At 61.1% G+C, this 110050-nt stretch carries 106 protein-coding genes, 2 pseudogenes and 1 riboswitch (1 of these 109 cut by a window edge); of the genes and pseudogenes, 54 read left to right on the top strand and 54 right to left on the bottom strand.

What is annotated here, in order from left to right; translation table 11 throughout:
- Positions 1-286, bottom strand: partial view of a transporter substrate-binding domain-containing protein gene (locus ABX75_RS08140; RefSeq protein ID WP_034101343.1) — the 5' portion only. Its footprint begins 194 nt before the window's first position; the window shows 286 of its 480 coding nt (coding positions 1-286); its start codon is at positions 284-286; its stop codon lies off the left edge, out of view.
- Positions 287-420: 134 nt separating this feature from the next.
- Here ABX75_RS08140 and ABX75_RS08135 point away from each other — a divergent pair, with 134 nt between their 5' ends.
- Positions 421-861, top strand: coding sequence for a DUF4399 domain-containing protein (locus ABX75_RS08135; RefSeq protein WP_034101341.1), 441 nt, complete (start codon positions 421-423; stop codon positions 859-861).
- 67 nt (positions 862-928) lie between these two features.
- Here ABX75_RS08135 and serA read toward each other — a convergent pair whose 3' ends face one another.
- Positions 929-2158 (bottom strand): phosphoglycerate dehydrogenase, encoded by a 1230-nt coding sequence (gene serA / locus ABX75_RS08130; protein WP_034101340.1) that lies wholly within the window; start codon positions 2156-2158, stop codon positions 929-931.
- Positions 2159-2362: 204 nt separating this feature from the next.
- Between serA and ABX75_RS08125 the strand changes: the two genes are divergently transcribed.
- The 4 genes from ABX75_RS08125 to ABX75_RS08110 all read left to right on the top strand — a co-directional run bounded on the left by ABX75_RS08125 (position 2363) and on the right by ABX75_RS08110 (position 6578).
- The gene (locus ABX75_RS08125; protein ID WP_034101339.1) at positions 2363-3757 is read left to right on the top strand and encodes an FAD-binding oxidoreductase; all 1395 of its coding nucleotides are present in this window, start codon (positions 2363-2365) and stop codon (positions 3755-3757) included.
- Between the two features lie 23 nt (positions 3758-3780).
- Positions 3781-4446: a fumarylacetoacetate hydrolase family protein gene (locus ABX75_RS08120; protein WP_047881736.1), complete on the top strand. Its 666-nt coding sequence runs from the start codon at positions 3781-3783 to the stop codon at positions 4444-4446.
- A 169-nt stretch (positions 4447-4615) separates the two neighbouring features.
- Positions 4616-5548 carry an SdiA-regulated domain-containing protein gene (locus tag ABX75_RS08115; RefSeq protein ID WP_047881735.1) on the top strand — a complete coding sequence of 311 codons (933 nt, stop codon included), beginning with the start codon at positions 4616-4618 and terminating at the stop codon, positions 5546-5548.
- 121 nt (positions 5549-5669) lie between these two features.
- Positions 5670-6578, top strand: coding sequence for an SdiA-regulated domain-containing protein (locus tag ABX75_RS08110; protein WP_034101335.1), 909 nt, complete (start codon positions 5670-5672; stop codon positions 6576-6578).
- Here the strand turns inward: ABX75_RS08110 and ABX75_RS08105 are convergent, their stop codons facing one another.
- Together ABX75_RS08105 and rpiA are read right to left on the bottom strand one after the other, a co-directional pair.
- Positions 6579-8525, bottom strand: a complete 1947-nt coding sequence (locus ABX75_RS08105; RefSeq protein ID WP_034101334.1) for an autotransporter domain-containing protein — start codon at positions 8523-8525, stop codon at positions 6579-6581.
- A 265-nt stretch (positions 8526-8790) separates the two neighbouring features.
- Positions 8791-9462 (bottom strand): ribose-5-phosphate isomerase RpiA, encoded by a 672-nt coding sequence (rpiA, locus tag ABX75_RS08100; RefSeq protein ID WP_034101332.1) that lies wholly within the window; start codon positions 9460-9462, stop codon positions 8791-8793.
- A 137-nt stretch (positions 9463-9599) separates the two neighbouring features.
- On the opposite strand from rpiA, the gene ilvA reads away from it, so the two are divergent.
- Positions 9600-11114, top strand: coding sequence for a threonine ammonia-lyase, biosynthetic (ilvA, locus tag ABX75_RS08095; protein WP_034101330.1), 1515 nt, complete (start codon positions 9600-9602; stop codon positions 11112-11114).
- Positions 11115-11155: 41 nt separating this feature from the next.
- On the top strand, positions 11156-11569 hold the full coding sequence (locus ABX75_RS08090; protein ID WP_034101329.1) for a DUF2269 family protein: 414 nt from the start codon (positions 11156-11158) through the stop codon (positions 11567-11569).
- Positions 11570-11659: 90 nt separating this feature from the next.
- On the opposite strand, the gene ABX75_RS08085 is transcribed toward ABX75_RS08090, so the two are convergent.
- The gene (locus ABX75_RS08085; protein WP_034101327.1) at positions 11660-12316 is read right to left on the bottom strand and encodes an HAD family phosphatase; all 657 of its coding nucleotides are present in this window, start codon (positions 12314-12316) and stop codon (positions 11660-11662) included.
- 143 nt (positions 12317-12459) lie between these two features.
- Here ABX75_RS08085 and ABX75_RS08080 point away from each other — a divergent pair, with 143 nt between their 5' ends.
- Together ABX75_RS08080 and ptsP are read left to right on the top strand one after the other, a co-directional pair.
- Complete coding sequence (locus ABX75_RS08080; RefSeq protein WP_003176750.1) at positions 12460-12939, top strand: RNA pyrophosphohydrolase; 480 nt, start codon at positions 12460-12462, stop codon at positions 12937-12939.
- Between the two features lie 22 nt (positions 12940-12961).
- Complete coding sequence (gene ptsP / locus ABX75_RS08075; RefSeq protein ID WP_034101326.1) at positions 12962-15241, top strand: phosphoenolpyruvate--protein phosphotransferase; 2280 nt, start codon at positions 12962-12964, stop codon at positions 15239-15241.
- A gap of 63 nt (positions 15242-15304) precedes the next feature.
- On the opposite strand, the gene ABX75_RS08070 is transcribed toward ptsP, so the two are convergent.
- Complete coding sequence (locus ABX75_RS08070) at positions 15305-16051, bottom strand: NRDE family protein (RefSeq protein ID WP_034101325.1); 747 nt, start codon at positions 16049-16051, stop codon at positions 15305-15307.
- A 120-nt stretch (positions 16052-16171) separates the two neighbouring features.
- Between ABX75_RS08070 and ABX75_RS08065 the strand changes: the two genes are divergently transcribed.
- The 3 genes from ABX75_RS08065 to ABX75_RS08055 all read left to right on the top strand — a co-directional run bounded on the left by ABX75_RS08065 (position 16172) and on the right by ABX75_RS08055 (position 18724).
- Positions 16172-16954 carry a sulfite exporter TauE/SafE family protein gene (locus ABX75_RS08065; protein ID WP_034101324.1) on the top strand — a complete coding sequence of 261 codons (783 nt, stop codon included), beginning with the start codon at positions 16172-16174 and terminating at the stop codon, positions 16952-16954.
- 65 nt (positions 16955-17019) lie between these two features.
- Positions 17020-17832, top strand: a complete 813-nt coding sequence (gene lgt, locus ABX75_RS08060; protein ID WP_034101323.1) for a prolipoprotein diacylglyceryl transferase — start codon at positions 17020-17022, stop codon at positions 17830-17832.
- 58 nt (positions 17833-17890) lie between these two features.
- Positions 17891-18724: a thymidylate synthase gene (locus tag ABX75_RS08055; protein ID WP_034101322.1), complete on the top strand. Its 834-nt coding sequence runs from the start codon at positions 17891-17893 to the stop codon at positions 18722-18724.
- 177 nt (positions 18725-18901) lie between these two features.
- On the opposite strand, the gene cadR is transcribed toward ABX75_RS08055, so the two are convergent.
- The gene (gene cadR, locus ABX75_RS08050) at positions 18902-19342 is read right to left on the bottom strand and encodes a Cd(II)/Pb(II)-responsive transcriptional regulator (protein WP_034101321.1); all 441 of its coding nucleotides are present in this window, start codon (positions 19340-19342) and stop codon (positions 18902-18904) included.
- An 85-nt stretch (positions 19343-19427) separates the two neighbouring features.
- On the opposite strand from cadR, the gene ABX75_RS08045 reads away from it, so the two are divergent.
- The 7 genes from ABX75_RS08045 to ABX75_RS08015 all read left to right on the top strand — a co-directional run bounded on the left by ABX75_RS08045 (position 19428) and on the right by ABX75_RS08015 (position 28432).
- A complete protein-coding gene (locus tag ABX75_RS08045) occupies positions 19428-21680 on the top strand; it encodes a heavy metal translocating P-type ATPase (protein ID WP_034115397.1) in 2253 nt (750 codons plus the stop codon).
- 15 nt (positions 21681-21695) lie between these two features.
- Entirely contained in the window at positions 21696-22559 is an 864-nt protein-coding gene (locus tag ABX75_RS08040; RefSeq protein ID WP_047881734.1) for a LysR family transcriptional regulator, read from the top strand.
- 236 nt (positions 22560-22795) lie between these two features.
- Positions 22796-23860, top strand: a complete 1065-nt coding sequence (locus ABX75_RS08035) for a putative 2-aminoethylphosphonate ABC transporter ATP-binding protein (RefSeq protein WP_034101318.1) — start codon at positions 22796-22798, stop codon at positions 23858-23860.
- 1 nt (position 23861) lies between these two features.
- Positions 23862-25574 (top strand): putative 2-aminoethylphosphonate ABC transporter permease subunit, encoded by a 1713-nt coding sequence (locus ABX75_RS08030; RefSeq protein ID WP_034115376.1) that lies wholly within the window; start codon positions 23862-23864, stop codon positions 25572-25574.
- A gap of 22 nt (positions 25575-25596) precedes the next feature.
- A complete protein-coding gene (locus tag ABX75_RS08025; protein WP_034101316.1) occupies positions 25597-26619 on the top strand; it encodes a putative 2-aminoethylphosphonate ABC transporter substrate-binding protein in 1023 nt (340 codons plus the stop codon).
- A gap of 119 nt (positions 26620-26738) precedes the next feature.
- Entirely contained in the window at positions 26739-27872 is a 1134-nt protein-coding gene (locus ABX75_RS08020; RefSeq protein WP_047881733.1) for a TIGR03364 family FAD-dependent oxidoreductase, read from the top strand.
- Complete coding sequence (locus tag ABX75_RS08015; RefSeq protein WP_047881732.1) at positions 27872-28432, top strand: phosphonate degradation HD-domain oxygenase; 561 nt, start codon at positions 27872-27874, stop codon at positions 28430-28432. The genes ABX75_RS08020 and ABX75_RS08015 overlap by 1 nt, the downstream gene beginning before the upstream one ends.
- On the opposite strand, the gene ABX75_RS08010 is transcribed toward ABX75_RS08015, so the two are convergent.
- Together ABX75_RS08010 and ABX75_RS08005 are read right to left on the bottom strand one after the other, a co-directional pair.
- Positions 28423-29790 (bottom strand): DUF3482 domain-containing protein, encoded by a 1368-nt coding sequence (locus ABX75_RS08010; protein WP_034101312.1) that lies wholly within the window; start codon positions 29788-29790, stop codon positions 28423-28425. The genes ABX75_RS08015 and ABX75_RS08010 overlap by 10 nt on opposite strands.
- Complete coding sequence (locus ABX75_RS08005; protein WP_047881731.1) at positions 29783-31162, bottom strand: DUF2868 domain-containing protein; 1380 nt, start codon at positions 31160-31162, stop codon at positions 29783-29785. The genes ABX75_RS08010 and ABX75_RS08005 overlap by 8 nt, the downstream gene beginning before the upstream one ends.
- A 69-nt stretch (positions 31163-31231) precedes the next feature.
- Between ABX75_RS08005 and ABX75_RS08000 the strand changes: the two genes are divergently transcribed.
- Complete coding sequence (locus tag ABX75_RS08000; RefSeq protein ID WP_047881730.1) at positions 31232-31744, top strand: dihydrofolate reductase; 513 nt, start codon at positions 31232-31234, stop codon at positions 31742-31744.
- Between the two features lie 78 nt (positions 31745-31822).
- Here the strand turns inward: ABX75_RS08000 and ABX75_RS07995 are convergent, their stop codons facing one another.
- Positions 31823-33214, bottom strand: a complete 1392-nt coding sequence (locus ABX75_RS07995) for an L-cystine transporter (protein ID WP_047881729.1) — start codon at positions 33212-33214, stop codon at positions 31823-31825.
- A gap of 241 nt (positions 33215-33455) precedes the next feature.
- Here ABX75_RS07995 and ABX75_RS07990 point away from each other — a divergent pair, with 241 nt between their 5' ends.
- Entirely contained in the window at positions 33456-34517 is a 1062-nt protein-coding gene (locus ABX75_RS07990) for a hypothetical protein (protein ID WP_047881728.1), read from the top strand.
- 141 nt (positions 34518-34658) lie between these two features.
- On the opposite strand, the gene ilvD is transcribed toward ABX75_RS07990, so the two are convergent.
- The 3 genes from ilvD to ABX75_RS07975 all read right to left on the bottom strand — a co-directional run bounded on the left by ilvD (position 34659) and on the right by ABX75_RS07975 (position 39275).
- Complete coding sequence (ilvD, locus tag ABX75_RS07985) at positions 34659-36500, bottom strand: dihydroxy-acid dehydratase (RefSeq protein ID WP_034101306.1); 1842 nt, start codon at positions 36498-36500, stop codon at positions 34659-34661.
- 228 nt (positions 36501-36728) lie between these two features.
- The gene (locus ABX75_RS07980; RefSeq protein ID WP_047881727.1) at positions 36729-37916 is read right to left on the bottom strand and encodes a Bcr/CflA family efflux MFS transporter; all 1188 of its coding nucleotides are present in this window, start codon (positions 37914-37916) and stop codon (positions 36729-36731) included.
- 162 nt (positions 37917-38078) lie between these two features.
- Positions 38079-39275 carry a class I SAM-dependent rRNA methyltransferase gene (locus ABX75_RS07975; RefSeq protein ID WP_034115369.1) on the bottom strand — a complete coding sequence of 399 codons (1197 nt, stop codon included), beginning with the start codon at positions 39273-39275 and terminating at the stop codon, positions 38079-38081.
- 266 nt (positions 39276-39541) lie between these two features.
- On the opposite strand from ABX75_RS07975, the gene ABX75_RS07970 reads away from it, so the two are divergent.
- Positions 39542-40354 (top strand): HDOD domain-containing protein, encoded by an 813-nt coding sequence (locus ABX75_RS07970; protein ID WP_169867689.1) that lies wholly within the window; start codon positions 39542-39544, stop codon positions 40352-40354.
- 21 nt (positions 40355-40375) lie between these two features.
- A complete protein-coding gene (gene mutM, locus ABX75_RS07965) occupies positions 40376-41188 on the top strand; it encodes a bifunctional DNA-formamidopyrimidine glycosylase/DNA-(apurinic or apyrimidinic site) lyase (protein WP_034101302.1) in 813 nt (270 codons plus the stop codon).
- Between the two features lie 121 nt (positions 41189-41309).
- On the opposite strand, the gene ABX75_RS07960 is transcribed toward mutM, so the two are convergent.
- The 5 genes from ABX75_RS07960 to ABX75_RS07940 all read right to left on the bottom strand — a co-directional run bounded on the left by ABX75_RS07960 (position 41310) and on the right by ABX75_RS07940 (position 45878).
- The gene (locus ABX75_RS07960) at positions 41310-41561 is read right to left on the bottom strand and encodes a YfhL family 4Fe-4S dicluster ferredoxin (protein ID WP_047881726.1); all 252 of its coding nucleotides are present in this window, start codon (positions 41559-41561) and stop codon (positions 41310-41312) included.
- Positions 41562-41663: 102 nt separating this feature from the next.
- Positions 41664-42143 carry a pantetheine-phosphate adenylyltransferase gene (gene coaD / locus ABX75_RS07955; protein ID WP_038444185.1) on the bottom strand — a complete coding sequence of 160 codons (480 nt, stop codon included), beginning with the start codon at positions 42141-42143 and terminating at the stop codon, positions 41664-41666.
- A gap of 103 nt (positions 42144-42246) precedes the next feature.
- A complete protein-coding gene (locus ABX75_RS07950) occupies positions 42247-43842 on the bottom strand; it encodes a GMC family oxidoreductase (protein ID WP_034101765.1) in 1596 nt (531 codons plus the stop codon).
- Between the two features lie 37 nt (positions 43843-43879).
- Positions 43880-44425 (bottom strand): hypothetical protein, encoded by a 546-nt coding sequence (locus ABX75_RS07945; RefSeq protein ID WP_034115368.1) that lies wholly within the window; start codon positions 44423-44425, stop codon positions 43880-43882.
- A 25-nt stretch (positions 44426-44450) separates the two neighbouring features.
- Positions 44451-45878, bottom strand: coding sequence for a coniferyl aldehyde dehydrogenase (locus tag ABX75_RS07940; RefSeq protein ID WP_034115367.1), 1428 nt, complete (start codon positions 45876-45878; stop codon positions 44451-44453).
- 146 nt (positions 45879-46024) lie between these two features.
- Between ABX75_RS07940 and ABX75_RS07935 the strand changes: the two genes are divergently transcribed.
- Together ABX75_RS07935 and ABX75_RS07930 are read left to right on the top strand one after the other, a co-directional pair.
- Positions 46025-46696, top strand: coding sequence for a TetR/AcrR family transcriptional regulator (locus tag ABX75_RS07935; RefSeq protein ID WP_034101297.1), 672 nt, complete (start codon positions 46025-46027; stop codon positions 46694-46696).
- A 33-nt stretch (positions 46697-46729) separates the two neighbouring features.
- Positions 46730-47584 (top strand): sulfurtransferase, encoded by an 855-nt coding sequence (locus ABX75_RS07930; RefSeq protein ID WP_047881725.1) that lies wholly within the window; start codon positions 46730-46732, stop codon positions 47582-47584.
- A gap of 12 nt (positions 47585-47596) precedes the next feature.
- Here the strand turns inward: ABX75_RS07930 and ABX75_RS07925 are convergent, their stop codons facing one another.
- From ABX75_RS07925 to ABX75_RS07910, 4 genes are read right to left on the bottom strand one after another with little or no spacing between them, the layout of a single operon-like run.
- Positions 47597-48592, bottom strand: coding sequence for a hydrolase (locus ABX75_RS07925; protein ID WP_047881724.1), 996 nt, complete (start codon positions 48590-48592; stop codon positions 47597-47599).
- Between the two features lie 57 nt (positions 48593-48649).
- Entirely contained in the window at positions 48650-49267 is a 618-nt protein-coding gene (gene rsmD / locus ABX75_RS07920; RefSeq protein ID WP_047881723.1) for a 16S rRNA (guanine(966)-N(2))-methyltransferase RsmD, read from the bottom strand.
- A complete protein-coding gene (locus ABX75_RS07915) occupies positions 49267-50757 on the bottom strand; it encodes a pitrilysin family protein (protein WP_047881722.1) in 1491 nt (496 codons plus the stop codon). Before ABX75_RS07915 ends, rsmD begins: the two co-directional genes overlap by 1 nt.
- A complete protein-coding gene (locus ABX75_RS07910) occupies positions 50750-52105 on the bottom strand; it encodes a pitrilysin family protein (RefSeq protein WP_034101292.1) in 1356 nt (451 codons plus the stop codon). The genes ABX75_RS07915 and ABX75_RS07910 overlap by 8 nt, the downstream gene beginning before the upstream one ends.
- Before the next feature lie 351 nt (positions 52106-52456).
- On the opposite strand from ABX75_RS07910, the gene ftsY reads away from it, so the two are divergent.
- The 4 genes from ftsY to rpoH all read left to right on the top strand — a co-directional run bounded on the left by ftsY (position 52457) and on the right by rpoH (position 56504).
- Positions 52457-53833 (top strand): signal recognition particle-docking protein FtsY, encoded by a 1377-nt coding sequence (gene ftsY, locus ABX75_RS07905; protein WP_034101291.1) that lies wholly within the window; start codon positions 52457-52459, stop codon positions 53831-53833.
- Complete coding sequence (ftsE, locus tag ABX75_RS07900; RefSeq protein ID WP_003176700.1) at positions 53830-54501, top strand: cell division ATP-binding protein FtsE; 672 nt, start codon at positions 53830-53832, stop codon at positions 54499-54501. Before ftsY ends, ftsE begins: the two co-directional genes overlap by 4 nt.
- The gene (gene ftsX / locus ABX75_RS07895) at positions 54498-55520 is read left to right on the top strand and encodes a permease-like cell division protein FtsX (RefSeq protein ID WP_034101290.1); all 1023 of its coding nucleotides are present in this window, start codon (positions 54498-54500) and stop codon (positions 55518-55520) included. Before ftsE ends, ftsX begins: the two co-directional genes overlap by 4 nt.
- Before the next feature lie 129 nt (positions 55521-55649).
- Positions 55650-56504, top strand: a complete 855-nt coding sequence (gene rpoH, locus ABX75_RS07890) for an RNA polymerase sigma factor RpoH (RefSeq protein ID WP_005792286.1) — start codon at positions 55650-55652, stop codon at positions 56502-56504.
- Positions 56505-56612: 108 nt separating this feature from the next.
- Here the strand turns inward: rpoH and mtgA are convergent, their stop codons facing one another.
- On the bottom strand, positions 56613-57335 hold the full coding sequence (gene mtgA / locus ABX75_RS07885; protein WP_047881721.1) for a monofunctional biosynthetic peptidoglycan transglycosylase: 723 nt from the start codon (positions 57333-57335) through the stop codon (positions 56613-56615).
- A gap of 73 nt (positions 57336-57408) precedes the next feature.
- Between mtgA and ABX75_RS07880 the strand changes: the two genes are divergently transcribed.
- The 4 genes from ABX75_RS07880 (at position 57409) to trmB (ending at position 59658) form a co-directional block, all read left to right on the top strand.
- Entirely contained in the window at positions 57409-57789 is a 381-nt protein-coding gene (locus tag ABX75_RS07880; protein WP_034139680.1) for a DUF423 domain-containing protein, read from the top strand.
- 71 nt (positions 57790-57860) lie between these two features.
- Complete coding sequence (gene thiS, locus ABX75_RS07875; RefSeq protein WP_034101286.1) at positions 57861-58061, top strand: sulfur carrier protein ThiS; 201 nt, start codon at positions 57861-57863, stop codon at positions 58059-58061.
- Between the two features lie 67 nt (positions 58062-58128).
- Positions 58129-58923, top strand: a complete 795-nt coding sequence (locus ABX75_RS07870; RefSeq protein WP_034101284.1) for a thiazole synthase — start codon at positions 58129-58131, stop codon at positions 58921-58923.
- 9 nt (positions 58924-58932) lie between these two features.
- Positions 58933-59658, top strand: coding sequence for a tRNA (guanosine(46)-N7)-methyltransferase TrmB (gene trmB / locus ABX75_RS07865; RefSeq protein ID WP_034101282.1), 726 nt, complete (start codon positions 58933-58935; stop codon positions 59656-59658).
- 78 nt (positions 59659-59736) lie between these two features.
- Here trmB and ABX75_RS07860 read toward each other — a convergent pair whose 3' ends face one another.
- From ABX75_RS07860 to ABX75_RS07820, 9 genes are all read right to left on the bottom strand, one after another.
- Positions 59737-60060, bottom strand: a complete 324-nt coding sequence (locus tag ABX75_RS07860; RefSeq protein ID WP_016972961.1) for a DUF3392 domain-containing protein — start codon at positions 60058-60060, stop codon at positions 59737-59739.
- 17 nt (positions 60061-60077) lie between these two features.
- Positions 60078-61280 carry a radical SAM family heme chaperone HemW gene (gene hemW / locus ABX75_RS07855; RefSeq protein WP_047881720.1) on the bottom strand — a complete coding sequence of 401 codons (1203 nt, stop codon included), beginning with the start codon at positions 61278-61280 and terminating at the stop codon, positions 60078-60080.
- Positions 61277-61873 (bottom strand): RdgB/HAM1 family non-canonical purine NTP pyrophosphatase, encoded by a 597-nt coding sequence (rdgB, locus tag ABX75_RS07850; protein ID WP_082136134.1) that lies wholly within the window; start codon positions 61871-61873, stop codon positions 61277-61279. The genes hemW and rdgB overlap by 4 nt, the downstream gene beginning before the upstream one ends.
- Positions 61870-62304, bottom strand: a complete 435-nt coding sequence (locus ABX75_RS07845; protein ID WP_034101278.1) for a DUF4426 domain-containing protein — start codon at positions 62302-62304, stop codon at positions 61870-61872. The genes rdgB and ABX75_RS07845 overlap by 4 nt, the downstream gene beginning before the upstream one ends.
- A 21-nt stretch (positions 62305-62325) precedes the next feature.
- Positions 62326-62946: a methionine biosynthesis protein MetW gene (gene metW / locus ABX75_RS07840; protein ID WP_034101277.1), complete on the bottom strand. Its 621-nt coding sequence runs from the start codon at positions 62944-62946 to the stop codon at positions 62326-62328.
- Between the two features lie 7 nt (positions 62947-62953).
- A complete protein-coding gene (locus ABX75_RS07835; RefSeq protein ID WP_034139676.1) occupies positions 62954-64093 on the bottom strand; it encodes a homoserine O-acetyltransferase in 1140 nt (379 codons plus the stop codon).
- Between the two features lie 140 nt (positions 64094-64233).
- A complete protein-coding gene (locus tag ABX75_RS07830) occupies positions 64234-64821 on the bottom strand; it encodes a YggT family protein (protein WP_047881718.1) in 588 nt (195 codons plus the stop codon).
- Between the two features lie 24 nt (positions 64822-64845).
- Positions 64846-65664, bottom strand: coding sequence for a pyrroline-5-carboxylate reductase (gene proC / locus ABX75_RS07825; RefSeq protein ID WP_034101272.1), 819 nt, complete (start codon positions 65662-65664; stop codon positions 64846-64848).
- Between the two features lie 33 nt (positions 65665-65697).
- Positions 65698-66384, bottom strand: coding sequence for a YggS family pyridoxal phosphate-dependent enzyme (locus ABX75_RS07820; RefSeq protein WP_034101271.1), 687 nt, complete (start codon positions 66382-66384; stop codon positions 65698-65700).
- Between the two features lie 57 nt (positions 66385-66441).
- On the opposite strand from ABX75_RS07820, the gene ABX75_RS07815 reads away from it, so the two are divergent.
- A complete protein-coding gene (locus ABX75_RS07815; RefSeq protein ID WP_034101270.1) occupies positions 66442-67476 on the top strand; it encodes a type IV pilus twitching motility protein PilT in 1035 nt (344 codons plus the stop codon).
- 81 nt (positions 67477-67557) lie between these two features.
- Here ABX75_RS07815 and ABX75_RS07810 read toward each other — a convergent pair whose 3' ends face one another.
- A complete protein-coding gene (locus ABX75_RS07810; RefSeq protein ID WP_034101269.1) occupies positions 67558-68196 on the bottom strand; it encodes a C40 family peptidase in 639 nt (212 codons plus the stop codon).
- A 250-nt stretch (positions 68197-68446) separates the two neighbouring features.
- On the opposite strand from ABX75_RS07810, the gene ABX75_RS07805 reads away from it, so the two are divergent.
- Entirely contained in the window at positions 68447-68875 is a 429-nt protein-coding gene (locus ABX75_RS07805) for a TM2 domain-containing protein (protein ID WP_047881717.1), read from the top strand.
- Between the two features lie 62 nt (positions 68876-68937).
- Here the strand turns inward: ABX75_RS07805 and ABX75_RS07800 are convergent, their stop codons facing one another.
- The 7 genes from ABX75_RS07800 to gshB form a co-directional block, all read right to left on the bottom strand.
- Positions 68938-70209 carry a dihydroorotase gene (locus ABX75_RS07800; protein WP_047881716.1) on the bottom strand — a complete coding sequence of 424 codons (1272 nt, stop codon included), beginning with the start codon at positions 70207-70209 and terminating at the stop codon, positions 68938-68940.
- Positions 70206-71210, bottom strand: a complete 1005-nt coding sequence (locus tag ABX75_RS07795) for an aspartate carbamoyltransferase catalytic subunit (RefSeq protein ID WP_034101265.1) — start codon at positions 71208-71210, stop codon at positions 70206-70208. Before ABX75_RS07795 ends, ABX75_RS07800 begins: the two co-directional genes overlap by 4 nt.
- Before the next feature lie 24 nt (positions 71211-71234).
- A complete protein-coding gene (gene pyrR, locus ABX75_RS07790) occupies positions 71235-71741 on the bottom strand; it encodes a bifunctional pyr operon transcriptional regulator/uracil phosphoribosyltransferase PyrR (RefSeq protein WP_034139672.1) in 507 nt (168 codons plus the stop codon).
- An 82-nt stretch (positions 71742-71823) separates the two neighbouring features.
- Entirely contained in the window at positions 71824-72261 is a 438-nt protein-coding gene (gene ruvX / locus ABX75_RS07785; RefSeq protein ID WP_003176676.1) for a Holliday junction resolvase RuvX, read from the bottom strand.
- A complete protein-coding gene (locus ABX75_RS07780; RefSeq protein ID WP_034115354.1) occupies positions 72261-72830 on the bottom strand; it encodes a YqgE/AlgH family protein in 570 nt (189 codons plus the stop codon). Before ABX75_RS07780 ends, ruvX begins: the two co-directional genes overlap by 1 nt.
- A 53-nt stretch (positions 72831-72883) precedes the next feature.
- Positions 72884-73789, bottom strand: coding sequence for an energy transducer TonB (locus ABX75_RS07775; RefSeq protein WP_034115353.1), 906 nt, complete (start codon positions 73787-73789; stop codon positions 72884-72886).
- Positions 73790-73866: 77 nt separating this feature from the next.
- Positions 73867-74820, bottom strand: coding sequence for a glutathione synthase (gene gshB, locus ABX75_RS07770; protein ID WP_040267003.1), 954 nt, complete (start codon positions 74818-74820; stop codon positions 73867-73869).
- Positions 74821-75058: 238 nt separating this feature from the next.
- Here gshB and pilG point away from each other — a divergent pair, with 238 nt between their 5' ends.
- Genes pilG through ABX75_RS07740 form a run of 6 tightly spaced genes read left to right on the top strand, consistent with a single transcriptional unit; the run spans position 75059 to position 84785 of the window.
- Positions 75059-75466, top strand: coding sequence for a twitching motility response regulator PilG (gene pilG, locus ABX75_RS07765; protein ID WP_034101259.1), 408 nt, complete (start codon positions 75059-75061; stop codon positions 75464-75466).
- Between the two features lie 47 nt (positions 75467-75513).
- Positions 75514-75879 (top strand): twitching motility response regulator PilH, encoded by a 366-nt coding sequence (pilH, locus tag ABX75_RS07760; protein WP_034101258.1) that lies wholly within the window; start codon positions 75514-75516, stop codon positions 75877-75879.
- Positions 75880-75891: 12 nt separating this feature from the next.
- Positions 75892-76416 (top strand): chemotaxis protein CheW, encoded by a 525-nt coding sequence (locus ABX75_RS07755; RefSeq protein WP_034101257.1) that lies wholly within the window; start codon positions 75892-75894, stop codon positions 76414-76416.
- Positions 76413-78464: a methyl-accepting chemotaxis protein gene (locus tag ABX75_RS07750; protein WP_034101256.1), complete on the top strand. Its 2052-nt coding sequence runs from the start codon at positions 76413-76415 to the stop codon at positions 78462-78464. Before ABX75_RS07755 ends, ABX75_RS07750 begins: the two co-directional genes overlap by 4 nt.
- Before the next feature lie 53 nt (positions 78465-78517).
- Positions 78518-84337, top strand: a complete 5820-nt coding sequence (locus tag ABX75_RS07745) for an Hpt domain-containing protein (protein ID WP_047881715.1) — start codon at positions 78518-78520, stop codon at positions 84335-84337.
- On the top strand, positions 84330-84785 hold the full coding sequence (locus ABX75_RS07740) for a chemotaxis protein CheW (RefSeq protein ID WP_034101253.1): 456 nt from the start codon (positions 84330-84332) through the stop codon (positions 84783-84785). Before ABX75_RS07745 ends, ABX75_RS07740 begins: the two co-directional genes overlap by 8 nt.
- A gap of 54 nt (positions 84786-84839) precedes the next feature.
- Here the strand turns inward: ABX75_RS07740 and ABX75_RS07735 are convergent, their stop codons facing one another.
- Positions 84840-85475 carry a LysE/ArgO family amino acid transporter gene (locus tag ABX75_RS07735; RefSeq protein WP_034101252.1) on the bottom strand — a complete coding sequence of 212 codons (636 nt, stop codon included), beginning with the start codon at positions 85473-85475 and terminating at the stop codon, positions 84840-84842.
- A gap of 22 nt (positions 85476-85497) precedes the next feature.
- On the bottom strand, positions 85498-86304 hold the full coding sequence (locus tag ABX75_RS07730) for a 2OG-Fe(II) oxygenase family protein (RefSeq protein ID WP_047881714.1): 807 nt from the start codon (positions 86302-86304) through the stop codon (positions 85498-85500).
- Between the two features lie 294 nt (positions 86305-86598).
- Here ABX75_RS07730 and ABX75_RS07725 point away from each other — a divergent pair, with 294 nt between their 5' ends.
- Entirely contained in the window at positions 86599-87234 is a 636-nt protein-coding gene (locus tag ABX75_RS07725; RefSeq protein WP_232925197.1) for an NBR1-Ig-like domain-containing protein, read from the top strand.
- A 20-nt stretch (positions 87235-87254) separates the two neighbouring features.
- On the opposite strand, the pseudogene ABX75_RS29630 reads toward ABX75_RS07725, so the two are convergent.
- Positions 87255-87365: pseudogene (locus tag ABX75_RS29630) on the bottom strand (addiction module antidote protein, HigA family); the annotation flags it as partial.
- A gap of 145 nt (positions 87366-87510) precedes the next feature.
- Between ABX75_RS29630 and ABX75_RS07720 the strand changes: the two are divergent.
- The 3 genes from ABX75_RS07720 to ABX75_RS07710 all read left to right on the top strand — a co-directional run bounded on the left by ABX75_RS07720 (position 87511) and on the right by ABX75_RS07710 (position 89388).
- The gene (locus ABX75_RS07720; protein ID WP_047881713.1) at positions 87511-87894 is read left to right on the top strand and encodes a polymorphic toxin type 44 domain-containing protein; all 384 of its coding nucleotides are present in this window, start codon (positions 87511-87513) and stop codon (positions 87892-87894) included.
- Positions 87872-88291 (top strand): hypothetical protein, encoded by a 420-nt coding sequence (locus ABX75_RS07715; RefSeq protein WP_047881712.1) that lies wholly within the window; start codon positions 87872-87874, stop codon positions 88289-88291. Before ABX75_RS07720 ends, ABX75_RS07715 begins: the two co-directional genes overlap by 23 nt.
- A gap of 479 nt (positions 88292-88770) precedes the next feature.
- Positions 88771-89388, top strand: a complete 618-nt coding sequence (locus ABX75_RS07710; protein ID WP_034101246.1) for a hemolysin III family protein — start codon at positions 88771-88773, stop codon at positions 89386-89388.
- On the opposite strand, the gene ABX75_RS07705 is transcribed toward ABX75_RS07710, so the two are convergent.
- The gene (locus ABX75_RS07705; protein ID WP_034115346.1) at positions 89383-90285 is read right to left on the bottom strand and encodes a LysR family transcriptional regulator; all 903 of its coding nucleotides are present in this window, start codon (positions 90283-90285) and stop codon (positions 89383-89385) included. The two genes, ABX75_RS07710 and ABX75_RS07705, sit on opposite strands and share 6 nt — an antisense overlap.
- Positions 90286-90391: 106 nt before the next feature.
- Between ABX75_RS07705 and ABX75_RS07700 the strand changes: the two genes are divergently transcribed.
- The 3 genes from ABX75_RS07700 to ABX75_RS07690 are packed head-to-tail and all read left to right on the top strand — an operon-like array spanning position 90392 to position 92921.
- Positions 90392-91633 (top strand): D-amino acid dehydrogenase, encoded by a 1242-nt coding sequence (locus ABX75_RS07700; RefSeq protein WP_047881711.1) that lies wholly within the window; start codon positions 90392-90394, stop codon positions 91631-91633.
- Between the two features lie 10 nt (positions 91634-91643).
- Positions 91644-91994, top strand: a complete 351-nt coding sequence (locus ABX75_RS07695) for a RidA family protein (RefSeq protein ID WP_047881710.1) — start codon at positions 91644-91646, stop codon at positions 91992-91994.
- Positions 91995-92018: 24 nt separating this feature from the next.
- The gene (locus ABX75_RS07690; RefSeq protein ID WP_047881709.1) at positions 92019-92921 is read left to right on the top strand and encodes a transporter substrate-binding domain-containing protein; all 903 of its coding nucleotides are present in this window, start codon (positions 92019-92021) and stop codon (positions 92919-92921) included.
- Between the two features lie 160 nt (positions 92922-93081).
- Here the strand turns inward: ABX75_RS07690 and ABX75_RS07685 are convergent, their stop codons facing one another.
- Positions 93082-93801 (bottom strand): 16S rRNA (uracil(1498)-N(3))-methyltransferase, encoded by a 720-nt coding sequence (locus tag ABX75_RS07685; RefSeq protein WP_034101241.1) that lies wholly within the window; start codon positions 93799-93801, stop codon positions 93082-93084.
- 69 nt (positions 93802-93870) lie between these two features.
- A complete protein-coding gene (locus tag ABX75_RS07680) occupies positions 93871-95277 on the bottom strand; it encodes an adenosylmethionine--8-amino-7-oxononanoate transaminase (RefSeq protein ID WP_034101240.1) in 1407 nt (468 codons plus the stop codon).
- Between the two features lie 273 nt (positions 95278-95550).
- Here ABX75_RS07680 and ABX75_RS07675 point away from each other — a divergent pair, with 273 nt between their 5' ends.
- Positions 95551-96102 carry a cytochrome b gene (locus ABX75_RS07675; protein ID WP_034101239.1) on the top strand — a complete coding sequence of 184 codons (552 nt, stop codon included), beginning with the start codon at positions 95551-95553 and terminating at the stop codon, positions 96100-96102.
- 32 nt (positions 96103-96134) lie between these two features.
- Entirely contained in the window at positions 96135-96713 is a 579-nt protein-coding gene (locus ABX75_RS07670) for a YceI family protein (protein ID WP_034139649.1), read from the top strand.
- A 216-nt stretch (positions 96714-96929) separates the two neighbouring features.
- Here ABX75_RS07670 and ABX75_RS07665 read toward each other — a convergent pair whose 3' ends face one another.
- The 5 genes from ABX75_RS07665 to ahcY all read right to left on the bottom strand — a co-directional run bounded on the left by ABX75_RS07665 (position 96930) and on the right by ahcY (position 103420).
- The gene (locus tag ABX75_RS07665; RefSeq protein ID WP_034101237.1) at positions 96930-98807 is read right to left on the bottom strand and encodes a DEAD/DEAH box helicase; all 1878 of its coding nucleotides are present in this window, start codon (positions 98805-98807) and stop codon (positions 96930-96932) included.
- A gap of 222 nt (positions 98808-99029) precedes the next feature.
- Positions 99030-99821 (bottom strand): ABC transporter substrate-binding protein, encoded by a 792-nt coding sequence (locus ABX75_RS07660; protein WP_047881708.1) that lies wholly within the window; start codon positions 99819-99821, stop codon positions 99030-99032.
- A gap of 64 nt (positions 99822-99885) precedes the next feature.
- Positions 99886-100965 (bottom strand): hypothetical protein, encoded by a 1080-nt coding sequence (locus ABX75_RS07655; RefSeq protein ID WP_034101235.1) that lies wholly within the window; start codon positions 100963-100965, stop codon positions 99886-99888.
- Between the two features lie 78 nt (positions 100966-101043).
- On the bottom strand, positions 101044-101889 hold the full coding sequence (metF, locus tag ABX75_RS07650) for a methylenetetrahydrofolate reductase [NAD(P)H] (protein WP_034101762.1): 846 nt from the start codon (positions 101887-101889) through the stop codon (positions 101044-101046).
- Between the two features lie 121 nt (positions 101890-102010).
- Positions 102011-103420, bottom strand: a complete 1410-nt coding sequence (gene ahcY, locus ABX75_RS07645) for an adenosylhomocysteinase (protein WP_034101234.1) — start codon at positions 103418-103420, stop codon at positions 102011-102013.
- Positions 103421-103441: 21 nt separating this feature from the next.
- Positions 103442-103548, bottom strand: a riboswitch (S-adenosyl-L-homocysteine riboswitch).
- 198 nt (positions 103549-103746) lie between these two features.
- Here ahcY and ABX75_RS07640 point away from each other — a divergent pair.
- From ABX75_RS07640 to ABX75_RS07630, 3 genes are all read left to right on the top strand, one after another.
- The gene (locus tag ABX75_RS07640) at positions 103747-104151 is read left to right on the top strand and encodes an acyl-CoA thioesterase (RefSeq protein WP_034101233.1); all 405 of its coding nucleotides are present in this window, start codon (positions 103747-103749) and stop codon (positions 104149-104151) included.
- A gap of 97 nt (positions 104152-104248) precedes the next feature.
- On the top strand, positions 104249-106165 hold the full coding sequence (locus tag ABX75_RS07635) for a patatin-like phospholipase family protein (RefSeq protein ID WP_047881707.1): 1917 nt from the start codon (positions 104249-104251) through the stop codon (positions 106163-106165).
- A 71-nt stretch (positions 106166-106236) separates the two neighbouring features.
- A complete protein-coding gene (locus ABX75_RS07630) occupies positions 106237-107115 on the top strand; it encodes a formate/nitrite transporter family protein (RefSeq protein WP_047881706.1) in 879 nt (292 codons plus the stop codon).
- A gap of 55 nt (positions 107116-107170) precedes the next feature.
- Here ABX75_RS07630 and ABX75_RS07625 read toward each other — a convergent pair whose 3' ends face one another.
- Entirely contained in the window at positions 107171-108460 is a 1290-nt protein-coding gene (locus ABX75_RS07625; RefSeq protein ID WP_232925757.1) for a cation:dicarboxylate symporter family transporter, read from the bottom strand.
- Between the two features lie 34 nt (positions 108461-108494).
- Positions 108495-108908: a VOC family protein gene (locus ABX75_RS07620; RefSeq protein ID WP_047881705.1), complete on the bottom strand. Its 414-nt coding sequence runs from the start codon at positions 108906-108908 to the stop codon at positions 108495-108497.
- 92 nt (positions 108909-109000) lie between these two features.
- On the opposite strand from ABX75_RS07620, the gene ABX75_RS07615 reads away from it, so the two are divergent.
- Entirely contained in the window at positions 109001-109888 is an 888-nt protein-coding gene (locus tag ABX75_RS07615; protein WP_047881704.1) for a LysR family transcriptional regulator, read from the top strand.
- 34 nt (positions 109889-109922) lie between these two features.
- Here the strand turns inward: ABX75_RS07615 and ABX75_RS29625 are convergent.
- Positions 109923-110018 (bottom strand): annotated as a pseudogene (locus ABX75_RS29625) (hypothetical protein); the annotation flags it as partial.
- Between the last annotated feature and the right edge of the window lie 32 nt (positions 110019-110050).

Below are 110050 nucleotides of genomic sequence, written 5' to 3'. Positions count from 1 at the left end.
TATGGTTGATGGCCACGTCGTATTTGCCGCTTTCCACCCCTTGCAGCAAGTCAGTGTCATCGGTGGTGATGAAGGACGGGCGCACATCCATTTCCTTGGCCAGTTGCTCGCCCAGCTCCACTTCAAAGCCGGTGAGCTTGTCGCCCTCCTTGAAGTTGAACGGCGGGTGAGTGGCTTCAAGGGCGATGCGCAGTTCGCCGCGATCGTTCACATCGTCGATCAGTTCGGCATGGGCCAAAGGGCTCAGAAGAGGAAGCAGCAGTAACAGGCCAGGCGAAAAGCGCATGGTCACTCCTAGAGAATTCGAATGTGCGAGGCGCCGTTCAGCATCGCTTTGCTATGGTGTTGAGTGCCTTGGACAGCAATTTGCCGCGAAGTTGTCATAAACCTACAGATTTCACAGAAAAACTGGAGAAGCGAATGAAAGCCCTTTTGTCCCGTGCAACGATTGCCAGCCTGTTGCTGGGTGCCTCGATGTTGGCCAGCGCCGCCGACCTTCCACGTACGCCGGCGCCTGAAGGTGCCGAAGTGTTTATCGTCTCGCCGAAGGATGGCGCGACCGTCGACAAAACCTTCAAGGTCAAATTCGGCGTCAAGCACCTGGACCTGGAACCTATCGATAAGCAAGTGCCTAACGCCGGCCACCATCACCTGCTGGTCGATCAGGACGTGACGGCGCTTAAAGCCGACGAGGCGATCCCGGCCACCGCCACCTCGATCCACTTCGGCAAGGCGCAAACCGAAACCGAACTCACCCTGACCCCAGGCAAGCACACCTTGCAACTGGTGGCGGGCGACAACGTGCATCGCCAGTTCGAGCCAACGGTCGCCTCGAAAGTCATCACCGTTAACGTTAAGTAAGCGTTCTACGGACAAAAAAATGGGAGACCCCTGCGGGTCTCCCATTTTTTGTGCAGCGGTTAAAGCCTTAGAACAACACGCGGCTACGGATAGTGCCGTTGATGTGCTGCAGCTTCTCTTGCGCCAGGTCCGAGTACTCGGCGTCGACATCGATTACCACGTAGCCGACTTTCTCGTTGGTCTGCAGGAACTGACCGGAGATGTTGATGCCGTTTTCCGCGAAAACCTTGTTGATCTCGCTCATCACACCCGGAATGTTCTGGTGGATGTGCAACAGGCGGTGCTTGCCAGGGTGAGCCGGCAGGGCCACTTCCGGGAAGTTGACGGACGAGACCGACGTACCGTTGTCGCTGTACTTGACCAGCTTCTCGGCCACTTCCAGGCCGATGTTGGCCTGGGCTTCAGCGGTGGAACCGCCGATGTGCGGGGTGAGGATCACGTTGTCCAGGCCACGCAGCGGGCTTTCGAAGATGTCGTCGTTGGAGCGAGGTTCTACCGGGAATACGTCGATGGCGGCGCCGATCAGGTGCTTGTCCTTGATCGCGTCGGCCAGGGCGTCCAGCTCGACCACGGTGCCGCGCGCGGCGTTGATCAGGATGCCGCCTTTCTTAATGGCGCGGATTTCCTTCTCGCCGATCATCCACTGGGTCTCAGCGGTTTCCGGAACGTGCAGGGTCACGATGTCGGACATGCCCAGCAACTCGGTCAGGCTCGACACCTGAGTGGCGTTGCCCAGCGGCAGCTTGGTCAGGGTGTCATAGAAGAACACCTGCATGCCCAGGCCTTCAGCCAGCACCGACAACTGCGTGCCGATCGAACCGTAACCGACGATGCCCAGCTTTTTGCCGCGGATTTCGAAGGAATTGGCCGCGCTTTTGATCCAGCCGCCACGGTGGCAGGAAGCGTTCTTCTCCGGGATGCCGCGCAGCAACAGGATCGCCTCGGCCAACACCAGCTCCGCCACGGAACGGGTGTTGGAGTACGGTGCGTTGAACACCGCAATACCGCGCTCGCGTGCGGCGTTGAGGTCGACCTGGTTGGTGCCGATGCAGAAACAGCCGACCGCCACGAGTTTCTTGGCGTGATCGAAGATCTCTTCGGTCAACTGAGTGCGTGAGCGAATGCCGATAAAGTGCGCGTCGGCGATCTTTTCCTTGAGCTGGGCTTCCGGCAGAGAGCTGGTGATGTACTCAATGCTGGTGTACCCGGCGGCTTTCAGAACGTCGACAGCCGATGGGTGGACGCCTTCCAGAAGAAGGAACTTGATCTTGCTCTTATCGAGAGAAGTCTTGCTCATCTGCGTAAACCTGTATCCCGGAGAAAAATGGCAGGGAGTCGGATCACTTAAGCTGACCCGGACGGCAGGAAAGCCGTCACCGCAGAAACGCCCTTGGGCTCTGTCCTGCGGGGGCGGTATGCTAGCATATGCGCCCCGCTAAACACCTATCCTGCGACGTGAAGCGTTCTCAGGATGACCATGAATTGTTCGAGAGTTCTGTCGATGACCCATCCTGCCCTGATTGATGAGCTAAAGACCCTGGTTGAGCCCGGCAAAGTGCTGACCGACGCCGACTCCCTGGAGGCTTACGGCAAGGATTGGACCAAGCACTTCGCCCCCGCGCCGACCGCCATCGTGTTTCCCAAGACCATCGAGCAGGTGCAGGCGGTTGTGCGTTGGGCCAATGAGCGCAAGGTGGCGCTGGTGCCGTCCGGCGGGCGTACGGGGCTGTCGGCCGCAGCCGTTGCGGCTAATGGCGAAGTGGTGGTGTCTTTCGACTATATGAACCAGATCCTCGACGTAAACCTCACCGACCGCACCGCCGTGTGCCAGCCGGGCGTGGTCACCAAGCAGTTGCAGAACGTCGCCGAAGAAAACGGCCTGTACTACCCCGTGGACTTTGCATCCTCCGGTTCCAGTCAGATTGGCGGCAATATCGGCACCAATGCCGGCGGGATCAAGGTCATTCGCTATGGTATGACCCGTAACTGGGTGGCCGGCATCAAAGTCGTCACCGGCAAGGGCGACGTGCTGGAGCTGAACCGCGACCTGATCAAGAACGCCACCGGCTATGACATGCGCCAGCTGTTTATCGGCGCTGAAGGCACCCTGGGCTTTGTGGTCGAAGCCACCATGCGCCTGGACCGTGCACCGAAGAACCTCACCGCCATGGTGCTGGGCACCACCGATTTCGACTCGATCATGCCGGTGCTGCATGCCTTCCAAGGCAAGTTGGATCTGACAGCTTTCGAATTCTTCTCCGACAAGGCCCTGGCCAAAGTCCTCGGCCGTGGCGACGTGCCGGCGCCGTTCGAAACCGAGTGCCCGTTCTACGCGCTGCTGGAATTCGAAGCCACCACCGAAGAAGTCGCCAACCATGCCCTGGAAACCTTCGAGCACTGCGTCGAGCAGGGCTGGGTGCTGGACGGCGTGATGAGCCAAAGCGAAACCCAATTGCACAACCTGTGGAAACTGCGCGAGTACATCTCCGAGACCATTTCCCACTGGACGCCTTACAAGAACGATATTTCGGTGACCGTCAGCAAAGTGCCGGCGTTCTTGAAGGAAATCGACGCGATCGTCGGTGAACACTACCCGGACTTCGAGATCGTCTGGTTCGGTCACATTGGTGACGGCAACCTGCACCTGAACATCCTCAAGCCGGAAAATCTGAGCAAGGATGAGTTCTTCGCCAAGTGCGCCACCGTCAACAAGTGGGTCTTTGAAACCGTCGAGAAATACAACGGTTCGATCTCCGCCGAGCACGGCGTGGGTATGACCAAACGCGACTACCTGACCTACAGCCGTTCGCCAGTTGAAATCGAATACATGAAAGCCGTCAAAGCGGTATTCGACCCGAACGGGATCATGAACCCCGGCAAGATCTTCGCTGTTTAAACCGCCCCTGAAGGAGTCGTTTCATGAGCTACCAGCACAAGTATGTCGACGGCACCAATATCCACTTTCCTGTGGGGAAAGTGGTGTGTATTGGGCGCAATTACGCCGAACATGCCAAGGAACTGGATAACCCGGTGCCGACCGAACCTTTGCTGTTCATCAAGCCGGGCAGTTGCGTGGTGCCGTTGGAAGGCGGTTTCGCTATTCCCGCAGAACGTGGTTCGGTGCACTACGAGGCGGAAATCGCGGTGTTGATCGGCAAACCATTGTCGGCCAAGCCTAGCCGTGAAGAAGTGCTGGATGCCATTTCCGGCTTCGCCCCGGCGTTGGATCTGACCCTGCGCGACAAGCAGGCCGAACTGAAAGCCAAGGGTTTGCCGTGGGAGATCGCCAAGTCGTTCGACGGCGCGGCGGTGATTGCGCCCTTCGTGGTCGGCAGCACCTTCCCGGACCTGACCAACATCGGCATTCGCCTGACCATCAATGGCGAACTGCGCCAGGACGGTAACAGCGCGCAGATGCTCAACCCTATCGTTCCGATGATCCAGTACATGGCCGGCTGCTTCTCGCTGCAGGCGGGGGATGTGATCCTCACCGGCACCCCGGCCGGCGTAGGCCCGTTGAATGCAGGCGATGAACTGGTGCTGGAATTGCCGGGCGTAAGTCGCTTCGAAAGCGTCGTCCGCTAAGAGCGCCGTAGGAGGGGGGGCTTGCCCCCTTCTATAAAAGGGGGCGAGCACGTCTCACATAGCGACTTTTGCATTTTTTTCACACGCGATCCGGATAATCTTCAGACCCCAGCACGCGAGCCCATTGATCCTGTGCTAATTCCCTACTCACTCCTCGGAAAAGCGCTCAATGGCCGTGCCTCTGCCCTCTGCAACATCCAAGCCCCGCTCCCGCTCCCGCTTCGCCCTGCGCTGGTATTCCTGGCTGTTTCTGGTTGGGGCGGTGGTGTATGGCGTGGCGTGGGCGATGCATTGGGACGATCGCGGTGTGCTGTGGGTGCTGGAGCGATTTGAAAGCCCTGCCGAGCGCAAGGAAAGTGTCTGGCTGCCGGACTATCAGGCGGTGATCGATGCCAAGGTGCTGCCGGGCATGGAAAAAGACGAAGCGTCGGACCTCACCTATAACCCACAGACCAAAACCCTGTTTTCTGTCATGGGCAAAAACGCCTTTCTTGTGGAGCTGAACCTGCAAGGCGACGTGCTGCGCAAGATGCCGCTCAACGGCTGGAGCAACCCGGAAGGCGTCACGATGCTGGAAAACGGCCTGATGGCGGTGGTCGATGAACGTCAACACACGCTGACCATCGTCAAGGTCGATGCCACGACCCAGCAGTTGAACAAAGCCGACTTTACCAGTTACGACCTGGGCCCCTCCATAGACCAGAACAAAGCGTTTGAGGCCGTAACCTGGGACAAACGCACTCAGCAACTGGTGCTCGGTGAAGAGCGTCCACCGGCATTGTTCACCTGGAAAAGCGACGGCAGCCAGACCCTGACTGGCGATAAACAAAAGCTGGCTAGCAAAGAGTTGGACATGCGCAATCTCTCGGCTCTGGCCATCGATTCGCGCACGGGCCACATGCTGGCGTTATCGGCCGATTCTCACTTATTGCTGGAGCTGGATGAAAAGGGCGAGCAGGTGAGCTTCATGACCTTGCTCGGTGGCTTCAACGGCCTCAAGGACACGATTCCGCGAGCCGAAGGGGTGACCATGGACGAGGACGGCAACCTGTACGTGGTGAGCGAGCCGAACCTGTTCTATCGTTTCGAAAAGCAGAAATAGCTGGCGAAATACGTCGGATATTTCTCTTTCAACGGCATTCGTCAGACAGTGGGGCGCGTTTAAGTTTAAATTCAGACCGGCGTGATATTTATTCGCCACTTTTTGACTTTGAGCTCGCCCAATGCGTCGACTTGCCCGCCCTAAACCTATTCTTTTGATGATTGCGCTGGTCATCGTGATCAGCGCCGTCGCTGTTGCGCAGTACTTCCGTCTCTTTGAGCGCGCCTGGTTCAACTGGCAGGCGTGGCGCCAGCCCACCAATGAGCAATCCATTGGCCTGGCGGATTACCGCGTGGTGCTGGAGGCGCAGGTGATTGAGGGGTTGGATGATGACGTGTCGGCCCTCACCTATGATCCGATCCGCAAAAGCCTGTTTACCGTGACCAATAAAAACGCCGAGCTGATCGAGCTGTCCCTGGAGGGCAAGATCCTGCGGCGTATTCCCCTGATCGGGTTTGGCGATGCCGAGGCCGTGGAGTTCATCAGCGAGAACATTTACGTCATCAGCGATGAGCGCCAGCAACGGCTGATCAAAGTACATGTGGACGATGACACCGAGTTCCTCGACGCTGCGGACGCCGAACAAATGACCTTGGGCGTGCATGTCGGCGGCAACAAGGGCTTTGAGGGCCTGGCCTATGACTCGGTAGGCAAACGTCTGTTCGTCGCCAAGGAGCGCGATCCGATGCTGATCTACGAGGTGCACGGCTTTCCTCATTTCAAACCGGAAAAAACCTACTCGGTGCATGTGATCAACAACCCCAAGCGTGACGCCGGGTTGTTTGTGCGCGACCTGTCGAGCCTGCAATACGACGAGCGCAGCGGCCATTTACTGGCGTTGTCGGATGAGTCGTTTCTGGTGCTGGAGTTGGACATCGACGGTCGCCCGTTGAGCAGTCTGTCTCTGCTCAACGGACGCCATGGTTTGAAAAAACGCGTGCCCCAGGCCGAAGGCATTGCCATGGATGACGATGGCGCGCTGTACCTGGTCAGCGAGCCGAACCTGTTCTACGTGTTCAAAAAGCCCTGATCAGAACATCCATTGCACACCCAGTGAATAGCCGGTCTGGCTGCCTTCGGTATGGCCCAGGCGGCTATTGACCTCGGCATACACCCCCAGCTGTGGGGTAATCGCCAACTGGCTGCCCAGTTGGGCGCGACCAAAATGCTTATCCACAGCGCCGAGCCGCGCGGTACGCGCCTGGCCATCGGCGCGGGCGGTCAATTGCAGATCGTCCAGGCGACCGTCGGCCAATTCCTCAACCCAGGCAATGTCGCCGTAGGGCATCAGGCTTAGGCCATGAGGCAGTGCGACGGTACCGCGTACTCGCCAACCAAGGCTGGCTTCCAGGGAGTCGAAGGATTGTTCCTCGTATTCAAGGGCGGTGCGCAGGTTTTGTTTCTCGTGGAATTTATCGATGCGTGAGTGGCTGTAGTCCAGGCCGGCGAACGGGCCGCTCTTGATTGCGCCGAGGTCAAAGTCGTAGCCGCCCAGCACCCGCGCCCCGAGCGTCAATGCGTCAGTGCTGCCGGTCAGCTGTTGATTGAGCAGGATCGGCCCACCATTGGCCTGGATCAGCAGGTTGCGCCGGCTATCGAAGCGGCTGTGGCCGATGCTCAGGTCGCCGGCCAGCCAGCTCGGCCCGCCATCGTTAAGCAGCGCATAGGCGGCAGCTTGCCAGGTGTCGCTGTCGAGTTTGCCGCGGTGCTCCAGTTTGTCGCGGCCGTTGAGGTAACTGAGGCTGGCGCCGATGTTCAGGCTCGCGCTGAGTTGGTAATCGCCCAGGGCGTGCAGGCCCACGCGCCGGGCCTCTGGGTTGGGCGCCGTGTCGAAGCCACTGTCGGGGTTGTATTCGCCGTCCACGCCAATCTCGCCGTCAAAGCTGCCGACCTCGCGGCTGGCCGATTGCAAGGTCAGCCAGCGGCGATCGTGCAGGCGCACCATCGCTTGGTGCTGGCGCTGCAGGTTGTCCTGCATATTGCGCGCGACGGCGCCGCCGGAAGCGGTCGAGGCCAGCAGGTCAGCGTTGGTCAGCTCCAGCACCAAGCGGCTGAGCAGGCGCGAATAGTCGCGCAGACGCTGGTCAATGCGCGCCTGGCCGAAGGCATCAGTGAGTACCGCTTTGTTGTCTTCAGCGGGGTCGTGCCAGGTCGAGCCGCCGGGGATTTTCGGGTTATTGGTCTGGGTATAGCCGTCCAGGTCGCCCAGTTCCCAGTTAGTGGCCTCTATATAGAGGATTGGTATGTTCAGCGCTTCGAATGCTTCGCCGTCGCTGCAGCAACCGGTGCCTGTGGGGTATTGCGGGTCGAGGCCGGGGTTGGTGAACAAAGGAATATTCAATTCCTTGGCGATCTGGAAGGTGTGCTCGCGCAATGCCGCCAGTGCGGGGTTGGCGGTGCTGTTCTGGCCGGCGTGGGCGTACATCATGTCGCCGGTGATCAGGCTGTCGAGGTTGATCATCGCCAGCATATTCGCGCGCTGGCTGGCGCTCAGCGAGTCGACGAACGCCCGGGAGCCGCGCAAGCCTTCTTCTTCCGCGCCGAAACCGACAACCTGCAGGCCGTTTTCCAGCTGCAGACCGCCCAGGTTCTTCGCCACTTCGGTCAGCACACTGGCGCCGGAACCGTTGTCATCCAGGCCTTGCAGGGTAGGGCGGCCAAAGTAAGTGTCGAAATGCGCGCCAATTACCACGTACTGCGGCCGAGTGCCGGCGGCGTAGGCCACTACGTTCTGCGAGGCGCGGCTGCCGTTGTTCCAGGTGAAGTCCTGACGGCTGATGGTGTAGGCCGTGCCCATCTGGCTTTGCATCCAGTCGGCCGCGCCGGCGAAATTGGCCGTGCCACGATACCGGCCGGGGTAATCGTTGATCAGCTTTTCCAGGGTGGTGTTGGCGTGCTCGCCGTATTCGTAGGCTGAGGCTTGCAGGGATACCAGGGCGCAGGTCGCGCCGATCGCGAAGGCGAGGGGCTTTATCACAGGGTCTTCCTTGAAGTGACGGAGTGGTTGAGCCGAGACCCTTTGCACAATGTGCGCCTCATTCCCTGGGCGATTGTGAATTGGCGCATTGTTAAACGGCGGGGTCGCGTGGTTGTAAGTTGTAACGGATTTGATACCAGCGACGGCATTGAATGTCGTGATTTGGCGCACGATTTTGGAGAGGGGTGCTGCGAAAGGTAGCGTTTTTGTTACATGAACAGGGGCTATGGGAGGAGGCTGGCTCCGTCCCACAGTCAACCTGTGCTTAAGCCTTGAGGGTTTTCACGCCTTCAGGCGTGCCCAGCAGCAGCACATCCGCCGGCCGCGCGGCGAACAGGCCATTGGTGACCACGCCGACGATGGCGTTGATCCGGGTTTCCAGCTCGACCGGGTTGGTGATCTGCATGTTGAACACATCGAGGATGATGTTGCCGTTGTCGGTCAACACGCCTTCGCGGTACACCGGGTCGCCGCCCAGCTTCACCAATTCCCGGGCTACGTGGCTGCGGGCCATGGGGATGACTTCCACCGGCAGTGGGAATGTACCGAGCACCGGCACCAGTTTGCTGGCATCGGCGATGCAGATGAAGGTCTTGGCCACGGCCGCGACGATCTTCTCGCGGGTCAGGGCTGCGCCGCCGCCTTTGATCAGGTGCAGGTGTTCGTCGCTTTCATCGGCGCCGTCGACATAGAACTCCAGGTCGCTCACGGTGTTGAGCTCATACACCGGAATGCCGTGGCCTTTGAGGCGCGCGGCGGTGGCTTCGGAGCTGGCCACGGCGCCGTCGAACGCGCCCTTGTGCTGGGCCAGCGCATCGATAAAGCAGTTGGCGGTGGAGCCGGTGCCGACGCCGACGATGCTCTTGTCGTCGAGTTTGGGAAGGATTAAATCGACGGCGGCCTGGGCCACTGCCTGTTTGAGTTGATCCTGGGTCATGCGGGCTCCGGAACGGGCGGGGAGTTATCGAGGGCGGCGAGTATACCCCAACAAAACCTCGGGATTCGTGTGGTCGTACGGCTAAAAGCCGGGTTAGACTCCTTGGCCCTGCCCAACCCGCCCAGTGATGCTTTCCGATGCTTGAACAGTACGTCAAAAAGATCCTCACCTCGCGCGTCTACGACGTTGCCGTAGAAACCCCGTTGCAGACCGCCCGCCAGCTCTCCGAGCGCTTGGGCAACAAGGTCTGGCTCAAGCGGGAAGACTTGCAGCCGGTGTTCTCGTTCAAGATTCGCGGCGCCTACAACAAGCTGACCCAACTGAGCGCCGAAGAACGTGCGCGCGGTGTGGTCACCGCCTCGGCGGGCAACCACGCCCAGGGCCTGGCCCTGGCGGCCAAGGTGCTGGGGGTCAAGGCTACTATCGTGATGCCCAAGACCACCCCCGAGATCAAGGTCGAAGGCGTGCGCTCCCGTGGCGGCAAAGTGGTGCTGCACGGCGATTCGTTCCCGGAAGCCCTGGCCTATTCGCTCAAGCTGGTCGATGAAAAAGGCTACGTCTACATTCACCCCTACGACGATCCGCACACCATTGCCGGGCAGGGCACCGTGGCGATGGAGATTCTGCGCCAGCACCCAGGGCCGCTGGACGCGATCTTCGTACCGGTGGGCGGCGGTGGCCTGATCGCGGGTATTGCGGCATACGTGAAATACCTGCGCCCGGAAATCAAGATCATCGGCGTCGAGCCGGATGACTCCAACTGCCTGCAAGCCGCGATGGCAGCGGGCGAGCGCGTGGTGTTGCCGACCGTGGGCCTGTTTGCCGATGGCGTCGCGGTGGCGCAGATCGGTCAGCATACGTTCGACATCTGCAAGGACTACGTGGATGAAGTGATCACCGTCAGCACCGACGAAATCTGCGCGGCGATCAAGGACATCTACGACGACACCCGTTCCATCACCGAGCCGGCGGGCGCGCTGGGCGTGGCGGGTATCAAGAAATACGTGGAAACCCGAGGCGTCAGCGGGCAAACCCTGGTGGCTATCGATTCCGGCGCCAACGTCAACTTCGACCGCCTGCGCCATGTGGCCGAGCGCGCCGAGCTGGGTGAAGGCCGCGAAGCGATCATCGCCGTGACCATTCCCGAGAAGCCTGGCAGCTTCAAGGCGTTCTGCGAGGCCGTGGGCAAACGCCAGATTACCGAGTTCAACTACCGCTATCACACCGGCAGCGAAGCGCACATTTTCGTCGGTGTGCAGACGCACCCAGAAAGCGACCCGCGCAGCGCCTTGATCGCCAGCCTCACCCAGCAGGGTTTTCCGGTGCTGGACCTGACCGAGAACGAATTGGCCAAGTTGCACATCCGCCATATGGTCGGTGGGCATGCGGCCAAGGTGAGCGATGAAGTGGTGTTGCGCTTCGAGTTTCCGGAGCGGCCGGGGGCCTTGTTCAACTTTCTTAACAAATTGGGCGGGCGCTGGAACATCTCAATGTTTCACTATCGCAACCACGGCGCGGCGGATGGCCGTGTGGTGGCCGGCCTGCAAGTGCCGGCGAACGAACGTCACCTGGTACCGGCGGCCCTGGCGGAAATCGGTTACCCGTACTGGGACGAAAGCGATAACCCGGCCTACAAACTGTTCCTCGGTTGAGCGACTACGCTGATTGGGGCGGCCTTTAAGGAATACGACACATGCAAACCCTGATCACCCTCAAAGTTATCCACATTGCGGCCACTGCGGTGTTGTTGCTCTGCGGCCTGGGCCTGGCGCTGTTGGCCTGGCGCAAACGCAGCGCCGGTCCGGCGGTGGTCGTGCAGCGCCCTTGGGCGTTCGTATGGTTGCTGATGGGGGTTTGCCTGCTCAGCATGCCATTTACCGGCTGGTGGCTGGTGCACCTGGTGGGCTGGCCGTTGGGGCAGACCTGGATTCTGGGCTCCAGCCTGCTCTACACCGTGGCGGCGCTGGCCTGGTTCTGGCTGGTGGCGCGGCTCAACCGGTTGCGCAAGGGCGAGGGCGGTAGCCTGAATTTCACTTTGGTGCTAGCGGTGGTCAGCCTGGTGGGGTTTGTGGCGATTGCCGGGTTGATGGGGGCCAAGCCGGTTTAACCCGTTGGATCGTGTCGCCTGTATCGGGGGCAAGCCCCCTCCCACATTTAACCGAGTCCTTGTGGGAGGGGGCTTGCCCCGATAGCGCTATCAGCTACGCAGGGTAATCACCGGCCAACCCCGCTTCTCGGCTTCGGCGCGCAAATTCGGGTCCGGGTCGACCGCCACCGGGTTCGCCACCTGCTCCAACAGCGGCAAGTCGTTCATCGAGTCGCTATAGAAGTAACTGTCTTCCAGGCTATGCCCGGTCTCTTCCAGCCAACGATTCAAGCGCGTCACCTTGCCTTCACGGAAACACGGCACATCCGTGCTGCGTCCGGTATAGCGGCCGTTTTCCATCTCGCATTCAGTGGCGATCAGGGTGTCCACGCCCAGGCGTGCGGCAATCGGCGCCGTGACGAAACGGTTGGTGGCGGTGATGATCACTAACTTGTCGCCGGCGTCGCGGTGCTTGGCCAGCAGTTCGGAGGCGCGTGGCAGCATGATCGGTTCTATGCAGTCGCGCATGTAGTCGTTATGCCAGGCGTCCAGCTGGGCCATCTCGGTGCGGCCGAGGATTTCCAGGCAGAAGTTCAGGTAAGCGGCATTGTCCAGTTGGCCGGCCAGGTAATCCTGGTAGAACTCGTCGTTGCGAGCCTTGTAGGCCACCGGGTCGAGAATCCCGCGTTCACACAGGTAATCGCCCCAGGCGTGGTCGCTGTCACCGCCGAGAAGGGTGTTGTCCAAGTCGAATAAAGCCAGGCGCATTGCAGTTACTCGCTGAAATGTCTGTAAAAAGGCGTCCAGAATACGGTCTTTTCACAAGAGTGCACATAAGCTAAGAAGCCTCGTTGCCGCTTGCGCAAGCTTTGTGGAACAATGCGGCGACATGCGTTTGCGAGGTTGTTGCCGTGATCGACCCCGATGGTTTCCGTCCAAATGTCGGGATTATTCTTACGAATGATGCCGGACAGGTGCTATGGGCTCGCCGAATCAACCAAGATGCCTGGCAGTTTCCTCAGGGCGGAATCAACCCCGACGAAACCCCTGAAGACGCCTTGTACCGTGAGTTGAACGAAGAAGTCGGCCTTGAGCGCGAAGATGTGCAAATTCTGGCCTGTACCCGTGGCTGGTTGCGCTATCGTTTGCCGCAACGCCTGGTGCGTACCCACAGCCAACCGCTGTGCATCGGCCAGAAGCAGAAATGGTTTCTCCTGCGCCTGATCTCCAATGAGCAGCGGGTGCGGATGGATTTGACCGGTAAACCGGAGTTCGATGGCTGGCGTTGGGTCAGTTATTGGTACCCGCTGGGCCAGGTGGTGACATTCAAGCGCGAAGTTTATCGTCGCGCTCTCAAAGAGCTTGCCCCGCGCCTTTTAGCGCGCGACTGACGACGGAGTTCGACCCCGAGCCATGCTCAATACGCTGCGCAAGATCGTCCAGGAAGTTAACTCCGCCAAGGATCTCAAGGCGGCGTTGGGGATTATTGTGTTGCGCGTCAAGGAAGCCATGGGCAGCCAGGTCTGCTCGGTTTACCTGCTGGACCCCGAGACCAACCGTTTTGTGCTGATGGCCACCGAGGGCTTGAACAAGCGCTCCATCGGCAAGGTCAGCATGGCGCCCAATGAAGGTCTGGTTGGCTTGGTGGGGACGCGTGAAGAACCCCTGAACCTTGAACATGCGGCCGATCACCCGCGTTATCGCTACTTTGCCGAAACCGGCGAAGAGCGCTACGCCTCATTTCTCGGCGCACCCATCATTCACCACCGCCGCGTTGTCGGCGTGCTGGTCATTCAACAGAAAGAACGCCGCCAGTTCGACGAAGGTGAAGAAGCCTTCCTCGTGACCATGAGCGCGCAATTGGCCGGGGTTATCGCCCACGCCGAGGCCACCGGTTCCATCCGTGGCCTGGGCCGTCAGGGCAAGGGTATTCAGGAAGCCAAGTTCGTCGGCGTGCCGGGTTCGCCAGGTGCTGCTGTGGGTACGGCGGTGGTCATGCTGCCGCCGGCCGACCTCGATGTGGTGCCGGACAAAACCATCACCGACATCGACGCCGAAATCAAACTGTTCAAGACCGCCCTCGAAGGCGTGCGCGCCGACATGCGCAACCTCTCGAACAAACTGGCCACCCAATTGCGCCCCGAAGAGCGGGCGCTGTTCGAGGTGTACCAGATGATGCTTGACGACGCGTCCCTCGGGAACGAAGTCAAGACCGTGATCAAGACCGGCCAGTGGGCCCAGGGCGCGTTGCGTCAGGTGGTCAGCGATCACGTCAACCGTTTTGAAATGATGGACGATGCCTACCTGCGCGAGCGCGCCTCGGATGTGCGTGACCTCGGTCGCCGTCTGCTGGCCTACTTGCAGGAAGATCGCAGCACCAACCTGGTCTACCCCGACAACACCATCCTGATCAGTGAAGAACTGACCGCCACCATGCTCGGCGAAGTACCGGAAGGCAAACTGGTGGGCCTGGTGTCGGTACTCGGTTCGGGTAACTCCCACGTCGCGATCCTGGCCCGCGCCATGGGCATTCCGACGGTGATGGGCCTGGTGGACCTGCCGTATTCCAAAGTCGACGGCATCGACATGATCGTCGACGGCCATCGCGGCGAAGTCTTTACCAACCCCAGCGAAGTGCTGCGCAAGCAATATGCCGAGGTGGTGGAAGAAGAGAAGCAATTGGCGCTGGGCCTCGATTCCCTGCGCGAGTTGCCGTGTGTGACCCTCGACGGCCACCGCGTGCCGCTGCTGGTCAACACGGGCTTGCTGGCCGACGTGGCCCGCGCGCAACAGCGAGGCGCCGAAGGCGTGGGGCTGTACCGCACCGAAGTGCCGTTCATGATCAACCAGCGTTTCCCGAGCGAGAAGGAACAGCTGGCGATCTATCGTGAGCAGTTGGCGGCGTTCCACCCGTTGCCGGTGACCATGCGCAGCCTGGATATCGGCGGCGACAAGTCGCTGTCGTACTTCCCGATCAAGGAAGACAACCCGTTCCTCGGCTGGCGCGGTATTCGCGTGACCCTCGACCATCCTGAGATTTTCCTGGTGCAGACCCGCGCCATGCTCAAGGCCAGCGAGGGCCTGAACAACCTGCGTATTCTGTTGCCGATGATCTCCGGCACCCACGAGCTGGAAGAAGCGTTGCACCTGATCCACCGGGCCTGGGGTGAAGTGCGCGACGAAGGCGCCGACGTACCGATGCCGCCGATTGGCGTGATGATCGAAATCCCGGCAGCGGTGTACCAGGCCAAGGAGCTGGCGCGGCAGGTGGACTTCCTGTCGGTAGGCTCCAACGATCTGACTCAGTACTTGCTGGCCGTGGACCGCAACAACCCTCGGGTTGCCGACCTGTACGACTACCTGCACCCGGCCGTGCTGCAAGCCTTGCAGCATGTGGTTCGCGACGCCCATGCCGAAGGCAAACCAGTGAGTATCTGCGGCGAAATGGCCGGCGACCCGGCAGCGGCAGTGCTGTTGATGGCGATGGGTTTTGACAGCTTGTCGATGAACGCCACCAACCTGCCGAAAGTGAAGTGGCTGCTGCGTCAGGTCAACCTGAGCATGGCCAAGGATCTGCTGGCGGAAGTGATGACCATCGACAACCCGCAAGTTATCCACAGCTCGCTGCAATTGGCCCTGAAAAACCTGGGGCTGACGCGGATGATCAATCCGGCTTCGGCGAAAACCCTATAACGCTGACACCGATCAGAATTGTGAGAGGGGCTTGCTCCCTCCCACACCGGCGTTGTGGTGTGGCTAGAGATTGATCTCCACTTCGCCCAGCCGCCCGCCCTTGGGCCCGAAACTACGCTCCACCATCCACCGTGTGCCGTCGGCATTCACGATCAATGCTGTGCTGGCTCGGGTCCCATAAGTAGGGCTGGCGATAAACACGCTCGACAACAGGCTTTCAGTCGCCAGCCCCACGCCGGTATCCGGCAACTCGGCGAACGGCGCGGTCTGCGGATCACTCAACAACGCCAGCAAGGTATGCGGGTGCGGATCATCCAGCGCCTGGCTTAACGCTGCCTTGGCCTTGAGCAGCTTCGGCCACGGCGTATCCAACCCGGCATTGGACAACCCATACACTCCCGCCTCCAACCGGGCAGGCTCGGTGTGATTGGCGTTGTAATGCCACATCTCTTCCCGCGTCCCCACCAGCAGGTTGAAGCCGGCATATTCGATGGATCGGCCATTTACTTCGGCCAAATACTCGTCAATCGGCAGTGAACCACTGAGAAACCGCGCCACCAGCTCGCCGCGGGACTTACGTGCCGGCGGCTGGTGCGGATCGCGGATATTGGTCAGCGCCGCAAACCGCCCATCGGCACTCACCCCCAGCCAGGTGCCGCCGGCTTCCTGATCGCGACCGGCATACACGTGAGGCGCATCCGGCCACTGGGCCAGCGGCAGCGTAGGGCGGGCGTAGAACTCATCGCGGTTGGCCGCGACGATCAGCGGCTGGGCATGACCCGGCCGCCAGGCGAAAACGATCAAGCACATCAGGCGATCCCTTTTGTGTTTTTTGCCACTCTACTCACTCAAGCAGAAGCGTTCCATCGTCTCCAGTTGGGTCGCATGCCTTCCATCCGTTAACATGCCGGACTTGTTTCGGGGGCTCCCATGGAATTTCTGCTGTATCTGGTGCTTGGCGCCTGTGCGGGCGTGCTCGCCGGGCTGTTCGGTGTGGGCGGCGGGATCATCATCGTGCCGGTGCTGGTGTTCAGCTTCACCTTGCAGGGCTTCGACCCGCAGGTACTGACGCACTTGGCGGTGGGAACGTCCCTGGCGACTATCATCTTTACCTCGGTCAATGCCGTGCGCGAGCACCATCGGCGTGGCGCGGTGCGCTGGCCGATCTTTGTGTGGATGACCGTCGGCATCTTGATCGGCGCCGGTTTTGGCGCGCTGACCGCCGAAGCGATTTCCGGGCCGCACTTGCAGAAGATCATCGGCGTATTTGCCCTGCTGGTGGCGCTGCAACTGGGCCTGGACGTCAAGCCGAAGGCCAGTCGAACGGTGCCGGGCAAGGTCGGTCTGACCCTGGCCGGCACTGTGATCGGCTGGGCCTCGGCGATTTTCGGGATTGGCGGCGGCTCGCTGACCGTGCCATTCCTGACCTGGCGCAGCGTGCCGATGCAGCAGGCAGTGGCGACGTCGTCGGCCTGCGGCCTGCCGATTGCGCTGGCCAGTGCATTAAGTTTCATGATTCTGGGCTGGCATGATCCGCTGTTGCCCGCTCATAGTCTGGGGTTCGTGTATTTGCCGGCCCTGCTGGGCATTGCCCTGACCAGCATGGTGTTCGCGCGCTTCGGTGCACGCCTGGCGCACCGGCTGTCGCCCCGCCTGCTCAAGCGGCTGTTTGCCGGGTTGCTATTGTGCGTCGGTTTGAATTTTTTGCTGTAACGAAGGCTTAATCGCGCCCGGGCATGGTCCGGACGCCATAACGAATGATTTAACGAGGAGTCGCAATGCTGCCTTACCCGCAGATCGACCCGGTGGCCCTGGCCATCGGTCCGCTGAAAATCCACTGGTACGGGTTGATGTACCTGATCGGCATCGGCGGCGCGTGGTTGCTGGCGTCTCGGCGCCTGAACCGTTTCGACCCAACCTGGACCAAGGAGAAACTCTCCGACATGGTGTTCTGGTTGTCGATGGGGGTGATCGTCGGCGGACGCCTGGGGTATGTGCTGTTTTACGATTTGTCGGCGTATATCGCCAACCCGATGCTGATTTTCGAAGTGTGGAAGGGCGGCATGGCGTTCCACGGCGGCTTTATCGGCGTGATGATCGCGGCCTGGTGGTTCGGTCGGCGCAACGGCAAGTCGTTCTTCCAATTGATGGACTTTGTCGCGCCGCTGGTGCCGATCGGCCTGGGCGCCGGGCGCATCGGTAACTTTATCAACGCCGAGTTGTGGGGCAAGCCGACCGACGTGCCGTGGGCCATGGTATTCCCGCCGTTCAGCGACCCGGCCCAGTTACCGCGCCATCCGTCGCAGCTGTACCAGTTCGCCTTGGAAGGTGTGGCACTGTTCCTGATTCTGTATATCTTCTCGCGCAAACCGCGCCCGACCATGGCCGTGTCCGGCATGTTCGCGCTGTTCTACGGGATCTTCCGGTTTATCGTCGAATTCGTACGGGTGCCGGATGCGCAGCTGGGTTACCTGGCGTGGGGCTGGCTGACCATGGGCCAGATCCTCAGCCTGCCGATGATCCTGGTCGGCCTGGGCCTGCTGTGGTGGGCGTACAATCGCCCGCAGCCGCTGAAGAACACCGCGCTTTAAATTCGAACGCCTGGGCCCAGCCGCGCTGGGCCCAGGCTTCAACGAAACGGGTATCCACATGAAGCAATATCTCGAACTGCTGCACGACGTCGTGACCAATGGCCTGACCAAGGGCGACCGCACCGGCACCGGCACCAAGGCCGTGTTCGCTCGCCAGTATCGGCATAACCTGGCCGACGGCTTCCCGCTGCTGACCACCAAGAAGCTGCACTTCAAAAGCATCGCCAACGAGTTGATCTGGATGTTGAGCGGCAACACCAACATCAAATGGCTCAATGAAAACGGCGTGCGCATCTGGGACGAATGGGCCACCGAAGACGGCGACCTGGGCCCGGTCTACGGCGAGCAATGGACCGCCTGGCCGACCAAGGACGGCGGCACGATCAATCAGATCGACTATATGGTTCACACCCTTAAGACCAACCCCAACAGCCGTCGCATCCTGTTCCACGGCTGGAACGTCGAGTACCTGCCCGACGAAACCAAGAGCCCCCAGGAAAACGCGCGCAACGGCAAGCAAGCCCTGCCGCCGTGCCATCTGCTGTATCAGGCGTTCGTGCATGACGGTCACCTGTCGATGCAGTTGTATATCCGCAGCTCCGACGTGTTCCTCGGCCTGCCATACAACACCGCCGCCCTGGCGTTGCTGACCCATATGCTGGCTCAACAGTGCGACCTGATCCCCCACGAGATCATCGTCACCACCGGCGACACCCACGCTTACAGCAACCATATGGAACAGATCCAGACCCAGCTGGCGCGCACGCCTAAGAAGCTGCCGGAATTGGTGATCAAGCGTAAACCTGCGTCGATCTACGACTACAAGTTCGAAGACTTCGAGATCGTGGGTTACGACGCCGATCCGAGCATCAAGGCCGATGTCGCTATCTAGAGCCTGACGCTGTCCAATATGGGAGGGGGCTAGAGCCTGACGCTGTCCGAAGTGGGAGAGGGTTAGAGCCTCACGCTGTCAAATGTGGGAGGGGGCTTGCCCCCGATTGCGGTAGGTCAGCTGAAATTCCGCATCCAAGGCAAGCCCCCATCCACATTTGAACAGTGTTCGCATGAGTCAATGCCCGTGGCTCCTGCCTACGTGTGAGGGCTCGGCCTCGCTCGCCAGCACTCCGCCGTTGACCTCCAACCGCTGCAAAATCCCGCAGTGATCCCCGCCCCCACAGCGTTGGCGCAGGTCCAGCAATTGTTCCTGCAAGGCCAGCAGCCCGTCGATGCGCGTCTTTACATGCTGGATATGCTCGTCGATCAACGCATTGACGCTTTCGCACTGGTCCTGAGGGCTGTCGCGCAGGCTGAGCAGGCTGCGGATTTCCTCAAGGGTCATGTCCAGGCTGCGGCAGTTGCGGATAAACACCAGCCGTTCGCTGTGCGCCTGGGTGTACACGCGGTAGTTGGCATCGGTGCGCGCCGGGGGGGGCAGCAGGCCTTCCTTCTCGTAGTAACGGATGGTCTCCACCGGGCAGTCGGTGAGTTTGGCCAGTTCGCCGATCTTCATCGCAGCAATCTCCAAATGGGTGCTTGACCCTATAGTGGCTACAGGGTCTTTACTTGGCAACAAGCACTCTTACGGACGCCACAGCATGAGCGATTCCCACCACACCCCGCATAAACATGATCACACCCACGATCATGGCACTGAAAAACTCACGCCCGTACACAATCACGGCCACGGCGGCTCCTGCTGTTCCGGTGGCCCCGCGCCTGCGGTGGTGACACTGAGCGAAGCACCCACCGCCGGTTCGCGGCTGAGCACCTTCCGTATCGAAGCCATGGACTGCCCCACCGAGCAGACGCTGATCCAGAACAAGCTGGGCAAGCTCGCTGGCGTGCAGCAGCTGGAATTCAACCTGATCAATCGCATTCTCGGCGTCACCCATGACCTGCCGAGTACTGCGCCGATTATCGATGCGATCAAATCCATCGGCATGCAAGCCGACCCCATCGAAGAGGGCGCGCCCGCCGCTACTCCCCCGGCCAAGAAACATTGGTGGCCGCTGGCCGTGTCGGGTCTTGGGGCGTTAGGCGCCGAAGTCCTGCACTTCACCAATGCCGCGCCGACCTGGGTGATTGCCTTGGTGGCGCTGGTGTCGATCCTCAGCGGCGGCCTTGGCACCTATAAAAAGGGCTGGATCGCCCTGAAAAACCTCAATCTGAACATCAACGCGCTGATGAGTATCGCGGTCACCGGCGCGATTCTTATCGGCCAATGGCCGGAAGCGGCGATGGTGATGTTCCTGTTTACCGTGGCCGAGCTGATCGAAGCCAAGTCCCTGGACCGCGCGCGCAATGCCATCAGCGGTTTGATGCAGATGACCCCGGAACAGGCCACCGTGCGGCAGCCTGACGGCAGTTGGGTTGAACAAGAGGTTAAAAGCATCGAACTGGGCGCTGTGGTGCGGGTAAAGCCCGGTGAGCGCATCGGCCTGGACGGTGAGGTGACCGCGGGTCAATCCACTGTCGATCAGGCGCCGATTACCGGTGAAAGCCTGCCGATTGAGAAGACGGTGGGCGATAAAGTCTTCGCCGGCACCATCAATCAGGCCGGTTCCCTGGAATACAGCGTGACGGCGGCGGCCAACAACTCCACCCTGGCGCGGATCATCCACGCGGTGGAACAAGCCCAGGGCGCGCGGGCTCCGACCCAGCGCTTTGTGGACAGTTTTTCCAAGATCTACACCCCGGCTGTGTTCCTGTTCGCACTCGGCGTGGCAGTGATTCCACCGCTGTTCATGGCCGGCGCCTGGTTCGACTGGATCTACCGCGCGCTGGTGCTGTTGGTGGTCGCGTGCCCCTGTGCGCTGGTGATTTCCACGCCGGTGACCATTGTCAGTGGCCTCGCCGCTGCGGCGCGCAAAGGCATCCTGATCAAGGGCGGCGTGTACCTGGAGGGCGGTTACAAGCTCGATTACCTGGCCCTCGACAAGACCGGCACAATCACCCACGGCAAACCCGTGCAAACCGACTACCTGGCGCTGTTCCCCACTGTCGAAGACAGCGCGCCGGCCCTCGCCGCCAGCCTGGCGGGGCGTTCCGACCACCCGGTGTCCCTGGCAATCGCCAACGCAGCTGTGGATAAAAACCTGCCGACCCATACTGTGGATAACTTCGAGGCCCTGGCCGGGCGCGGCGTGCGAGGCGATATCAACGGCGAAACCTATCACCTGGGCAATCACCGCCTGGTGGAGGACCTGGGCCTGTGCTCGCCAGCGCTGGAAGAGAAACTCTTCGCCCTGGAGAAACAAGGCAAGTCGGTCGTGCTCCTACTGGACAAATCCGGCCCGCTGGCGCTGTTCGCCGTGGCCGACACCGTCAAGGACAGCAGCCGAGAAGCCATCCAGCAGTTGCATGAATTGGGCATCAAGACCCTGATGCTCACCGGCGACAACACCCACACCGCCCAGGCGATTGCGGCGCAGGTAGGTATCGATCAAGCCCAGGGCGATTTGCTGCCCACCGACAAACTCCACGCCATCGAAACCCTCTACACCCAAGGCCGTCGGGTGGGCATGGTCGGCGACGGCATCAACGACGCTCCGGCCCTGGCTCGCGCCGAAATCGGCTTTGCCATGGCCGCCGCCGGCACCGACACCGCCATCGAGACCGCCGACGTGGCGTTGATGGACGATGATCTGCGCAAGATTCCGGCATTCATTCGGTTGTCGCGGCAAACGTCGAGTATCCTCAAGCAGAACATCGCCCTGGCGTTGGTGATCAAGGCGATCTTCCTCGCGGTGACGTTCATGGGCATGGCCACCATGTGGATGGCGGTGTTTGCCGACATGGGCGTGAGCCTGCTGGTGGTGTTCAATGGCCTGCGCCTGCTGCGCAAATAGACAAGAGAGGGTGGTGTGCTGAGTGCCGAGCTGAAGGCGTTTTTTATGGTCGCCCGCCTGGGCAGCATTACCCAGGCGGCGAAAAAGCTCGGCCTGAGCCAGCCCACGGTCACCACCCAGATCCGCAACCTGGAAAGCCAATACGGCGTCGAGCTGTTCTATCGCGGCGGGCGCCGCCTCACCGTCAGCGACGAAGGCGCGCGGCTGTTGCCGATGGTCAAGACGCTGTTGCAGCAGGAAGCCGATATCGAGTTTTTCCTGCGCAACAACGGTCAGTTCCAGGGCGCACTCAGGATTGCCGCAACGGCGCCGTACTACATCCTGGATCTGGTCAAAGCCTTTCGCGAGCGCCTACCCCAAGTGGAGGTGTCGGTGGAAATCGGCAACTCGCAGCAGGTGCTCGAAGCGCTGGATGACTACCGCGTCGATGTGGCGGCGTCCTCACAGCTGCTCGACGACCCACGGCTGATACGTCGCGTCCTTGGCACCGACCCGCTGGTGCTGGCGGTGCATCGCAACCATCCCCTGGCCAAACTCGATCATGTGCCGTTGAGCGCGCTCGCCGGACACACCCTGTTGATGCGCGAGGTCGGCTCCACCACACGCCGCCTGACCGAAGACATGCTGCGCGGCGCTGGCGTGAACTACGGGCCGCTGCTGGAAATCGGCAGCCGTGAATCGATCCGCGAGGCGGTGTTGCGCAATATCGGCATCAGCATCATCGCCCGCCAGGAAGTGCCCCATGACCCGCAGCTCAAGGTGCTGACCCTTGAGCATGCGCCGCAGATTCTGGAGTATCTGTACTGCCTCAAAGAACGAAAAGGCGCTCGCCTGCCGGCGGCGTTTTTGGGGTTGGCCCAAGAAATGTCGCCAATCTAAAGCCTTGTAGTGGCTTTGGGGACCAATCGGGGGCAAGCCCCCTCCCACATGTTGAATTGTGAATGCCTTTAAGTGTGGGAGGGGGCTTGCCCCCGATTGGCGATACCCCAGCAACTCAGTTCGAAGAGTCCTACACAAATCTGCGAATACCACTATCGCCGCGTTTTGCCTTCCTGCCACAAGAGCGACGCATTGCCTGCCTAGCATGGCCTTCATCCGTTTGATGAGGTGCCACCATGAACACAGCCCTGACCCAACCCGGCGCGCCCATGAAAGTGCGCGGTATCCAGAAGCGCTTCGGTGCGTTCACCGCGCTGGACAACGTCTCCCTGGACGTCGCCGCCGGCGAACTGGTGTGCCTGCTGGGCCCGTCCGGCTGCGGCAAGACCACCTTGTTGCGCTGCATTGCCGGCTTGGAGCGCCAGGACAATGGCGAACTTTACCTGGGCGGCCGTGACGTTTCCCTGCTGCCGCCGCAGGCGCGGGACTACGGCATTCTGTTTCAGTCCTACGCGCTGTTTCCGAACCTGACCGTCGAAGCGAATATCGGCTATGGCCTAACCGGCAGCGGCCGCGACGAAGTGCGCCAGCGTGTCGGCCAGATGCTGGAGCTGGTGGGCCTGGTGGGCAGCGAAAAGAAGTACCCCGGTCAACTCTCCGGCGGCCAGCAGCAGCGGGTCGCCCTGGCCCGCGCGCTCGCGCCGGCGCCGTCGTTGCTGCTGCTGGATGAGCCGATGTCGGCCCTCGATGCCCGGGTGCGCGAGCACTTGTGCACCGAACTGCGTCAGCTGCAACGGCGCCTGGGCATCACCACCTTGATGGTGACCCATAACCAGGACGAAGCCATGTTGATGGCCGACCGCATTGCCGTGATGAACAACGGTAAGGTCGAGCAATACGCTACGCCGCAGGAAATCTACGACCACCCGGCCACGCCGTTCGTGGCGGAGTTTGTCGGCCAGGGCAACTGGTTGCCGTTCAGCCGCAACAGCATCAGCCATGCCCAGGTCGGCGGGATGACGATGCGCCTGGCCGATGACGCCGGTAGAGCCGAGTCCGGTCGGCTGTTCTGCCGCCCGGAAGCGATCAGCGTCAACCCTCCCGTGCACGAAGAAAACCTCTTCCCGGCCAAGGTCCGTGAGATCACCTTTCTCGGCAACCGCTGCCGCATGAGCTTTGAGCTGGAGCACCTGCCCGGTCATCCGCTGCTGGCCGAACTCGCCCCCGAAGCCATGCCGCGCCTGGGCGCCCAGGACATCTGGGTGGCTTTGCCGCCGCGCAGCCTACAGGTGTTTGCCTGAGATGGCCGCAGTGATGAGCTTGCCTGCGACGCGTCAGGTGTCCCGTGCCGAGTGGGGCGACCGCATTTTTGTGGTCGGCGGCAAATGGCTCTGGCTGAGCTTGCTGAGTGTCGCGGTGTTGCTGCCGTTGCTGGCGATTTTCTGGCGTGGTTTCAGCAACGAGGCCGGGCAGGGTGGCGGCCTGGTCGCGGCGCGGGAACTGCTCACCAGCGCCAACTTCCACTGGTTGCTGGGCAATAGCCTGAAAGTCTCTCTCAGCGTGGCGGCCATCGTCGTACCGCTGGCCTACCTGTTTGCCTACGCGCTGCAACGCACGCTGATCCCCGGCAAAGCGATCTGGCGCGGCTTGTCGCTGTTGCCGCTGATGGCGCCGTCGATGTTGCCGGGCATTGCGCTGGTGTACCTGTTCGGCAACCAAGGCCTGTTGCGCGGGTTGATCGCGGAAAATATCTACGGCTTCTGGGGCATCGTGCTCGGTGAAGTGATCTACACCTTCCCACACGCCCTGATGATTTTGCTGTCGGCGCTCTCGCTGGCCGATGCGCGCCTGTTCGATGCCGCCTCAAGTATGGGGGCCAGCCCGGCGCGGGCGTTTCGCAGCATCACCTGGCCGGCCACGCGCCAGGCGGTGTTCGCCGCGTTCTGCCTGGTGTTCACGCTGACCATCACCGATTTCGGCGTGCCTGTGGTGGTCGGCGGCGATTATCAGGTGCTGGCGCTGGAAGCCTACAAGGCGGTGGTCGGTCAGCAGCAGTTCGGTCGCGGTGCGTTGATCGGCATGGTGTTGCTGTTGCCGGCGCTGTTCAGCTTCGCTGTGGACGCCTGGTTGCGCCGTCGCCACGGCGATGCCATGAGCGGCCGCGCCCAAGTCTTCCGCCCGGCGCCGTCGCGCTTGAGGGACGGTTGCTACCTGGCCATCGTGCTGCTGATTTGCGCGGTGTTGCTGCTGGTATTCGGCATGGCGGTGTATTCCTCCCTGGTGAAGTTCTGGCCGTACAACCTGTCGCTGTCCCTCGCTCATTACCAGTTCGAGGACACCGCCGGCGGTGGTTGGCTGGCCTACCGCAACAGCCTGACCATGGCGCTGTGTACGGCCGTGATCGGCAGCGTCCTGATCTTCAGCGGCGCCTATCTGATGGAAAAGACCAAGGGCCAGAAGCACCTCAACCTAGCGCTGCGCATGCTCAGCTTCGTACCGATGGCGGTGCCGGGGTTGGTGCTGGGCCTGGGCTACGTGTTCTTTTTCAACCTCAACGGCAACCCGCTGCATGTGTTCTACGGGACCATGACCCTGCTGGTGGTGTGCACCATTGCTCACTATTTGACCACCGCGCAGATGACCGCCACCACCGCGCTGCGTCAGCTCGATGCCGAATTCGAAGCCGCCGCGCTGTCCCTCAAGGCGCCGCTGTACCGCCATTACCTGAAAGTCACGGTGCCGATCTGCCTGCCGGCCTTGCTGGATATCGTGCGCTACCTGTTCGTGTCGGCGATGACTACCGTGTCCGCCGCGATTTTCCTCTACAGCCCCGACACCATCCTTGCCGCCGTCGCCGTGTTGAACATGGACGACGCCGGGAACGTGGGCGGTGCGGCGGCCATGTCCACCCTGATCCTGTTCACCTCGGCCAGCGTTTCGTTGCTGCTGGCGTGGGCATCGCGCGGCGCGCTGCGTCGCTCCCAAGCCTGGCGCCAGAGCGCGCCCGGCCAATAAACAACCCTGAAGGAGGTTCCTCATGTTCAAGCCCCTGGCGCTGGTCGCTGCCGTACTCACCGCATTCAGCCTGAATGCCTTCGCCAAAACTGATCTCACCGTGTATACGGCCCTCGAAGCCGAGCAGTTGAAGACCTATAAAAAGGCCTTCGAACAGGCGAACCCCGATATCGAAATCAAATGGGTGCGCGACTCCACCGGGATCATCACCGCCAAGCTGCTGGCCGAAAAAGACCGCCCCCAAGCCGATGCCGTGTGGGGCCTGGCTGCATCGAGCCTGGCGATCCTCGACCAGCAAGGCATGCTGGACAACTACGCGCCGAAGGACCTGGACAAGATCGGCAAGAATTACCGCGACCCTGCCAACCCGCCCGCGTGGGTCGGCATGGACGTGTGGGCCGCGACAATCTGCTTCAACACCGTCGAAGCCGAGAAGCAGGGCCTGACCAAGCCGGTGAGCTGGCAAGACCTGACCAAGCCTGAGTACAAAGGCAAGATCGTGATGCCCAACCCGGCCTCATCCGGCACCGGTTTTCTGGACGTGAGCGCCTGGTTGCAGACCTATGGCGAGAAGCAAGGCTGGCAGTACATGGATGACCTGCACCAGAACATCGGCCAGTACGTTCATTCCGGTTCCAAGCCGTGCAAGTTGGCGGCTTCCGGTGAATTTCCGATCGGGATTTCCTTCGAATACCCAGCGGTGCAGTTGAAACGCCAGGGCGCGCCACTGGACATCATCCTGCCCAAGGAAGGCCTGGGCTGGGACATCGAAGCCACCGCCGTGATGAAAGGCACCGCCCACGCCGATGCGGCGAAAAAGCTCGCCGACTTCTCCGCCAGCCCCGCAGCCATGGAGCTGTACAAGGACAACTTCGCAGTCCTCGCCCAGCCGGGCATTGCCAAGCCGCAAACCGAATTGCCGGCCGACTACGAACAACGCCTGATCAAGAATGACTTTGCCTGGGCTTCGAAAAACCGCGACAGCATCCTGGCCGAATGGCGCAAGCGCTATGACGGTAAGTCGGAGAAGGTCGCGGGCCAGTAATTACTCGGGTTTTGGCTGAAGGTCCTAGCGGGGGCGAGCCACCTCCCACATTGAAAGGCATTCAAAAGGTGGGAGGGGGCTTGCCCCCGATAGCGGTCTTGAAAACAGGACATCACTACATGACACAGCACAGCGACCTACTGATTGTCGGCGCCGGCATCCTCGGCCTGTCCCACGCCTACGCCGCGGCTCGACGCGGCCTCAAGGTCAAGGTGTTCGAACGCAGCGCTACGCCCTTGGGCGCCTCGGTACGCAACTTCGGCCAGGCTTTGGTCACTGGCCAGCCACCGGGAGCGATGCTCGATCTGGCGCGGCAAAGCCGTGCTATCTGGGGGCATTGGGCTCAGGTGGCGGGCCTGCAACTCAAGCGCAACGGCGCCTACCTGTTCGCCCGCACCGAAGCGGAAGAACACCTGCTGGAAGCCTTCTGCGCCGGGCGCGCGCAGGAACACGGGTACAACGTGGAGCTGCTGCAAGGTGCGGCGATGCGCGATTTGTACGGCGGCCAGTTCCGCCATCACCGGGCCGCTTTGCATGGCCGCGACGATCAGCAACTGTATTCACGCGAGGCGCTCCCGGCGCTGATCCGCTACCTGAGGCAGCACCTGAACGTGGAATTTCACTTTTCCACCCTGGTGCGCGATGTCGAGCCGGGCCTGTTGCACAGCACCGCCGGCAGCTTTCGCGGCGAACAGATCATCGTTTGCTCCGGCCATGACTACCAAACCTTATTGGCCGAAGCGTTGGCCGAACTGCATCCGAGTATCTGCCGCTTGCAAATGCTGCGGGCGCGACCGGCGCTGAATCTGAACCTGCAGCATGCCTTGCTTACGGGGCTCAGTTGCGTGCATTACGGCGCATTTGCCGACTTACCGGAAGCGGTGGCGGTTCAGGCGCAAATCCTGCGCGAAGCGCCGCACCTGCACGAGCACGGAATTCATCTGTTGATCAGTCCTACGCCCTATGGCGAGCTGATCATCGGCGATTCCCATGATTACGGCCTGGATGCGTCGCCCTTCAACGGCGAACAGGTGGACAACTGGATGCTCGAACTGGCCGAGCAGACCCTGGGCTGTGGGATCCAGGTGGTCGAGCGCTGGCAGGGGGTCTATGGCGCGCGCGGGCCGGGACCGTTTTCTTTCGTACGGGCGGCGCCGGGGGTCAGTGCCGCGTTGATGCATACCGGCGTGGGCATGAGCGTGGGGCCGGCGCTGGGCGAGCGCAACGTCGCGGCACTGTGGGGTGAGGCGTGATGCATCCTGAACAGGTGATTGCCGAGGTGTTCGGTCTGTACGAACAGCACGGCACGGCGGACTACATCGGCGAAGCGGTGTCGCAGATCGAACATATGTCCCAGGCCGCGCAACAGGCCGTGGCCGAAGGCTTCGATGACGAAGTGGTATTGGCGGCGTTTTTTCACGATATCGGCCATCTCTGCGACCAACGTGCCGAGAGCATGGGCGGTTACGGCGTGGTCAGTCATGAGCGGCTGGGGGCGGATTACCTGCGCCGGGCCGGTTTCAGCGAACGCTTGGCCAGGCTTGTGGAATATCACGTCCAGGCCAAGCGTTACCTGACCTTCAGCCAGCCCGACTACTACGCACAACTGAGCGAGGCCAGCCGCCGCACCCTGGCGTATCAAGGCGGCGTGATGAGTGCCGTCGAGGCCCGGGCCTTCGAACAGGACCCGCTCTGCGCGGTGAGTGTGCGTCTGCGGTATTGGGATGAGCAGGCCAAGCAGGCCAACGTGCCGCTGCTCGACCTTGCATGGCTCAAAGCCAAGGCTCGGCGGTTGCTGACGGCTCAGTCCTGATCGAGGCGCTCGGCGAGGGCGTCGATCTGTTCCTGGCGCTCGGCCTGGCTCAGTTTGGCGTGAGGGTTGAGGGACGACCATTGCGGGTGGGCGCGGGCCTTATGCAGGGCGTCGGGTAATTTGCCTTCGCGCCAGGTTTTGTCCTGGGGTGTGTCGACTTTGATGCTGTGCATCGCCGCATGGCCGCGCAGGTTGAGGGCTTTGAGCAACTGGCGTTGGCGCAGGGCGAGCAGGCGCAGCACGCTGTCGTCCACGGTCAACTCGCGGTGGCCCTTGAGCTTGCCCATCAAGCGATTGCCGTAGCTGCGCGCGGTTTGCAGCGCGCCCCCAGCGATGGCGCCGGCCAGGGCGGCGGCGCCGAGGGTCAGGCCGCCGACCAGCAGGTCCACCCCCGCGCCGGCCGCCGCACCGGCAGCGATGCCTCCGCCGACGCGCACGCCGAGTTGCTTGAGGGTTTCCGGGTTGAACAGGTCGTCGCCCCAACGCCCGTCCAGCAACGGCAGATCACTGGCGGCGGCGTCCTGGGGGCGGAACCCGAACAGTTTGAGCAAGGCTTCCACACACTTTTGTTCCCGTTGGCGTACGGCCTTGCGCAGTTCGCCGATGGCGTTGTGTTCGTCCTCGCTGACCACACTGCGCCGGCACGCGGCGCAGTCGATCAGCAGCTCGGCGATCAACCGCGCCGCGCTTTGCTGGCGAGCCTGGCGCTGGGCTTGCTGATCGAGCATCAACCGCTCCAACTGCGGCCGGGCGTTTTCCAGCAGGAGCGCCAGGCTTTCATACAGACGCCGTTCGCCGTCTTCGGGCGGCGCCACGCTGTCGAAGCGCACCAGCGCATGCAAACCCAGGCGGGCCAAGGCTTCGCGCCAATCGGGCTCGCGGTGGTCGCTGCTGCTGACAAAGTTGAGCACCGGCAACAACGGCTTGCCGCAACTGGCCAGCACCTGCAACTCGTCGCGGTACTTGGCCAGCACCGGTTCGCGGGCATCGATCACGTACAGGCCGGCGTCCGAGGCCAACAGTTGGCGCAACACTTTGGCTTCTTGTTCGAAGCGTTGGCGCGCTTCGCTGCCCTCCAGGAAGCGCGCCAGGCGTGCCGGGCCGTCGAGGCGTTCACCGGGGCGGTCCAGGCGTTCCAGGTAATCGAGCAAGGCGATGGCATCTTCCAGGCCGGGCGTGTCGTACAGCTCCAGCAAGGCTTCACCGTCCACCGACAAGCGTGCGCCTTCCACATGACGCGTGGTGCTGGGGCGATGGGACACTTCGCCGAAGCCCACGTCGCGAGTCAGCGTGCGCAACAGCGAGGTTTTGCCGACGTTGGTGTGGCCGACCACGGCGAGTTTCAGAGGCTTAGTCATGACCGGTCTCCAGCCAGTTCAGCGGCGCGCAGTCGGCGAAGGGAAGATCGAGCTGTTGCAGCGCGTTGTGCCAGTCGCCCAGGCGCTCGGCGTCCAGCGCCTGGCCGGGCGGCGCTTGCAACAGCCAGACGCGGGTGGCGCTGGCGCTGCGGGCCAGTTCGGCGATCAGCGCCAGGCTGCCGCGATCCGGCGAGCGCCGAGGGTCGCAGGCGATGGCCAGGCGCGCGGGCGGGAAGCGGCTGAGTTGTTCGAGGAGTTTGTGGCGCGATTCGCGGCTGTCGAGGATGCCGGCGTTACTGACGTTGGCGGGCAGTTTGGGCGGCCAGGGGTATTGGTCGTCCAGCTCGATGGCTACCAACAGGGCGCCGGCGCTGTGCTGTTCACTGACGCCGCCAGTGACGGCGTGCAGGTGTTCGGGCGCAGCATCATTGACCCCAAGGCGCTCGCTGCTCGGCATCAGGCGTTCGCGCAGTTGGCTATAGCCGGGCAGGTTGAGGTCCAGGCGCAGGGCCGCGCGCCCGCGTTTCCAGCGCCACAGGCACAGCAGGGCGAGGGTCAGGCGCGGCAGCAGGCCGTAGACCAGCAGCACGCCGACCAGCCAGGCGGCCCAGGCTTGGCGGGCGCTCTCGATATTCAGGGCGCAATCCCCGCTGGCGCGGATCATCTCTACAGTCGGCACATTGAAGCCGAGCAGGGCAGGCAAGGTGCCCAGTGCTTGTGTCACGGCCACGAAAGTATCGGCGCCGAGGATGGTGGTTTCCCACACGAAGCCGTAGCGACGGGTGGCGAGTAATGTCAGCAGGATCACCAATGCACTGAGCAATGCCAGCAGCCACAGGCTGTTGACCAGTACGCCTACGGCCCAGCGATTGAGTTTCTGCCGTTGCAACAGCAGTAACAGGGCCGGTGCCAACTGCGCGGCCTTGGCATCGCGCGCGAATTTTTCGCTGAGCCACAGCCACAGGCGCCCGAGGCTGGCGCTATGTTCGCCGGCAAATAGCAGGCCCAAGGCCCAACTGATCAGCAGAATCAGGTTCGGGCCGAGCAGGCTGCCCAAGGCCCAGAACACGTTCACTGGCGCCAATCCGTTGCCCAGCGCGGCAAACGCCAGGCCGGCGCCGCTGACCACCGCGAATATCGCCAGCAGCACCAGGGCCAGGCGCGCGCCTTGTAACCAGCGGGTAAGGGCGACCACCAGGCCATCGCGCTCGGCCAGGTGCAAGGCGCGGCGTTGAATGCGCGTTGGCAGGTCGCCTCCGGCCGCGCGGGCCAGGCGGTTGGCTTCCAAGTCTTCGAGGTTGCCGGCGTGTTCTTCACGCAGGCGCACGGTTTCGGTCAGCCAGAGTGTGTGGAGCGAGTTCAGTGCAGTCACGCGCTGTCCTGTTGAGCAAGTGAGCCTGGAGCATAACCGCTGACTCGCGGCTCTGGTATTCTCGTCGCCATGAAAAAAACTCTCCCTCTAAGCCTGATCGCAGCCCTCGGTGAAAACCGCGTGATCGGCGTCGACAACCGCATGCCCTGGCATTTGCCGGGGGATTTCAAATATTTCAAGGCCGCCACCCTCGGCAAGCCGATCATCATGGGGCGCAAAACCTGGGACTCCCTGGGCCGACCGCTGCCGGGGCGCTTGAACCTGGTGGTCAGCCGTCAGACCGGCCTGGCGCTTGAAGGTGCGGAAGTTTTTCCGTCACTGGAGGCCGCCGTCCAGCGTGCCGAGGCATGGGCACTGGAGCAGGGCGTGGACGAGCTGATGTTGATCGGCGGTGCGCAGTTGTATGCGCAGGGCCTGGAACAGGCCGATCGCCTGTATTTGACGCGGGTGGCGTTGAGCCCGGAAGGGGATGCATGGTTTCCGGAGTTTGACCGCGGCCAGTGGACGCTGGTGTCGAATACTGAGAATGCGGCTGAGGGCGACAAGCCAGCCTACAACTTTGAAGTCTGGGAAAAAGCCTAAAAGCATCGGGGGCAAGCCCCCTCCCTCATTGATATGCACGCCAAATGTGGGAGGGGGCTTGCCCCCGATAGCGGTCTATCAGGCCTGCGCTAACTCCGCATGCTCATCCGCCTCCAATAACCCCTTATCCGTCTGTCCCATGATCTGGCTGGTAATCGCACCGGCTGTCATCGAACCGTTCACGTTCAACGCCGTGCGGCCCATGTCGATCAGCGGCTCCACGGAAATCAGCAGCGCCACCAGTGACACCGGCAAGCCCATCGCCGGCAGCACGATCAGCGCGGCAAAGGTCGCGCCGCCGCCCACGCCGGCAACGCCTGCCGAACTCAAGGTCACAATCGCCACCAGGGTCGCGATCCACAGCGGGTCCAGCGGGTTGATGCCCACGGTCGGCGCCACCATCACGGCCAGCATGGCAGGGTAGAGGCCTGCGCAGCCGTTTTGGCCAATGGTGGCGCCAAACGAGGCGGCGAAACCGGCGATGGACTGCGGGATGCCCAGTCGACGAGTCTGCGCTTCGATGCTCAAGGGAATGGTCGCTGCGCTGGAGCGGCTGGTGAACGCGAAGGTCAGCACCGGCCACACTTTGCGCAAGAAGCGCAGCGGATTGATCCCGGCCACCGACAACAGCAGGCCGTGCACCACGAACATCAGGCCCAGGGCCAGGTAGGACACCAGCACAAAGCTACCGAGCTTGATGATGTCTTGCAGGTTGGAACCGGCGACTACCTTGGTCATCAGCGCCAACACACCGTAGGGCGTGAGCTTCATCACCAGGCGCACCAGGCGCATCACCCAGGCTTGCAGGGTGTCGATGGCATTGAGCACTTTCTGGCCTTTTTCCACATCGTCCTTGAGCAGTTGCAGCGCGGCCACCCCCAGGAACGCGGCGAAAATCACCACGCTGATGATCGACGTCGGCTTGGCCCGCGCCAGGTCGGCGAATGGGTTGGCTGGCACGAACGACAGCAGCAGCTGCGGGATATTCAGGTCGGCGACTTTGCCGGCGTAATCGTTTTGGATCACTTGCAGGCGCGCCATTTCCTGAGTACCGGCCACCAGGCCCTCGGCGGTGAGGCCGAACAGGTTGGTCAGGCCGATACCGATCATCGCCGCAATTGCGGTGGTGAACAGCAGGGTGCCGATGGTCAGGAAGCTGATCTTGCCCAGGGACGCCGCGTTATGCAGGCGCGCCACTGCGCTGAGGATCGAGGCAAATACCAGCGGGATCACGATCATTTGCAGCAGTTGCACGTAGCCATTGCCGACCAGATCGAACCATCCGATGGAGGCTTTGAGCACCGGGTTGCCGGCGCCATAGATGGTATGCAGCGCCACGCCGAACACCACGCCCAGTACCAGCGCCAATAGAACCTTTTTGGCCAGGCTCCACTGAGTGCGGCGGGTTTGTGCCAGGCCCAGCAATAGGGCCAGGAACACCAGTAGGTTGAGAATCAGCGGCAGATTCATTTGAACTCCATTGTGAGGGCGCCAATCGCCTGAGCCTGCGATTGCGAACCGGGGAGCCTAACAGCTTGATAAATAATGAATTAATACCGATATGGAATGGTGACTGTCGTTTTTGGAATAAGTGTTTGACGCCCACGAGCATGGCCTTGGCGGAAACGGGACGCGTGCGGTCGTGCTCGAAGCGGGAATTGTCACAGGGATTTGCTAGCGTCGGTGTCTTTCACTCAGGGAGACAACGCCTATGAAGCTCGCGCCGACACTATTGGTATCCGCCGCATTCTGCCTTGGCTTGGCCAGCCAGGCGTTCGCCGCCACCGAGTTGAAACATTGGCCCGCCCCGGCCGCCAAGCAACTGAACGAGATGATCGCCGCCAATGCCAATAAAGGTAACTTCGCGGTGTTCGACATGGACAACACCAGCTACCGCTACGACCTCGAAGAGTCGCTGTTGCCCTACATGGAAAACAAGGGGCTCATCACCCGCGAAAGCCTGGATCCATCGCTCAAGCTGATGCCGTTCAAAGACACTGCCGACCACAAGGAAAGCCTGTTCAGTTACTACTATCGCCTGTGCGAAGTGGACGACATGGTCTGCTACCCATGGGTCGCCCAAGTGTTCTCCGGCTTCACCCTCAAGGAACTCAAGGTCCAGGTCGACGAACTGATGGCCTCCGGCAAGCCCGTGCCGGTCAGTTATTACGAAGGCGATGTGGTCAAGACGTCCGAAGTGCAGCCGCCGAAAGTCTTCACCGCCCAGGCCGAGCTGTACAACAAGCTGATGGAAAACGGCATCGAGGTGTATGTGATGACCGCCGCTTCCGAAGAGCTGGTGCGCATGGTCGCTGCCGATCCGAAGTACGGCTACAACGTCAAACCCGAGAACGTCATTGGCGTGACCACTTTGCTCAAGGACCGCAAGACCGGCGAACTGACCACCGCGCGCAAACAGATCAGCGCCGGCAAGTATGACGAGAAGGCCAACCTCGGTCTGGAGCTCACCCCCTACCTGTGGACCCCGGCGACCTGGATGGCCGGTAAGCACGCGGCGATCCTCACCTACATCGACGAATGGAAAAAGCCGGTGATCGTCGGCGGCGACACCCCGACCAGCGACGGCTACATGTTGTTCCACGATGTGGACGTGGCCAAGGGCGGTATCCACCTGTGGGTCAACCGCAAGGACAAATACATGGCCCAGCTCAACGGCATGATGGCCAAGCACGCCGCGGCCCAGGCCAAGGAAGGCTTGCCGGTGACGGCGGACAAGAACTGGGTGATCGTCAAGCCGGATGAAATCCAGTAACTGCTCAAAAATGTGGGAGGGGGCTTGCCCCCGATTGCAGTAGTTCAGTTGCAAATGTGCTAACTGGCGCGCTGGCATTGAGATTTGGCCAGGCAAAAAAAATGCCCCGCACTTGGCGGGGCATTTTTATGGGCGCAGGTCTTACAGACCGTCGAGCATCGCCTTGTTACGCACAGCACCCTTATCGGCGCTGGTGGCCAGCAGGGCATAAGCCTTCAGCGCGGTGGTCACTTTACGTGGACGTTTTTCAACCGGCTTCCAGCCTTTTTTGTCCTGCTCAACCCGGCGCGCCGCCAGTTCTTCGTCGCTGATCAACAGGTTGATCGAGCGGTTCGGAATGTCGATCAGCACCTTGTCGCCATCCTGCACCAGGCCAATCGCGCCACCGGCAGCAGCTTCCGGCGAAGCGTGGCCGATGGACAGGCCCGAGGTGCCGCCGGAGAAACGGCCGTCGGTCAGCAGCGCACAGGCTTTGCCCAGGCCCTTGGATTTCAGGTACGAGGTTGGGTAGAGCATCTCTTGCATACCCGGTCCGCCTTTGGGGCCTTCGTAGCGGATGATCACGATGTCGCCTTCTTTGACTTCGTCGGCGAGGATGCCGCGTACGGCGCTGTCCTGGCTTTCGAAGATCTTGGCGTTGCCTTCGAACACATGGATGGACTCATCCACGCCGGCGGTTTTGACCACGCAGCCGTCGAGGGCGATGTTGCCGTACAGCACGGCCAGGCCGCCTTCCTTGGAGTAGGCGTGCTCGACACTGCGGATGCAGCCGTTTTCACGGTCGTCGTCGAGGGTGTCCCAGCGGGTCGACTGGCTAAATGCGGTCTGGGTCGGGATTCCCGCCGGGCCGGCCTTGAAGAAGGTGTGCACGGCTTCGTCGTCGGTCTGGGTGATGTCCCACTTGGCGATGCCTTCGGCCATGGTCTTGCTGTGCACGGTCGGCAGGTCGGTGTGCAGCAGGCCGCCACGGGCCAGGGAGCCGAGGATCGAGAAGATCCCGCCGGCGCGGTGCACGTCTTCCATGTGGTACTTCTGGATGTTCGGCGCGACTTTGCACAGTTGCGGCACATGGCGGGACAGGCGGTCGATATCGCGCAGGTCGAAATCGATCTCGGCTTCCTGGGCCGCGGCCAGCAGGTGCAGGATGGTGTTGGTGGAACCGCCCATGGCGATGTCCAGGGTCATGGCGTTTTCGAAGGCCTTGAAGTTGGCGATATTGCGCGGCAATACCGACTCATCGTTCTCGCCGTAGTAACGCTTGCACAGCTCGACGATGGTGCGGCCGGCCTGCAGGAACAATTGCTCGCGGTCGCTGTGGGTGGCCAGGGTGGAGCCGTTGCCCGGCAGCGCCAGGCCGAGAGCCTCGGTGAGGCAGTTCATCGAGTTGGCGGTGAACATGCCGGAGCATGAACCGCAGGTCGGGCAGGCGCTACGCTCGTATTCTGCGACCTTCTCGTCAGAAGCGCTGGAATCGGCGGCGATGACCATGGCGTCCACCAGGTCCAGGCCGTGGGAGGCGAGCTTGGTCTTGCCGGCTTCCATCGGGCCGCCGGAGACGAAGATCACCGGGATGTTCAGGCGCAGGGCGGCCATCAGCATGCCGGGGGTGATCTTGTCGCAGTTGGAAATGCACACGATGGCGTCGGCGCAGTGGGCGTTGACCATGTATTCCACGGAGTCGGCGATGATCTCGCGGCTCGGCAGCGAATACAGCATGCCGTCATGGCCCATGGCGATGCCGTCGTCCACGGCGATGGTGTTGAATTCCTTGGCCACGCCACCGGCGCGTTCGATCTCGCGGGCGACCAGTTGGCCCAGATCCTTGAGGTGGACGTGGCCGGGTACGAACTGAGTAAAGGAGTTGGCAATCGCGATGATCGGCTTCTTGAAGTCGTCATCTTTCATCCCCGTGGCGCGCCACAATGCGCGGGCGCCGGCCATGTTGCGACCGTGGGTGGATGTTTTCGAGCGGTAATCTGGCATGGAGCACTCCGGGCGGCTAATCAGGTACTAAACAGGGGAGTGAGCTTCTATTGACGTCTGGAACACTCAGAAATAGCCGTGTGTCCGGAGGTTGCCTCTAACGCTGCGGGATCGCCGCGCGCCGTGGCCTTGAGCTCATAAACCCGCCGGGGGATGACTGGCGATGAATAGGGCCGATTCTACACCGCTGGCGGCTGGAGGGAATGGGCGCAAGCGTGAAGTGAGCCCTTAGGCCGCGTGCGCAGACCTTTGCTCCCTGGCGTTCAGGCCCATGCCGATACCGCTCAGAACCAGAAAGGTGATCGCCAGCACGTTCATCACCTGTTCGCCTGACTGGCTGACCAGGCTGCTGACCAAACCGCCACAGACAAAAATAATCACGTTTCCCGCCGACGCGCAGGTCCCGGCGGCCAGCGGGAATCGGCCCATGGCGCGGGAGGTTGCAATGGGGCGGGTGATGGTCGTTCCGGCGGTACAGAGGATCATCGGCAGCATCACTGTCATGACCGTCAGGCCCCACAGGTGATAGAGCGCCAGCATTAATACGCCCGCCGATGCGATCAGTCGCTGACCGGTGACGATCTGCGTATTGCCGTCCATCCACCGGTTCATCCAGCCCGCAGCGATGCCACCCAGCACGTAGGCGGCGCCATAGAGCAGCAAGACCAGGGCGAACCGATAAGGCGTAAGGCCCAATTGCTCCATCAGGATGATGGGCGACACAACGATAAAGGCGAAATGGCAACCGAAGGCTAGTGCCGAGATCAGCCAGTAGCCGACGAAACTGCGATCACGCAGCACCTGTCGGTACGCGTTCACAATCGAGAGTCGAGCATCGGAGGGCGGGCTTGGAGCGTCGAGTAGGAGCCAAGCCTTGAGGATCAATAACAGGCCAATGATGACAAACACCTGAAAGCTGCCGCGCCAGTCGAGCCAGGTCTGCAACCAACTGCCGAACAACGGTGACACGGAAATACAGATGCCGCTGGCCGTGACCATGGCAATGCGCAATCGCTCTTGTTCTTTGCCGATGAATAGATCCTGCACCAGTGCCTGGGACAGTACGAAACTGCCGCACCCGACCGCCTGGATCATTCGGAAGACCATAAACCAGGCAAAGTCCTGCGCCATGGCACAACCCGCCGAGCCCATGACGGCGACGCCCATACCGATTATCAACACACGCTTGCGCCCCAGGCGGTCGGACAGTGGTCCGACCAGCAGCAGCGACAACGATAAACCGATTGAAAACAGACTCACCGATAACGCGATATCGGCCACGGCCGTATCGAAGTAGCGAGCCATGGAGGGAAAGGAGGGCAGAATCACGTCCAGGGGAAATACGCCGAGGATCGTCATGTTCATCAGCAAGGCGATGGCGGCGGTTTTTCGGGCGGGGGAGGTCAGGTGGGTCATCGAGGAGGGCTCAGACCTTGAATGAGGGCTGAGAATCGATTTGAAGAGAGAACCCGGTCAATGCCCCATAGGGCGATTAGTGTTGTCTGAAATTTCGCAAAAAAGTGTGGGGGCGGCTGCCCCCACACATGAGCCGTTTACAAGTGAACGGTCAGGCCAGCATCAGCTATTGGGCAACAACCGGCACGTAATGCTCTTGATATACCGCGTCTCCACGATCGCCGGGTGCACCGGATGGTCCGGGCCCTGGCCGCCGCGCTCCAGCATCTGGATATTGCGGTCCAGGTGGCGGGCGCTGGTTAGCAGGATGTTTTGCAGATCGTCTTCCGGCAGGTGCATGGAGCACGAAGCGCTGACCAGGATGCCGTCCTTGCTGAGCAGGCGCATGGCTTGCTCGTTCAGGCGGCGGTAAGCGCCTTCGCCGTTTTTCATGTCTTTTTTGCGTTTGATGAAGGCCGGTGGGTCGGCGACGATCACGTCGAAGCGCTCTTCGCTGGCTTTGAGTTCCTTGAGGGCTTCAAAAACGTCGCCTTCGATGCAGGTCATTTTCTCGGCGAAGCCGTTCAGCGCGGCGTTGCGCTCCACGCCGTCAAGGGCGAAGGCCGAAGCGTCGACGCAGAACACTTCACTGGCGCCGAACGCCGCGGCTTGCACGCCCCAGCCGCCGATGTAGCTGTACAGGTCCAGTACGCGTTTGCCTTTGGCATACGGCGCCAGACGGGCGCGGTTCATGCGGTGGTCGTAGAACCAACCGGTTTTCTGGCCCTGGATCACCGGGGCTTCGAACTTCACGCCGTTTTCTTCCAGCGCCACCCACTCCGGCACCAGGCCGAACACGGTTTCGACGTAACGGTTCAGACCTTCGGCGTCGCGTGCGGCGGAGTCGTTCTTGAACAGGATGCCGCTGGGCTTGAGCACTTGGGTCAGCGCGGCGATCACGTCGTCTTTATGGGCTTCCATGGTCGCCGAGGCGATTTGCACCACCAGAATGTCGCCGAAACGGTCGACCACCAAGCCCGGCAGCAGGTCGGAATCGCCGTAGACCAGGCGGTAGAACGGCTTGTCGAACAGGCGATCACGCAGGGACAGGGCAACGTTCAGGCGGTGCACCAGCAGCGACTTGTCCAATGGCAACTTGATGTCGCGCGACAGCAGGCGGGCGCAGATCAGGTTGTTCGGGCTCATGGCCACGATGCCCAGGGTCTTGCCGCCGGCAGCTTCCAGGATGGCTTGGTCGCCTGCCTGGAAGCCGTGGAGTGGGGTGGCGGCCACGTCGATTTCGTTGCTGTAGACCCACAGGTGGCCGTTGCGCAAACGACGATCGGCGTTGGCTTTGAGACGCAGGCTTGGCAGGGACATGACGTCGCTCCGGAAAAAAGAGCGGGAGTATACCCTTTGCGCGCCGGTTCATGTGGGAGCTGGCTTGCCTGCGATGCCGACGGCGCGGTGTATCTGACGTACGGCGGCGATGCTATCGCAGGCAAGCCAACTCCCACATTGATCGGGTTTTTGAGGTGTCGGTCAGCTTTGCTTAGGGGTTAGAATCGCGGCCTAGCCCGGAGTGTGTACTTATGTCCCAAGAGCTTACCGCCGAACAGATTCAACAGGCCCTGCAAGGCATCAGCGTGCCGCCGCAGCCGCAGATCATGGTGGATTTGCAGATGGAGCAGTACATGCCCGATCCGGATCTGGACGTGATCGCGCGGCTGATCTCCCAGGACCCAGGCCTGTCCGGCGCGCTGCTGAAAATCGTCAACTCGGCGCATTACGGCCTGAGCAACAAGATCGCCTCGATCCAACGCGCGGTGAACCTGCTGGGCAGCCGTTCGGTGATCAACCTGATCAACGCTCTGTCGATCCGCGGCGAGATGAGCGATGAAACCATCGTCACCCTCAACCGCTTCTGGGACACCGCTCAGGATGTGGCCATGACCAGCCTGACCGTGGCCAAGCGCACCGGTTCTCAGGCGGTGGACGAAGCCTATGCCCTGGGGCTGTTCCACGATTGCGGCGTGCCGCTGATGCTCAAACGTTTCCCCAACTATATGGCGGTGCTCGAAGAGGCCTATGCCAACGCCGGGCCGGACTGCCGCGTGGTCGATACCGAGAACAACGCGTTCAATACCAACCATGCGGTGGTGGGTTACTACACCGCCAAGTCCTGGCGTTTGCCGGAACATGTGACCGACGCGATTGCCAACCACCACAACGCCCTGGCGGTTTTCAGCGATGAGTCCTCGCGCAATGCGCCGCTGAAGAACTTGTTGGCGATCCTGAAAATGGCCGAGCACATCTGCGCGTCCTATCGGGTGCTGGGCAACCAGTCGGTGGACCATGAGTGGAACGCCATTGGCCACCTGGTGCTCGATTACGTAGGCCTGTCGGACTACGACTTCGAGAGCATGAAGTTGTCGATCCGCGAATTGGGCGCGAACTGATTTATTACCCAAGAGGCGTACATGCCCGAGTTACCTGAAGTCGAAACCACCCGACGCGGGATCGCACCGCACCTGGAGGGGCAGCGCGTCAGCCGTGTGGTGGTGCGCGAGCGGCGCCTGCGCTGGCCGATTCCCGAAGACCTGGATGTGCGCCTCTCCGGGCAGCGCATCGTGCTGGTGGAACGGCGTGCCAAGTACCTGTTGATCAATGCCGAAGTGGGCACCCTGATCAGCCACTTGGGCATGTCCGGTAATTTGCGTCTGGTGGAAACCGGCATGCCGGCGGCCAAGCATGAGCATGTGGACATCGAACTCGAATCCGGCCTGGCCCTGCGCTACACCGACCCGCGGCGTTTCGGCGCGATGCTCTGGAGCCAGGACCCGCACAACCACGAGCTGCTGCTGCGCCTGGGGCCGGAACCGTTGACCGACCTGTTCGACGGCGAGCGCCTGTTTCAACAGTCGCGCGGCAAGTCCATGGCGGTCAAACCGTTCATCATGGATAACGCGGTGGTGGTCGGTGTGGGCAATATCTATGCGACGGAAGCGTTGTTTGCGGCGGGGATCGATCCGCGTCGCGCGGCCGGCGGCATTTCACGCGGGCGTTATTTAAAGCTCGCGATCGAGATCAAGCGCGTGCTGGCGGCGGCCATCGAGCGCGGCGGCACGACATTGCGGGATTTCATTGGTGGCGACGGGCAGCCGGGGTACTTCCAGCAGGAACTGTTCGTCTACGGCCGAGGCGGCGAGGCGTGCAAGGTCTGCGGGACTGAGCTGCGCAATGTGGTGCTGGGGCAGCGGGCCAGTGTGTTTTGCCCCAGGTGCCAGAGCTGATTGCTGGGTGATGGCTGGTATCGCTATCGGGGGCAAGCCCACTCCCACAGTTTGTGAATACATTCAAAAAATGTGAGAGGGGGCTTGCCCCCGATAAGGCCCTAACAGGCACTAAATAGGCTCAATTCTTACCGGTAATCTTCCGGTACTTATCCATCAACTGCTCTTGCGTCTCCGGATGGGCTTCATCCAGCGGAATGCAATCGACCGGGCACACCTGCTGGCATTGAGGTTCGTCGTAATGGCCGACGCACTGGGTGCAGAGGTTGGGGTCAATCACGTAGATCTCTTCGCCTTGAGAGATTGCAGCGTTCGGACACTCGGGTTCGCAGACGTCGCAATTGATGCAATCGTCGGTGATGATCAGGGACATGGAAACTCCTGCCAGGGCCGTCAGCCAAGGCATCTGAAAACGAATGCGCGCAATTGTGCCGCATTGACGCCCGCAGTGCGAGCAGGCGCCGATTGAGCGGTCTTACTTCTTGAAGCGCAGCGTCAGCGCATCGGCCACGGCCGGATGCACGAACTTGGTGATATCCCCGCCCAATGCCGCGATTTCTCGGACCAACGTCGAGGAAATAAACGAATAACGCTCCGACGGCGTGAGGAACAGGCTCTCGACATCCGGCGCCAGTTGGCGGTTCATGTTGGCCAGTTGGAATTCGTATTCAAAGTCCGACACCGCACGCAGGCCACGCAAAAATACATTGGCGTTCTGCTCTTTGGCGAAGTGCGCCAACAACGTGGAGAAGCCGACGACTTCCACGTTAGGCAGATGCTTGGTGACCTCTCGCGCCAGATCCACGCGCTGTTCCAGGGGAAACAGCGGGTTTTTCTTGGGGCTGGCAGCGACCGCGATGATCACATGGTCGAACAAGCGAGAGGCGCGTTCGACCAAATCGCCATGGCCTTTGGTAATCGGGTCGAAGGTACCTGGGTACAACACTCGGTTCATCGCGTCGTCCTGGCGGAGTCCGTTGGGGAACCGGATGGTATCGCAGCCTTCCCGGTCGGCCAAGTCGACTTACGTAGATAAATGCCGTGAATCCTAGGTGTTTTCACGCCGTTTTCAGACGTTCGGCCAATGAAGTCGCCAGTTTCGCGGTCAATCCATACACCGACAATTGCGGGTTCGCCCCGATGCTGGTGGGGAATAATGAGCCATCGTGGATGGACAGATTGCGCAATTGGTGATGACGGCCAAGGCTGTCGGCCACGGCCATTTTGGGGTCTTCACCCATGGCGCAACCGCCCATCACGTGGGCGCTGCCCAGGCAGGTGCGGTGCAGTTCCAGGTTGAGGCCCTCGATCAGCGTGCGGGCTTCGGCCAGGGTTTTCACATAGCGTGCATCGTGATGCAGCGGTTTGACGGACTTGGCGCCCGCCGCGAACTGGATCTCGGCCATGCTCTGGAAGGCCCGGCGTAGACCGTCCCAGGCGTAGTCTGAGACCTGATAGTCAAGCACTGGCGTGCCGTCGCCGCGCAGTTCCACATTGCCGCCCGGGCTGTCAGGGTGGAAACCGTCGCGCAGCAACGCCAGCATCGCGTGGGTATTGGGCAACTGGCTCATATCCAGCGCATTCTGTGTGCCATAGCCGCCCAGCAGAGTGCTGGCCAGCGCCGGATGCAGCGGTGGCGCTTCGAGTTTGTAGGACATTTTACCGGTAGTGCCATCCTGCCATTGGAAATGGTCGGAGTAGATCGACTGCGGCGCGCCGTAGAACGGGTTGATCACCTCGTCGAACAGCGCCGCGGAGAAATTCACCAAGTGCAGAAAGGTCCGCTTGCCCAGCCGCGAATGTGGGTCCGGCGCGTCCGAACGCATTAGCAACGCCGGGCTGTTGATGCCGCCCCCGGCCAGTACATAGTGTTTGGCGTTGACCGTGATTTTGCGCCCTGTGGGTGCTACGCAGCGGGCGTCCATCGCCATGCATTCCAGGCTGCTGACGGTGTCGCCGCGGTATTTGAAATGCTCGGCGCGCGCCAGGTAGAGCAGCTCCCCGCCGCGTTCCAAGGTGGAGGGGATGGTGGTGACCAGCATCGATTGCTTGGCATTGACCGGGCAGCCCATGCCGCAATAACCCAAGTTAAAGCAGCCACGCACGTTGCGCGGGATCACATGCCAGCTGTAGCCGAGTTTTTCGCAGCCCTTGCGGATCACATCGTTGTTGGGGTTGGGCGGGACGGCCCACGGGGCGATGCCCAGGCGTTGCTCCATTTTTTCGAACCACGGCGCCATCTCGGCGCTGCTGTGGCCCTTGACCGCATATTCGCTGGCCCAGTGGGAAAGGGTCGCGTCCGGTGTACGAAAACTGGAGGTCCAATTGATCAGTGTCGTACCGCCCACCGCGCGGCCCTGAAGGATGGTGATCGCCCCGTCCTTGCTCATGCGGCCAATGCCTTCCTGATACAGGCTGGTGTAGGCCTCGTCCTCAAGCAACTTGAAGTCGCTGCTGGTCTTGAGCGGGCCTTCTTCGATCAGCAGCACCTTGTAACCGGCCGCGCTGAGGATTTCAGCAGTGGTGCCGCCCCCAGCGCCGCTGCCGATGATCGCCACGTCGGCTTCCAGGGTCAGGTCTTGATCGAGGGCGCTGCCATTGTGGGTTTTCCAGCCACGGGCCAGGCCTTCGCGGAACAGATCGGGTACGGGCATCAGGGTCGTCTCTTGTTTTTATTGTGGGGGATGCGGATCAGATCTTCGGCGGCCCGGGGTAGCCGCAATGGGCCCAGGACACCGGCTGGAAGTACCAGGCCATGATCACCAGCTTGAGCAGCGAGCCCTGGCCCATGCGGAGCAGGTTCAGGTAACTGTTTTCCCAGCGCTGCAGAAAGTGGCGGATCTGTTCAGCGCTGGCGTTTTCCCAACTGCCCCAGATTCCGGTGAGCGGGCCGCGAGTGAGGCCCAGGCTCAGCACATCGAACAATTGCTGGGTGAGCTTGAACATTTCCGGCGACAGGTGCTGCAGACTGAAGTCGAGTTTTTTCAGAGTGCCGTCGATGCCGCTGGCGACCGCCTGGGCACTGGCCACGCCCTCCAATAAGACAGGGATCACCGCGCGCAAAAACGGCAGATCGCTGTTGCGCAGCATGGCAAAGCCGCTGGCCGGAGTGCTGCTGGAGCAGCCACTGAGGCTGGCGCCCAGCCCTGCTGTGGCCAGGAAGGCACTGGCGCACAGGCCGATTTTCAAGACGCCGCGCCGTGACAGCGCGGGGGAATCCGTGAGGCTAGGGTTCATTGTTGTTATCCCGTAGGTGGCGGAATCAGCGGACGAACAGCTTCTGGATCAACTTCTGTATGGCCTTGCCGTAGGGCGGGTAGATCAGCTTCGCCGCGTTCAGACGTTGCTTGATCAGCACCCCCTTGGCCTTGCTGAACGTCAGGAAACCTTCGTGACCGTGGTAGTGGCCCATGCCCGAGGGGCCGATGCCGCCGAACGGCATATCGTCCTGGGCGACGTGCAGCAGGGTGTCGTTCAGGCACACGCCACCGGAATGGGTTTCGTGCAGCACGCGCTGTTGTTCGCCCTTGTTGTAGCCGAAGTAATACAGCGCCAGCGGGCGAGGCCGTTGGTTGATGTAGGCAAAGGCCTGATCGATGCCGCGATACGGCACGATCGGCAGCACCGGACCGAAGATTTCGTCCTGCATCACGGTCATGTCGTCGCTGACGTTAAGGAGCAGGCTGTGAGGCATTCGTCGCGCCTGGCCTTGGTCGTACAGCGGAATCAGGGTGGCGCCCTTGTCTGTGGCGTCCTTGACGTAGGCGTTGAGCCTGGCCAGTTGTCGCTCATTGATAATCGCGGTGTAGTCCGGGTTGTCGGCCAGCGTGGGATAAAACCCGCGAACGGCGTTGCTGTAAGCCTCGACAAACCCCTCGACGCGGTCTTCTGGCACCAGCACGTAATCCGGCGCCACGCAGGTCTGCCCGGCGTTCAGCGCTTTGCCGAAGGCGATGCGTTCGGCTGCGTCCTTGAGCGGTACATCCGTGGAAACGATGGCGGGCGATTTGCCGCCCAGTTCCAGGGTCACCGGCGTGAGGTGTTCCGCCGCCGCGCGCATTACATGCTTGCCGATACTGGTGGCGCCGGTGAAGAGCAAGTGATCGAAGCGCAGCCGGGAAAACGCGATCCCCATATCGGCCTCGCCGAGCACCACGCACACCAGGTCTTCGGGGAAAATTCTCGCCAGCAACGTCTTGAGCAGTTGCCCGGTGGCCGGCGTGGATTCACTGAGCTTGAGCATGACCCGGTTACCGGCCGCCAACGCGCCGACCAACGGGCCGATGGCCAGGTACAGCGGGTAGTTCCACGGCACGATGACGCCCACCACTCCCAACGGCTGATAGATGACTTTGGCTGACGCCGGTTGGAAGGCAATGCCTACGGCGCGTCGGGAGGGTTTCATCCAACGCTTGAGGTGTTTGCTGGCGTAGTGAATGCCATGCAGGCTGGGCATCAGTTCGGCGAAGAGGGTTTCGTCGGCACTGCGGTGGCTGAAGTCCTGGCTGATCGCATCGATCAACGCCTGGCGTTCATTGCTGAGCAGATCCCGCAGGGCTTTGAGCCATTGTTGACGCTGCGCAGCCGGCGGCATGGGATTGGCAGCGTAGGCACGCTGCTGTGCGTCGAACAGACCCTGGAGTTGATCCAGTGCCTGAGAATCTTGCAGGTAGGCAACGTTGGCAGACATGGCGCAGTACCGGTTGTTATTGGTCTGCGTGGATTTTTAGAGTCATTACTCTAAATTGTCAAATAACATTGCAGCAACATGATGGATTTATCCAGGCCGGGATAGCCCGTAAGATGCTCCATCCCGTGTATAGAAGCTGATCCCCTATGGCACCACGAGTAAAGACCAGCGAGCGCATTGTGCAAACCAGCCTGGAGCTTTTTAACCAGCAGGGCGAGCGCAGTATCAGCACCAACCATATCGCCGCCCATATGGAAATTTCGCCGGGCAACCTGTACTACCACTTCCCCAACAAGCAGGCGATCATCGCCGTGCTGTTTCGCGAGTACGAAGCGCTGGTGGACAGTTTCCTGCGTCCGCCCCAAGGGCGTGCGATGCAGGTGGAGGATAAGCGTTTCTACCTGCAAGCCGTATTGGCCGGCATGTGGCGCTATCGTTTCCTGCACCGCGACCTTGAGCACCTGCTGGAAAGCGACCCGGAATTGGCCACTGGCTATCGGCGTTTTTCCCAGCGTTGCCTGATCCAGGGCGGCGCTATCTACCAGGGGTTTGTCGATGCCGGCATTCTCAATATGGACCCGGTGCAAACCGAAGCCCTGACCCTGAATGCCTGGATTATCCTCACTTCCTGGGTGCGTTTTTTGTGCACCACCAATGAGAATTCTGCCCATCTGAGTGCCGAAGCGATCAAGCGCGGGGTGTACCAGGTGCTGGTGCTGGAGGCCGGCTTCGTCACGCCCCAGGCGAAAGACGCGGTGGACGCACTGTTCAAAGAATTTTACGTGCCGTTGAATCAGGCACTGGAAGAAGTGAAGTAGGCCCTTTCTCGAATCTGTTTACAGGAGTCCGCCATGCCGCTTGCCCAACTGATCAGCCCCCAGCAATTGGCCGAGCGCCGCAAGGCCGGAGGTTTGGTAATCCTGGATTGCCGTTTCGCCCTGGAAGACCCGGAATACGGGCGTTGCAGCTATGCCGAAGGCCATATCGAGGGCGCGCAATATGCCGATCTTGAGCGCCACCTCAGCGGTCAGGTGGTAAGAGGCGTGACCGGCCGCCACCCTTTACCGGCGGCGGACACCTTCGCCGAGCAACTGCGGGCCTGGGGCATCAGTGCCGACACTGATGTCGTGCTGTACGACGACGGCCCCGGCGCTTATGCCGCGCGGGCATGGTGGCTGCTGGCCTGGCTGGGCAAGCGCGACGGCGTATCCATTCTGGATGGCGGCCTCAAGGCTTGGCACAGCGCCGGGTTCCCATTGAGCCTTGGCGTGCCGGTAACCGAACCTGGGAGCTTTGTCGGCCAGCCGGACAATCATCTGCTGCTGGACGCCGAACACCTGCAAGAACGCCTGGGCCAGCCGGGCATGACCTTGATCGATGCCCGCGCCCCCGCGCGTTTTCGCGGCGAAGTCGAACCCATCGACCCAATTGCCGGGCATATTCCCGGTGCGCAGTGCGCGGCATTCAATGAAAACCTCGGCAGCGACGGGCGCTTTCTGCCGGCCGAACAACTCAAGCAACGCTTCGCTGCGCAGTTGCAGGGGCGCTCGCCGGAAGAACTGGTGGCCTATTGCGGTTCGGGAGTGACGGCGTGCCACAACCTGTTCGCCCTGAGCCTGGCAGGTTATCCACTGGGTAAGTTGTATGCGGGGTCGTGGAGCGAGTGGATCACCGATTCGAAGCGGGCGATTGCTACGTGCGATTGATCGCCCACTCGTTTAGCCGTGCTGGGCCAATAGCCATTGAGGGATTCGACGCTCCAGGTAGTAGCCGGGGCGTTTCAGTGAGCCATCGACAAAGCCCACATGGCCACCTTTGGTCGTTAGCTCAAACTCGGTGCAATCCGATAGCTCGCTGGCCTCAGGCAAGCTATGGGCAAACACGAACGGGTCATCGGCGGCCTGGATAATCAGGGTTGGGGTGCGGATGCCGCCCAGATAGTAACGGCTCGACGCGCGGCGGTAATAATCCTCGGCACTCAGAAAACCGTGCAGCGGCGCGGTGACCCGGCCGTCGAAGTCCCAAAACGTGCGCATCTTCTCCAGCGAGCCGAGGGCCTCCAGGGTTTTCAATCCCTCCACCTGGCCATCCTGTAGGAAGCGGCGTTGCTTGAGGCGGATATACGTGAGCATTTCGCGCATGAAGTGCTTCTGATACACCCGCGAAAACCCCAGCCCGATGCGATCGGCGCACTGATCCAGGCGAAACGGCACCGACACCGCCGCTGCGCCTTGCAGGCCGGACATTTCCCCTGTTTCCCCTAAATGCTTGAGCAACACGTTGCCACCCAGGGAGTAACCCACCGCGTACAAGGGCGCCAACGGTCGCTTGGCGCGCAGGTGCGTAATGGTCGCCGCGAGGTCTTCGCTGGCGCCGGAGTGATAGCTGCGCGCTAACAGGTTCGGCTCGCCGGAGCAGCCCCGCCAGTTCAGCGCGACGCTGGCCCAGCCCTGGCCGGCGAGGACTTTCTGCAAGCCCGCGACATAGGGGGAGTTGGATGAGCCGGTCAACCCATGCAGCACCAGCACCAGCGGCACGTGTGCGTCGTGAGGGCCGTGCCAGTCAAGGTCGAGAAAGTCGCCGTCTTCCAGCCATAGACGCTCGCGTTGGCGCTCAATATGGGTTGTGGGGCGCAACAGCGGCCCCCACAGTGTTTGCAAGTGGGGGTTGCCGAGGCCGAAGGCGGGGGTAAACAGGTCGGAGGTCGGTGTCATGAAACTCTCAGTCTGTGGCGAGCCTGCCCGCCACAAGAATCCGCGTGCTGAAAAGCATTAAGCGCCGCTTTCGACCAACCGATGCCACAACGCGTAAAACACCCGTCCGGATTTTTGCTCCCGATGCAGGCGCCATGCGCCAGGCAGGCCCAGGGTAGAGGGTGCGGTTTCGCTTTCAGTGTAGATCCACGCATCGGCTGCCAGCCATTGGCGTTCTTCCAGCAGCGCGCACACGGTGGGCAACAGGTTCTGGTTGAACGGTGGGTCGAGGAATACCACGTCATATTCACTGGCGGGCTGGGTTTCCAGATAGCGCAGGGCGTCGGCGGTTTGCACCTGACCATTGGTGCAGCGCAGGGTGCCCAGATGCTCCTTGAGGCTGGCCACAGCGACGTTGCTGGCGTCCAACGCCTGGGCCTGGGCGGCGCCACGGGACAACGCTTCCAGGAACAACGCGCCACTGCCGGCGAACGGGTCCAGCACCTTGGCCCCGCCGATGTAGGGTGCGAGCCAGTTGAACAGGGTTTCGCGCACGCGATCCGGTGTTGGGCGCAGGCCCACCACGTCGGGGAAGCTCAGCTTGCGGCTGCCCCACTCACCGCCAATGATGCGCAGTTGGCCCACACCGTTATGTACGTTGTGGACAGGTTTTTTCGGGCGAGATGAACTGGCCATTAATGCTCCGGGACCCCGAGCGGCTGCTCGGCGGGTTTATCAGTAGGGGGCGGTAGTGGCTTCTGCGCAATGGTCGGGCCGGCGGTCACGATGACCATCTTGTCGGCGCTCAAGTGTTTGTTCAGCGCAGCCTTGACCTGCTCTACGGTCAAAGCCTGGGATTGTTTCATGAAATCCTCCAGATAGCTCAGCGGCAGATTGTAGAAACCCATCGCCCCCAGCTGGCCGACGATATCGGCATTGCTCGCGGTCGAGAGCGGGAAGCTGCCGGCCAGCTCGCGCTTGGCGTCATCCAGCTCCTTCTGGGTCGGGCCGGTCTTGAGGTAATCGGCCAGTACCTGTTCCACCAGGCGCAGGGTGCCGCCGCTCATTTCGGCGCGGGTCTGCAGGTTGATCATGAACGGGCCACGCACCTGCATCGGCGAGAAACCGGAGTACACGCCATAGGTCAGGCCGCGCTTCTCGCGTACTTCGCTCATCAAGCGTGTGCCGAAACCGCCGCCACCGAGGATCTGGTTGCCCAGGGACAAGGCTGCGTAGTCCGGGTCGGCGCGGTCGATGCCCAGTTGGGCGAACAGCAGGTGAGTCTGCTTGGAAGGGAACTCGATATGGCTCAGGCCGGCCTTGGGCTCGGTGGGCTGGGCGATTTTCGGCAGGGCAGGGCCCTTGGGCAGCGAGGCGGACACCTTGGCGGTCATGGCTTCGGCTTCGGGGCGGGACAAGTCGCCCACTACCGCAATCACCGCATTGCCGGCGGCATAAGCTTTGGCGTGAAAGGCCTGCAACTGCGCCAGGGTGATTTTCGGCACGCTTTCTGGCGTGCCTTCACTGGCATGGGCATACGGATGATTGCCATATAGACGCTTGAACAACTCAAGGCTCGCCAGTTTGGCGGGGTTCTGCTTCTGATACTCGAAGCCGGCGAGGATCTGGTTCTTGATGCGCGCCAGGGAATCGGCCGGGAAAGTCGGTTGACCGATCACCTGATCGAATAGCGCCAGGGCGGCATCGCGCTTGGCACTGTCGCTGAGGCTGCGCAGGGATACCAGCGCCATGTCGCGGTAGGCGCCATTGCCGAAGTCGGCACCCAGGCCCTCAAAGCCACTGGCGATCTGGCTGACATCCTTGCCCGGCACGCCTTCGTTAAGCATTGCGTTGGTCATCAACGCCAGACCTGGCACGTCGCCGTCCTGGCTGCTGCCGGCGGCGAACAGGATGCGCATATCGAACATAGGCAGTTCATGGGCTTCGACGAACAGTACCTTGGCGCCTTCGGCAGTGGTCCATGTCTGCACATCCAGCTTGCGGTTGGTCGGCGCCTTGCCGTCCAGTTCTGCCAGGGATTGCAGCTTGTTGGCCGATTGCGCTTGATCCAGCGCCTGGCTGGCAACCGACTCGCTGGGCCGCAGGAAGTACACGGCGCTCGCGGCGATCAAGGTAACGGCGATCAAGCCGGGCAGAATCAGACGGCTGCTTTTGCGATCACTCATGAGCGGTCTCCTCGGGCAGAACATGGGCGACGCTCAAACGTTCGCGGGTGAAGTAGGTGCGGGCGGCTTTCTGGATGTCTTGCGGGGTCACGCTTTGCAGGTCGGCGAGTTCGCTGTCCATGAGTTTCCATGACAGCCCCACCGTCTCCAGGGAGCCGATGGCCGTGGCCTGGCTGGTGATGGAGTCCCGCTGATAGACCAGGCCGGCGATGACCTGGGCACGGATGCGTTCCAGTTCTTCAGCGGTCGGCGGTTTGGCTTTCAATTCGTCCAGCAGGCGCCACAGGCCGGCCTCGGCTTGGGCGATGGTCTTTTTCTTCTGCTGGTTCGGCGTGGCCGAGAGGGTGAATAGGGTGTCGCCACGGGTATAGGCGTCGTAATTGGTAGAGGCGGCGGATACCAGCTCTTCGCCACGTTCCAATTGCTCGGAAATACGCGCGCTATAGCCGCCATCCAGCAGAGCCGAGATCAGGCGCAGGGCCTGCACCGAGCGTTTGTCCTCGGCAGTGGCGAGGCCGGGTACGTTAAAGCCGAGGATTACGCTTGGCAGTTGGGTCTGCACGCGCATTGTCAGTAGGCGCTCGCCGGGTTCGGCCAGCTCCATGGGGATCTTGGCTGGTGGCACGTCACGTTTGGGGATCGGGCCGAAGTAGCGCTGGGCCAGGTTCTTCACCTCGTCCGGAGTCACGTCGCCGACCACCACCAGGGTAGCGTTATTGGGCACATACCAGGATTGGTACCAGTGACGCAGCTCTTCGACCTTCATGCGCTCCAGGTCTGCCATCCAGCCGATGGTCGGCGTGTGGTAACCGCTGGCCGGGAAAGCCATCGCCTTGAAGCGTTCGAAGGCTTTGGACATCGGGTTGTCGTCGGTGCGCAGGCGGCGCTCTTCCTTGATCACCTCGATCTCGCGGCTGAATTCGTCGGCCGGCAAGCGCAGGCTGGCCATGCGGTCCGCTTCCAACTCGAAGGCCACGCCCAGGCGGTCGCGGGCCAGCACTTGGTAGTAGGCGGTGTAGTCATCGCTGGTAAACGCATTTTCTTCGGCGCCGAGGTCGCGCAGGATCAGCGAGGCTTCGCCCGGGCCGACCTTGGCGCTGCCCTTGAACATCATGTGCTCCAGAGCGTGGGACAAACCGGTCTGGCCCGGGGTTTCATAGCTTGAGCCGACCTTGTACCAAACCTGGGAAACCACCACCGGCGCGCGATGGTCTTCGCGTACGACCACCTTGAGGCCGTTATCGAGGGTGAATTCATGGGTCGGTTGTGGATCGGCAGCCAAGGCTGAAAGAGGCAGACAAACTGTGCTGAACAGCAGGCCTGCGGCGCGGCGGGCGAGAGCATTCATTCGTTTTTTAACCTGTTGGGCGGCCCGCTTGGTCTTAGCGTCGGCGGGCGAGGAGGTGCTAGGATACTGATCCGATTTAACGACGGCCACGGCTATCAGGCTCGGGGTGTTTACGACGCCTCGTATGTAGCCGTAGGAAACATGGAATAAGCAGTGGTTTTCCCTGAAGTTATTCTATTTTTCGCCGATTATGTGTCGCTAAAGCCCTGTATTGAATCGTTTTCCTGAGGCTTTATTTGGCCTTACAAAATGTTGCGCATGAACAAGCGGGCGTTAAAGCAGTCTGTTCTGCATCGAATTTTATTTACCGAGGCGCCCTGGCGCGTCGCTACTTTGAGATAGCCGTCCTCCATGTTTGGTTCCAACGACGACAAGAAGACCCCAGCTGCGGCTGGCGAGAAAAAAGGCCTGTTCGGATGGCTGCGCAAAAAGCCGCAGGAAACCGTCGTCGAACAGCCCCAGGTTCAACCTGAGCCTATTCCCGAGCCTCTTATAGAAGCCGCACCGGTTGCCGAGACACCGGCGCCCGTGGTGTTGCCTCTGGCCGAGCCGGTATTGCAGCCGGTGGTCGAAGCGGCGCCAGAGCCAGAGCCAGAGCACAAGCCGTGGCCGGAACTGCCGGTGGCCGAGGAGCCTGTTGCGCTGGTCGACGATGTGCAGGCTGAGCATGTGGTGCCGCCGATTCCGCCGGTGATCGAGCCCGAGCTGCAACCTGTGGTCGTCGAGCCGACGCCCGCTGCGGTGCCAGTGCAGGAGGTCGCGCCTGCGGTCATCGCCCCGGCGCCCGCCGAAACCAGCAAGACCGGTTTCTTTGCCCGCCTCAAGCAGGGCCTCAGCAAGACCAGCGCCAGTATCGGCGAAGGCATGGCTAGCCTGTTCCTGGGCCGAAAGACCATCGATGACGAATTGCTCGAAGACATTGAAACCCGTCTGCTGACCGCTGACGTCGGCGTCGAAGCCACTGCGGTGATCATCCAGAGCCTGACCCAGAAGGTCGCGCGCAAACAGTTGACCGATGCCGACGCGCTCTACAAGTCTCTGCAGGCCGAACTGGCAGCGATGCTCAAACCGGTCGAAGCGCCGCTGGTGATCACGCCGAACAAGCCGTTCGTGATTCTGGTGGTAGGCGTCAACGGCGCCGGTAAAACCACCACCATTGGCAAGTTGGCCAAGAAGCTGCAGTCGGAAGGCAAAAAAGTCATGCTCGCCGCCGGCGACACCTTCCGCGCCGCCGCCGTGGAGCAACTGCAAGTCTGGGGTGAGCGCAATAAGATCCCGGTTATCGCCCAGCACACCGGCGCCGATTCTGCGTCGGTAATCTTCGATGCTGTGCAGGCCGCCAAGGCCCGCAACATCGATGTGCTGATTGCCGATACCGCCGGTCGCCTGCACACCAAAGACAACTTGATGGAAGAGCTGAAAAAAGTGCGTCGCGTGATCGGCAAACTCGATGCCGACGCGCCCCATGAAGTGCTGCTGGTGCTGGACGCCGGCACGGGCCAGAACGCTATCAGTCAGGCCAAGCAGTTCAACCAGACGGTGCAATTGACCGGCCTGGCCTTGACCAAGCTCGACGGCACGGCCAAGGGCGGCGTGATCTTCGCCCTGGCCAAACAGTTCGGGTTGCCGATTCGCTATATCGGTGTCGGTGAGGGTATCGACGACTTGCGCACCTTTGAAGCCGAACCCTTTGTCCAGGCACTGTTTGCCGAGCGGGAGCGTTCATGATTCGATTCGAACAGGTCGGTAAACGCTATGCCAACGGGCATGTCGGCTTGCATGAGCTGAGCTTTCGAGTGCGTCGCGGCGAATTCTTGTTTGTGACCGGCCATTCGGGCGCGGGCAAAAGCACCCTGCTGCGCCTGCTGCTGGCCATGGAACGCCCGACCACCGGCAAGCTGCTGTTGGCGGGCCAGGATCTGGCCACCATCAGCAATGCGCAGATTCCTTTCCTGCGCCGCCAGATCGGCGTGGTGTTCCAGAATCATCAGTTGCTGTTCGATCGCACGGTGTTCAATAACGTCGCGTTGCCGTTGCAGATTCTCGGGTTGTCCAAGGCCGAGATCATCAAGCGCGTGGATTCGGCCCTGGAGCGCGTAGCGCTGTCGGACAAGACCGACCTTTACCCCGGCGACCTGTCCACCGGCCAGCAACAGCGCGTCGGTATCGCCCGAGCCATCGTTCACCGTCCGGCCTTGCTGCTGGCGGACGAACCCACCGGTAACCTCGACCCGCGCCTGGCCGCCGAGATCATGGGGGTGTTCGAAGACATCAACCGACTGGGCACCAGCGTGCTGATCGCCAGTCACGACCTGGCGCTGATCGCGCGCATGCGCCATCGCATGCTGACCTTGCAGCGCGGTCGTTTGATCGGTGACGGGGAGGCTGGCGTATGAGTGCAACACGCAGTCCCAAGGTTTCCGAGCGCGTGGCCCCCAAGCCCGCCGACCCGCAACCGAAGAAGAAAAAACACGACGATGACGACGGGCCGGACTTCGGCACCCTGTTACGCGCGTGGATCGAAAGCCATCGCGCCAGCCTGCTGGACAGCCTGCGTCGCTTGGGCAAGCAACCGATCGGCAGCTTTTTCACCTGCCTGGTGATGGCCGTGGCCCTGAGTCTGCCGATGGGTTTGTCGCTGTTGCTCAATAATGTGGAGCGTCTGGGTGGTTCCTGGCAGCGCGCGGCGCAGATTTCGCTTTATCTGAATCTGGACGCCAGCGCCAAGGAGGGCGAAGCGCTGCGCGATGACATCAAGAATATGCCGGGCGTGGCGGATGCCGAGTACGTCAGCCGTGATCAGGCGCTTGAAGAGTTCCAGCAACAGTCCGGCCTGGGCGAGGCGCTCAAGGAGCTGCCGCAGAACCCGCTGCCGGGCGTTGTGCTGGTGACGCCGAACGAGGTCGACAAGACCGCCCTTGAAGCCCTGCGACAAAAACTCGCAGAACTGCCCAAGGTGCAACAAGCGCAACTTGATCTAGTCTGGGTAGAGCGCCTGGCCGCGATTCTCAAGCTGGGTGACCGGTTTGTGTTCGGTTTGACGGTGTTGTTGGTGTCTGCATTACTTTTGGTGATAGGTAATACCATTCGTCTTCATATTGAAAACCGTCGCACCGAGATAGAAGTGATTAAACTGGTCGGCGGCACGGACAGCTATGTGCGTCGGCCTTTTCTGTACATGGGCGCGCTTTATGGCTTCGGTGCAGGGATTTTGTCCTGGGGTGTGCTGGCGTTCGGGCTGAACTGGCTTAACGACGCGGTGGTCGGGCTTGCCGGGCTGTATGGCAGCGATTTCGCCCTGGCGGGCGTGCCGGTTGCCGATGGTCTGTCACTCTTGCTCGGCGCGGTATTGTTGGGGTATATCGGTGCGTGGATTGCGGTCGCACGGCATTTACGTGAGCTGGCACCGAAGTAGTTAATGTCAGATTAATGTGGTTTCGTTTGTATTGACCGTATCAGTGGTTTAGGGAACTTGTCCTACGGTTCCCGGTCAATTTTCGCAGTGCTGAACTGCACGAGTTATGTGAGTCGGAGGTTTTTTCGTATGACCACTTCTTTGCAACCTGCTTATGCCTTGGTCCCGGGTGCGAACCTGGAAGCCTATGTGCACACGGTCAACAGCATTCCATTGCTGACGCCCGAGCAGGAGCGTGAACTGGCCGAGAGTCTCTACTATGAGCAGGATTTGGGGGCGGCTCGGCAGATGGTGCTCGCCCACCTGCGTTTTGTCGTACATATCGCCCGTAGCTATAGCGGCTACGGTCTGGCACAGGCTGACCTGATCCAGGAAGGTAACGTCGGCCTGATGAAGGCGGTCAAGCGCTTCAACCCTGAAATGGGCGTGCGCCTGGTGTCGTTTGCCGTGCATTGGATCAAGGCGGAAATTCACGAGTTCATCCTGCGCAACTGGCGCATCGTGAAAGTCGCCACCACCAAGGCTCAGCGCAAGCTGTTCTTCAACCTGCGCAGCCAGAAAAAACGCCTGGCGTGGCTGAACAACGAGGAAGTCCACCGCGTGGCCGAAAGCCTCGGCGTGGAGCCCCGTGAAGTGCGCGAGATGGAAAGCCGTCTGACTGGCCATGACATGGCCTTTGACCCGGCCGCCGAAGCGGACGACGACAGCGCTTTCCAATCGCCGGCCAATTACTTGGAAGACCACCGGTACGACCCGGCGCGTCAGTTGGAAGATGCGGATTGGAGCGACAACTCCAATCACAACCTTCACGAAGCGCTGGAAGTGCTGGACGAGCGCAGCCGTGACATTCTTTACCAGCGCTGGCTGGCGGAAGAAAAAGCCACGCTGCACGACTTGGCGCAGAAGTACAACGTGTCGGCTGAGCGGATTCGCCAGCTTGAAAAAAGCGCGATGAACAAGCTGAAATTGTCCATCGCCGCTTAACAATGTAGGAGGGGGCTTGCCCCCGATGGCGGAGTGTCAGTCAACTTCTGTGTGACTGATCCACCGCCACCGGGGGCAAGCCCCCTCCCACATTTGTTCTGTGTTGAGTCAGTCGGACCAGGGAGCTTTGCGGGCGTTGTTCAGTTCCACCAGATAACCCTCTCCGCCCAACTGGCTCATCTGTTGTCGAATCCATGCCGCGCGCCGCGCCACGTACGCTGTTGGGTGACTGGCACTCCACACCCGAGGGTTGGGCAACACTGCCGCCAGATAACTGGCCTGCTGCCGCGATAACCCCTTGGCACTCACTCCAAAGTGATGGCGCGCCGCCGCTTCAGCGCCAAATACCCCGTCGTCCCATTCCACGCTGTTGAGGTACACCTCAAGAATCCGTTGCTTGGGCCACAGCACCTCGATCAGTCCGGTAAACCACGCTTCCAGGCCTTTGCGCAGGTAACTACGGCCGGCCCAAAGGAACAGATTCTTCGACACCTGCTGGCTCAATGTGCTGGCGCCGCGTATCGAGCCGCCGCGCTCGTTGTGCGCTAATGCCGCTTGGATCGCGCCGAAATCAAAACCCCAGTGCTGTGGGAAACGTTGATCTTCGCCGGCCATCACCGCTACCTTGAGTTCGTCGGAGATCTCGTCCCATGGCACCCAGGTGCGCTGTAAGTCGATGGGTTCGCCATCGAACCACGACTCGATCTTGCGCTCCACCATCAGCGCAGTGAACGGCGGTGGGACGACACGGAACAGCAGCACCAGCAACACACTGCCAATGGCAAACCATTTCACGACTTTGAGTAAGCGACTGAAGAGGACACGCAGCATAGAGATGGCTTGGCCGAACCCGTTGAGCGGGCCATTATACAGACCCTGCCCGATGAGTCTGACTGGAGTTCCCATGCTGCGTAGTTTTCTGATGTTGGCTGCCTTTTTTGGCTTCACGGGCGTTGCTCTTGGCGCCTTCGCCGCCCATGGCCTGAAAAACCGCCTGAGCGCCGATTATCTGGCGATCTTCCACACCGGCGTAACCTACCAGTTGGTGCATACCCTGGCGCTGTTCGGCGTTGCTTTGCTGGCAGCTCACATTCCCGGTCGGCTGGTGACCTGGGCGGGCGTATCGTTTGTCGTCGGCATCCTGCTGTTCTCCGGCAGCCTGTATGTGCTGACCATGACCGGTATCAGCAAGCTCGGCATCATCACCCCCTTCGGTGGCCTGGCTTTCCTGCTTGGCTGGTTCTTTCTGGGCCTGGCTGCCTGGCGCATGCAACTGACCGCTTGACGCTTGGAGCTGACCTTTGGCGGCCAATCGAGCTAGAATGCGGGCCCCTTAAAACGATGGCGGCCCGTGGCATGCGCATTCAGTTGAACGGCGAATCCTTTGAACTGCCCGACGGTGAAACCGTTGCGGCCCTGCTGACCCGCCTGGAGTTGACCGGACGTCGCGTCGCAGTGGAACTCAACCAGGACATCGTCCCGCGTAGCCAGCACGAGGGCACCACGTTGAGCGACGGCGACCAGGTCGAAGTGGTCCACGCCATCGGCGGCGGCTAGTCGCCCCCTTGGCGCGATGGCGCCGCCCCGGATTCTGCAGAACCTCACCCCATTACGAGGATTTCCCATGAGCATCGTTCGTAACGACAAGCCCTTCGTCCTGGCCGGCCGTACCTACCAGTCCCGTCTGCTGGTCGGCACCGGCAAGTACCGCGACATGGAAGAAACACGCCTGGCCATCGAAGCCTCCGGTGCCGAAATCGTGACCTTCGCCGTACGCCGCACCAACCTCGGCCAGATCGAGGGCGAGCCGAACCTGCTCGAAGTGCTGTCGCCGGACCGCTACACTTTCTTGCCGAACACCGCCGGTTGCTACGACGCCGTCGAAGCCGTGCGCACCTGTCGCTTGGCCCGTGAGCTGCTCGACGGTCATAACCTGGTCAAGCTGGAAGTGCTGGCCGACCAGAAAACCCTGTTTCCCAACGTGATCGAAACCCTCAAGGCCGCCGAAACCCTGGTCAAGGAAGGTTTCGACGTGATGGTCTACACCAGCGATGACCCAATCATCGCGCGCCAATTGGCCGAGATCGGCTGTATCGCGGTGATGCCGCTGGCCGGCCTGATCGGTTCAGGCCTGGGGATCTGCAATCCCTACAACCTGCAGATCATCCTCGAAGAAGCCACGATCCCGGTATTGGTGGATGCGGGCGTTGGCACCGCCTCCGACGCGACCATTGCCATGGAATTGGGCTGCGACGCGGTGCTGATGAATTCGGCCATCGCCCATGCCCAGCAACCGATCATGATGGCCGAAGCCATGAACCACGCCATCGTCGCGGGCCGCCTGGCCTACCTCGCCGGGCGCATGCCGAAAAAACTCTATGCCAGCGCCTCTTCGCCGCTGGATGGTCTGATCAAGTAAGAGCCATTGATGACTGAATCACACGAAACGCCGAACACACCCGAAGCCGACGACGCGTCCAAGCACCGCCGCATCAAGAGTTTTGTGATGCGCGCCGGTCGCATGACCGAAGGCCAGCAAAAGGGCCTGGAGCAAGGTGCGCCGCTGTTCGTGCTGCCGCTTGCCGACGCGCCGGTGGACTATGACCAGGTGTTCGGCCGTTCGGCCCCGCGTTCCCTGGAGATCGGCTTCGGCATGGGGCATTCCTTGCTGGAAATGGCCGCCGCTGCGCCGGACCAGGATTTCATCGGCGTGGAAGTGCACCGTCCGGGTGTCGGCGCGCTGCTCAACGGCGTGCTAACCCAGGGCCTGACCAATCTTCGGGTGTACGACTGCGACGCGATCGAGGTGCTTAACCGCTGCATCGCCGACAATAGCCTCGACCGCTTGATGCTGTTCTTCCCCGATCCATGGCACAAAGCCCGTCACCACAAACGCCGCATCGTGCAGGCTTCCTTCGCGGAGCTGGTACGCAGCAAGCTGAAAGTGGGCGGCATCCTGCACATGGCCACCGACTGGGAGCCCTACGCGGAGTACATGCTGGAAGTGATGAACGTCGCCCCCGGCTACCGCAACCTGGCCGAAGACGGCAAATGCGTACCGCGCCCGGCCGAACGCCCTATTACCAAGTTCGAACGCCGTGGCGAGCGGTTGGGGCATGGGGTGTGGGATTTGAAGTTCGAGAAGTTGGCGTAACTCGCCACTGACTTGCAAGGCAACTCAATGTGGGAGGGGGTAAGCCCCCTCCCACATTTTTTTGTGTTGGATTTGAGATCAGCGGCGATCCGCGACGACCCCAATCAACACCAGCACCACCACCAGCACCGGCGCCAGGCTGTAGTTGTTGAACTGGCTCAACCCGCGCACGATCCACGGGGTGGCGTAGATCAGCGCGGCGCCGCTGCCGATCATGCAGACCAGCGCCATCAAGGGCACGCGCAAGGCGCCGGCGATGCTGCCCAGGCGGGCTTCGACCCAGCCTTTGATGTCGGCGCCGAACAGCACCAGCAAGCAGCCGACCAGTGCCAGGGAGATTTCCGACAGGTTGCTGCGGCTCCAGCGGGATACGGTGGCGAGCAGGTCGAGTACCAAATCCATTCGAATTCCTTAGAGCGTCAGCTCAAAAACTTCTGCAACAGGTCATTGAGAAAGAGTTGCCCGCGGTCGGTCGCCGCCAGGCGTGACGGTTCGACCTGCATTAAGCCGCTTTGTTCTGCGTCGCGGCGCCCTTCGTCGAGGCTGGCCAGGTCCAGGCCTGTGCGCTCTGCGTAGAGCTTGGCGTCGACACCATCGGTGAGGCGCAGGGCGTTCATCAGGAACTCGAATGGCAGTTCTTCGTTGGTCAGCTCCTTCGCGCCGGCCTGGAAGTTTTTGGCCGGGTTGAGGTAGTCCTTCGGTGCGCGGGTTTTCCAGGTGCGCACGATGCGCCCATCCGGGTGGCTGAGCTTACCGTGGGCCCCGGCGCCGATGCCGATAAAGTCGCCAAAGCTCCAGTAGTTGAGGTTATGCCGCGCCGGGCGCCCCGGTTGGGCATAGGCCGACACTTCATATTGCGCGTAACCGTGCTCAGCCAGCAGGGCCTGGCCGGCTTCCTGGATATCCCACAACGTGTCATCTTCCGGCAGCGCCGGCGGCTGGTTCCAGAACACCGTATTGGGTTCCAGGGTCAGTTGGTACCACGACAAGTGCGTCGGTTTGAGCGCGATGGCCTGGCGCAGGTCGCTCAGGGCGTCATCCAGGGACTGATCGGGCAAGCCGTGCATCAGGTCCAGGTTGAAGTTATCGAAACCGGCCTGCCGCGCCATGCCGGCAGCGCGGATGGCCTCGTCGCCGTTGTGGATGCGGCCCAGTGCTTCGAGTTTGTCCTGCTGGAAACTCTGAATGCCGATGGACAAGCGGTTGATCCCCAGCTTGCGATAGGCCACGAACTTCTCTTGCTCGAAGGTGCCGGGGTTGGCCTCCAGGGTGATCTCGATATCGTCGGCGAACGGGATGCGCGCTTGCACGCCCTCCAGCAGACGGCCCAGTGCCGGCGCGCTGAACAGGCTTGGAGTGCCGCCGCCGAAAAAGATCGAGCTCAATTCTCGGCCATAGACCGCGTGCAGATCCTGGTCGAGATCGGCCAGCAGGGCGTCCACATACGCCTCTTCCGGCAACGCCGGGCCGGCGGTGTGGGAGTTGAAGTCGCAATAGGGGCACTTGCGCACGCACCACGGGATATGGATGTACAGCGCCAAGGGCGGCAGCACCGGCAAGGCCGCCCGAGGAGTTTGCGCGCCGCCGTGGATCAGCGGCTGCGCGGAGGTGTTCTGGGTCATTTCAGGCCCAGGCGCTGGCGCAGCAACGCCATGGCGCGGGCGCGATGGCTGATCTGGTTTTTGTCGGCCGGGCTCAGTTCGGCGCTGGAAACATTGCGCTCCGGCACCCAGAACAGCGGGTCATAGCCAAACCCATGCTCGCCACTGGCCGCGTGCAGGATGCGCCCGTGCCACAAACCTTCGCAGAGGATCGGCAGCGGGTCATCGGCGTGCCGCACCAGCGCCAGGACGCAGACGAATTGCGCGCCGCGCTCGGCATCCGGTACGTCCTTAAGAGCATCGAGCAGCTTGGCGTTGTTGGCCGCGTCGCCCTTGCCGTCGGCATAGCGCGCCGAGTAGATGCCCGGGGCACCGCCGAGGAAGTCCACGGCCAGGCCCGAGTCATCCGCCAGCGCCGGTAGGCCGGAGATGCGCGCCGCATTGCGGGCCTTGAGGATGGCGTTCTCGACGAACGACAGGCCGGTTTCTTCCGGCTCCACCTGGCTGAATTCACCAATCGAGTGCAGTTGCACGGATTCACCGAGCATCGCCTGCAGTTCTTTGAGTTTGCCGGCGTTATGGCTGGCCAGTACCAGTTGATTAAGGTTCATCATTCGGCCGGAAACAGTTCTTGGTTGAATTGGAAGCTATGCGCTTTGCCGCCGGTTTCAACGTTGATGGTGAAGGTCTTGTATTCCCGCTGGGTCACTGAGTACGGCGCGAGATAGTTGATGCCACCTTTTTCGTTGATCTGCTTGAAGGTGAGGATTTCGCTCTTGCCGCCCAAATCCTTGATGGTGCCCGTCACTTGCGCGGCCACCGGGGTGACGCCCTTGATCACCGTGACGTTGATCAGACCTTTCTCTTTGCTGCGGACCACGCCGATGTTCTGGGCGGTTTCCGGTTGCAGGAAGCTGGAGGTGAAGGTGTTGTAGTGGACGGTGATATCACCGAAGTCTTTCTTGCGATTAGCGTCGATAGCGTCTGCGGCCATGGCGCTGGCGCCCAGGCACGCGGTCAATAGAAATACAGCCAGGCGGCTCATGAGCGTCCCTCTTGAAAATGATTAGACGGCAATCTTGTGGTCGGCCAGACCGGGGCTGCTGACCCGGTAGATGCCAATTTCGCCCAACAGGTTGGGCCATAGTTTACTCGCCCAGCCGTGACGGTGCTGTTGGTCGACGGCGAGGCGGTTGATCACCTTGGCTTCCCGCTCGCCGCACAGGGCTTCGAAGTCTTCGAAGGTGCAGAAGTGGATGTTCGGCGTGTTGTACCAGGTGTAGGGCAGGAAATCCGAAACTGGCATGCGGCCCTTGGTGGCCAGGTACCAGCGGCAGCGCCAGTGCCCGAAATTGGGGAAGGTGATGATGCACTGACGGCCCACGCGCAGCATTTCGTCGAGGATGCGGTCCGGGTAATGCACGGCTTGCAGGGCCTGGGTCATCACCACGATGTCGAAGCTGTTGCTGGCAAAGTTGCCCAGGCCCTTGTCCAGGTCCTGCTCGATCACGTTGATGCCTTTGGCCACGCACTCGGCGATGTTGTCCGGGTCGTTTTCCAGGCCGTAACCGGTGACTTGCTTGTTGTCCCGCAGCCAGCTCAGCAGTTCGCCATCACCGCAGCCCAGGTCGAGCACGCGGCTGCCGGCGGGTATCCAGTCTTGGATGATTTCCAGGTCGGCTCTCATGGCGTTCTCACACAGTTATGCGGTTCATGTAGTTGCTAAAGGCCTGCAGGTAGCGCGGGATCGGGATCAGGAAGGCATCGTGGCCTTGCGGAGCATCGATCTCCAGGTAGCAGACGTCCTTGCGCGCGGCCATCAGGGCGTCCACCAGCTCACGGGAGCGGGCCGGCGAGAAACGCCAGTCGGTGGTGAACGACATCACGCAGAACTTGGCCTTGGCGGCTTCGAAGGTTCTCGCCAGGTCGTCATCAAATTGGGCGGCCGGGTCGAAGTAGTCCAAGGCCTTGGTCATCAACAGGTAGGTGTTGGCGTCGAAGCGCCCGGAAAACTCCTCGCCCTGATAACGCAGGTAGCTTTCCACCTGGAACTCGACGCTGTGAAAGTCGTAGTTGAGCTTCTCGCTCTTGAGCCCACGGCCGAATTTCTCGCCCATGGAGTCATCGGACAGGTAAGTGATGTGGCCGACCATGCGCGCCAGCATCAGGCCGCGCTTGGGAATCACGCCGGCTTCCTGGAACGAGCCGCCGTGAAACTCAGGGTCGGTGAGGATGGCTTGGCGCGCCACTTCGTTGAAGGCGATGTTCTGCGCCGACAATTTGGGCGCCGAAGCGATAGCCAGGCAATGGCGAACGCGGTCCGGGTAGGTGATGGTCCATTGCAGCGCCTGCATGCCGCCCAGGCTGCCGCCGATTACCGCGGCCCATTGGCTGATGCCCAGCAGGTCGGCCAGGCGGGCCTGGCTGTGTACCCAGTCTTCCACGGTGAGCACCGGGAAATCGGCGCCAAATGGTTTGCCGGTTTCCGGGTTGAGGCTGCTGGGGCCGGTGGAGCCGTTGCAACCGCCGAGGTTGTTGAGGCTGACCACAAAGAACTTGTTGGTGTCGATGGGCTTGCCGGGGCCGATGCAACTGTCCCACCAGCCGGGCTTGCGCTCGTCGACGCTGTGGAAGCCCGCCGCATGATGATGGCCGGACAAGGCGTGGCAGATCAGCACGGCGTTGCTCGCCGTGGCGTTCAGTTGGCCGTAGGTTTCGTAGATCAGGTCATAGGCTGGCAGCGACCGGCCGCAGGCCAGGGCCAGCGGTTCGCTGAAGTGCGCCACTTGGGGCACCACCAGTCCAACAGAATCGGGGGGGAAGGCAGCTGGCATCGACCCTGCTCTCGTCTAAATGAGGCGTAAGTCTAAAGAGCGGGGACCCCAGCGGCAAGCAAAGGCCTGCATGGATGCAATCCAATGGTGCAGATACAAAAAGTGAGAGGGAGCAAGCTCCCTCCCACCGTTGCGGCGCGTCAGATCAGGCCAAACAGCTCTTTGGGCATGAATGCATAGAACGCCAGGCGCGGAATCACCCAACTCTGTATCAGTTGAATGGCAATAAACGCGAAGATCGGCGAAATATCCAGGCCGCCCAGGTTAGGGATCAGGCGACGGAACGGCGCCAACACTGGCTCGGTGATCTGGTAGACCAGTTCGGCGCCTGGGCTGCGGCTGCCTGGGGCCACCCAGGACAGGATCACGCTGATGATCATCGACCAGAACAGAATCTTCAGGAACAGCGAGAAGATACCGATCAGCGCCCAAGGCAACAGCAGCACCGTAAAGGCCTGGTAGCCGTTCAGCATCAGTACCACCACGAACAAAAGGATTTGCAGCAGCAGCGCCAGCACCAGCGAAGACATGTCCAGCCCGAACAGGCTCGGGATCACCCGACGCAGCGGCTTGAGCAGCGGCTGGGTGGCCTTGACCACGAACTGGCACAGCGGGTTGTAGAAGTTCGCCCGCACCAGTTGCAGGATAAAGCGCATCAACACGATCAGCAGATACAGGCTGCCCAGGGTCTGGATGATGAAGATGAGGGCGTCATTGAGTCCAAGCATCATTAATTCCTTCGTAAGGGACGATTATTTGCCCAGTTGCTCGGCCAGCTCGGCCGAACGGTGTGCCGCGGCACCCAGGGCTTTCTCCACCAAGGCTTCAAAGCCACCGGCCTGGAACGATTCAATGGCGGCCTGGGTGGTGCCACCCGGCGAGGTCACGCGGCGGCGCAACTCTGCGGCGTCCACATCGCTGGACACGGCCATATGCGCGGCGCCCAGGGCCGTCTGCTCGGCCAGTTGCTCGGCGACGTCCTTGGGCAGGCCCAGTTTCACGCCGGCGGCGGTCATGGATTCGATGAGTAGAAAGAAATACGCCGGGCCGCTGCCGGACACGGCGGTGACTGCGTCCAGTTGCTGCTCCTGCTCCAGCCACAGGGCAATGCCCACGGCGGACAGCAATTCCTGCGCCTGGTCGCGCTGTTCGGCGCTCACTTGGGCGGTGGCATACAGCCCACTCACGCCCTGGCGCACCAGCGCCGGGGTGTTGGGCATGCAACGTACGATCGGCTGTGCGCCAAGCCAGGCGTTCATGCTGGCGCAGGTGATGCCGGCGGCGATGGACACCACCAACTGATGCGGCTGCAGATGGGGGCGCAGGCTTTCGCACACCGCTTTCATGGCCTGCGGCTTGACCGCCAGTACGATCACGTCGACGCCACGGATGGCCTCGGCGTTATCGGCGAAGGTTTCGATGCCGTGCTCGGCGCTGACGCGGGCACGGGTGTCGGCGCCCGGATCGCTGGCGCGGATCTGCGCCGGCTCCAGCCCCTTGGCCCGTAGACCGCCGATCAGACTGGCCGCCATGTTACCGGCGCCGATAAAGGCAATACGCGTGTTACTCATGACAGGTCCTTACTCAGAGGGAAGTCAGCCATTTCATGGCTGGCCGTAGTCGCGGGCACCAAACAGGGCAGTACCGATCCGCACCCAGGTGGCGCCTTGGGCGATGGCCGATTCAAGGTCGTGGCTCATGCCCATGGAAAGTGTGTCGAGCGGCAGATTCAGGCTGGCTTGCAGGTCGCGCACCGTGGCGAACGCGGCGTCTTGCGCGGCGCGATCATCGGTCGGCTCCGGAATAGCCATCAGGCCACGCAACGTCAGGCGCGGTAGGGCGCTGATGGCGTTGGCCAGTGCCGGCAAGTCGGCGGGCGTACAGCCGGACTTGCTGGCCTCGCCGCTGACGTTGACCTGAATACAAATGTTCAGGGGCGGCAGCTCGGCTGGGCGTTGTTCGGACAAGCGTTGTGCAATTTTCAGACGGTCCACGGAATGCACCCAAGCGAAGTGCTCGGCGATCGCACGAGTCTTGTTCGATTGAATGGGGCCGATGAAGTGCCAACTCAAGGGCAGGTCGGTCAATTCGACCTGTTTGCTCAACGCCTCTTGCAGGTAATTCTCGCCAAAGTCACGCAGGCCGGCGGCGTAAGCTTCGCGCACGGCTTGAGCGGGTTTGGTCTTGCTCACGGCCAGCAAGTGGACGCTGTCGGGGTCACGTTGCACGGCCTCGGCCGCGGCGCGGATGCGCTGGCTAACCAGGCCAATGTTGTCTGCTATCGTCGACATTCAAGTTGCGCCCGTGGATATGGAGTCCGCGGCATTCTACTGGAAATGGAAAGCCCTATGGATATCACTCAATTGCTGGAGGCCAGCGTGCGCCGTGGCGCCTCCGACCTGCATTTATCGGCCGGCCTGGCGCCGATGCTACGTGTGGATGGAGAGGTTTGGCCGATGGACTGGCCGGCACTCTCTGCGCCCCAAGTGGCCGATCTGCTGAGCCCTTTGCTGAACAACTATCAGCAAAAGGATTTCGAAACATCTCTTGAAACGGATTTTGCGTTCGAATTGCCCGGCGTGGCGCGATTCCGCGTCAATGTGTTCCAACAGGACCGTGGCATGGGGGCCGTGTTTCGCACCATTCCCAACGAGGTGCTGAGTTTGGAGAGACTGGGCCTGGGCGATGTATTCCAGCGTATCGCCCAGTTGCCACGCGGTCTGGTGCTGGTGACCGGGCCTACCGGTTCAGGCAAGTCCACCACCCTGGCGGCGATGATCGACCACCTCAACCAGCACCGTCGCCAGCACATCCTGACCCTGGAAGACCCCATCGAATTTATCCACACGCCAAAAACCGCCCTGATCAATCAACGGCAGGTGCACCGTGATACCCACAGTTTTTCGGTCGCGTTGCGCTCGGCCTTGCGGGAAGACCCGGATGTCATCCTGGTGGGGGAGCTGCGCGACCTGGAAACCATCCGCCTGGCATTGACCGCCGCCGAGACCGGGCACCTGGTGTTCGGCACCTTGCACACCACGTCGGCGGCGAAGACTGTGGATCGGCTGGTGGATGTCTTTCCCGCAGGGGAAAAGGCCATGGTGCGCTCGATGCTGTCGGAGTCGCTGCAAGCGGTGGTATCGCAAGTGTTAGTGAAAAAACTCGGCGGCGGGCGTGTGGCGGCTCATGAAATCATGCTGGGTACGCCAGCCATTCGTAATTTGATCCGCGAGGACAAGGTGGCGCAGATGGTCTCCGCGATGCAGACCGGCGCGGCGTTGGGAATGAAGACACTGGATATGAGTTTGAAGGCGCTTGTTGCCCAGGGCGTGATCAGTCGGGACGAGGCGCGGGAGAAGGCGAGGGCGCCTGGGGATATCTGACGGTTTGTGAGTGACACAAAACAAATGTGGAAAGGGGCGAAAAGCCCCTTTCCACATTTACTACTGCATTTCAGCTCAGGATCAGCGTTGCACGATGCGCAGGTTGTTGTTCTGCTCTTTCGGCAGAACCCGCTTGGCAATCACGTAGTTCTTGTCCCAAAACGGCTTTTTCAGCGTGTCGATGCTCACCGACTTGCCACGCCGTGGCGCGTGGATGAAACGGTCATTGCCCAGGTAGATGGCAACGTGGTTGACCTGACGGCTCTTCAACTTGAAGAACAGCAGATCGCCCGGTTTCAGGTCTTTGCGGTCGACCTTCAAACCGTGGCCGGCAGCCATGGCGTTGGAGGTGCGTGGCAAATCCACCGCTTTTACATCGTTAAAGGCATATTTCACCAAACCACTGCAGTCGAACCCTTTACTTGGGCTGCTGCCGCCCCAACGATAAGGAGTACCGAGCACATTCACCGCGCGGCTGAGCACGTTGCTGCTCTGCTTGGTGTTGACGGCCATCAGGCCTGGCGTCGTTTTACCGTGGGCCTTGCTCAGTTGAGTCGGACGGCTGACGGTCGGCTTGGCCGCTTTGGCGGTGCTCGGTGTGCTGTGGACTTTAGGGGTGAAACCGTTGACGTTGGGAAGTCGTTGCTCACGATTGGTGGCGTGGGCGGCCAGTGGCATTAATAGGCAAATGGTTAGCCATGTCTTGAAAAATGGTCGCATTAGGCGTGGCTCTTATGGGTTTGCGCGCAACTTTATAACAGCTTTTTGTGTCGTTCTCAGGCCGTTTGTCGACTGAACCTTGGGGTCAAATTCAGGAAAAACGCGACGAATCGCCGCAATTGTCCTACACAGGTCAGGTGGCATAAGGCTTTCAGGGAAGCGAAGATACCATTTGCCGTACGTCGGGCGCCTGTAAAAAAGTCACAAAGAAAGTGAAAAAATTTATCTATCGAGGCAAAAGAGGTACGCGATGAACACCTATCAACAGATTGGTCCGCAGCAAGATACCCACAGCAAGGTGATTGGTTACCTGCTTTGGATTTTCGGTTTTACCGGTGCCCATCGCTTTTATTACGGCAAGCCCGTGACCGGCACGATCTGGTTTTTCACGTTTGGCTTGCTGGGTATCGGTTGGTTGATCGACCTATTTCTGATCCCCGCCATGGACCGCGAAGCTGACATGCGATTTACCGCCGGGCCCATCGAATACAACGTCGCATGGATACTGTTGGCATTTCTTGGCGTATTCGGCGTGCACCGCATGTACCAGGGCAAGTGGATCACCGGTTTGATTTACCTGCTGACCGGTGGTTTGTTTCTGGTGGGGGTGTTGTATGACTTCTGGACGTTGAATACCCAGATATCCATCCGCAATGCCGAGCGCAATAACGGGCGCTGATCTCTCAAGCTGAAAAGGTGGGAGGGGCCAAGCTCCCTCCCACCCTTTTTCGCGACGACCTTTTAGGCCTGGTAGCTGATGCGCCCATCCACCAAGGTGTAGCGCACGCTCGCAGGCAGGCTATGGCCGACGAACGGGCAGTTCTCGCCCTTGGACAGCCACTGCTCACCCACTACGGTAGAACGGGCCGGATCAAATAGCACCAGGTCCGCCGCCGCCCCCACCGCCAACTTGCCCGCCGGCAGGCGCAATGCCTCGGCAGGCCCGCTGCTCAAGCGTGCCAGCAGCGTCGGCAGGTCCAGCAAGCCTTCTTCCACCAATGTCATCGCCAGTGGCAACAACAGCTCGACGCTGCTGATGCCGGGCTCGGTCGCGCCGAACGGTGCCAGTTTGGCATCGCGCTCGTGGGGTTGGTGATGGCTGGATATCGCCGAGACCACACCGGACTTCACCGCTGCGCGCAAACCGTCACGGTCGGCCAGGGTGCGCAGGGGCGGTTGTACGTGGTACAGGCTGGAGAAGTCGATCAGCGCCTCATCCGTCAGGATCAACTGATACAACGCCACATCCGCCGTCACCGGCAAACCGCGGGCCTGGGCCTGGGCGATCAGGGCCACGCCCCGGGCGCTGGTCAGTTGGCTGAAATGCGCGCGCACGCCGCTTTGTTCCACCAGCAGCAGGTCACGGGCCAGGGCCACGGTCTCGGCGGTTTCGGGAATGCCCGGCAGGCCGAGGAAGCTGGCCACGGCGCCTTCATGGGCCAGGCCGCCTTCGGCCAAGTCGCGGTCCTGGGAGTGGAAGATCACCGTCAGGTCGAAGGTGGCCGCGTATTCCAAAGCGCGGCACAGGGTGCGGGTGCTGCGGAAACTTTCCAGGCCGTTGCCGAACGCCACGCAACCGGCATCGCGCAGGGCAATCAGCTCGGCCAGTTGCTCGCCTTCCAAGCCTTTGCTCAGGGCGCCGATAGGGAATACTTTGCAATTGCCGGCTTCGCGGGCGCGGTCCAGGATCAGCTCGGTCACCGCCGAAGTGTCCAGGATCGGCTTGGTGTGCGGCGGGCAGCACAGGCTGGTCACGCCACCGGCGGCGGCGGCGCGGGTTTCGCTGGCGATGCTGCCTTTGCGGCTGTAACCCGGCTCGCGCAGGGCGACGTTCAGGTCCACCAGGCCAGGTGCGGCCACCAGGCCTTTGGCGTCGATAACCTGACCGGCACTGAAACCGCCAGGGGCGGCGCCGATGGCGATGATCTTGCCGGCTTCCACATGAAGATCGGTGATTTGATCCAGGCCGCTGGCCGGATCGATGACTCGGGCGCCGAGAATGCTGAGCTTCACTGGGCGTTCTCCTGCTCGAATTGACGTTGCGCGGTTTGCCCGCTCATGGCCATGGACAGTACCGCCATGCGCACGGCGATGCCGTAGGTGACTTGGTTGAGGATCACCGACTGGTTGCCGTCGGCCACCGCCGACTCAATTTCCACCCCGCGGTTGATTGGCCCCGGGTGCATCACAATGGCATCCGGCTTAGCGCCGGCCAGGCGCGTGGTGGTCAGGCCGAACAGGCGGTAGAACTCGCCTTCGCTCGGCAGCAGGCCGCCGGCCATGCGCTCGCGTTGCAGGCGCAGCATGATGACCACGTCCACATCCTTGAGGCCTGCGGTCATGTCGGTGTAGACCTTCACGCCGTACTGCTCGATACCGATGGGTAGCAGGGTTTTCGGCGCGATCACGCGGATATCCGGGCAACCCAGAGCTTTCAGGGCCAGCATGTTCGAGCGCGCCACCCGCGAGTGCAGGATGTCGCCGACGATGGCCACCGAGAGGTTTTCAAAGCTGCCCTTGTGCCGACGGATGGTGAGCATGTCGAGCATGCCCTGAGTCGGGTGGGCGTGACGGCCGTCGCCGCCGTTGATGATTGCCACCTGCGGGCAGACGTGTTCGGCGATGAAGTGCGCGGCGCCGGAGTCGCCGTGGCGCACCACGAACATGTCGGCGGCCATGGCTTCCAGGTTGCGCAGGGTGTCGAGCAGGGTTTCGCCCTTGCTGGCCGACGAGGTGGACACGTTCAGCGTGATCACGTCGGCCGACAGCCGCTGGGCCGCCAGTTCAAAGGTGGTGCGGGTGCGCGTGGAGTTCTCGAAGAACACATTGCAGATGGTTTTGCCGCGCAGCAACGGGACTTTCTTCACCGCCCGGCCGCCGACTTCGAGGAACGAATCGGCGGTGTCGAGGATTTCGGTGAGCAGTTCGCGGGGCAAACCGTCGAGGGACAAGAAGTGTTGCAACTGGCCCTGAGCATTGAGCTGCAGCGGGCGCTTGGCATCTAGAGGCGTCATCGCGGGGACTCTTTACAAGGCGGTTTAAGGGGCGAGGTCTTGCAGTTCGAGTTCGAGCGGCGTGGGACCGGACAATTTTACCCGCTGATGGGCCGCCAAAGACAGGGTGGCGCCCACCACATCGGGGCTGATCGGCAGCTCGCCGGCATCCAGATCCAGCAGGCACACCAAGGTGATGCTGGCCGGGCGGCCGTAGTCGAACAATTCGTTCATGGCCGCGCGAATGGTGCGGCCGCTCATCAGCACGTCGTCGATCAGCACCAGGTGCTGGCCTTCTATCTCAAAGGGCAGGGCGGAGGGGCGCACTTGCGGGTGCAGGCCGTTCTGGCTGAAGTCGTCGCGGTAGAAGGACACATCCAGCGTGCCGAGTGGCGCGTCGCTGCCCAGCGCTTCGAGCAACGCCTGGGCGACCCATACGCCACCGGTGCGGATGCCGATAAAACGCGGTTCGCGGATGCCGCGGTGTTCCAGGTGCGCCTTGAGGCGTATCGCCATCTGGCTGATCAGTTCGGCGGGATTGGGCAGGCTCATGGTGGCTCCTTCTAGGCCTTGCGCGTCGAGGTGGCGGCAGGGGTCGGGCTCAAACGTAAAAAGACGCGGCAAGCCGCGTCAGTCAGGATTCAAATAAAGCAGTGTTTTCATCCAGCCAACCCTGCAACAGCAAGGCGGCGGCGATGGCATCCACGGGATTGTCGCGGTAACTGCCCTTCTGCCCGCCACGGTCTCTGCGTTCACCTTTGGCTTCGAAGGTGGTCAGGCGTTCGTCGTGGGTATAGAAGGGGATGTTGTAGCGGCCATTGAGGCGGCGGGCGAACTTTTCCGCACGCAGGCACATATCGCTGGGCGTGCCGTCCATGTTCAAGGGCAGGCCGACCACCACGGCGTCGGGTTTCCATTCCTTGATCAGAGCTTCGACCTGATTCCAGTCCGGGATGCCGTTCTGGGCTTTGAGCGTGCACAGTTCGCGGGCCTGGCCGGTGATGACCTGGCCGACCGCCACGCCGATCTGCTTGGTGCCGTAGTCAAACCCGAGGATCAAGCGCAATGCCATCAGGCGTGCCCCGCCTGGCTGGTCAATAAGTTGAGGTTGACCCCCAGCTTGGCCGCCGCCGCGTCCAGGCGCAGTTCGCTGGCGGTGCCGAACAGAATCTCGGCGTCAAACGGGCAGGTCAGCCAGGCGTTGCTGGCCAGCTCGGCTTCCAGTTGCCCTGCCTCCCAGCCGGCATAGCCGAGGGTGATCACACTGTGCTCGGGCCCCACGCCATCGGCGATGGCGAACAATACGTCCTGGGAAGTGGACAGCGACACACCGTCCAGGTCCACCGTGGCCTGGAACGTCGGCCCGGTGGGGTGTAGCACGAAGCCGCGATCGGTCTGCACCGGGCCGCCAATGTAGATCGGCACGCCCTGGCAACGAGCAGGCGGGTCTACTTCGGGGCGCAATTGCTCAAGGATATCGGCCAGGTTCAGCTCTTGCGGGCGATTGACGACCAACCCCATGGCACCGTTGGCGGTGTGCTCGACGATGTAGGTCAAGGTATGCGCAAAGTTCGGGTCGGCCATATGGGGCATGGCGATCAGGAATTGGTGCTTGAGGTAGGTCGGGCTGACATTTTTCATGCCCGCTAGTGTGGCGGCGCAGGGGCGAACTGACAAGCCGGGTGTGAGCGCGATCAGTTGCTGGAAAGGCGATCGCCCCTGGCGAATTTCCAGGTGCGGATGATTTCCAGGCGGTCCACATCGTTCAAGTCCCCGGTAAAGGGCGCAAACGGTGCAGCCAGACGTACGATGCGTTGGGCGGCCTGGTCCAGCAGCGGCTGGCCGGAGGATTCCAGCACCTGCACCTCATACAGGGTGCCATCGCGGTTGATCGACACCAATAGGCGCAAATTGCCGTAGATCTGCTGGCGGCGGGCCTCTTCCGGGTAATTCAAGTTGCCGATGCGCTCGACCTTCTTGCGCCATTCGTCCTTATACCAGGCACCTTTGTCGCGCATGGTGGAGGCGGCATTCAGGCGGTAGATACGCGGGCGCTTGGCGTACAGCTGTTGTTCGTTGGCCAGTTCGGCTTCCAGGCTGGAGATTTGGTCGGACAACTGTGAGCTGTCGAACGTCGGCGCCGGTTTCACCGGTTCGGGCTGCGGCTCGGTCTTGGTCTTTTCGCGCGTGGTCGGGGCTTTCTGCGGCTTGGGGGCGACGGTGGTCACGGCCGCTTTGGGTGCAGCCTGTTTGACCTCGGGCTTGGGCGCTGGCGGCGGCGTGACTTTATTGACTTTGTTGTCCTGGAAAGGCGCCACTTCAGTGGTCTTGGGGATGGCTTTCTTGTCCAGCGTGCCGCTGCCTTGCTGGTTGTCCTGAGCAAGAAAATCGGCTTTCTCGGGTTTTTTTTCGCTTTTGAAGGTGGAGAGGGTGATTTCCAGGGTCTTGGTGATCTGCTTGGGCTCGACCATGGTGAAACCCACGCCGAGGAGGACGGCCAGGTGAATCAACGCCGCCAGGAACAGGGTGAAACCGAGCCGATCAGCCGGGCGCACGCCACTGTGGGAGAGTTCGGGGGGCAGATCGGACGGGAGTGTCATAACAAGAAAACCAACATCGCGCGTTTCACAGGTCGCGCATGATAACGCAATGTTGGTGTGTATCCGGCTGTTCTATGTCACTTGGCTTGTAGCTTGCGCTCAATGGCAGCCATCAACATTTCGCCGATGTTCGTGCCAAATGCGTTGTCGATCTCGCGAATGCACGTCGGGCTGGTCACGTTGATTTCGGTGAGATGCTCGCCGATTACGTCCAGGCCGACAAACAGCAGACCTTTTTCCCTCAGGGTCGGGCCGACCTGGGCGGCGATCCAACGGTCCTTGTCCGACAGCGGCCGCGCCTCACCGCGCCCACCGGCGGCCAGGTTGCCACGGGTCTCACCGGCGGCAGGAATGCGCGCCAGGCAGTAGTCCACCGGCTCGCCGTCGATCATCAGGATGCGCTTGTCGCCGTCCTTGATCGCCGGCAGGTATGCCTGGCCCATGATCTGCTGGCTACCCAGCACGGTCAGGGTTTCCAGGATCACCGACAGGTTGGGGTCACCGGCGCGGTGCCGGAAGATCGAAGTGCCGCCCATGCCGTCCAGGGGTTTGAGGATTACGTCGCCGTGCTTGGCGGCAAATTCACGCAGCACATCGGCGCGGCGGCTCACCACAGTGGGCGGCGTGCATTGTGGGAACAGGGTAGCGAACAGCTTTTCGTTGCAGTCGCGCAGGCTTTGCGGCTTGTTGACGATCAGCACGCCGTCGCGTTCGGCCTGCTCCAGCAGGTACGTGGAGTAGACGAATTCCATGTCGAACGGCGGGTCCTTGCGCATCAGGATCACGTCCAGGTCGCTCAGGGGGCTGTCGATTTCGTCTTGCAGTTCGAACCACTTTTCAGGGTTGGCGAACACCTGCAACGGGCGCATGCGTGCGCGGGCCTGGCCTTCACCCTGGTACAGGTCGCGCTGCTCCATATAGAACAGGGTCCAGCCGCGGGCCTGGGCGGCCAGGAGCATGGCCAGCGAGCTGTCCTTTTTATAGGAAATGCTGGCGATAGGGTCCATGACAATGCCGACGCGAACGCTCATGGGGGATTTCCTCTAGCAAATGGGGCGCATAAAAGTGGCGTCAGAGTGGCGCTGACGCTGTTGTGGGTCAAGGAAAAACCACCTGGCCAGTGCCTCGATAGATTGCTCCCCGAGACTGTGCTAAAAAGGCTGCCACGGCGCAGCAGCCCTTGAATTCCAAGGCTTGCGGCGTTCATCTTGGGCAATGTCAGGCAGTACACACCGAAAACCGATTCGCTGTGGCGATGGTAGAGCAGATATGGAACAGCATTCCAACGCCTTGAGAGTGATGGTGATCGACGATTCGAAAACGATCCGCCGCACCGCCGAGACGCTGTTGAAGAACGTGGGGTGCGATGTCATTACGGCCATCGACGGTTTCGATGCCCTGGCGCGGATCGTGGATCATCACCCGCACATCATCTTTGTCGACATCATGATGCCGCGCCTGGATGGCTATCAGACCTGCGCGCTGGTGAAGAACAACCCGGCGTTCAAGGCGATCCCGGTGATCATGCTGTCGTCCAAGGACGGCCTGTTCGATAAGGCCAAGGGACGCATCGTGGGGGTCGATCAGTTTTTGACCAAGCCTTTCAGCAAGGAAGAACTGCTGGGTGCAATCAAGGCCTATGTGCCTGGGTTCGCCGCAGTGGAACAAGCACACTGACGCCGCCTCACAAGGGCCGGCGCCGACCAATGTAGCGGGGAAAAACCATGGCACGTGTTCTGATCGTCGACGATTCGCCGACCGAAATGTACAAACTCACCGGCATGCTGGAAAAGCACGGCCACGAAGTGCTCAAGGCCGAAAACGGCGCGGACGGCGTGGCCCTGGCCCGCCAGGAAAAACCCGACGCCGTGCTGATGGACATCGTGATGCCGGGCCTCAATGGCTTCCAGGCCACCCGTCAGCTGTCCAAAGAGCCGGAAACCAACGGCATCCCAATCATCATCATCACCACCAAAGATCAGGAAACCGACAAAATCTGGGGCGCGCGCCAGGGTGCCAAGGATTACCTGACCAAACCGGTGGACGAAGACACCCTGATCGCCACCCTGAACAAGGTGCTGGCCGGCTGACGGCACGCCATCATGACCGAGTCGCAAACCGCCTTCGAGCTGTTGCTGGACATCGACCGCCGCTGCCGCCTGCTGGCCGCCGACCTGCCCTCCCAGGAGGCCGGCTTGCAGCGCTGGAGCGGGATCGGCTTTCGGGTGGGCGCCCATTGGTTCGTGGCGCCAATGGGAGAAGTTGCCGAAGTTTTGCATGAGCCACGTTGCACTTTAATGCCCGGGGTCAAGACCTGGGTACGAGGTGTGGCTAACCTGCGCGGGCGTTTATTGCCGGTGATGGACCTTGGTGGGTTCCTTGGCGAGGCGCTGTCCAGGGCGCGCAAGCAACGGCGGGTGCTGGTGGTGGAATTCAATGACCTGTTTGTTGGGTTGCTGGTGGACGAGGTGGTGGGCATGCAGCATTTCGCACAGGACGCCTTATTGGCCAACGCCGCGCCGGGCGCGCCGTTTATTCAGGGGCATTTCGACGGCGACCCGTCGTGGCAGGTCTTCAGCCCGTTCGCCCTGGCCCAGACGCCAGGTTTCATGGATGTTGCCCCATGACCACCGCGACCACCGTCAAACCCCAGGCCGGCTCGCGTAGCCGCTCGCAGATCATCGTGCTGTTTATCGCGCTGATCGTGTTCATCATGCTGTTGTTCGCCAACTTCGCCTACCTCAATACCCAGTCCACCTACGACAAACAGTACATCGGCCACGCCGGTGAATTGCGCGTGCTGTCCCAACGTATCGCCAAGAACGCCACCGAGGCCGCCGCCGGCAAAGCCGCGGCGTTCAAGCTGCTGGGCGAGGCGCGCAACGACTTTGCCCAGCGCTGGGGCTACCTGAAAAAAGGCGACCCGCAAACCGGCCTGCCCGCCGCCCCCAGCGCCGTGCGCGCCGAAATGCGCGCGGTGCAGACCGATTGGGAAGCCCTGCTGAAGAACACCGACGCGATTCTGGCCAGCGAGCAGACGGTGCTGTCCCTGCATCAAGTGGCCGCGACCCTGGCCGAAACCGTGCCGCAATTGCAGATGGAGTCGGAAAAAGTCGTCGAAATCCTGTTGCAGCGCGGCGCGCCCGCCAGCCAGGTGGCCGTGGCCCAGCGCCAATCGTTGCTGGCCGAACGTATCCTGGGCGCGGTCAATACCGTGCTGGCCGGCGACGAAACCGCCGTGCAAGCCGCCGACGCCTTTGGCCGTGACGCCAACCGCTTCGGCCAGGTGCTCAATGGCATGCTCAACGGCAACCCAGGACTGCGCATCACCCAGGTTGAAGACCGCGATGCCCGCGCGCGGCTGGCGGAAATCGCCGAGTTGTTCGAGTTCGTGTCCGGCTCGGTGGATGAAATCCTCGAAACCTCGCCGCAGTTGTTCCAGGTGCGCGCCTCGGCGAGCAATATCTTCAACCTGTCCCAGACCCTGCTCGATGAAGCCTCGCACCTGGCCACCGGTTTCGAGAACCTGGCCAGCGGGCGCAGCTTCGACACTATCGGCGGCTATGTGCTGGGCTTGCTGGCGCTGACCTCGATCATCCTGATCGGCCTGGTGATGGTGCGCGAGACCAATCGCCAACTGCACGAAACCGCCGAGAAGAACGAGCGCAATCAGAACGCGATCATGCGCCTGCTCGATGAAATCGAAGACCTCGCCGACGGCGATCTCACCGTGACGGCGTCGGTCACCGAGGACTTCACCGGCACCATCGCCGATTCCATCAACTATTCCGTGGATCAGTTGCGCGATCTGGTGGCCACCATCAACCTCACCGCCGGCCAAGTGGCCGGCGCGGTGCAGGAAACCCAGGCCACCGCCATGCACCTGGCCCAGGCGTCCGAGCACCAGGCCCAGCAGATCGCCGAGGCGTCCACCGCGATCAATCAGATGGCCCAGTCCATCGATCAGGTGTCGGCCAACGCCGCCGAATCCTCGGCCGTGGCCGAGCGCTCGGTGGAAATCGCCAACAAGGGCAATGAGGTGGTGCACAACACCATCCATGGCATGGACAACATTCGCGAACAGATCCAGGACACCGCCAAACGCATCAAGCGCCTGGGCGAATCGTCCCAGGAGATCGGCGATATCGTCAGCCTGATCGACGATATTGCCGACCAGACCAACATCCTCGCCCTGAATGCGGCGATCCAGGCCAGCATGGCCGGGGATGCCGGGCGTGGTTTCGCGGTGGTGGCCGATGAAGTGCAACGCCTGGCCGAGCGTTCGTCGGCCGCCACTCGGCAGATCGAGACCCTGGTGCGGGCGATCCAGGCCGACACCAACGAAGCCGTGATCTCCATGGAGCAGACCACCACCGAAGTGGTGCGCGGCGCGCGGTTGGCCCAGGACGCCGGGGTGGCGCTGGAGGAAATCGAAGGCGTGTCGAAAACCCTGGCGGCGCTGATCCAGAGCATCTCCAACGCGGCGCAACAGCAAACCTCGTCGGCGGGGCAGATCTCCCTGACCATGAATGTGATCCAGCAGATCACCACGCAGACCTCGTCGGGCTCCACCGCCACTGCCGAGAGCATCGGTAACCTGGCGAAGATGGCCAGCCAGTTACGCCGGTCGGTGTCGGGCTTCACCCTGCCGCCGCCCAAACAGGTCGACAGTTGATAGGTACAGGTTTCAAGAACACCAGCAACTCATGAATTCAAAGCGGAGCAGTTATGGTTGACCGGCACGACTACGTGGCCCTCGAATGGGTCAAGGGCGACATTGCCGAGACCCTGCAACACGCCCGCTCGGCGCTGGACGCTTATGTCGAAACCGCCGACGGCGATGTGATCGACGAATGCCTGGCCGGTATCCATCAGGTGCATGGCGCGCTGCAAATGGTCGAGTTCTACGGCGCGGCGCTGCTGGCCGAGGAGATCGAGGCCCTGGCCCTGGCCCTGCGCGACGGGCAGGTGGGGCAGCGCGATGAGAGCATCGGCTTGCTGCAACAAGCTCTCGGCCAATTGCCGCTGTACCTCGAACGCGTACACAGCGCCCGCCGCGACCTGCCGCTGGTGGTGCTGCCGCTGCTCAACGACCTGCGCAGTGCGCGCGGAGAAAGCCTGCTCTCGGAAACCAGCCTGTTCAGCCCGCAACTGCTGTCGATCGCACCTTTACCCGAAGACGCCCTGGCCCAGCGCGCCGGGCCCGATCTGCCGACCCAATTGCGCCAATGGCACCACCTGCTGCAACAGGCCTTGGTCGGGCTGCTGCGCGAAGATCACGGCCCAAGCAATCTGGAAGACATGGCGCGGGTGTTCGCGCGTCTCGAAGCGCTGTGCCAGGGCGCGCCACTGTTGCCGTTATGGCAAGTGACCTCGGCGCTGGTGGAGGGCATGCTCACTGGCGTGATTGCCAACAGCCCGGCGCTGCGCAGCCTGCTCAAGGCCAGCGACAAGCAACTCAAGCGCCTGCTGGCCCAGGGCATCAACGGCATCAACCAACCGGCACCGGATGAGTTGCTCAAAAGCCTGCTGTTCTATGTCGCCAAGGTCACCCGGCCGACGCCGCGCATGCAGAGCCTGAAAGAACGTTACGGCCTGGACGAAGCCTTGCCCGACAGCGCTGTGGTGGATGCCGAGCGCGCGCGCATGGCCGGGCCCGATCGCAATGCCATGGGGTCCGTACTCGGCGCATTGTGCGAGGAATTGGTGCGGGTCAAGGAGCGTCTGGACCTGTTCGTGCGCAGCGACCGTCAGCACGCCAGTGACCTTGACGCGCTGCTGGCGCCGTTGCGGCAGATCGCCGATACCCTGGCGGTGTTGGGCTTCGGCCAGCCGCGCAAAGTGATCATCGACCAGCTCGCCGTGGTGTTGAGCCTGGCCCAGGGGCATCGCGAACCAGACGATGCGGTGCTGATGGATGTGGCCGGCGCGTTGCTGTATGTCGAAGCCACGTTGGCCGGTATGGCCGGAACCGTTGAGCCGGAAAGCCGCGAAGAAAGCCGCTTGCCCACCACCGACCTGACCCAGATCCACCAGTTGGTGATCCGCGAATCCTGCCAGTGCCTGCGCCAGGCCAAAGAACTGGTGATTGATTGCCTCGAAGCCGACTGGGACCGCCAGCGCCTGGAATCCCTGCCGGAACTGCTGAGCCAGGTGCGCGGCGCGCTGGCCATGATCCCGCTGCCACGGGCGGCCAGCCTGATGCGCGGTTGCAGCGATTACGTGGATGCGCAGTTGATGGTCGACGAACAGCCGCCGAGCGAGACGCAGTTGGCGCACTTCGCCGACGTGATCAGCAGCCTGGAGTACTACCTCGAACGCATGCTCCAAGACCCGGATGCAGCCGGCGAACGGGTGCTGGAACTGGCCACCCAGGGCTTGGCTGCCCTTGGATACCTGCCGGAGGAAAAACCCTGGCGCCAGGCGCTGGTCGCACCGGACGGCGCACTCTCCACCGACACGGCCCCCAACCAATCCCAACTCGACGCATTGGCCAGCCCCACCTCGCGCCTCAACCCTCCCGCGTTGCAGCGCCCCGGCAGCCTGTTGCCGCCGCCCGCCGACGAAGCGCCTATCGACGACGAGCTGCGTGAGGTCTTCCTCGAAGAGACTGAGGAAGTCCTTGAGGTGCTGCACCGCTATTTGCCGAACAGCGCGGATAAAACCGCCCAAGGCGAGATGCGCCGCGCGTTCCACACCCTAAAAGGCAGCGGCCGCATGGTGCGCGCCCTGGTGCTCGCGGAGCTGGCCTGGGCGGTGGAGAACCTGCTCAACCGCGTACTGGAGCGCAGCGTGGCCCTGGGCCCCGAGGTGCAACAGGTGTTGGATGAAACCGTGGCACTGTTGCCGGAATTGATTGCCGATTTTGCCCAGGGCGCCCAACGCCAGCGCGATGAAGTCGACGCCCTGGCCGCCCGCGCCCATGGGTTGGCCAGCGGTGCCGCGGTGGCCTCCGCTGATGCCCATGACCCGATGCTGCTGGAGATTTTCCGCAACGAAGCCCAGAGCCATCTCGACAGCCTCAACCACTTCCTGGAGCAGGCCGCCGAGCATGTGCCGCTGCAAGTCAGCGATGAACTGCAACGCGCCCTGCACACCCTCAAGGGCAGTGCCTACATGGCCGGTGTGTCGCCCATCGCCGAACTGGCGCGGCCGCTCGACCACCTGACCCGCGAGTACAAGGCTCACCGCCTGCCGCTGGATCTGGATGAAGTGGAACTGCTGCTGGAAGCCGAGGGCCTGTTCCAGCGAGGGTTGCGTCAGCTGGACAGCAACCCCCTGGCGCCGATCAAAGGCGCGGCGGACCTGATTGCTCGCACCCAACAGTTGCTCGAACGCCAGCTCCAGGCGCTGCTCGATGCGCCCAACACCGGCCTGCGCATCAAGCGCAATCCGCAACTGATCGCTGACTTCCTGGCCCAGGGCATGGACATCCTGCTCGACGCCGAAAACCTGCTGCGTCGCTGGCAGCAACACCCCGGCGAACGCCAGGAACTCACGGCCTTGCTGGATGAGTTGACCACCCTCGGCGAAGGCGCGCAGCACGCCGACCTGCATGCCATCGACGAACTCTGCGAAGCCTTGCTCGACCTGTACGGCGCTGTGGAAGAAAGCAGCCTGGCAGTCAGCGCACGGTTTTTCCAGGAGGCCGAACAGGCCCATGACGCGTTGATCAACATGCTCGACCAGCTCGCCGCCGGCCAGGAAATCAGCCCCGCACCGGCCCGGGTACACGCCTTGCGCGAGCTGCTGGACGAAGCCCTCGATCCGGCCGCCACCGGCCTGATTACCCACCAGGGCGACCGTGCGCCGAGCATCGCCGAACTGGGCGCGGCGACGCGGCAGTTGGATCACGCCACCACTGTGGACGACGAGATCGTCGAGATTTTCCTGGAAGAAGCGGTGGATATCCTCGATAGCGCCGGGCAGTCCCTCAAGCGCTGGTTGCTGGAACCCGAGAGCATGGCGCCGTTGTCGTCGTTGCAGCGTGACCTGCACACCCTCAAGGGCGGCGCACGCATGGCCGAGATAGAGCCGGTGGCTGAGCTGGCCCATGAATTGGAATGCCTTTACGAAGGTCTGGTCGACCGGCGCTATAGCTATTCCAACGAACTCTCGCACATATTGATGGCCAGCCATGAACGGCTCGCGCTGCAACTGGAAGAGCTGCACCAGCACAAGCCCTTGAGCGACAGTACGGAGCTGGTCGCCAAGGTCCGGGCGTTGCGTCATAACGGCACCCCCACGGCCCCGACGCCGGCGGTGGAAGCATCAAGCGCCGACCCGGAACTGCTGGAGATTTTCCTCGAAGAGGCTGCCGACATCCTCGATAGCTCCGGCGCCGCGCTGCTGCGCTGGCAGGCCGAGCCGAGCAGCCGCCAGGAAGTCGAAACCCTGCTGCGCGACCTGCACACCCTCAAGGGCGGCGCGCGCATGGTCGAGATCGGCCCGATTGGCGACCTGGCCCATGAACTGGAGTTTCTCTACGAAGGGTTGTCCGCTGGCCAACTGGTTGCGAGCCCGGAGCTGTTCGCGCTGCTGCAAGGCTGCCACGACCGCCTGGCGCAGATGATCGACGCGGTGGCCGACGGCTTGCCGGTGGGTTCGGTGGACAAACTGATCGAGCGCATCAAGAGCCTGGTGCACCCCAGCAACGAGTCGCCGACACCGGTGGCATTGCCGGCGGGCAAGGCCGAGGCGGCGGTGGACCCGGCCGCCGATACGGTGAAAATCTCGGCGGATCTGCTCGATGATCTGGTCAACCTGGCCGGCGAAACCTCGATCTTCCGCGGGCGCATCGAGCAACAGATCAACGATGCCGGCGTCGCCCTCAACGAGGTGGAAACCACCATCGAGCGCATGCGCGACCAATTGCGCCGCCTGGACACCGAAACCCAGGGCCGCATTCTCAGTCGCCAGCAGGTCGAGGCCGAGCGCCTGGGCTATGAAGACTTCGACCCGCTGGAAATGGACCGCCACTCGCAACTGCAACAGCTGTCCCGCGCGTTGTTCGAGTCGGCCTCGGACTTGCTCGACCTCAAGGAAACCCTGGAGCGGCGCAACCAGGATGCGCACAACCTGTTGCAGCAACAGGCGCGCATCAATACCGAGTTGCAGGAAGGCCTGATGCGCACCCGTATGGTGCCGTTCGAACGCATGCTGCCACGGCTCAAACGCATCGTGCGGCAGGTGGCGAGTGAGTTGGGCAAAGATGTCGAGTTCATCGTCGGCAATGCCGAGGGCGAAATGGACCGCAACGTGCTGGAGCGCATGGTGGCGCCGTTGGAGCACATGTTGCGCAACGCCGTCGACCACGGCTTGGAATCTCGGGAGGTGCGCCTGGCTGCCGGTAAACCGCAGAAAGGCCGCATCACCCTGGACCTGACCCACGAAGGCGGCGATATCATTTTCGACATGCGCGACGACGGCGCCGGCGTGCCGCTGGACGCGGTGCGGCGCAAGGCGATCAAGCGCGGCCTGCTGGGCCCTCAGCAAGAGATCAGCGACCGCGATGTGTTGCAGTTCATCCTGCAACCGGGCTTTTCCACTGCGGAAAAAATCACCCAGATTTCCGGGCGCGGCGTGGGCATGGACGTGGTGCATGAAGAAGTGCGCCAGCTCGGCGGTTCGATGGTGATCGACTCGACGCCAGGGCAGGGCGTGCATTTCCGCATCCGCCTGCCGTTCACGGTGTCGGTCAATCGTGCCTTGATGGTGCAGTGCGCGGACGAGCAATACGCGATCCCGCTCAACACCATAGAGGGCCTGGTGCGTGTGCTGCCCCATGAGCTGGCGGGCCACTATCAGCAGGACCCGCCGTTCTACGAATATGCCGGCCAGCGCTATGAGCTGTTCTACTTGGGCGACCTGCTGCACACCGTCGCGCGGCCGAAACTGCTGGGCCAGTACCAGCCGGTGCCGGTGTTGCTGGTGCAGTGCAACGAGCGGCATGTGGCGGTGCATGTGGACGCCATGGCCGGAACGCGCGAGATTGTAGTCAAGGGCCTGGGCCCGCAATTTGCCGGGGTAAAAGGCGTGTCGGGGGCGACCATTCTGGGGGACGGTCGCGTGGTGCTGATCATCGACCTGCTGGCGCATATCCGCGCCCGGCCACCGGTGTTGCCGGCCCAGGCGAGCGATGCGCCGCTGATCCTCAACGACCCGTTGAAAAAACGCCCGCTGCTGGTGCTGGTGGTCGACGATTCGGTGACGGTGCGCAAAGTCACCAGCCGCCTGCTGGAACGCAACGGCATGAACGTGCTCACCGCCAAGGACGGCATCGACGCCCTGGCCGTGCTCGAAGAACACACCCCGGACCTGATGCTGCTGGATATCGAAATGCCCCGCATGGACGGCTTCGAAGTGGCGATCCAAGTGCGCAACGACCCACGGCTGATGCGCCTGCCGATCATCATGATCACCTCGCGCACCGGCCAGAAACACCGCGACCGCGCTATGGCCATCGGCGTCAACGACTACCTGGGCAAGCCGTACCAGGAGTCGGTGCTGTTGGAGAGCATCGCCTACTGGAGCAAGTCCCATGCTTGACCACCGCGCCAGCCAAGTCACCGGCTTGCTGCTGCCCCTGGCCGACCGGCATTTGATCCTGCCCAACGTCGCCATCGCCGAACTGATCGACTTCCAACGCGGCGAACCAGCCAGCGACGCCCCGCCCTGGTACTTGCGGCAAGTCACCTGGCGTGAGCGGCAAATCCCCCTGATCAGCTTTGAAGCTGCTTGCGGCGAAGCCCTTGTCGTCGGCGAACGCTCACGCATCGTGGTGCTGAATGCCCTGGGCGGGTGGCCAACCTTGAAGTTCATCGCCCTGGTGATCCAAGGCATCCCACGCTCCTACAAGCTCGACAGCGAGTTGAGCTACGTGGACGTGCCGCTCAGCCCGCTGGAGCTGGCAGCGGTGCAGGTGGGCGAACATGTGGCGAAGGTGCCGGATTTAATGGGGCTGGAAGCCTTGCTGGTCGAGTCAGGCCTGGCCTGAGCTGCGCATTTTCTGAGAAATGAAAGGCGTCCTGTGATGAGGGCCTTTTCCGGTTCAGAGACGCTGCAGCTGATGAAAATCAGCAATCAGCATACCCGCCAGATACACCATCAAAATCACCACGCCTGCGTCCAATAAACGCCAGACCTTCGCCGAACGAAATAGCCCCGTCAACCTCTGGCACCCTAACGCCAAAACTACAAACCACACCAGCGACGCGGTCATTGCTCCGCTGGCAAAGAGCGCTTGTTGGCTGACGGGCTTTGCCGCGCCAATAGAGCCAATTAGCACCACGGTATCCAGCCAAGCATACGGATTGGCAAATCCAAGTATCACCGCTGTGCGCAGCAATCCCCGTTGTGAGGTGAGGTTGCTTCGAGTGTCCGGCATCGATTGGTTACGCAGACAAGCCAATAACCGCTGCCAGCCGAACCACAATAGATAGGCCGCTCCCGACAGCAGCAGAAACGCCACGAAACCTGGCTCTCTGCCAAGTAACGAGCCCAAGCCCATGACCCCAAGAGCGATGAGGATGATGTCGGCGAACACGCATACCGCCACCACCCCCCAGACAGGGCTGCGACTGACACCCTGGCGAATAACCAGGGTGTCCTTCGGTCCAGGAGCGGCGAACAGTCCGATGCCCAGTAGCAGGCCTTCGAGATAAAAAGCGTTGAAGTCTGGAGTCATGAAGCGCTCAGCCGCCTGGGTATCAGATCAATTGAAGGGGGTGATTACCGAAGCTGGTATGGCGCGTGTTGGCGGCGTTTTTCAAGTCGATCGGCTGGTGGCGGAAAAAGCTTGTCAGTTCCTGCTCCGAATCAGGGTTGACGAAGTAAATGAGAGAGCTTCGCGGCATTGGTCTCCGAGGCGTCAGAACCGCGTGGTACATAGCGGGAATCGCACAATCCGAGAGCTCGGTCAGTAACGATCCGGCCAAGATTGCTACCTCGTTCTCCAAGAGGCGCACCGGCTCCAACGAGCTGCCTCGAACCAGAACGAGGCCATCACGAGTAGGCTTGATAAAGGACAACAGATGACCATCCTCGTGAGGATCCTGAGCAAACTGGCGCTGGCCCGACCCGGAATTAGCTCCATAGACACACAGTTGCAGATAGGACGCTGCACGCAAAGAGTTCAACGAAGTGGCTCCAAACTCCGCGCAAATTCCGTCCATCAATCCCTGGGCAAGCTCGCTGACCTGTTGTTCAAAAGCTGTGACGACGGCAAAAAAATCACTTCGTGTGAATTCAAAGGCTCTTCGTTTTAATGAATGTGCAGGCCAGTAACAAAATCGCTCACATAGGTCTGGCTGCTCCTCAAGGCTCGAGTACTCAGTGCCAAAGGGGAAAAATCCATCGGTGTCTTTTTCGAAGGAAAACGAGGCTTTGGTGGCTGGTGATATTGCGGGGTATCCATCAACGATTTTTTTGTAATCCAGCAGCATCGCTTCTGATATTTGCAGGGTGCCGAAGCCTGTTTGAGCAATGGATTCACAGCACGCTTTAATGTGGTTCATGGCTATATCCAAAGGTAGATGTAAAGGAATGCAACAAACACTAGGTTCGCAAGCATGCGAGAAACTACGACACTGGATATGACCGGCTAAAAGGGTTCCATCCATGTCCTTCACAACATCGCCAGCGCCAGCAGGTGGCGAGTGTGCATGGTTCAAGACACGGGGCGGCGGACAGGTTGTCTTTTTTGGCGGACAAAGAAATGACGTTCACCTAAAAACGGGAACCGTACACTTCGTATGAATATAAGAACGCGAGATACCCTCAGGTCATTGGTTGCACGGCGCAGCCGCGAATTGGGCAAGCCGCTGACTGCGCTGGCCAAGGAAGCAGGAATTTCCAGAACCTACCTGTACGGTCTAGCGGCTGGAGCGTCCAGGGACCCGTCGGTACGCACGCTGATCAAGCTGGCGAAGGCATTGCAGGTTTCTCCCTTGCTGTTGTTTCGCTACTTCGCTGACCTGACAGGCGCGCCCGCTAATGCGTACTCAATGGCTACCACCAATCGGGCTGCAGGTATTGATGATCCGGATGACGTTGCGGTGTTCAATGCCGATGTCACGACGCCTGATCAAGCCGTCGTGTTGCCGGGGGAAGTTTTTCAGAAAACCTGGGAGATTCAGAACCTGGGGACACGACCCTGGCGCGGGCGACGACTGGTGCGTGTTGATAGGGAATATGTGATTGCCCGCCGCACCGATCCACAGGGTCAGTTGGAGGTTGTGATGGATATTCATTTGCGTAGCCTGTACAGCGAGCTCCCTATTGCCGATACGCTGCCGGGCCAGCCGGTGCATATCAGTGTGGAGTTTGCAGCACCCAAGGAGACCTGCACGGTGGCTTCAGTCTGGAGAATCGAGGATGAGCAGGGGAAACCTTGTTACGGACCTGCGTTCATTTTGCATGTAGTGGTTAACGTCATGGCGCGTTGAGCGTCCGGTAGGCTTTTTCCTTAGTCAATCCGCGCAAACCGCTCAATCATTGGCTGCTCCCGATGCTCGGCCTGCCACAAGTCGTAGGTACTTTGCATCGACGGCCATCGCCATGCGGTACTCACGCCGGCCCCAATAAAGTCTTACTTTGCCCCTAACAGATGTAAGACGTAGATCGAAAAGTAGTGTGAAGCTTCTGTAAGTTCTTTTCCCGAGTTTTGGCTGATTTTTGAGTGCTAGCTTTTGACGCTCAACCCCATCAGCAAGGATTCGCAAATGGCTGTCCCTCCAATGCCCCAAGGCGTTTCGCTGCAAGACAATATCGCCCTGGCCAACAACCGCAGGATGCATTTGAAGCCAGGTTCGGCGTTCACCTATTCATGGTTTTATTCACAAGTCAGAGGGCGTGGCCCTTGGGATTACAAACAGAAAAGTCGCGAGTACGAGGCGTTCGGTAACTTTAACTATGGGGTTACCGGTACGGTGTTGGGGATTCCTGAAGGCGTGTTATTGAGAGCAGCCGGTGCTGCGCAAAAAGCGGCGGGGACATCTCGGCCGGAGTTTGGAGACTGGTGGGGTGATGCGCCTTATGGCGATGACCATAGCGACCAGCACTGGATCAAGGAGGGCATCGAATATGCCAGAGCTCAAGGGTATTAAGTGGCCGGTCCAGGTCTTGCTCAATGGGCTGCTGGTGGTGTGTCTCGGGTACTTGGGCGTTGGTTGGTTGATGAGCCCCGGTACGCCGGAGTTGGATGAGGTCGTACTCAAGCATTCCTTGAGTAACGGCAACTCCCTTTATGGCGTGCGGGATAATCAGGGTGGTGCGACGGTGGGCTTTTCCTACAGGTACTACGTGCATAAGGATCTGGATAATGATCACGAAATACTCACGTCATTGGTCTCGGCACATCCATTTCTAAAAACCAAAGAGCCTGATGTCCAAGTGATCCAGAAGGATGGAGCTCTCCATCTCATTGTTCGTGGGGAGGTTTATGAATACCGCAGCTATCCGCTTGAAGGCTTGGAGGCGGTGAGCATTGATATGAGGCTGTAGGCCTGGGGGCTTCGGATTTCTCCTGCAAGATTTTGGGCCGTGCACGAACTTGTCCCAAACAGACCTACTGAGCAAATGTAGAAGGGGCGTGCCCCGATAGCGGTGGGTCATAAGTGATGTATCAACTGACACTCTGCCATCGGGGGCAAGCCCCCTCTTACATTGAGATCATCTTTCGGCTCGGCTCAGCGTTCGTTGATGCTCCATTACTACAACTGTAATGATCCACCGCCCAGCTTGATTGATAGCCTCCTGAATCACGCCTAGGGTACAGCCCACGACGGCAAACCCGTGGAGCGACCATGACAACCAAAATAACCTCCGACTCGCGCTGGAGGCTGCGGCGTGACGAGAATGTGGCTCGATTGTGCCCGCAAATGCGCGCGGCGTCCTCGGAACGTCACATGGCACTTGCACTCTGATGCCCAAGGCCGGAGGCTTGCGGCCAGTCGTCAACGGTTACGGGAGGTCAGTGACACATGTACCACGGGGAACGATTCAACGCCTGGAGCCATTTGCTCGGTGCTGTCGCGGCGTGTATTGGCGCCGTATGGATGCTGGTGGTGGCCAGTCTGGATGGCAGCCCCTGGAAGATCGTCAGCGTGGCGATCTATGGTTTTACGCTGATGGTGCTGTACAGCGCGTCCACCGTGTACCACAGCGTGCAGGGGCGGCGAAAAGAGATCATGCAGAAGGTCGATCACTTTTCCATCTACCTGTTGATTGCCGGCAGTTACACGCCGTTTTGCCTGGTGACCCTGCGCGGGCCGTGGGGCTGGACGCTGTTCGGGATTGTGTGGGGGCTGGCGGTGATCGGCATTTTGCAGGAGATCAAACCGCGTTCCGAGGCGCGCATTTTGTCCATCGTCATTTATGCGGTGATGGGCTGGATTGTGCTGGTGGCGGTCAAGCCGCTGATGGCCGCGCTGGGCACGGCGGGGTTTATCTGGCTGGCGGCGGGCGGCGTGCTGTACACCGTTGGCATCATCTTTTTTGCCCTGGAGCACCGCCTGCGGCACTCCCATGGGATCTGGCACTTGTTCGTGATCGGCGGCAGCGTGCTGCATTTCGTGGCGATCATGCACTACGTGCTATAGCCGCTGCAGCATCGCGTCGGCGCGCTGGCCGAAGATCTCCAGCAGCTTGGCCAGCGTGTGCGGTGGCGGTTCATCGGCGCGGGTCAGGGCGTAGAGGGTGATCGGCAGCGGTGGGGTCAGCGTGCGGATGCAGGTGGTGGCGGGGGAAGCGCCGAGGGCGGTGAAGGGGTCGATTACCGTTAAGCCGGCGCCGGACTCGACCATGGCCCGCGCCAGGGCGTAGGTCTGCACCGAGAGGGTCACGCGCGGCGGCGGCGTAACGCTTTCCAGATAGTTGTCGAGCCTGGCCGACAGTGGGTCGGCGCTGGACAGGCCAATCAGCGGCGCGCCGGCCAGGTCCGTCAGGGCCAATGGCATGCTCAGCGCCTCCTCGGGCCAATAACCCTTGGAGGCCAGCGCCACCAGCGCTCCGTTGGCCAGCACTTGGGTGGTCAATCCCGGATGGCCGGAGAAGTTGAGGGTCAACGCCAGGTCGATCTCGCGCATCAACAGTTTTTGCACCAGCTCGCGGCTATGGTCGCTGGACAGTTCGCAGGCAATGTCCGGGTAGTCGCGCTTCCATTCCAGAATCGCCGGCGGCAGCAGGGCCAGGGCCAATGCCGGAATCGCACCAATGCGCACGCTATGCCCCGGTGCGCTGCGCAGGCTCTTGGCCAGGCGCCGCACGCCTTGCAGGCTCTCGGTGACTTTCTCGACTTCACGCTCCAGCGCCAAGGCTTCCGGAGTTGCCTGCAATTTACCGCGCACCCGCAGAAACAGCGGAAAGCCCAGCTGCATTTCGGCATGTTGCAGCACCTTGGTCACCGCCGGCTGCGACACATTCAGCAACTGCGCGGCGGCGCTGACGGAGCCGGTCTGGCGGATAGCCTGGAAGATTTCGATATGACGCAAGCGCATGGCACGTCCATAACCTTTGTTTATAGGCGACCTATCTTTATTCATTGTCGGTAGCGTGTCACCTGCCCCTACGCTTGGGCTCTCTCAATCAACGGCAGGGGCGAGCATGGCCAGGCAGGTTTGCGTTATCGGCGGTGGGGTGATCGGCTTGGCCAGTGCGTACGCGCTGGTGCGTGCCGGTCATGAGGTCACGGTGATCGACGCGCGCGAGCGCCTCGGCAGCGAAACCAGCTTTGCCAACGGTGGGCAATTGTCTTACCGCTACGTCGCGCCGCTGGCCGATGCCGGTGTGCCGCTGCAAGCGATTGGCTGGCTGCTGCGCGGCGATTCGCCATTGAAACTGCGCCCGCGCCTGGACCCCCAACAATGGCGCTGGATGGCGGCGTTTGTCGGCGCCTGCCGAGGCTCGGTGAATAAACGCAACGCCGCGCACCTGCTGCGTCTGGCGTCCCTGAGTCAAAACACCTTGCAGCAATGGCGCGTCGACGATCGTCTGGACGGCTTCGACTGGCGGCGCAACGGCAAGCTGGTGGCCTTTCGCAACGCGAATACCTTTGAGCATGCGCGCAGCAAGGTCACCGACATCCTGCAACAACAGGTGCTATCCGCCCTGGACTGCGCACGCCTGGAACCGACGCTGGCGGCAGGCGGTTTTGTCGGCGGTATCTACACGCCAAACGAGGAAGTCGCCGATTGCCATGCGTTCTGTCAGCGTCTGGCGGCGCGTCTGGAGGCATCGGGGCGTTGCACATTTATATTGGGGCGCAAGGTCACCGGTATTCGTCATGCCGAGGGTGCGGTGCAGGCGCTGGAGCTGGGCGAGGAGGTCATGCCGGTGGAGCACCTGGTGCTGGCCGCCGGGCACCGCAGCGCTGAATTGGCGTTGCCTGGCGTGTCGCTGCCGTTGTATCCGCTCAAGGGTTACAGCCTCAGTGTGCCGATTGGCGAGCAGCACCGCGCTCCTAACATCAGCATCACCGACTACGACCGCAAGATCGTCTACGCACGCATCGGCGAACAATTGCGGGTGGCGGCTATGGTGGATATCGTCGGTTTCGATGCCAGCCTTGAGCCTAAGCGCCTGGCGCTGATGAAACGCCAGGCGATCGAGACTTTTCCTACAGCCGGTGACTATAGCCATGCGCTGGAATGGGCCGGCATGCGCCCGGCCACGCCGACCGGTGTGCCACTGATCGGCGCGAGCGTTTACCGCAACCTGTGGCTCAACCTGGGCCACGGCGCCCTCGGTTTTACCCTGGCCTGCGGCAGCGGCCAACTGCTCGCCGAACTGATCGGCCAGCACCAACCTTCCATCGATATGCAGGGCCTGTCGCCCCGCGCCGCGTGAGGACGCATCCATGACCCTCCAACGAATCAACACTAACGAGCGCCTCAGCGGCGCTGTGACTTTCAATGAGCTGGTGTTTCTGTCGGGCCAGGTGCCGGGTGACGGCCAGGACGTGGCGATCCAGACCCGCGAAGTCCTGGCCAGGATCGACGCGCTGTTGGCCCAGGCCGGTAGCGACAAGGACCACTTGCTCAATGCGACCATCTATCTCAAGGACATCGACAGCGGTTTTGCGCCGATGAATGAAGTGTGGTCCGCGTGGCTGTCGCCGGGGATGGCGCCCACCCGGACCACCCTGCAAGCCCAGCTCGCACGGCCGAGCGTGCTGGTGGAAATCAGTGTGATTGCTGTACGTAAATAACCAAAAAACCAACGGAGCATAACAATGAAAAAAATCCTGTTGACCGGCTGCGCGGTGGGGCTGTTATGGGGCGCGCAGGCCGTGGCGAACGAAGCGGTCTTGAGCGGTACGCTGAGCAAGATCGCCAACGCCAAGTCGATTACCTTGGGTTATCGCGACGCCTCGGTACCCTTTTCGTACGTGGGCGACCATAGCGGCAAACCCATGGGCTATTCGGTGGACCTGGCGAACAAGATCGTCGAACGCATCCAGCAGAAAACCGGGGTGCCCAACCTCAACGTCAAATACAACCTGGTGACCTCCCAGACCCGTATCCCGCTGGTGCAGAACGGCACCGTCGACCTGGAATGCGGCTCCACCGGCGTCACCGCCGAACGGCAGAAACAGGTGGCGTTTTCCTACGGGTTTATCTACGTGAAGGGCCAGTTGCTGACTGCCAAAGACAGCGGCATCAAGGGGTTTGCCGATCTGCAGGGCAAGAACGTGGTGACCACCGCCGGCACCACCAACGAGCGCTTCCTCAAAAGCTACAACGCCGAGCACAAGGCCAATATCTTTGTGATCAGCGCCAAGGACCATGGCGAGGCATTCAAGATGCTTGAGACTGGCCGCGCGGCCGCGTTCTACATGGACGACGCGCTGCTCTACGGCGAACGCGCCAAGGCCAAGGACCCGCACAATTGGGTGGTGGTGGGCGAGGAACAGTCCCGGGAAATCTACAGCTGCATGGTGCGCAAGGATGACCCGCAGTTTCTGGCGGTGGTCAACGAGACCCTCGGTGACCTGTACCGCAGCGGGGAAATCAACGGGATTTACCAGCGCTGGTTTGAACAGCCGATTCCGCCCAAGGGCTTGAACCTTGAGTTCCCGATGACCAGCGAGCTGAAGGCGATCATTGCCAAGCCGGTCAGCGATCCGGTGGAGTGATGTGCTGATGTGGTAACCCAATCTAACTGTGGGAGCTGGCTTGCCTGCGATAGCATCACCCAAGTGTTATTGAAAGACCGAGGTGACTGCATCGCGGGCAAGCCCGGCTCCCACACAAGCCCGCTCCCACAGTTTTGATTGGGTTTGCAAAGTAAGGGCGTTAGAAGTCGCCCCAGAGTTGTTGGGCCACGGCCAATGCAACGACGGGCGCGGTTTCGGTACGCAACACCCGCGGCCCAAGGCGGGCGGCGTGGTAGCCGGCGGCTTGGGCCGTTTCGACTTCATTGTCGGTCAGCCCACCTTCTGGCCCGATCAAAAACGCCAGGCTCGACGGCTTGGCATGGCTGATCATCGGTTCAGCCACCGGGTGCAGCACCAGCTTCAGGTCCGCCGCGGTTTGCTTCAACCAATCGGCCAGCAGCAGCGGCGGGTGAATCACCGGCACCGTCGAACGCCCGCATTGCTCACACGCGCTGATCGCCACCTGGCGCCAGTGCAGCAGGCGCTTGTCGGCGCGTTCGTCCTTGAGGCGCACTTCGCAGCGTTCGCTGAAAATCGGCGTGATCGCGTTGACCCCAAGCTCAGTAGCTTTCTGGATCGCCCAATCCATCCGCTCGCCCCGGGACAGGCCCTGGCCGAGGTGGATGTGCAGCGGGGATTCGGCCTGGCCCGCGAAGCTTTCGCTCAGTTGCACGGTGACGCGCTTCTTGCCGACTTCCAGCAAGCTGCCGAGGAATTCCTGGCCGGAGCCGTCGAACAATTGCACGGCGTCGCCTTCGACCATGCGCAACACGCGGCTGATGTAATGCGCCTGGGCCTCGGGCAGTTCTACGTCGCCGAGGCTCAGCGGGGTGTCGGTGAAAAAGCGGGACAATCTCATTTCTGTTCTCTGGGAAATTCTGTGCAGGAGCAAGATAACGGTGGCGAGGGTGCCTAAAAAGGTGGGGAATCAACCCGGATCGCGAAAGCCTGGGTGGAAGTCCTGTGGCACCGCGACGCTGACGCTGCTGTTGGTGGCGATGTCGATGCCTTCGCTGGCCACTTCGGCCAGGAAGTCAATTTGCTCCGGCGTGATCACATAGGGCGGCAGGAAATACACCACGCTGCCCAACGGCCGCAGCAACGCGCCGCGCTCCAGTGCGTGTTCGAATACCTTCAGGCCACGGCGTTCCTGCCATGGGTAGGCGGTCTTGGTGGCTTTGTCCTGGACCATCTCGATGGCCAGCACCATGCCGGTCTGGCGCACTTCTGACACATGGGGGTGGTCCACCAAGTGCGCGGTGGCGGTGGCCATGCGCTGGGCCAGGGCCTTGTTGTTCTCGATGACGTTGTCTTCTTCGAAAATATCCAGGGTCGCCAAGGCCGCCGCGCACGCCAGCGGGTTGCCGGTGTAGCTGTGGGAATGCAGGAAGGCGCGCAGGGTCGGGTAGTCGTCGTAGAACGCGCTGTACACGTCCTCGGTGGTCACCACGGCGGCCAAGGGCAGATAGCCGCCGGTAAGGGCCTTGGACAGGCACAGGAAGTCCGGACGGATGCCGGCCTGTTCGCAGGCGAACATGCTGCCGGTGCGGCCGAAGCCTACGGCGATTTCGTCATGGATCAGGTGCACGCCGTAGCGGTCGCAGGCTTCGCGCAGCAGCTTGAGGTACACCGGGTGATACATGCGCATGCCGCCGGCGCCCTGGATCAGCGGCTCGACGATCACCGCAGCGATCGTGGCATGGTGCTCGGCCAGGGTCTGTTCCATGGCCAGGAACATCGTGCGTGAGTGTTCTTCCCAGCTCATACCCTCGGGGCGCAGGTAGCAATCGGGGCTGGGTACTTTGATCGTGTCGAGCAGCAGCGCCTTGTAGGTTTCGGTGAACAGCGGCACATCGCCCACCGACATCGCGGCGATGGTTTCGCCGTGGTAGCTGTTGGTGAGGGTCACGAAGCGCTTTTTGTTCGGCAGGCCGCGGTTGAGCCAATAGTGGAAGCTCATTTTCAGCGCGACTTCGATGCACGACGAACCGTTATCGGCGTAGAAGCAACGGGTCAGGCCCTCGGGCGTCATCGCCACCAGGCGCTCGGACAGCTCGATCACCGGCTGGTGGCTGAAACCGGCGAGGATCACATGCTCCAGTTGATCGACCTGATCCTTGATGCGCTGGTTGATGCGCGGGTTGGCATGCCCGAACACGTTGACCCACCAGGAGCTGACGGCGTCGAGGTAGCGCTTGCCTTCGAAGTCTTCCAGCCACACGCCCTCGCCACGCTTGATGGGGATCAGCGGCAATTGCTGGTGGTCTTTCATCTGGGTGCAGGGATGCCACAGCACCGCCAGATCGCGTTGCATCCACTGGTTGTTCAGGCCCATCGTGTCTCTCCTCGAAGCGGTCCTGCGACCGGCGCAGGTGAAACAATCGCGCAAGCCTATGCAAAGCAGGGCGGTGTCACAACCCATGGCGTGTGAATTGGCAGTAAACACAGGACGGACTGTCACGTTTCTCAGGAATAGTCCTTAATCCTTGGTTAACTTATCGTGCCTAGGCTCTAGATCGCATTTCTCGATATTTCAAAGCGAAATTTTCCGCTTTAATTCGATAGTTAACACGCTAGTCTTGGGCGCAGCTCTTACGGGATTAAGTACATGCAGCTACGTAACTCACCGGCCCGATATGGCTGGGTCAGTATGGTTTTGCACTGGGGCGTGGCCCTGGTGGTGTTTGGTCTGTTCGCCCTGGGCCTGTGGATGGTCGGACTCGATTACTACAGTGCCTGGCGCAAAGATGCACCGGACCTGCACAAGAGCATCGGCATCACGCTGTTTGCGGTGATGCTGGTGCGGATCGTCTGGCGCTTGATCAGCCCGCCGCCACCGCCGCTGGCCAGTTACAGCCGCCTGACCCGTATCGGCGCGGCGTTTGGCCATATGTTCCTGTACGTCGGCCTGTTTGCGGTGATGATCGCCGGTTACCTGATTTCCACCGCAGACGGTGTCGGTATTCCGGTGTTTGGCCTGTTTGAAATTCCTGCCTTGGTTTCCGGTCTACCGGACCAGGCAGACAACGCGGGTCTGGTGCACTTTTACCTGGCCTGGGTATTGGTGGTCTTCGCCGGTTTGCACGGCGTGGCTGCGTTGAAACACCACTTTATCGATCGTGATGCGACCCTCACGCGAATGCTGGGGCGCAAAGCCTGATGTTCAACCTCGACTCACAAGGAATAGAAAGCATGTTGAAAAAGACACTCGCTGCACTGGCAATCGGTACTGCTTTACTGTCCGCAGGCCAGGTCATGGCGGCTGACTACAAGATCGACAAAGAAGGCCAGCACGCCTTCATCGACTGGAAAATCAGCCACCTGGGCTACAGCTTCATCCACGGTACCTTCAAGGATTGGGATGGCACGTTCAGCTGGGATTCGGCCAAGCCAGAAGCCAGCAAAATCGCAGTCGACGTGAAAACCGCCAGCCTGTGGTCCAACCACGCCGAGCGTGACAAGCACATCGCCAGCAAAGACTTCCTCGACGTCTCCAAGTTCGCTGACGCTAAGTTCGTGTCCACCGCCGTTAAATCCACCGGCGACAAAACTGCTGACGTGACCGGCGACCTGACCCTGCACGGCGTGACTAAGCCGGTGACCTTCAAGGCCACGTTCAACGGTGAAGGCAAAGACCCATGGGGCGGCGAGCGTGCCGGCTTCAACGCCAAGACCACGCTGAACCTGAACGACTTCGGCATCAAAGGCCCAGGCCCGTCCTCCCAGACCCTGGATCTGGATATCTCCCTGGAAGGCGTGAAGCAGAAGTAATTCTGCGTAGTTAAAAAACCGGATCTCAGGATCCGGTTTTTTGTATCTGGAATACGCTCAGTGTGGGAGGGCGCTTGCTACTGGTGGCAGCTCGGTCTGCCTGTTGATACTGATACACAGCTATCGGGGGTAAGCCTCCTCCCATATTTAGTTTGTTGAGCCCAAAAAAATGCCCCGTCTCGAAAGAGCGGGGCATTTTTTATGCTGCGTAGAAACTCAGCGGTTGCGGGTCAGCAACGCTGGTTTTTCGCCACGAGGACGGCCGGGCAATTGATCCAATTGCTCTGGAGTCGGGAAACGATCGACCTTCGACTCCTTGTGGATAATCTTCGGAGCGGGGCCGCCACGCGGGTTCTGCACGGCTGGCTCGGAGGAACGTGGCTGGTCGTCACGGGCCGGGCGGCGATTACGCGAGTCTTCGCGACGGGCCTGGCCATCACGCGGAGCGCCGTTACGCGGGCCGTTGCGCTTGGCTGGCGGGGTGCCGGTGGTGCCGCCGCTGCTGTTACGCGGACCATTCTGACGGCCGCCCTGTGGCTGACCGCCGCGAGGAGCGCCTGCGCCCGCGCCCTGTGCCGGAGCACCTGGACGACGGCCACGGCCCTGGGCCGGCTTGGCCTGAGGCACGTAGTCAACGCGGTTACCGAAGTTATCCACATCGTCGTCGAGGAACTCGTCCGGAGCGCGGTCAGCGGCGGCGCGTGGCGGTTGGCTCGGCTGGCGCTGTTCGCGGGCCGGGGTGCCTTCGCGGGGCTTTTGCTCGCGGGCCGGGCGTTCGCCACGGCCGTTGCTGGCGGATTTTTCCTTGCCCTTGTCCTTGCCCTTATCGCGACGACCGCCGCCACCGCCACCGCCGTTCGGGCCATCGCCCTTCGGACCGCGCGGGTTGCGTGGGTTACGCACATCGGGACGCTCGCGCGCTTCAGGCTTCTCGGCTTCTACGGTACTGGCATCGAAGCCCATCAGGTCGCCGTCGGCGATTTTCTGCTTGGTCATGCGCTCGATGCTTTTCAGCAGTTTTTCTTCGTCCGGCGCCACCAGGGAGATGGCTTCGCCCGAACGACCGGCGCGGCCGGTACGGCCGATACGGTGCACGTAGTCCTCATCGACGTTCGGCAGCTCGAAGTTGACCACATGTGGCAATTGGTCGATATCCAGGCCGCGGGCGGCGATATCGGTGGCCACCAGGATACGCACGGTGCCGGCCTTGAAGTCGGCCAGGGCTTTGGTGCGCGCGTTCTGGCTCTTGTTGCCGTGGATGGCGACGGCGGTCAGGCCGTGCTTGTCCAGGTACTCGGCCAGGCGGTTGGCGCCATGCTTGGTGCGGGTGAACACCAGCACCTGTTCCCAGGCGCCAGCGGTGATCAGGTGGGCCAGCAGCGCGCGTTTGTGGCTGGCGGGCAGGCGGAACACGCGTTGCTCGATACGCTCGACCGTGGTGTTCGGCGGCGTGACTTCGATGCGCTCCGGGTTGTGCAGCAGCTTGCCGGCCAGGGCGGTGATGTCCTGGGAGAACGTTGCCGAGAACAGCAGGTTCTGACGTTTGGCCGGCAGGCGGGCGAGGACTTTCTTCACGTCATGGACGAAGCCCATGTCGAGCATACGGTCGGCTTCGTCCAGCACGAGGATTTCTACGTGGGACAAATCGACGCTGCCCTGGCCGCACAAATCGAGCAAACGACCGGGGCACGCCACCAGCACGTCGACACCACGGGACATGGCCTGAACCTGAGGGTTCATGCCGACGCCGCCGAAGATGCAGGCGCTGACGAACTTCAGGTCGCGGGCATACAGCTTGAAGCTGTCATGGACCTGGGCGGCGAGTTCGCGGGTAGGGGTCAGGACCAGTACGCGCGGTTGGCGCGGGCCGTGACGCTGGGATTTGTCCGGGTGACCGTTGGGGAACAACCGCTCCAGGATCGGGAGGGCGAAACCGCCGGTTTTACCAGTACCTGTCTGGGCTGCGACCATCAGGTCGCGACCTTGCAACACGGCGGGAATGGCCCGCTGTTGCACGGGAGTAGGCTCGGTATAGCCCGCCGCCTCGATGGCGCGGACTAAAGCCTCGGAGAGACCGAGGGAAGCAAAGGACATGAGTAATCCTGTTTTAGTTAGGGCTTGGCCCAAAGGGATAATCTTGCCGGGCGTGAATGGCGCTTAGGGGAGCGAAATCCCGTCCGGTCCTGCTGCGTCTGGCGAGCACTCCACCGGCTCGCGCGGGCTGCAAAGCTGCGCTGTAGCGGGGTTGGGTGCCTTTTTCAAGACCTCAGCGGCCGGGCGTAAGCCTGGCGGAAAGGCCGGAGTATAACAGAGCAATCACGGCGCGCTGCTTTCCTGCTGCTCAACGGTGCGTTCTGCAGCTGCAATACCGGGGATTCCGCCGTATCGGGCGCTCAAGGCGGCATAGTCAGGCTCTTGTTTGAAACGCTTTAATTCGGCAGCAAAACGCTGCACCAGCAGGTCCATGCCCGCGCCACGGCGTACGGCCAGAAACTGCGGTTGGCGGCTGACCACCAGCGGCGCCTGGCTGACCTTGCCCTCCAGGCCCAATGTTTTGATCAGATGCTGGCCGACCCGGCGATCGGTGATCAGTAGATCGATACGCCCCAGCAGCAATTTGCCGAAGTTCGCCTCGTGGCTCGGCGCCGATTCGCGATTGAACAGCGCCGAATCGCTGAATTCAGCCCCGTACAGGTAACCCGGCGAGGTGCCCACTGTCAGCCCGCGCAGGTCATCCAGATGCTGCGCCGGGTGGGGGCGCTCGTTGGCATAGAACAGCACGAAGTCCACGTCCGACAGCGGTTCGCTGGGGTACAGCAACTGGGCGTCGCGCGCCTGGCTGTGGAAAATATCCAGCGCGCCGTCGGCGTGGCCTTGGTCCAACATCGCCAGGCAGCGTTTCCAGGGCAGGAATTGCCACTGTACCTCGACCCCGAGACGCTGGAACACAATGACGGTGGTTTCATAGTCCAGCCCGTACATGGCGCCCTGGTCTTCATACACATAAGGTGCCCACGGCTCGGTGACAATGCGCAATTTCTCGCCATAAGCGGCCAGACTCAGGCAAGTGAAAAGCGCAGCGGTCAACAGCTTCAGAAGGGCGTGCATGCCCTGAGGTTACGATGCCACTGCGTTAAAGAGAAGCTCTGGCATGCGCATCCGGCGGATAGCGTTATTTGGCCGGAGACGTCATCAAGTGTTCGTAGATCGCGGTACGCCGCTCACCGAGAATCAAGCGGACGACGGGATTGGCAAACCAATGTTCCAATTGGTGAGCGTCGATCGGGTGTTTCTGTCGCTCTTCCTGGTTCTGTCGTGCCTTGTCCCACCAGACCGGGCCACATGCCTGGTCGAATTCATTCTCGTGCTCGTAGCAGCCGTAAAGGATTTCGCGAATGAACTGTTGCTGGTGCTTGGGCAGGACCAGCGTGATCATCTTGTACATCAGGCGCTGCATGCGTGGTGGTCGTGGCAGGTGGGCGGAGACCTGGCGGGTATCGGCCAGGGCTTGAGCGCTGGTGGGCGCCGACTGGTGCTTGGCGATCCAGGCTTTGACCTTGGCGCGAAACAGTTGCTTGCGGCTCCAGTAGTGATGGATCAGGTCCGGACACTCGCGCACCTTGACCGTACGGTAAGCGGCGATCGACAGGCAGAACTCTTCCAAGGTGTACGCGCCCTGGGCATGGGGGAACAGTTCATCCATCAAGGCGATGGAGTGATCCAGAATCGGGGCATCCTGCTGTGTCAGTCCCATGACCCCGGAGTTGAGCGTCATCATCTGATCGTCGGCCACGCCCATGTCGAGCAGACGCTGGTGCAGGGCGGTATAGAGGATGCTCTCGCGGTTTTCACCGTACTGGGTGTAGAAAGCGTTGCACAGCAGCGTGCCCGGCTGCACGCGCTCGAACAGTTCAAGGGGGGAGCGATGGAAGAAGGTGTCTGTGTCGATCAGCAGCGCCACCGCCGACTCTTCAAGCACCTGGCGCAACGCTACATGTTTGGTGCGGAAGTGATAACCGTGGGGCTCGCACCAGCGTTTACGCGTGGCCTCGTCCAGCGGGCGCACGCGTACGGGCAGCAGGCGATAGGGCTCGGGGTCGTCGCTGAATACCTGAATATCCACGGCATCGGGGGTTTCCTGCAGAAACGCCAGGGCACTGGCGATGCTGAACACGGCTTCCTGGTGGTAGGTCTGCGCACCGAAAACCAGATAGACCAACTGCGGGCGGGAAGTCGTAGGCACTGTATTCATGGACTGCGGGTTTCCGTGGACATGTAAAACGACAAAGGCCCTCGTCGAAACGAGGGCCTTGGTTCAGCCGGAAAGACTTCAGCGTGGCAGCTTGAGGTTGTTCCAGATGGCAAGGCTGGGTTCAGCCTGGTTCAGGGTATAGAAGTGCAACCCTGGTGCGCCACCTTGTAACAAACGCTCACACATCTCGGTGATAACCTGCTCGCCGAACGCCTGAATGCTCTTGACGTCGTCGCCATAGGCTTCCAGTTGCTTGCGAACCCAGCGTGGGATCTCTGCGCCGCAAGCGTCGGAGAAACGCGCCAATTTGCTGTAGTTAGTGATCGGCATGATGCCCGGCACGATTGGGATATCCACACCGAGAGCCCGTACACGCTCGACAAAGTAGAAGTAGCTGTCAGCGTTGAAGAAGTACTGGGTGATCGCACTGTTCGCGCCGGAGTTCGCCTTACGCACGAAATTCTGCAAATCGTCTTCGAAATTGCGCGCCTGGGGATGCATCTCCGGGTAAGCAGCTACTTCAATATGGAAGTGATCGCCGCTTTCTTCACGGATGAAACTCACCAGGTCATTGGCGTGGCGCAGCTCACCGCTGGCCATGCCCATACCGGACGGCAAATCGCCACGCAGAGCGACGATGCGCTTGATCCCGGCGTCTTTGTACTGGGTCAGCAGGCCGCGCAGGTCGGCCTTGCTGTCGCCTACGCACGACAAGTGCGGTGCGGCGGGAATATTGACCTGGCTTTCCAGCTGCAACACGGTGTTGATCGTGCGGTCGCGGGTCGAGCCGCCGGCACCGTAGGTGCAGGAGAAAAAGTCGGGTTGGTAGCTGGCCAATTGCGCGGCAGTGGCCATCAGTTTTTCATGCCCAGCATCGGTCTTGGTCGGGAAGAACTCGAAGCTGTAGCGACGGTCTTGGGACATGGTCATACCCTTTGAAACTCATAAAGCCGAAGGTGAACGCTGCAAGAACGAGCTTGTTATGGCGCAGGAGATTGCTCTGCGACCACAGCAAGCCCGTCCTACAGACGGACCAGCCGGTTACTTAGTAGCGATAAGCGTGCGGCTTGAACGGACCTTCGACAGTCACGCCGATGTAATCGGCTTGGGTCTTGGTCAGCTTGGTCACCACGCCGCCGAAGCCGCGAACCATTTCCAGGGCCACTTCTTCGTCGAGTTTCTTAGGCAGTACTTCCACGGTCAGGCGCTCGGCTTTCTGGGCAGGCGACAGGTCGGCGTACTTTTGTTCGAACAGGAAGATCTGCGCCAGCACCTGGTTGGCGAAGGAGCCGTCCATGATGCGGCTTGGGTGGCCGGTGGCGTTGCCCAGGTTAACCAAGCGGCCTTCGGCCAGCAGGATCAGGTAATCGTCATTCTGTGGATCGAATTCCCCAGCGCCGGTACGGTGAACCTTGTGCACTTGAGGTTTTACTTCTTCCCATGCCCAGTTCTTGCGCATGAAAGCGGTGTCGATCTCATTGTCGAAGTGACCGATGTTGCACACCACGGCGCGCTTTTTCAGGGCCTTGAGCATGTTGGCATCGCAGACATTCACGTTACCGGTGGTGGTGACGATCAGGTCGATCTTGCCCAGCAGGGCTTTGTCGATGCTGGCTTCGCTGCCGTCGTTGACGCCGTCGATGAATGGCGAAACCACTTCGAAACCGTCCATGCAGGCCTGCATGGCGCAGATCGGATCGACTTCGGACACTTTAACGATCATGCCTTCCTGACGCAGGGACTGGGACGAACCCTTGCCCACGTCACCGTAGCCGATCACCAGGGCTTGCTTGCCTGACAGCAGGTGGTCGGTGCCGCGCTTGATGGCGTCGTTGAGGCTGTGACGGCAGCCGTACTTGTTGTCGTTCTTGCTCTTGGTCACCGAGTCGTTGACGTTGATGGCCGGGATTTTCAGCTCGCCCTTGGCCAGCATGTCCAGCAGGCGGTGTACGCCGGTGGTAGTTTCTTCGGTCACGCCATGGACGCGATCGAGGATCTGCGGGTATTTCTTGTGCAGCAACTCGGTCAGGTCGCCGCCGTCGTCGAGGATCATGTTGGCATCCCATGGCGCGCCATCCTTGAGGATGGTTTGCTCCAGGCACCACTCGTATTCCTCTTCGGTCTCGCCTTTCCAGGCGAACACCGGAATACCGGCAGCAGCGATAGCGGCGGCGGCCTGGTCTTGAGTCGAGAAGATGTTGCAGGACGACCAACGCACTTCGGCACCCAGGGCAACCAGGGTTTCGATCAGCACGGCGGTCTGAATGGTCATGTGGATGCAGCCGAGGATCTTCGCGCCTTTGAGCGGTTGCTCGGCGGCGTACTTGCGACGCAGGCCCATCAGGGCAGGCATTTCGGATTCGGCGATAAAGGTTTCGCGACGGCCCCAGGCAGCGAGGGACATATCGGCGACTTTGTAGTCGGTGAAATCTGCAGGCGTGTTGACAGCGCTCATGAAGAGCCTCCATTCGTAGTGTGCGAATGGGCGCCGTTGTGCGTTTAGTATCAGGCCAGGGCAACCAGGCCGGACAACGCCCCATCCGAGCCTGACAGGTTGAACCTGCTGCAGCGCCCCTCGGACAGGTGGCGGGAAAACGGTAACAATTGAAGATGACCGTTTTGAAACGGGTGGGATTATAGCTGCGCATTCCAGACTTCCCAAGCCTTTCCGTCACCGGCATGAAGATCGCTCATGGCCGCTATAGGCAATGGTTCATAGAGCTTGGGCCCGGCCTCTGCCATGATGTTGCCCATCATTCGGCAAGACGCTTTGGAGTGACCATGAACTTCCACACCCGCAAATGGGTAAAACCTGAAGACCTCAACCCCAACGGCACACTGTTCGGTGGCAGCCTGCTGCGCTGGATTGACGAAGAAGCCGCGATCTATGCGATTGTCCAGTTGGGCAACCAGCGGGTCGTCACCAAGTACATCTCCGAAATCAACTTTGTCAGCGCCTCGCGCCAGGGCGACATCATTGAGTTGGGTATCACCGCCACTGAATTCGGTCGCACCTCGATTACCCTGACCTGCGAAGTGCGCAACAAGATCACCCGCAAAAGCATCCTCACCGTGGAGAAAATGGTATTCGTCAATCTGGGCGAAGACGGGCTGCCGGCGCCCCATGGGCGGACCGAGATCAAGTACGTGAAGGATCAGTTCAAGGAAGACAGCCCGCCTGAATAACCTCAGCCCGGGTTGATTTGCATTGCCAAATTATTCCGGATGGACCTATCCCAGGCTCTCGCTTCACTCAGGGTTCACCCTGTAGAGAGAGTCGTGTATGAAAATATCCAGTTCTAATGCCATTTTTCAGCCTCAACGGTCTGAAAACGTCGATAAGGATGCAAAGGCATTTCTAGTCAAGCACGTAGGCGAGCGCAAGATGAGTCTTGCTCGCGCCAGCGATGGGCAGGTGGAAGTGACCTTGTCGCCGCCACCGCCTGCACATCTGGTGTTGAGTGGTGGTGGGGCAAAGGGTATTGCATTTCCGGGCATGGTCCAGGCGCTTGAAGACCACAAGGCAATGGGCGGGGTCAAAGTCATCTCCGGCTCTTCGGCTGGCGCTATCTCCGCTGCGCTGCTCGCCAGTGGCATGGATGCCAAGACATTCGAAAAACTATCGAACAGCCTCAACTTGCCTGAATTGCTGAGCAGCAAAGATTCTCTTACCGCAAAGTTACAGAAGGCCAGTGCTCAACTTGGCAAGTTGGCGGAGCGCTTACCCGGGCCGGCCGGAAACATCGCGCAATTACTGTTCACTCTGATTCCGCGCCTGCAGACCGAAGCGCAGCCTCTGGAGGATTTGATTGGCGATCAAGCGCGTAAGTCGCTGTTGGCGCAGATCGCAGGGGCATCTCGGGAAAACCGGCCAGATGAAGTCATGAAGATTTCCGACCGGCTCAGCGCAGGGGAAGGGCCGACTTTTAATGATCTTGCGGTGTTGAGCCGCCACATTCCGGCGGTCAAGCAGCTCAATATTACGGGTGTCGGCATGTTCGATGGCCGACCGCAGTTGGTGGTCTTCAATGCCAGCACCACCCCTGACATGGACATTGCCCGTGCGGCTCATATATCCGGCTCACTGCCTGGCCTATTCAAAAGCCCGAAGGAGCAAGGCCATCTGTTTCAGGAACATGCTGAACAAACGGCATTCCAGGATGGTGGGCTGCTGGTCAATACACCGTCTTCTGCGGTGATTGATCCGCCTTCTTCAGAGCCCTCTCTGAGCAAGACCGAGTCGTTGGTTGTCAAGTTCGAACCCGATAATCCGAAGCCTGCAACGAGCGGCGGTTTTTGGAGTGACGTGGTCGATAGGATCCTGGGAATTCCCCATGCGGCTGCTGAGGGGTATCAGGAAGATAAGCTCAAGGCCCAAGCGGATCAGACTGTCGTGTTACCGCTGAAGTCCGAAAAGGGCGATTTTCGCGGCCTGCTGGGTGGCACGGTTAATTTCACCATGACCGACGATCAGAAAATGCACCTGCAGGCGTCGGCGCGTGCAGCGGTAGGCGCGCACCTGGAAAGGCGTGCGCAGTTACGTGAGCGCTATCAATTTGAGTCATTGGACCAAGCTGTATTGGCCATGGACGATGACATGCTGGCGAGCGTTGAGCATGATCTGAAGAAGGATCCCGCCGCCAAGGATGTGCTGATGTTTCGTAATGGTGCAACGCAAGCGCTGCAAGCGCTGAATGTCGCCATTGCCGAAGCCAATCAGGCCGGTGACAAGCTGACGGTGACACCCAAGATCGCGAGGGCGTTGCGTAACTTGGATGCGCTGGCGCGAGGCCCTGAGTATGTCGAATGGTTGGGGCGGCGCCTCAACGCAGCCGACAAGCCTAATTTTCAGCAGCTCCTGCAAATGATGAGCAAAGCGTCAGTTGGCGATAACACCGCGATGTCCAAGGTGATGAAAAGCGCGGTTGCACAGATGAAAAGGAATGATCTGGCGGTAAAAGCCGAAAACTTTACGCGGGAAGTCATTTATCCGTCGCTCTATCGTCCGGGCCAGCCGGCATCCAACATCGAGCTGCTGCGACGTGCAGCCCGTGACTTGGCAGATGCGCAGACGCCACAGGCGTTCAATAACGTGCTCGACGGCATCGTCAAACATTACAAGGCGCGCAATAAACCCTGGAGTGTCCCGTTTCGCTCTACCACTGTGGAAGCGGCCAAAGCCTGGCGTCTACCGGTTTAGTTGCCTGGCCACTGAACAGCCACTGTCACGGCGTGTCGTAGCTAAAGGCATCCCTTGGACTTTGGTAAATCATGGCCACACACGAAGACGGTAAAACTCCGAACCTGTCGCAGGAAGAGCAGCAGGATGTCGACGAGAACCAACCACCCCGCGCGGCGGTGCTGCACGAAATTATCCGCACCCAAGGCGATCAGGAACTGGAGCGCAGCGTCGCCGCCCTATGGTGGTCGGCGCTGGCCGCCGGCCTGACCATGGGGCTGTCGTTGATGGCCATGGGATTGCTCAATTCGCGCCTGCCCGACGGTGAAGCTTTCAAGGTCATCGCCAGCTTCGGCTATTGCGCAGGTTTCCTCGCGGTGATCCTGGCGCGCCAGCAATTGTTTACGGAAAACACCCTGACCGCCGTGCTGCCGGTGATGAGCAAGCCGACTTTGGCCAATGCCGGGCGCTTGTTGCGGCTGTGGTCGGTGGTGTTGGTGGGCAACCTGTGCGGCACCTTGCTGGTGGCCTACGTGATGCTGCACTTGCCTATTTTTGACACCAAGACCGATCAGGCCTTCCTGGAGATCGGCCGAAAGGTCATGGAAAACGACGCCGGCCAGATGTTCGCCAAGGGCATCATCTCGGGCTGGATGATTGCCACCATGGTGTGGATGATCCCGTCGATGGAAAGCGCCAAGATGTGGATCATCATTGTGATCACCTACCTGATGGCCCTGGGGGATTTCACGCACATCGTGGTGGGCTCTGCAGAGGTTTCGTACCTAGTGTTTGCCGGCGAACTGTCGTGGCATGACTTCTGGCTGGTGTTTGCCGGCCCAACCCTGGCCGGCAATATCATCGGTGGCAGCTTTATCTTTGCATTGATCAGCCATGCGCAGATTCGCAGCGAGAGTAAGTTGAGTTCCCCTGATCGCTGCGGCGCACGTCAGGGCGAGGAAAGGAGGTGATACCGTCCCGCGAAGACTGATGCAGACTCTTTGCGGGACACTAGGGCTAAAGTTTTCAGGCGTTCAGCGATGTGCTGGCAGGTTCGGCGGCAACTGTGCGGTCAGGTGCCCTCAGTTGCCCCTCCCACCGGGCAATCACCAATGGCGCCAGCGCGTTGCCAAGCACATTCAGCGCCGTGACCGGCATGTCCATCAGGCGATAGACACCAGCGATAATCGCCACTCCTTCCACGGGGAGACCCGCCGCAGTCAAGGTCGCGGTAAGGATGATAAACATGAAACCCGGCACGCCCGCCGCGCCTTTTGACGTCAACACCATGATCAATACCAGCATCCCCTGATCCGCCAGGCTCAGGTCGATGCCATACGCCTGGGCAATGAATAATGTACCCAACGCAGCAAAAAGAGATGCGCCATCCAGGTTGAACGAGTAGCCCAGTGGGATAACCATGCTGGTAATCGGGCGTGGTGCACCATAGCGCTCCATTTTCTCGATCAGTTGAGGCATCACTGTCGCTGAAGCGGCGCTGCTATAGGCCAGCAACAATTCACTGCGTATCTCCCGCACCAAGTGGAAGAAGCCGATCCCCGCCAGGCGTGCAACTGCGCCCAATACACACAATGCAAATAACAGCACTGCGATATAAGTCGTGCCGATCAGTTTGGCCAGTGGCAGCAAGGCACTGAGGCCAAAGCTGGCGATGGTGACTGCGATCAGCCCGAAAATGCCGATTGGCGAGTAATGCATGACCAGATGGGTGACTTTGAACATGGTGTCGGAGATGGCCTGCATCACACTGATCAAGGGGGCCTTGCGCTGCTCGGGCAGCATAGACAAGGCGCAACCGAACAGGATGGCGAAAAACAGCACGCAGAGCAGCTTGCCCTGTGACATGGCCAAGACGATGTTATCCGGTACGATCGCCAATAGCGTTTGCCCCAGGTTCTGGGTTTTGCCGTTGGCGGCCAGCTCTGTGACTGGCGTCTGCAAAGCACTGCCAAATTCGGCCCCCGAGCCAGGCTCGACGACGTTTCCAACGATCAGGCCAAAGACGATTGCAACACTGGTGATCGTGAAGAAGTAAACGAAGGTCTTCACGCCGACGCGTCCCAACGCGGCGGGATTTCCCATGCCAGCAATGCCGACTGTCATGCAAGCGAAGACCAGAGGCACGACGATCATCTTCATCAGCTTGATAAACAAGTCGCCTGCCGGTTGCAGCAAATTGTCAATGAACCACAGCTTGTGTTCGGGAAACTGGTTGAGAAGGATGCCGACGATTATCCCGGCAGCCAGGCCGATCATGATGCGAGTCACAAGGCTGGTTGGTTTTTTGGTGGTCATGGGGGTTGCCCTTATTGTTGTAGATATCAGGGATTTATTGAGCGAACAGCCCGGCGAAGTTTTTGAACCCTTTCACCTCGATGGGGTTGCCGCTGGGGTCAAGAAAAAACATCGTGCGTTGCTCGCCTGGCTCGCCAGCGAATCGGGTCACTGGCGGAATCTCGAAACATGTACCCAGGCGGGTAAGACGGTCGGCAAGCGTCAACCACTCCTCAAGTGGTAACACCACGCCCAGATGCGGCATCAGCACATGATGCTCACCCACCAGCCCGGAACGCGTGGTGGGAAACGGCGTGCCCAGGTGCAGTGAAAGTTGGTTCCCGAAAAAATCGAAGTCGATCCAGGTCTCGCTGCTACGGCCTTCCGTACAGCCCAAAACATCTCGATAAAAAATCCGCGCCTGGTTTAGGTCATAGACATGATATGCAGCGTGGAAAGGTCTGTTCATGGGGGGTGCTCCGTGTGGGGGAGCTCTCAAATTAAACAGGCCGCGTATCCGGGTAAAACGGGTTCGCCTTGGTCTGAGCGAAAGGAAAACTTATGGATGTTCGATTCCTGAGAAGTCTGGTCGCAGTCATTGAAGCCGGCTCCATTGCTGCGGCCGCGCGCCGCGAAAATCGTAGTGCAGCGGCGATCAGCCAACGAGTCAAAGCGCTTGAGCGGACGTTGGGGTGCACGCTGCTTATGCGCACTGCGCATGCCGCGTGGCCCTCGGACCAGTGCCTATTGTTGTTACCAAAAATTCAAGCAGTCATTAAGCAGGCGCGTGAATTGCAGGAGGATCTGAGCCAGGATGGCTTATCGGGAGAGATCAAGATCGGTGCCATTTCGACGGCATTGACCGGCGTTTTACCGGCGGTGATCGAGCGCCTGGCCCTTTCGGCACCTGGGCTGAGACTGAAGATCACACCAGGAGACTCCAGAAGTCTCTATGAGAGATTGCTGGCTCAGGAGCTGGACGCTGCGATTCTTGTCAGGCCTCCCTTTCAGCCACCCAAGGCTTTGGCGACGACCTTATTGCGGGCTGAGCCTTTGATCCTGATTGCTCCGGCTGAGTGGGGCACGCAAACGTTAGAAGCATTGCTGCGCGAGCGTTCATTCATTCGGTACGACGCTCGTTCGTGGGGTGGGCAGATTGCACAGCGCTTCCTCGATGAACAGTCCTTTGACCCGCAGGTGTTGTGTGAGCTGGATGCCTTGGAAACCATCGTCATGTTGGTTGCCCAAGGCATGGGGGTATCACTGGTACCGCAGTGGGCAGGGATGTCTGGCAATGGCCTGTGTGTCTTGCCGGTCGACGATGCGCCACGCTATGCGCGGGATCTGGTCATCATGCATAGCTCGACGCCGCGCCGCCCACTGGCGATGCGGCACTTGCTTGAATACCTGCGCAATTGCAGCGCGCCCTCAGGCAAACGTGTTGTGTAGCGACGTAAATCCCCGTCACTTCACTGAGGTTCGGCATCACGCCGATGGTGGGCGGCAGGCCGATAAAGCGGAAGCCCATATAGGTGAGCAGGGTTGTGAGGTAAATAAAGGCGGCGACAAGTTCAAGCATCCGGGGTGCTTGGACGCTGGGGGGAATGGGGG

This window comes from Pseudomonas sp. ARP3, assembly GCF_001029595.1.
Lineage (GTDB): Bacteria > Pseudomonadota > Gammaproteobacteria > Pseudomonadales > Pseudomonadaceae > Aquipseudomonas > Aquipseudomonas rhodesiae.
The sequence above is the reverse complement of the archived record's forward strand: the minus strand, read 5'-3'. Positions and strand labels throughout refer to the sequence as shown.

What these genes read in the sequence shown, in the direction of transcription:
- ABX75_RS08135 (WP_034101341.1), top strand. Translation starts at nt 421, where the DNA reads ATGAAAGCCCTTTTGTCCCGTGCAACGATTGCCAGCCTGTTGCTGGGT.
- serA (WP_034101340.1), bottom strand. Translation starts at nt 2,158, where the DNA reads ATGAGCAAGACTTCTCTCGATAAGAGCAAGATCAAGTTCCTTCTTCTG.
- ABX75_RS08125 (WP_034101339.1), top strand. Translation starts at nt 2,363, where the DNA reads ATGACCCATCCTGCCCTGATTGATGAGCTAAAGACCCTGGTTGAGCCC.
- ABX75_RS08120 (WP_047881736.1), top strand. Translation starts at nt 3,781, where the DNA reads ATGAGCTACCAGCACAAGTATGTCGACGGCACCAATATCCACTTTCCT.
- ABX75_RS08115 (WP_047881735.1), top strand. Translation starts at nt 4,616, where the DNA reads ATGGCCGTGCCTCTGCCCTCTGCAACATCCAAGCCCCGCTCCCGCTCC.
- ABX75_RS08110 (WP_034101335.1), top strand. Translation starts at nt 5,670, where the DNA reads ATGCGTCGACTTGCCCGCCCTAAACCTATTCTTTTGATGATTGCGCTG.
- rpiA (WP_034101332.1), bottom strand. Translation starts at nt 9,462, where the DNA reads ATGACCCAGGATCAACTCAAACAGGCAGTGGCCCAGGCCGCCGTCGAT.
- ilvA (WP_034101330.1), top strand. Translation starts at nt 9,600, where the DNA reads ATGCTTGAACAGTACGTCAAAAAGATCCTCACCTCGCGCGTCTACGAC.
- ABX75_RS08090 (WP_034101329.1), top strand. Translation starts at nt 11,156, where the DNA reads ATGCAAACCCTGATCACCCTCAAAGTTATCCACATTGCGGCCACTGCG.
- ABX75_RS08085 (WP_034101327.1), bottom strand. Translation starts at nt 12,316, where the DNA reads ATGCGCCTGGCTTTATTCGACTTGGACAACACCCTTCTCGGCGGTGAC.
- ptsP (WP_034101326.1), top strand. Translation starts at nt 12,962, where the DNA reads ATGCTCAATACGCTGCGCAAGATCGTCCAGGAAGTTAACTCCGCCAAG.
- ABX75_RS08070 (WP_034101325.1), bottom strand. Translation starts at nt 16,051, where the DNA reads ATGTGCTTGATCGTTTTCGCCTGGCGGCCGGGTCATGCCCAGCCGCTG.
- ABX75_RS08065 (WP_034101324.1), top strand. Translation starts at nt 16,172, where the DNA reads ATGGAATTTCTGCTGTATCTGGTGCTTGGCGCCTGTGCGGGCGTGCTC.
- lgt (WP_034101323.1), top strand. Translation starts at nt 17,020, where the DNA reads ATGCTGCCTTACCCGCAGATCGACCCGGTGGCCCTGGCCATCGGTCCG.
- ABX75_RS08055 (WP_034101322.1), top strand. Translation starts at nt 17,891, where the DNA reads ATGAAGCAATATCTCGAACTGCTGCACGACGTCGTGACCAATGGCCTG.
- cadR (WP_034101321.1), bottom strand. Translation starts at nt 19,342, where the DNA reads ATGAAGATCGGCGAACTGGCCAAACTCACCGACTGCCCGGTGGAGACC.
- ABX75_RS08045 (WP_034115397.1), top strand. Translation starts at nt 19,428, where the DNA reads ATGAGCGATTCCCACCACACCCCGCATAAACATGATCACACCCACGAT.
- ABX75_RS08035 (WP_034101318.1), top strand. Translation starts at nt 22,796, where the DNA reads ATGAACACAGCCCTGACCCAACCCGGCGCGCCCATGAAAGTGCGCGGT.
- ABX75_RS08030 (WP_034115376.1), top strand. Translation starts at nt 23,862, where the DNA reads ATGGCCGCAGTGATGAGCTTGCCTGCGACGCGTCAGGTGTCCCGTGCC.
- ABX75_RS08025 (WP_034101316.1), top strand. Translation starts at nt 25,597, where the DNA reads ATGTTCAAGCCCCTGGCGCTGGTCGCTGCCGTACTCACCGCATTCAGC.
- ABX75_RS08020 (WP_047881733.1), top strand. Translation starts at nt 26,739, where the DNA reads ATGACACAGCACAGCGACCTACTGATTGTCGGCGCCGGCATCCTCGGC.
- ABX75_RS08015 (WP_047881732.1), top strand. Translation starts at nt 27,872, where the DNA reads ATGCATCCTGAACAGGTGATTGCCGAGGTGTTCGGTCTGTACGAACAG.
- ABX75_RS08010 (WP_034101312.1), bottom strand. Translation starts at nt 29,790, where the DNA reads ATGACTAAGCCTCTGAAACTCGCCGTGGTCGGCCACACCAACGTCGGC.
- ABX75_RS08000 (WP_047881730.1), top strand. Translation starts at nt 31,232, where the DNA reads ATGAAAAAAACTCTCCCTCTAAGCCTGATCGCAGCCCTCGGTGAAAAC.
- ABX75_RS07995 (WP_047881729.1), bottom strand. Translation starts at nt 33,214, where the DNA reads ATGAATCTGCCGCTGATTCTCAACCTACTGGTGTTCCTGGCCCTATTG.
- ABX75_RS07990 (WP_047881728.1), top strand. Translation starts at nt 33,456, where the DNA reads ATGAAGCTCGCGCCGACACTATTGGTATCCGCCGCATTCTGCCTTGGC.
- ilvD (WP_034101306.1), bottom strand. Translation starts at nt 36,500, where the DNA reads ATGCCAGATTACCGCTCGAAAACATCCACCCACGGTCGCAACATGGCC.
- ABX75_RS07980 (WP_047881727.1), bottom strand. Translation starts at nt 37,916, where the DNA reads ATGACCCACCTGACCTCCCCCGCCCGAAAAACCGCCGCCATCGCCTTG.
- ABX75_RS07975 (WP_034115369.1), bottom strand. Translation starts at nt 39,275, where the DNA reads ATGTCCCTGCCAAGCCTGCGTCTCAAAGCCAACGCCGATCGTCGTTTG.
- mutM (WP_034101302.1), top strand. Translation starts at nt 40,376, where the DNA reads ATGCCCGAGTTACCTGAAGTCGAAACCACCCGACGCGGGATCGCACCG.
- ABX75_RS07960 (WP_047881726.1), bottom strand. Translation starts at nt 41,561, where the DNA reads ATGTCCCTGATCATCACCGACGATTGCATCAATTGCGACGTCTGCGAA.
- coaD (WP_038444185.1), bottom strand. Translation starts at nt 42,143, where the DNA reads ATGAACCGAGTGTTGTACCCAGGTACCTTCGACCCGATTACCAAAGGC.
- ABX75_RS07950 (WP_034101765.1), bottom strand. Translation starts at nt 43,842, where the DNA reads ATGCCCGTACCCGATCTGTTCCGCGAAGGCCTGGCCCGTGGCTGGAAA.
- ABX75_RS07945 (WP_034115368.1), bottom strand. Translation starts at nt 44,425, where the DNA reads ATGAACCCTAGCCTCACGGATTCCCCCGCGCTGTCACGGCGCGGCGTC.
- ABX75_RS07940 (WP_034115367.1), bottom strand. Translation starts at nt 45,878, where the DNA reads ATGTCTGCCAACGTTGCCTACCTGCAAGATTCTCAGGCACTGGATCAA.
- ABX75_RS07935 (WP_034101297.1), top strand. Translation starts at nt 46,025, where the DNA reads ATGGCACCACGAGTAAAGACCAGCGAGCGCATTGTGCAAACCAGCCTG.
- ABX75_RS07930 (WP_047881725.1), top strand. Translation starts at nt 46,730, where the DNA reads ATGCCGCTTGCCCAACTGATCAGCCCCCAGCAATTGGCCGAGCGCCGC.
- ABX75_RS07925 (WP_047881724.1), bottom strand. Translation starts at nt 48,592, where the DNA reads ATGACACCGACCTCCGACCTGTTTACCCCCGCCTTCGGCCTCGGCAAC.
- rsmD (WP_047881723.1), bottom strand. Translation starts at nt 49,267, where the DNA reads ATGGCCAGTTCATCTCGCCCGAAAAAACCTGTCCACAACGTACATAAC.
- ABX75_RS07915 (WP_047881722.1), bottom strand. Translation starts at nt 50,757, where the DNA reads ATGAGTGATCGCAAAAGCAGCCGTCTGATTCTGCCCGGCTTGATCGCC.
- ABX75_RS07910 (WP_034101292.1), bottom strand. Translation starts at nt 52,105, where the DNA reads ATGAATGCTCTCGCCCGCCGCGCCGCAGGCCTGCTGTTCAGCACAGTT.
- ftsY (WP_034101291.1), top strand. Translation starts at nt 52,457, where the DNA reads ATGTTTGGTTCCAACGACGACAAGAAGACCCCAGCTGCGGCTGGCGAG.
- ftsE (WP_003176700.1), top strand. Translation starts at nt 53,830, where the DNA reads ATGATTCGATTCGAACAGGTCGGTAAACGCTATGCCAACGGGCATGTC.
- ftsX (WP_034101290.1), top strand. Translation starts at nt 54,498, where the DNA reads ATGAGTGCAACACGCAGTCCCAAGGTTTCCGAGCGCGTGGCCCCCAAG.
- rpoH (WP_005792286.1), top strand. Translation starts at nt 55,650, where the DNA reads ATGACCACTTCTTTGCAACCTGCTTATGCCTTGGTCCCGGGTGCGAAC.
- mtgA (WP_047881721.1), bottom strand. Translation starts at nt 57,335, where the DNA reads ATGCTGCGTGTCCTCTTCAGTCGCTTACTCAAAGTCGTGAAATGGTTT.
- ABX75_RS07880 (WP_034139680.1), top strand. Translation starts at nt 57,409, where the DNA reads ATGCTGCGTAGTTTTCTGATGTTGGCTGCCTTTTTTGGCTTCACGGGC.
- thiS (WP_034101286.1), top strand. Translation starts at nt 57,861, where the DNA reads ATGCGCATTCAGTTGAACGGCGAATCCTTTGAACTGCCCGACGGTGAA.
- ABX75_RS07870 (WP_034101284.1), top strand. Translation starts at nt 58,129, where the DNA reads ATGAGCATCGTTCGTAACGACAAGCCCTTCGTCCTGGCCGGCCGTACC.
- trmB (WP_034101282.1), top strand. Translation starts at nt 58,933, where the DNA reads ATGACTGAATCACACGAAACGCCGAACACACCCGAAGCCGACGACGCG.
- ABX75_RS07860 (WP_016972961.1), bottom strand. Translation starts at nt 60,060, where the DNA reads ATGGATTTGGTACTCGACCTGCTCGCCACCGTATCCCGCTGGAGCCGC.
- hemW (WP_047881720.1), bottom strand. Translation starts at nt 61,280, where the DNA reads ATGACCCAGAACACCTCCGCGCAGCCGCTGATCCACGGCGGCGCGCAA.
- rdgB (WP_082136134.1), bottom strand. Translation starts at nt 61,873, where the DNA reads ATGATGAACCTTAATCAACTGGTACTGGCCAGCCATAACGCCGGCAAA.
- ABX75_RS07845 (WP_034101278.1), bottom strand. Translation starts at nt 62,304, where the DNA reads ATGAGCCGCCTGGCTGTATTTCTATTGACCGCGTGCCTGGGCGCCAGC.
- metW (WP_034101277.1), bottom strand. Translation starts at nt 62,946, where the DNA reads ATGAGAGCCGACCTGGAAATCATCCAAGACTGGATACCCGCCGGCAGC.
- ABX75_RS07835 (WP_034139676.1), bottom strand. Translation starts at nt 64,093, where the DNA reads ATGCCAGCTGCCTTCCCCCCCGATTCTGTTGGACTGGTGGTGCCCCAA.
- ABX75_RS07830 (WP_047881718.1), bottom strand. Translation starts at nt 64,821, where the DNA reads ATGCTTGGACTCAATGACGCCCTCATCTTCATCATCCAGACCCTGGGC.
- proC (WP_034101272.1), bottom strand. Translation starts at nt 65,664, where the DNA reads ATGAGTAACACGCGTATTGCCTTTATCGGCGCCGGTAACATGGCGGCC.
- ABX75_RS07820 (WP_034101271.1), bottom strand. Translation starts at nt 66,384, where the DNA reads ATGTCGACGATAGCAGACAACATTGGCCTGGTTAGCCAGCGCATCCGC.
- ABX75_RS07815 (WP_034101270.1), top strand. Translation starts at nt 66,442, where the DNA reads ATGGATATCACTCAATTGCTGGAGGCCAGCGTGCGCCGTGGCGCCTCC.
- ABX75_RS07810 (WP_034101269.1), bottom strand. Translation starts at nt 68,196, where the DNA reads ATGCGACCATTTTTCAAGACATGGCTAACCATTTGCCTATTAATGCCA.
- ABX75_RS07805 (WP_047881717.1), top strand. Translation starts at nt 68,447, where the DNA reads ATGAACACCTATCAACAGATTGGTCCGCAGCAAGATACCCACAGCAAG.
- ABX75_RS07795 (WP_034101265.1), bottom strand. Translation starts at nt 71,210, where the DNA reads ATGACGCCTCTAGATGCCAAGCGCCCGCTGCAGCTCAATGCTCAGGGC.
- pyrR (WP_034139672.1), bottom strand. Translation starts at nt 71,741, where the DNA reads ATGAGCCTGCCCAATCCCGCCGAACTGATCAGCCAGATGGCGATACGC.
- ruvX (WP_003176676.1), bottom strand. Translation starts at nt 72,261, where the DNA reads ATGGCATTGCGCTTGATCCTCGGGTTTGACTACGGCACCAAGCAGATC.
- ABX75_RS07780 (WP_034115354.1), bottom strand. Translation starts at nt 72,830, where the DNA reads ATGAAAAATGTCAGCCCGACCTACCTCAAGCACCAATTCCTGATCGCC.
- ABX75_RS07775 (WP_034115353.1), bottom strand. Translation starts at nt 73,789, where the DNA reads ATGACACTCCCGTCCGATCTGCCCCCCGAACTCTCCCACAGTGGCGTG.
- gshB (WP_040267003.1), bottom strand. Translation starts at nt 74,820, where the DNA reads ATGAGCGTTCGCGTCGGCATTGTCATGGACCCTATCGCCAGCATTTCC.
- pilG (WP_034101259.1), top strand. Translation starts at nt 75,059, where the DNA reads ATGGAACAGCATTCCAACGCCTTGAGAGTGATGGTGATCGACGATTCG.
- pilH (WP_034101258.1), top strand. Translation starts at nt 75,514, where the DNA reads ATGGCACGTGTTCTGATCGTCGACGATTCGCCGACCGAAATGTACAAA.
- ABX75_RS07755 (WP_034101257.1), top strand. Translation starts at nt 75,892, where the DNA reads ATGACCGAGTCGCAAACCGCCTTCGAGCTGTTGCTGGACATCGACCGC.
- ABX75_RS07750 (WP_034101256.1), top strand. Translation starts at nt 76,413, where the DNA reads ATGACCACCGCGACCACCGTCAAACCCCAGGCCGGCTCGCGTAGCCGC.
- ABX75_RS07745 (WP_047881715.1), top strand. Translation starts at nt 78,518, where the DNA reads ATGGTTGACCGGCACGACTACGTGGCCCTCGAATGGGTCAAGGGCGAC.
- ABX75_RS07740 (WP_034101253.1), top strand. Translation starts at nt 84,330, where the DNA reads ATGCTTGACCACCGCGCCAGCCAAGTCACCGGCTTGCTGCTGCCCCTG.
- ABX75_RS07735 (WP_034101252.1), bottom strand. Translation starts at nt 85,475, where the DNA reads ATGACTCCAGACTTCAACGCTTTTTATCTCGAAGGCCTGCTACTGGGC.
- ABX75_RS07730 (WP_047881714.1), bottom strand. Translation starts at nt 86,304, where the DNA reads ATGAACCACATTAAAGCGTGCTGTGAATCCATTGCTCAAACAGGCTTC.
- ABX75_RS07720 (WP_047881713.1), top strand. Translation starts at nt 87,511, where the DNA reads ATGGCTGTCCCTCCAATGCCCCAAGGCGTTTCGCTGCAAGACAATATC.
- ABX75_RS07715 (WP_047881712.1), top strand. Translation starts at nt 87,872, where the DNA reads ATGCCAGAGCTCAAGGGTATTAAGTGGCCGGTCCAGGTCTTGCTCAAT.
- ABX75_RS07710 (WP_034101246.1), top strand. Translation starts at nt 88,771, where the DNA reads ATGTACCACGGGGAACGATTCAACGCCTGGAGCCATTTGCTCGGTGCT.
- ABX75_RS07705 (WP_034115346.1), bottom strand. Translation starts at nt 90,285, where the DNA reads ATGCGCTTGCGTCATATCGAAATCTTCCAGGCTATCCGCCAGACCGGC.
- ABX75_RS07700 (WP_047881711.1), top strand. Translation starts at nt 90,392, where the DNA reads ATGGCCAGGCAGGTTTGCGTTATCGGCGGTGGGGTGATCGGCTTGGCC.
- ABX75_RS07695 (WP_047881710.1), top strand. Translation starts at nt 91,644, where the DNA reads ATGACCCTCCAACGAATCAACACTAACGAGCGCCTCAGCGGCGCTGTG.
- ABX75_RS07690 (WP_047881709.1), top strand. Translation starts at nt 92,019, where the DNA reads ATGAAAAAAATCCTGTTGACCGGCTGCGCGGTGGGGCTGTTATGGGGC.
- ABX75_RS07685 (WP_034101241.1), bottom strand. Translation starts at nt 93,801, where the DNA reads ATGAGATTGTCCCGCTTTTTCACCGACACCCCGCTGAGCCTCGGCGAC.
- ABX75_RS07680 (WP_034101240.1), bottom strand. Translation starts at nt 95,277, where the DNA reads ATGGGCCTGAACAACCAGTGGATGCAACGCGATCTGGCGGTGCTGTGG.
- ABX75_RS07675 (WP_034101239.1), top strand. Translation starts at nt 95,551, where the DNA reads ATGCAGCTACGTAACTCACCGGCCCGATATGGCTGGGTCAGTATGGTT.
- ABX75_RS07670 (WP_034139649.1), top strand. Translation starts at nt 96,135, where the DNA reads ATGTTGAAAAAGACACTCGCTGCACTGGCAATCGGTACTGCTTTACTG.
- ABX75_RS07665 (WP_034101237.1), bottom strand. Translation starts at nt 98,807, where the DNA reads ATGTCCTTTGCTTCCCTCGGTCTCTCCGAGGCTTTAGTCCGCGCCATC.
- ABX75_RS07660 (WP_047881708.1), bottom strand. Translation starts at nt 99,821, where the DNA reads ATGCACGCCCTTCTGAAGCTGTTGACCGCTGCGCTTTTCACTTGCCTG.
- ABX75_RS07655 (WP_034101235.1), bottom strand. Translation starts at nt 100,965, where the DNA reads ATGAATACAGTGCCTACGACTTCCCGCCCGCAGTTGGTCTATCTGGTT.
- metF (WP_034101762.1), bottom strand. Translation starts at nt 101,889, where the DNA reads ATGTCCCAAGACCGTCGCTACAGCTTCGAGTTCTTCCCGACCAAGACC.
- ahcY (WP_034101234.1), bottom strand. Translation starts at nt 103,420, where the DNA reads ATGAGCGCTGTCAACACGCCTGCAGATTTCACCGACTACAAAGTCGCC.
- ABX75_RS07640 (WP_034101233.1), top strand. Translation starts at nt 103,747, where the DNA reads ATGAACTTCCACACCCGCAAATGGGTAAAACCTGAAGACCTCAACCCC.
- ABX75_RS07635 (WP_047881707.1), top strand. Translation starts at nt 104,249, where the DNA reads ATGAAAATATCCAGTTCTAATGCCATTTTTCAGCCTCAACGGTCTGAA.
- ABX75_RS07630 (WP_047881706.1), top strand. Translation starts at nt 106,237, where the DNA reads ATGGCCACACACGAAGACGGTAAAACTCCGAACCTGTCGCAGGAAGAG.
- ABX75_RS07625 (WP_232925757.1), bottom strand. Translation starts at nt 108,460, where the DNA reads ATGACCACCAAAAAACCAACCAGCCTTGTGACTCGCATCATGATCGGC.
- ABX75_RS07620 (WP_047881705.1), bottom strand. Translation starts at nt 108,908, where the DNA reads ATGAACAGACCTTTCCACGCTGCATATCATGTCTATGACCTAAACCAG.
- ABX75_RS07615 (WP_047881704.1), top strand. Translation starts at nt 109,001, where the DNA reads ATGGATGTTCGATTCCTGAGAAGTCTGGTCGCAGTCATTGAAGCCGGC.